Source organism: Paraburkholderia sp. GAS82 (assembly GCF_050436285.1).
In the GTDB taxonomy this organism is placed as follows: Bacteria; Pseudomonadota; Gammaproteobacteria; order Burkholderiales; family Burkholderiaceae; genus Paraburkholderia; species Paraburkholderia phenazinium_B.
In genome coordinates this window covers 516,603-597,403 of sequence record NZ_JBNDLX010000006.1, presented here as the reverse complement: position 1 = coordinate 597,403, position 80,801 = coordinate 516,603, and the positions used below count along the sequence as shown (strand labels likewise).

Annotated in this window: 80 protein-coding genes, 1 tRNA gene and 1 rRNA gene (1 of these 82 only partly in view); 26 read left to right on the top strand and 56 right to left on the bottom strand. The window is 62.0% G+C overall.

Translation table 11 applies throughout. From position 1 onward, the window contains the following. Window positions 1-179 (bottom strand): 16S ribosomal RNA (locus tag P3T17_RS21930); the annotation flags it as partial. A 488-nt stretch (window positions 180-667) separates the two neighbouring features. Beyond that, a complete protein-coding gene (locus P3T17_RS21925; RefSeq protein WP_074265280.1) occupies window positions 668-1,783 on the bottom strand; it encodes an AI-2E family transporter in 1,116 nt (371 codons plus the stop codon). Between the two features lie 289 nt (window positions 1,784-2,072). Between P3T17_RS21925 and P3T17_RS21920 the strand changes: the two genes are divergently transcribed. The 4 genes from P3T17_RS21920 to P3T17_RS21905 all read left to right on the top strand — a co-directional run bounded on the left by P3T17_RS21920 (window position 2,073) and on the right by P3T17_RS21905 (window position 6,012). After that, a complete protein-coding gene (locus tag P3T17_RS21920; protein WP_074265281.1) occupies window positions 2,073-3,287 on the top strand; it encodes a DUF2863 family protein in 1,215 nt (404 codons plus the stop codon). Between the two features lie 273 nt (window positions 3,288-3,560). Continuing rightward, window positions 3,561-4,418, top strand: coding sequence for a LuxR C-terminal-related transcriptional regulator (locus P3T17_RS21915; RefSeq protein ID WP_074266144.1), 858 nt, complete (start codon window positions 3,561-3,563; stop codon window positions 4,416-4,418). Window positions 4,419-4,533: 115 nt separating this feature from the next. Then, the gene (locus tag P3T17_RS21910) at window positions 4,534-5,208 is read left to right on the top strand and encodes an energy-coupling factor ABC transporter permease (protein WP_429408842.1); all 675 of its coding nucleotides are present in this window, start codon (window positions 4,534-4,536) and stop codon (window positions 5,206-5,208) included. A 231-nt stretch (window positions 5,209-5,439) separates the two neighbouring features. Then, window positions 5,440-6,012: a BspC domain-containing protein gene (locus P3T17_RS21905; RefSeq protein WP_074265283.1), complete on the top strand. Its 573-nt coding sequence runs from the start codon at window positions 5,440-5,442 to the stop codon at window positions 6,010-6,012. Between the two features lie 82 nt (window positions 6,013-6,094). Here the strand turns inward: P3T17_RS21905 and P3T17_RS21900 are convergent, their stop codons facing one another. Then, window positions 6,095-7,249 (bottom strand): M14 family metallopeptidase, encoded by a 1,155-nt coding sequence (locus P3T17_RS21900; protein WP_429408841.1) that lies wholly within the window; start codon window positions 7,247-7,249, stop codon window positions 6,095-6,097. Window positions 7,250-7,350: 101 nt separating this feature from the next. Further along, on the bottom strand, window positions 7,351-8,133 hold the full coding sequence (yaaA, locus tag P3T17_RS21895) for a peroxide stress protein YaaA (RefSeq protein ID WP_074265285.1): 783 nt from the start codon (window positions 8,131-8,133) through the stop codon (window positions 7,351-7,353). A 56-nt stretch (window positions 8,134-8,189) separates the two neighbouring features. Here yaaA and P3T17_RS21890 point away from each other — a divergent pair, with 56 nt between their 5' ends. Together P3T17_RS21890 and P3T17_RS21885 are read left to right on the top strand one after the other, a co-directional pair. Next, on the top strand, window positions 8,190-8,702 hold the full coding sequence (locus P3T17_RS21890; RefSeq protein WP_429408840.1) for a putative toxin-antitoxin system toxin component, PIN family: 513 nt from the start codon (window positions 8,190-8,192) through the stop codon (window positions 8,700-8,702). 77 nt (window positions 8,703-8,779) lie between these two features. Next, window positions 8,780-9,952: a pyridoxal phosphate-dependent aminotransferase gene (locus P3T17_RS21885; protein ID WP_429408839.1), complete on the top strand. Its 1,173-nt coding sequence runs from the start codon at window positions 8,780-8,782 to the stop codon at window positions 9,950-9,952. A gap of 112 nt (window positions 9,953-10,064) precedes the next feature. Here the strand turns inward: P3T17_RS21885 and P3T17_RS21880 are convergent, their stop codons facing one another. Next, the gene (locus tag P3T17_RS21880) at window positions 10,065-10,712 is read right to left on the bottom strand and encodes a glutathione S-transferase (RefSeq protein ID WP_429408838.1); all 648 of its coding nucleotides are present in this window, start codon (window positions 10,710-10,712) and stop codon (window positions 10,065-10,067) included. Window positions 10,713-10,838: 126 nt separating this feature from the next. Here P3T17_RS21880 and P3T17_RS21875 point away from each other — a divergent pair, with 126 nt between their 5' ends. The 5 genes from P3T17_RS21875 to P3T17_RS21855 are packed head-to-tail and all read left to right on the top strand — an operon-like array spanning window position 10,839 to window position 16,394. Further along, window positions 10,839-12,425: a 3-hydroxyacyl-CoA dehydrogenase gene (locus tag P3T17_RS21875; RefSeq protein WP_429408837.1), complete on the top strand. Its 1,587-nt coding sequence runs from the start codon at window positions 10,839-10,841 to the stop codon at window positions 12,423-12,425. Continuing rightward, window positions 12,422-13,210 (top strand): oxepin-CoA hydrolase, alternative type, encoded by a 789-nt coding sequence (locus tag P3T17_RS21870; RefSeq protein ID WP_429408836.1) that lies wholly within the window; start codon window positions 12,422-12,424, stop codon window positions 13,208-13,210. Before P3T17_RS21875 ends, P3T17_RS21870 begins: the two co-directional genes overlap by 4 nt. 44 nt (window positions 13,211-13,254) lie before the next feature. After that, window positions 13,255-13,974 (top strand): histidine phosphatase family protein, encoded by a 720-nt coding sequence (locus tag P3T17_RS21865; RefSeq protein ID WP_429408835.1) that lies wholly within the window; start codon window positions 13,255-13,257, stop codon window positions 13,972-13,974. Between the two features lie 23 nt (window positions 13,975-13,997). After that, window positions 13,998-15,104 carry a phosphotransferase gene (locus tag P3T17_RS21860; RefSeq protein ID WP_429286207.1) on the top strand — a complete coding sequence of 369 codons (1,107 nt, stop codon included), beginning with the start codon at window positions 13,998-14,000 and terminating at the stop codon, window positions 15,102-15,104. Window positions 15,105-15,134: 30 nt separating this feature from the next. Beyond that, window positions 15,135-16,394, top strand: coding sequence for an acyl-CoA dehydrogenase family protein (locus P3T17_RS21855; protein ID WP_074265293.1), 1,260 nt, complete (start codon window positions 15,135-15,137; stop codon window positions 16,392-16,394). 160 nt (window positions 16,395-16,554) lie between these two features. On the opposite strand, the gene P3T17_RS21850 is transcribed toward P3T17_RS21855, so the two are convergent. The 28 genes from P3T17_RS21850 to P3T17_RS21715 all read right to left on the bottom strand — a co-directional run bounded on the left by P3T17_RS21850 (window position 16,555) and on the right by P3T17_RS21715 (window position 43,775). Continuing rightward, a complete protein-coding gene (locus P3T17_RS21850; RefSeq protein ID WP_429408834.1) occupies window positions 16,555-17,019 on the bottom strand; it encodes a MaoC family dehydratase in 465 nt (154 codons plus the stop codon). After that, window positions 17,016-17,474, bottom strand: coding sequence for a MaoC family dehydratase (locus tag P3T17_RS21845; RefSeq protein WP_074265295.1), 459 nt, complete (start codon window positions 17,472-17,474; stop codon window positions 17,016-17,018). Before P3T17_RS21845 ends, P3T17_RS21850 begins: the two co-directional genes overlap by 4 nt. A gap of 35 nt (window positions 17,475-17,509) precedes the next feature. Continuing rightward, window positions 17,510-18,637 carry an acyl-CoA dehydrogenase family protein gene (locus tag P3T17_RS21840; RefSeq protein ID WP_429408833.1) on the bottom strand — a complete coding sequence of 376 codons (1,128 nt, stop codon included), beginning with the start codon at window positions 18,635-18,637 and terminating at the stop codon, window positions 17,510-17,512. Window positions 18,638-18,647: 10 nt separating this feature from the next. Then, window positions 18,648-19,844 carry an acyl-CoA dehydrogenase family protein gene (locus P3T17_RS21835; protein ID WP_074265297.1) on the bottom strand — a complete coding sequence of 399 codons (1,197 nt, stop codon included), beginning with the start codon at window positions 19,842-19,844 and terminating at the stop codon, window positions 18,648-18,650. Window positions 19,845-19,893: 49 nt separating this feature from the next. After that, window positions 19,894-20,322 carry a DUF1178 family protein gene (locus P3T17_RS21830; protein ID WP_429408832.1) on the bottom strand — a complete coding sequence of 143 codons (429 nt, stop codon included), beginning with the start codon at window positions 20,320-20,322 and terminating at the stop codon, window positions 19,894-19,896. A gap of 328 nt (window positions 20,323-20,650) precedes the next feature. Next, on the bottom strand, window positions 20,651-21,241 hold the full coding sequence (locus P3T17_RS21825; protein WP_429408831.1) for an NUDIX domain-containing protein: 591 nt from the start codon (window positions 21,239-21,241) through the stop codon (window positions 20,651-20,653). A gap of 41 nt (window positions 21,242-21,282) precedes the next feature. After that, complete coding sequence (locus P3T17_RS21820) at window positions 21,283-21,579, bottom strand: DUF2818 family protein (RefSeq protein ID WP_429408830.1); 297 nt, start codon at window positions 21,577-21,579, stop codon at window positions 21,283-21,285. Then, complete coding sequence (nuoN, locus tag P3T17_RS21815) at window positions 21,579-23,051, bottom strand: NADH-quinone oxidoreductase subunit NuoN (RefSeq protein ID WP_074265301.1); 1,473 nt, start codon at window positions 23,049-23,051, stop codon at window positions 21,579-21,581. Before nuoN ends, P3T17_RS21820 begins: the two co-directional genes overlap by 1 nt. A gap of 25 nt (window positions 23,052-23,076) precedes the next feature. Then, entirely contained in the window at window positions 23,077-24,567 is a 1,491-nt protein-coding gene (locus P3T17_RS21810) for an NADH-quinone oxidoreductase subunit M (RefSeq protein WP_074265302.1), read from the bottom strand. A gap of 24 nt (window positions 24,568-24,591) precedes the next feature. Next, complete coding sequence (gene nuoL, locus P3T17_RS21805; protein ID WP_074265303.1) at window positions 24,592-26,679, bottom strand: NADH-quinone oxidoreductase subunit L; 2,088 nt, start codon at window positions 26,677-26,679, stop codon at window positions 24,592-24,594. A gap of 18 nt (window positions 26,680-26,697) precedes the next feature. Continuing rightward, window positions 26,698-27,003 carry an NADH-quinone oxidoreductase subunit NuoK gene (gene nuoK, locus P3T17_RS21800; RefSeq protein WP_013339863.1) on the bottom strand — a complete coding sequence of 102 codons (306 nt, stop codon included), beginning with the start codon at window positions 27,001-27,003 and terminating at the stop codon, window positions 26,698-26,700. 20 nt (window positions 27,004-27,023) lie between these two features. Then, a complete protein-coding gene (locus P3T17_RS21795) occupies window positions 27,024-27,728 on the bottom strand; it encodes an NADH-quinone oxidoreductase subunit J (RefSeq protein WP_429408829.1) in 705 nt (234 codons plus the stop codon). A gap of 140 nt (window positions 27,729-27,868) precedes the next feature. After that, complete coding sequence (gene nuoI / locus P3T17_RS21790; protein ID WP_012401389.1) at window positions 27,869-28,357, bottom strand: NADH-quinone oxidoreductase subunit NuoI; 489 nt, start codon at window positions 28,355-28,357, stop codon at window positions 27,869-27,871. A gap of 15 nt (window positions 28,358-28,372) precedes the next feature. After that, window positions 28,373-29,431 carry an NADH-quinone oxidoreductase subunit NuoH gene (nuoH, locus tag P3T17_RS21785; RefSeq protein WP_074265305.1) on the bottom strand — a complete coding sequence of 353 codons (1,059 nt, stop codon included), beginning with the start codon at window positions 29,429-29,431 and terminating at the stop codon, window positions 28,373-28,375. Further along, a complete protein-coding gene (nuoG, locus tag P3T17_RS21780; protein WP_429408828.1) occupies window positions 29,432-31,765 on the bottom strand; it encodes an NADH-quinone oxidoreductase subunit NuoG in 2,334 nt (777 codons plus the stop codon). A gap of 97 nt (window positions 31,766-31,862) precedes the next feature. Further along, window positions 31,863-33,191, bottom strand: a complete 1,329-nt coding sequence (nuoF, locus tag P3T17_RS21775; protein ID WP_429408827.1) for an NADH-quinone oxidoreductase subunit NuoF — start codon at window positions 33,189-33,191, stop codon at window positions 31,863-31,865. Further along, window positions 33,188-33,673: an NADH-quinone oxidoreductase subunit NuoE gene (nuoE, locus tag P3T17_RS21770; RefSeq protein WP_429286217.1), complete on the bottom strand. Its 486-nt coding sequence runs from the start codon at window positions 33,671-33,673 to the stop codon at window positions 33,188-33,190. The genes nuoF and nuoE overlap by 4 nt, the downstream gene beginning before the upstream one ends. A gap of 134 nt (window positions 33,674-33,807) precedes the next feature. After that, entirely contained in the window at window positions 33,808-35,061 is a 1,254-nt protein-coding gene (locus P3T17_RS21765) for an NADH-quinone oxidoreductase subunit D (protein ID WP_144155787.1), read from the bottom strand. Window positions 35,062-35,070: 9 nt separating this feature from the next. Further along, complete coding sequence (locus P3T17_RS21760; RefSeq protein ID WP_429286218.1) at window positions 35,071-35,673, bottom strand: NADH-quinone oxidoreductase subunit C; 603 nt, start codon at window positions 35,671-35,673, stop codon at window positions 35,071-35,073. Between the two features lie 19 nt (window positions 35,674-35,692). Beyond that, window positions 35,693-36,172, bottom strand: a complete 480-nt coding sequence (locus P3T17_RS21755) for a NuoB/complex I 20 kDa subunit family protein (protein ID WP_006052903.1) — start codon at window positions 36,170-36,172, stop codon at window positions 35,693-35,695. A gap of 63 nt (window positions 36,173-36,235) precedes the next feature. Beyond that, the gene (locus P3T17_RS21750) at window positions 36,236-36,595 is read right to left on the bottom strand and encodes an NADH-quinone oxidoreductase subunit A (RefSeq protein WP_074265311.1); all 360 of its coding nucleotides are present in this window, start codon (window positions 36,593-36,595) and stop codon (window positions 36,236-36,238) included. A gap of 160 nt (window positions 36,596-36,755) precedes the next feature. Continuing rightward, window positions 36,756-36,840 (bottom strand) — tRNA-Leu (locus P3T17_RS21745). Window positions 36,841-36,953: 113 nt separating this feature from the next. Then, complete coding sequence (gene secG / locus P3T17_RS21740) at window positions 36,954-37,331, bottom strand: preprotein translocase subunit SecG (protein WP_429408826.1); 378 nt, start codon at window positions 37,329-37,331, stop codon at window positions 36,954-36,956. 81 nt (window positions 37,332-37,412) lie between these two features. Next, on the bottom strand, window positions 37,413-38,192 hold the full coding sequence (tpiA, locus tag P3T17_RS21735) for a triose-phosphate isomerase (RefSeq protein ID WP_074265313.1): 780 nt from the start codon (window positions 38,190-38,192) through the stop codon (window positions 37,413-37,415). Between the two features lie 181 nt (window positions 38,193-38,373). Further along, complete coding sequence (locus P3T17_RS21730; protein WP_429408825.1) at window positions 38,374-39,384, bottom strand: NAD(P)H-quinone oxidoreductase; 1,011 nt, start codon at window positions 39,382-39,384, stop codon at window positions 38,374-38,376. A gap of 127 nt (window positions 39,385-39,511) precedes the next feature. After that, window positions 39,512-41,659, bottom strand: coding sequence for a polyribonucleotide nucleotidyltransferase (pnp, locus tag P3T17_RS21725; RefSeq protein WP_429286220.1), 2,148 nt, complete (start codon window positions 41,657-41,659; stop codon window positions 39,512-39,514). A 320-nt stretch (window positions 41,660-41,979) separates the two neighbouring features. Then, window positions 41,980-42,252, bottom strand: coding sequence for a 30S ribosomal protein S15 (gene rpsO, locus P3T17_RS21720; protein WP_074265315.1), 273 nt, complete (start codon window positions 42,250-42,252; stop codon window positions 41,980-41,982). A 215-nt stretch (window positions 42,253-42,467) separates the two neighbouring features. After that, a complete protein-coding gene (locus tag P3T17_RS21715) occupies window positions 42,468-43,775 on the bottom strand; it encodes a branched-chain amino acid ABC transporter substrate-binding protein (RefSeq protein ID WP_429408824.1) in 1,308 nt (435 codons plus the stop codon). A 204-nt stretch (window positions 43,776-43,979) separates the two neighbouring features. Here P3T17_RS21715 and P3T17_RS21710 point away from each other — a divergent pair, with 204 nt between their 5' ends. Then, a complete protein-coding gene (locus P3T17_RS21710; RefSeq protein ID WP_174567516.1) occupies window positions 43,980-44,540 on the top strand; it encodes a hypothetical protein in 561 nt (186 codons plus the stop codon). A 119-nt stretch (window positions 44,541-44,659) separates the two neighbouring features. Here the strand turns inward: P3T17_RS21710 and P3T17_RS21705 are convergent, their stop codons facing one another. From P3T17_RS21705 to P3T17_RS21680, 6 genes are all read right to left on the bottom strand, one after another. Then, the gene (locus P3T17_RS21705; RefSeq protein WP_074265317.1) at window positions 44,660-46,213 is read right to left on the bottom strand and encodes a 2-isopropylmalate synthase; all 1,554 of its coding nucleotides are present in this window, start codon (window positions 46,211-46,213) and stop codon (window positions 44,660-44,662) included. A 436-nt stretch (window positions 46,214-46,649) separates the two neighbouring features. Continuing rightward, window positions 46,650-47,519, bottom strand: a complete 870-nt coding sequence (pssA, locus tag P3T17_RS21700) for a CDP-diacylglycerol--serine O-phosphatidyltransferase (RefSeq protein ID WP_074265318.1) — start codon at window positions 47,517-47,519, stop codon at window positions 46,650-46,652. 24 nt (window positions 47,520-47,543) lie between these two features. Next, on the bottom strand, window positions 47,544-48,188 hold the full coding sequence (locus tag P3T17_RS21695; protein ID WP_074265319.1) for a phosphatidylserine decarboxylase: 645 nt from the start codon (window positions 48,186-48,188) through the stop codon (window positions 47,544-47,546). Between the two features lie 131 nt (window positions 48,189-48,319). Continuing rightward, complete coding sequence (gene ilvC / locus P3T17_RS21690) at window positions 48,320-49,336, bottom strand: ketol-acid reductoisomerase (protein WP_074265320.1); 1,017 nt, start codon at window positions 49,334-49,336, stop codon at window positions 48,320-48,322. Between the two features lie 111 nt (window positions 49,337-49,447). Then, window positions 49,448-49,939, bottom strand: a complete 492-nt coding sequence (gene ilvN / locus P3T17_RS21685; RefSeq protein ID WP_074265321.1) for an acetolactate synthase small subunit — start codon at window positions 49,937-49,939, stop codon at window positions 49,448-49,450. Window positions 49,940-50,053: 114 nt separating this feature from the next. Beyond that, the gene (locus P3T17_RS21680; RefSeq protein WP_074265322.1) at window positions 50,054-51,820 is read right to left on the bottom strand and encodes an acetolactate synthase 3 catalytic subunit; all 1,767 of its coding nucleotides are present in this window, start codon (window positions 51,818-51,820) and stop codon (window positions 50,054-50,056) included. Window positions 51,821-52,173: 353 nt separating this feature from the next. On the opposite strand from P3T17_RS21680, the gene P3T17_RS21675 reads away from it, so the two are divergent. The 10 genes from P3T17_RS21675 (at window position 52,174) to P3T17_RS21630 (ending at window position 59,653) form a co-directional block, all read left to right on the top strand. Beyond that, the gene (locus P3T17_RS21675; RefSeq protein WP_074265323.1) at window positions 52,174-52,737 is read left to right on the top strand and encodes an RNA polymerase sigma factor; all 564 of its coding nucleotides are present in this window, start codon (window positions 52,174-52,176) and stop codon (window positions 52,735-52,737) included. Beyond that, window positions 52,734-53,168 carry a DUF3619 family protein gene (locus P3T17_RS21670; protein WP_074265324.1) on the top strand — a complete coding sequence of 145 codons (435 nt, stop codon included), beginning with the start codon at window positions 52,734-52,736 and terminating at the stop codon, window positions 53,166-53,168. The genes P3T17_RS21675 and P3T17_RS21670 overlap by 4 nt, the downstream gene beginning before the upstream one ends. Window positions 53,169-53,184: 16 nt before the next feature. Continuing rightward, window positions 53,185-53,955 carry a DUF3106 domain-containing protein gene (locus P3T17_RS21665; RefSeq protein WP_429408862.1) on the top strand — a complete coding sequence of 257 codons (771 nt, stop codon included), beginning with the start codon at window positions 53,185-53,187 and terminating at the stop codon, window positions 53,953-53,955. 66 nt (window positions 53,956-54,021) lie between these two features. Further along, window positions 54,022-54,552 carry an RDD family protein gene (locus P3T17_RS21660; protein WP_429408861.1) on the top strand — a complete coding sequence of 177 codons (531 nt, stop codon included), beginning with the start codon at window positions 54,022-54,024 and terminating at the stop codon, window positions 54,550-54,552. 78 nt (window positions 54,553-54,630) lie between these two features. After that, the gene (locus tag P3T17_RS21655; RefSeq protein ID WP_074265326.1) at window positions 54,631-55,575 is read left to right on the top strand and encodes a UDP-2,3-diacylglucosamine diphosphatase; all 945 of its coding nucleotides are present in this window, start codon (window positions 54,631-54,633) and stop codon (window positions 55,573-55,575) included. 56 nt (window positions 55,576-55,631) lie between these two features. Then, window positions 55,632-56,663, top strand: coding sequence for a glycosyltransferase family 4 protein (locus P3T17_RS21650; protein WP_074265327.1), 1,032 nt, complete (start codon window positions 55,632-55,634; stop codon window positions 56,661-56,663). Window positions 56,664-56,683: 20 nt separating this feature from the next. Then, the gene (locus P3T17_RS21645; RefSeq protein WP_429408823.1) at window positions 56,684-57,382 is read left to right on the top strand and encodes a diacylglycerol kinase; all 699 of its coding nucleotides are present in this window, start codon (window positions 56,684-56,686) and stop codon (window positions 57,380-57,382) included. 172 nt (window positions 57,383-57,554) lie between these two features. Further along, window positions 57,555-58,280, top strand: coding sequence for a TetR/AcrR family transcriptional regulator (locus P3T17_RS21640; RefSeq protein ID WP_074265328.1), 726 nt, complete (start codon window positions 57,555-57,557; stop codon window positions 58,278-58,280). A 2-nt stretch (window positions 58,281-58,282) separates the two neighbouring features. Further along, window positions 58,283-58,867 carry a TIGR00730 family Rossman fold protein gene (locus P3T17_RS21635; RefSeq protein WP_429408822.1) on the top strand — a complete coding sequence of 195 codons (585 nt, stop codon included), beginning with the start codon at window positions 58,283-58,285 and terminating at the stop codon, window positions 58,865-58,867. A gap of 39 nt (window positions 58,868-58,906) precedes the next feature. Beyond that, the gene (locus tag P3T17_RS21630) at window positions 58,907-59,653 is read left to right on the top strand and encodes an SDR family oxidoreductase (RefSeq protein WP_074265330.1); all 747 of its coding nucleotides are present in this window, start codon (window positions 58,907-58,909) and stop codon (window positions 59,651-59,653) included. Between the two features lie 49 nt (window positions 59,654-59,702). Here P3T17_RS21630 and P3T17_RS21625 read toward each other — a convergent pair whose 3' ends face one another. The 15 genes from P3T17_RS21625 to P3T17_RS21555 all read right to left on the bottom strand — a co-directional run bounded on the left by P3T17_RS21625 (window position 59,703) and on the right by P3T17_RS21555 (window position 75,576). Further along, window positions 59,703-60,341 (bottom strand): DUF924 family protein, encoded by a 639-nt coding sequence (locus P3T17_RS21625; RefSeq protein ID WP_429408821.1) that lies wholly within the window; start codon window positions 60,339-60,341, stop codon window positions 59,703-59,705. Between the two features lie 22 nt (window positions 60,342-60,363). Beyond that, window positions 60,364-60,774 (bottom strand): group II truncated hemoglobin, encoded by a 411-nt coding sequence (locus tag P3T17_RS21620; protein WP_429408820.1) that lies wholly within the window; start codon window positions 60,772-60,774, stop codon window positions 60,364-60,366. Between the two features lie 64 nt (window positions 60,775-60,838). After that, the gene (locus tag P3T17_RS21615; RefSeq protein ID WP_429408860.1) at window positions 60,839-63,328 is read right to left on the bottom strand and encodes an ABC transporter permease; all 2,490 of its coding nucleotides are present in this window, start codon (window positions 63,326-63,328) and stop codon (window positions 60,839-60,841) included. Between the two features lie 101 nt (window positions 63,329-63,429). Further along, entirely contained in the window at window positions 63,430-64,041 is a 612-nt protein-coding gene (locus tag P3T17_RS21610) for a DUF4126 domain-containing protein (RefSeq protein WP_074265334.1), read from the bottom strand. 226 nt (window positions 64,042-64,267) lie between these two features. Further along, window positions 64,268-64,588 carry a quaternary ammonium compound efflux SMR transporter SugE gene (gene sugE, locus P3T17_RS21605; RefSeq protein WP_074265335.1) on the bottom strand — a complete coding sequence of 107 codons (321 nt, stop codon included), beginning with the start codon at window positions 64,586-64,588 and terminating at the stop codon, window positions 64,268-64,270. 95 nt (window positions 64,589-64,683) lie between these two features. Continuing rightward, a complete protein-coding gene (gene kdpE, locus P3T17_RS21600; RefSeq protein ID WP_074265336.1) occupies window positions 64,684-65,382 on the bottom strand; it encodes a two-component system response regulator KdpE in 699 nt (232 codons plus the stop codon). Continuing rightward, on the bottom strand, window positions 65,375-68,203 hold the full coding sequence (locus tag P3T17_RS21595) for a DUF4118 domain-containing protein (protein WP_429408819.1): 2,829 nt from the start codon (window positions 68,201-68,203) through the stop codon (window positions 65,375-65,377). Before P3T17_RS21595 ends, kdpE begins: the two co-directional genes overlap by 8 nt. Before the next feature lie 104 nt (window positions 68,204-68,307). Beyond that, a complete protein-coding gene (gene kdpC / locus P3T17_RS21590; protein ID WP_143787615.1) occupies window positions 68,308-68,886 on the bottom strand; it encodes a potassium-transporting ATPase subunit KdpC in 579 nt (192 codons plus the stop codon). 51 nt (window positions 68,887-68,937) lie between these two features. Beyond that, window positions 68,938-71,022: a potassium-transporting ATPase subunit KdpB gene (kdpB, locus tag P3T17_RS21585; protein WP_429286228.1), complete on the bottom strand. Its 2,085-nt coding sequence runs from the start codon at window positions 71,020-71,022 to the stop codon at window positions 68,938-68,940. Between the two features lie 30 nt (window positions 71,023-71,052). After that, window positions 71,053-72,858, bottom strand: a complete 1,806-nt coding sequence (gene kdpA, locus P3T17_RS21580; RefSeq protein ID WP_429408818.1) for a potassium-transporting ATPase subunit KdpA — start codon at window positions 72,856-72,858, stop codon at window positions 71,053-71,055. Beyond that, entirely contained in the window at window positions 72,855-72,947 is a 93-nt protein-coding gene (gene kdpF / locus P3T17_RS21575) for a K(+)-transporting ATPase subunit F (RefSeq protein ID WP_074265341.1), read from the bottom strand. The genes kdpA and kdpF overlap by 4 nt, the downstream gene beginning before the upstream one ends. Beyond that, the gene (locus tag P3T17_RS21570; protein ID WP_063495261.1) at window positions 72,944-73,057 is read right to left on the bottom strand and encodes a hypothetical protein; all 114 of its coding nucleotides are present in this window, start codon (window positions 73,055-73,057) and stop codon (window positions 72,944-72,946) included. Before P3T17_RS21570 ends, kdpF begins: the two co-directional genes overlap by 4 nt. Before the next feature lie 243 nt (window positions 73,058-73,300). After that, window positions 73,301-74,275, bottom strand: a complete 975-nt coding sequence (locus P3T17_RS21565; protein ID WP_429408817.1) for a quinone oxidoreductase family protein — start codon at window positions 74,273-74,275, stop codon at window positions 73,301-73,303. A gap of 56 nt (window positions 74,276-74,331) precedes the next feature. Continuing rightward, on the bottom strand, window positions 74,332-74,721 hold the full coding sequence (locus P3T17_RS21560) for a methylglyoxal synthase (RefSeq protein WP_074265343.1): 390 nt from the start codon (window positions 74,719-74,721) through the stop codon (window positions 74,332-74,334). A 75-nt stretch (window positions 74,722-74,796) separates the two neighbouring features. Next, on the bottom strand, window positions 74,797-75,576 hold the full coding sequence (locus tag P3T17_RS21555; RefSeq protein ID WP_074265344.1) for an SDR family oxidoreductase: 780 nt from the start codon (window positions 75,574-75,576) through the stop codon (window positions 74,797-74,799). Between the two features lie 288 nt (window positions 75,577-75,864). On the opposite strand from P3T17_RS21555, the gene upp reads away from it, so the two are divergent. Then, complete coding sequence (gene upp, locus P3T17_RS21550) at window positions 75,865-76,515, top strand: uracil phosphoribosyltransferase (protein ID WP_074265345.1); 651 nt, start codon at window positions 75,865-75,867, stop codon at window positions 76,513-76,515. A gap of 99 nt (window positions 76,516-76,614) precedes the next feature. Here the strand turns inward: upp and P3T17_RS21545 are convergent, their stop codons facing one another. Both P3T17_RS21545 and P3T17_RS21540 read right to left on the bottom strand, forming a co-directional pair. After that, window positions 76,615-77,037, bottom strand: a complete 423-nt coding sequence (locus P3T17_RS21545; protein WP_429408816.1) for a type II toxin-antitoxin system HicB family antitoxin — start codon at window positions 77,035-77,037, stop codon at window positions 76,615-76,617. Window positions 77,038-77,106: 69 nt separating this feature from the next. Continuing rightward, window positions 77,107-77,382 (bottom strand): type II toxin-antitoxin system HicA family toxin, encoded by a 276-nt coding sequence (locus tag P3T17_RS21540; RefSeq protein WP_429408815.1) that lies wholly within the window; start codon window positions 77,380-77,382, stop codon window positions 77,107-77,109. A 257-nt stretch (window positions 77,383-77,639) separates the two neighbouring features. On the opposite strand from P3T17_RS21540, the gene P3T17_RS21535 reads away from it, so the two are divergent. The 3 genes from P3T17_RS21535 to hemF form a co-directional block, all read left to right on the top strand. Next, a complete protein-coding gene (locus tag P3T17_RS21535) occupies window positions 77,640-78,365 on the top strand; it encodes a YebC/PmpR family DNA-binding transcriptional regulator (protein WP_429286231.1) in 726 nt (241 codons plus the stop codon). Between the two features lie 279 nt (window positions 78,366-78,644). Continuing rightward, window positions 78,645-79,922, top strand: coding sequence for a phosphoribosylamine--glycine ligase (gene purD / locus P3T17_RS21530; RefSeq protein ID WP_429408814.1), 1,278 nt, complete (start codon window positions 78,645-78,647; stop codon window positions 79,920-79,922). A gap of 58 nt (window positions 79,923-79,980) precedes the next feature. Then, window positions 79,981-80,801: the 5' portion of an oxygen-dependent coproporphyrinogen oxidase gene (gene hemF / locus P3T17_RS21525; protein WP_429408813.1), read on the top strand. The gene runs 103 nt beyond the window's last position; the window shows 821 of its 924 coding nt (coding positions 1-821); its start codon is at window positions 79,981-79,983; the stop codon falls past the right edge of the window.

The following is an 80,801-nucleotide window of genomic DNA, read 5'->3' as shown; positions in this document are numbered from 1 at the left end:
AGCGTATGCGGTATTAATCCGGCTTTCGCCGGGCTATCCCCCACTACAGGACACGTTCCGATGTATTACTCACCCGTTCGCCACTCGCCACCAGGGTTGCCCCCGTGCTGCCGTTCGACTTGCATGTGTAAGGCATGCCGCCAGCGTTCAATCTGAGCCAGGATCAAACTCTTCAGTTCAATTCCTGTTACTGTTTTCGGTTCAATCTAAGAACCGGTCGCTCACTCAACGTACTGACGAATTGTTCAATCATCTTGCGATGAAAAAACCTTCCTTTCATTACTGTGTGAGACTTGATACTTTCGCTTTCGCGGCAAACCCCGAAAGGTCCACCGCCGCGTCGCCATCAAGCGCCCACACTTATCGGCTGTTAATTTTTAAAGATCGGTTACGCATTCACCACCAAACCGGCACCGCGTTGCATCACCTTCACAACCCTTCGGTACCGCTTCGTTCTGCGTCGCTGCATCAGCAGCAGAGAAACGAGATTATGAAGAACTTCCGCTACGTCGTCAACAGGTTTTTTGCACCAGCCTGACCTGCCCGACTCGCCGAAAGCCTTGCCACCGCTGGCTCTCCCGCTCCCCGCGCTCCGGTGTCCGAAGCGCGAAAGAACGAGATTCTAGCGACCCAGCACATGGCTTGCAAGCGCTATCAGGAATTTATTTCACGGGGCCTTTTGAACCGGCTGCGCTTCCTCAATCGCTGCCGGCCCTGCCTTAGGAGCCAAGGTGCGCGCAGTCGAAGAGCCGATCGTCCAGTCATGCAGCACGGTGTATGCAACGGCTAGCAACGTGGGCCCAATAAACACGCCCAGGAAGCCGAACGCAAACGCACCACCAAGAATCCCCAGCATCACCAGAATCAACGGCATATCGCTGCTCTTGCCAATCAGGATAGGCTTGATGACGTTGTCCGACATACCCACCGCGACGACTCCCCAGATAACGAGAAAGATCGCCCAGCCGGTCGCGCCACCGTGGTAAAGCCAGATTGCGGCCGGCAACCAGACTATGACCGGACCGCCCGGAATGACGGACAGAAAGAAGGTTGCCAACCCAAGCAACGCGGGCGCCGGCACACCGGCGATCCAGCAGCCGAATCCGGCTAGTACCCCCTGCACCAGCGCCGTACCGAGAATGCCGTAGACAACGCCTCGCACCGTGCTACCCGCCAGCGCCAGCAGATAATCCGCCCGCTCGCCAGCAATGCGGCGCATGCCGGCATTCAACCATGCAGCCGCACCCTCACCGCCGGTGTAGAAAAAGAACGCCAGCACAATACTGAGCGCCAGTAGCCCCAACCCATGCGTCACCGCAATCGCAGCAGCCAAAATCCATCTACCCGCAGGCGCGGCAAGGGTTCGCATCTGCGCAATCAACTCGGAATTGCCGCTTGTCAGATGCGCCCAGAAGGCCTCGATATTAGGACCAACCAACGGTATCCGCACCACCCAGTCCGGCAGATCCGGCAAGCCGTCGTCGAACAGCTTGTGCACCAGAGCGATGATTTCGTGTACGTGGGCGCCGAAAGCAAATCCCGCGTAGACGAACGGACCCAGAACTACCACCAGGATAATGAGAACAATCAGTAACGCCGACAGCTTGCGTCGACCTCCGACGACCGCCGTCAGCTTGCGGTACAACCCCCAGGAGCTATAGCTAAGAATGGCGCCCCACAGCAATGCAGTCGTGAATGGCGCCAGCACAAGTAACGAACCGCCTACCAGTACAATCAATGCAAACACAGCGGCAAGCCGCTCGATCAGTTGGTCCGATTTCACTTTGAATCCCCTCGTTGTGTCAGACCACAACGCCACTCGGGCGCACACTCATAGGCGCGACGCCGAAGGCGGTCGGTATGGAAGTCCACCGCTTAACGACCTCTACCTTGCGTCAACCAGGACGTCCCGGTCAACCCGCCGGATGGCCTAAGACAGGTTGCTCCAGTCCTCCGCGACCACGCCTGCGCCGGGCTGCACGCGGCGCGATCCGCCACGGGTGACATACAAATGATAGGACGGCACAGAAAAGACTAGAATATACGGTTCTGTGCCCCCCATTCCTGGATTTATGCGCTCGCGAATCGCCAAACGTCTCCCCCCTGATGCCGACAAGCTGGTCGGTCTTTCGCTCGCGCTATTCGCGTCGGGCAGCCGCACCGAAGACCGCTTCTGGGAAGCGAAGCTCGATGCGCTGCTAACCAAGATCGTTCGCAACGCCAACCAGACAACGCTGGACGCCGCGCTCGACCATCTCCAGCAGAATCATCCGGATGCATACGGTGCGCTCGCCGACATGGCGGAAACGCATAGCGAATCGTTCATCATCGAGCACGAGGGCATAACGTACGAAGCGTTGCTGATCGCCGCACCGGTGCTGGCCTGGACCCGCTATGCCATCCCGTCGGGTCCGCTGAAGAACGACTCGGCGGACGCGCTGCGCGCCCATCTGCAGGCGCACGTACTTGCCGCCGGCACACGCGTGGCCCTGGCGCCATTCCTGTACAGCATCGATCAGTTGCCCCGCCATCACGTCGAAACGTGGCGCATCGCGCAGCAACTTACGCAAGCGGCGCTCGGCGCAGGCGCTGTAAAAATCAATTTCGGCGAACTGCCCGAGACCTCGCCGATCCTGGCCGATCCGCGCTTTCTGCTGGCTGTGGTCGCGGCGCCCGTCGGCGCGCCGGTATTTCGCTGGCAGGAAGAGGAGCACGGCAACCGCATCGAGCGCGGTCAATGTCTCGAGCAATGGGCTACGCAAGGGGGTGCCAATCTGTCGCTGGCGCTTCCGGGTTGCGAATTCGAGTGTTTGTTGCCGGACGCCTACTATTCGGCTTGCCGCGACGCAGACGAACGCGTGCGTCCGCATACCGTGCGCACCGCCGTGCGCTATCTGTTCGACACCATCAGCGCGGCGCCAGCCGATTTGCGAGCGGTGGTCGCGGGCTTCGGCGAGCGTCGGATCGACGAATATCGCGTCGGCTTCACCCGCCGCGGCAGCAATGATGTGATCTACGGCGTCGTGTGGCCGTTGTACGGCCGTGAAAACGGCGAGCCGGGCATCGACGAGGAGCCGCAAGAAACGGCGGCCGACAACGGCCCGCTCGAAGAAATCGTCGCACTGCTGAAGGAAACCGGCGTAACGGACATCCGGCGTCACGCGGGCCGTTTCGAGCCTGAATATTGCGACGACTGCGGAGTGCCGCTCTACGCGGACCCGCTCGGCGAAATCGTACACGCCGAAATGCCGGAAGACGCAGAACCCGCGCAACCGCATTTCCACTGACGCGACCAGCGGTGACCGCGCAAGCGGCACCAGGCTGGCGCGGCCAAACCGCCTGCCACAATGAAACGGCCCGATCGGCTTGCGCTGATCGGGCCGTTCGCTTTTTTCAGGACACCAGCACCGGCCATGACAATCATCCTATGTCTTCTGGCCAGGCCGTCAAGAAGCAAGGAATTTGTCATCATGGCGCTGGTGGCGCATCGCAATGCAACCGGCTTCCTCTGCCGCGAGCGAGCATCGCGCCACCACGAACGATTCATCTGGAGGCATGGCATGCGATTCTTGGTTCTCAACTCCGACGCGGAACGACGTGACGGGCTCAAGGCTCTGTTGCGGCAAATCGACCGTCAGGCGCGTTTTAACGAAGCACAGGACTGGCGCCAGGCTGACCGGGCGTTGCGGCGGCAACCGCCCGATCTGCTGCTGATCGACTGGCAGGACTGGATGTCCGTCGCCGAAGTACGCCGGGTGTTGGCGGAGCACGCCGGCCTGAGAATCGCGGTGCTGACCCACGATACGTCGCCCAGATGTGTGCGCAGCCTGCTGGACAAAGGCGTGCTTGGCGTAGTGCTGCGCGACACCGACCCGCGCCTGATCGTGCGTGCGCTCGAGATCGTGCTGCTCGGCGGTCACTATGTTCCGGCCGGGGCACTGTCACTGCCGCCACCACCGCAAGCGGAACCCGGCCCTCGCGAACCCGAGGTCGTCAACATCAAGCCGCCGCCGAAGCGCACCCGGCTGGCGAGCGGCCTGTCGCCGCGCCAGGAGCAGATCATGCGTTGCGTGCACATGGGCAGCACCAACAAGATGATCGCCCGCACACTCGGTATCAGCGAAGGCACCGTCAAGATCCATCTGTCCAGCATCTTCCAGCAGCTTGGCGCTCCCAACCGGGCCGCCGCCGTGGCGCTCTACAACGGCTGGCTATCCGCCCAACTCGAAGTGCTGCGCAGCGACCAGAACGGCCCCGCGCGGCCGGTAATGGGCGAGCCCGGGGTGGTCCCGCTGCGCCGCCGCAGGCCGGCGCAGTTCACTTACCCGTTGCCGGCCAACGACACCACGGACACCCTGCCAATGGCCGCCGAAGCCGTCGTTCCATTTGGCGATCCAGAGCCCGACGAATCGACCTGACGCCCACCGGCAGGGCGCTTAAGAAGTTTGATCTGAGCCAGGCAAGCCGTGTCTTCTCCCGGCTGGCACGGAATCCGCTCACACCTTTTTCCGTCCAACGAGTAATATGAGATGTATGGGTTTCCTCTACACACCGCTTCCGCTATGGGTCGCTGTCGGTGGCTGGGTCGCCACCGCGCTGCTGCTCGCGCTCGCGCTGTGGAAAAATCCGTTCAAACGGCTACAAGACGGCACCCTGCAACACGTCTGGCTGGCGATCATCGTTGCCGTCTCGGTACTTTGGGCGAGCAATGCATGGCTCGACGACGGCACCGTGATGCATCTGCTCGGCGCGACGCTCGTCGTCACGCTGTTCGACTGGGCACTGGCACTCGTCGCCATGGCTGCGGTCACCGGGCTCGCGGCGGTCGTGTTCGATGCACCGTGGCAAGGCATCGCGCTCACTTTTATCGTCTACGGTGCATTGCCGGTCGGTATCTCGGCATTGCTGCAACGGGCTTGCATTGCCTGGCTGCCCCGCAACCTGTTCATGTTCATCTTTGGGCAAGGCTTCGTCTCGCCCGCTATTGCCGTTGCTCTAACCGCGAGTGCCGCGGTGGGCGTCCATATCGCGGTCTCCGGCGGCTCGATGACCGTCATACCGGTCGGCTACGCGTTCAGCATCTTCCTGCTGGCGACCGGCGAAGCATGGTTCACCGGCATGTCCACGGCGTTGATCGCAGTGTATCGGCCTGCGTGGGTCACCACGTACGACGTACGCCGCTACCGGCTCGGCGGCCCGCGCATCTGACGCACAACATCACGCCGGGCTACGGCATCTCTTCGAAAGAAGAGGGTCCCGCGCCGCATCAGCATCAATCTGCTGCTACCGGTGGCAATCGACAGTAATAATCCGTCGTCTCCCAAGTACGATTGGAGAACGGCTACCACGACAAGTCAAAAATTTTGTGTCAGGATTGAACTCCTCCCTGCCGTCAGGCATCTTACGTGCCTGATGTCTCAATAGCGCCTACCGAACTAGATGGATCGCACCAACGTACCGCGCCGATTGCTGCGGGTGGCCGGCCGGTTAGCGACATATGCAGCAAGTCTCTCGCTCATGTGCATCGCTCCCGCATTCGCCGACCAACTCGAACAGCACAACGAACTCGTCCAGAAATTCGTCAATGATATGCACGCCGACCCGCTCGTGGCCGACTGTGCAGCGCATGGCAGTTTTGTCGCCAGCACCTCGACCGTTTTCGATCACGTTGAATTCCCGCCGAGCTCCTTCGATAGCGCTCATTCCGCGGTCACGCCGTGGAACGATTCGTTCGACGAAGGCAAGCAGCATGTCAAGGTCGACAGCATCGTCACCGTCGAAGGACTCGGCGTACGCAACGATGGCGGTGGCGACCCCTCCGACCTGAAGTTCCGCTGCGGTTATCTGGGCAGCCAGATGCTCGCGTTTAGCTGGAACGATCCAGTGCCCATGCCTAAACCGCGCGCCGAGCCGTCATCCGGCAAACACAAAGGCGGTAAGGGCAAGCACTCGACGGGCGGCAAGTCGACGAAGAAATCGTCCGGCAAGAGTTCGAAGAAAAGCCACCACTAGCAAGTGCCGCAGCAGGAAAGCTGCGGCGAACCCGACGCAATGGCGCGCTAGCGCTTAGGTAAGCGCGCTTCCAGCAACCGCCCTAAGCAAACGTCTCGACGTGCCGCAAGATTGCCTGCAGCATCGCGGCGCCCAAGGACGCACTGCGCTCGCCATTCCAGCCCACTCGCTCATCCGGCAGATTCGCGTTGTCCTTGAACGGCATCTCCAGCGTCAGCGACAGGCAACCGAACTCCTTGCCGATGTACTTCGACGCCAGCTTCAGCGCATCTTCACGATACTTGCTCGCCGCGTAGCCGTACTTGTCCTGGAAGTCCGGACTCGCGTGCTTGAACGCCTCGATAAAAGCCTTCTGCTCCTGTCCCTGCCGCTCGGTGAAGCCCGGCAACATCTCTGAACCCGCCACGAACACATACGGCAGCGCTTCATCGCCATGAATGTCGAAGAACAGATCGCAACCGGTCGCATGAATGGCGTCGCGCACCACCAGCACTTCAGGGCTGCGGGCCGCATCGGGCTCCATCCACTCCCGGTTCAGATTCGCACCGGCCGCATTGGTCCGCAGATTGCCATGCACGCTGCCATCCGGATTCATGTTCGGCACGATGTAAAATACCGCATGGTCGTAGAGCTTGCGCGCGACCGGATCGCCCGCCCAATCGCCCCAGCCGGCGAGGCGCTTGACCATCCCTTCGACGAACCATTCGGCCATCGTTTCGCCAGGATGCTGGCGCGCGATGATCCAGATTTTCTTTTTCGGCGTGTCACCGGTTTGCGGCGTGCCGAGTGTGAGCAAGGACATCGGCCGGCCTTCGACCGTCACGCCCAGTTCGGTCAACGTCGCCTGCGGCATCTGTTGCACGGCACCGAGAAACTCCGAATGACGCTCTTCGCCATACGGCTCGAAGTACGCGTAGTAGATACGGTCGAAGTCGGGCGTGTGGTCGATCGTCAGCACGCGGCCGTCGTACGAGGTCGGCACGCGGAACCAGTTCACGCGGTCGTAGCTCGCCGCCGCCTGATAGTTGCGCCAGCCTTCGGGAAAGGCGCAGTCGGCGGCATTCTCGAAGGTCATCACGCAGCGCTCGCCCTGTGCGCCGGACAAACGGAAGTAGAACCACTGCGCGAAGTCGGCGCGGCTGTCGGGCCTCACGCGCAGACGGATGTTGTCGGCCTGCTCGCAGGACAGAACTTCGATCGCGCCTGCGTCGAAGTTGCTAGTAATAGAAAGTGTCATGATCTTTTTCCCGGGTGATGTACCCGTTGCAGTCGGTGCGGTCCGCGTTCCTGCTCAGTATGAGCGCTCATCGGGCCGCTCACCTGGAGGCTCGCCCGGTCTCATTCGGCAATACGGCGGCGGAATACGTAAGTCGAATCGTTCGATGCGTCCGCGTCGAACGTATAACCCTCGGCATCGAAGCCCTTCAGTTGCTCCGGCGCGTCGAGACGGTTCTCGACCGCATAGCGCGCCATCAGGCCGCGGGCGCGCTTCGCATGAAAGCTGATGATCTTGAAGCGGCCGCCCTTCCAGTCTTCGAACACCGGCGTGATCACAGGCGCTTCGAGCAGCTTCGGCTTGACCGACTTGAAGTACTCGCCCGAAGCGCAGTTGACCAGCACCCGTGCCGCGCGCGCGTTCTTCTTCAATTGCGCATTCAGGGCCTGCGTAATGCGCTCGCCCCAGAACGCGTACAGATCTTTGCCGCGCGCGTTGACAAAGCGCGTCCCCATCTCGAGCCGGTAAGGCTGCAGCAGATCGAGCGGCCGCAGCAGCCCATAAAGCCCAGACAACACGCGTACGTGCTTTTGTGCAAAGTCCAGATCCGCTGACGACAACGTCTTCGCGTCGAATCCTTCGTAGACGTCACCGTTGAACGCGAGCACCGCCTGCTTGGCATTGCGGGTGTCGAACTTCGGCGACCATTCGGCATAGCGCTGGAAGTTGAGCTGGGCCAGTGGATCGGAAATGCTCATCAGCGTGGAGATCTGTTGCGGCGACAGATGACGCAACCCGCCGATCAATTCGGCAGCGTCATCGACAAAATCGGGGATCGTATGCTTTTTGACGTGCGGAGGGGTTTCGTAGTCGAGCGATTTCGCCGGCGACAGAACGATTATCATAGAGGCTTGCAGGCACGCCGTGCCTGGCGTTAATGACGAAAGCCAGATTGTAACGAATGCCCGCCTCCCCTGCCGCACCCGCCCTGCGCGTGGTCCTCGATTCGAATGTCTGGATCGACATCCTCGTGTTCGACGATCCGCATACGCGCCCTATCCGCGCCGCCCTCGAGAGCGGCGCGCTCGAAGCGTTGATCGACGCCCGCTGCCTGGCCGAACTCACGTACGTGCTCGACTACCCGCAGTTCGCGAAGCGCGAGATCGACAAGGCGGCCACCCTCGCCACCGTGACGCGCCTGACGCAACTCGTCGAGGCAGCGCCCGAACCGGAACCCGCACAGACTGCCACGCCCGCTGAAACCCCGCGCCCGCTGCCAAAGTGCAAAGACCGCGACGACCAGAAGTTCCTCGAACTCGCCCATGCCGCAAAAGCCGACTGGCTGGTGTCGAAGGACCGCGCGGTGCTGAAACTCGCGCGCCGCATCGCCCGCGACTTCGGTTTCCAGATCGCCCAGCCGGCGCCGTTCGTCGCCGCCTGCGCGCTGCAGGCCGACGAGCCCGCGCCGGCCTGACGCACGCGGCGCGCCCCAATTCCCTACAATCGAAGTTCGCCCGTCTTCAAAACCACCGCATAAACACCGACAGCGCCATGAATTCACCGCACGACACGCCGATGATTCCGTCGTTTCCGTCCCGTCTGCCAAGCGTCGGCACCACGATTTTTACCGTGATGAGCGCGCTCGCCGCGGAAAAAGGGGCCGTCAACCTCGGGCAGGGTTTTCCGGACTTCGATTGCGATCCACGTATCGTCGACGCGGTGGCCAAAGCCATGCGCGACGGGCACAACCAGTACCCGCCGATGGCAGGCGCCGCACCGCTGCGCCAGGCCATCTCCGACAAGCTCGCCAACCTGTACGGGCGCCGCTACGACGCGAACACCGAGATCACCGTCACGGCGGGCGCCACCCAGGCGTTGCTGACCGCGATTCTGTGCGCAGTGCATCCCGGCGACGAAGTGATCGTGGTCGAGCCGACCTATGACAGCTACCTGCCGTCCATCGAACTCGCCGGCGGCAAGCCGGTATTCGTGACGCTGGACGCACCCGAGTACAAGATCCCGTTCGACAAGCTCGCCGCCTCGATCACGCCAAAAACGCGGCTCCTGCTGATCAACACGCCGCACAATCCGACCGGTACGGTCTGGCGCGCCGAAGACATGCGCAAGCTCGAAGAAATCGTACGCGGCACCAACGTGCTGATCCTCTCCGACGAGGTCTACGAGCACATGGTGTATGACGGCGCGCCGCACGAAAGTGTTTCGCGCTATCCGGAGCTCGCGCAACGCAGCTTCGTGGTGTCGAGCTTCGGCAAGACCTATCACGTGACGGGCTGGAAAGTCGGCTACGTAGCTGCGCCAGCAGCGCTGACCGCTGAATTCCGCAAGGTCCACCAGTTCAATGTATTCACCGTCAACACGCCGATGCAGGTCGGCCTCGCCGAATACATGCGCGACCCGGCGCCGTATCTGGACCTGCCGGCTTTCTATCAGAAGAAACGCGATTTCTTCCGCGCCGGCCTCGCGAACTCACGCTTCAAGCTGCTGCCCTGCACCGGTACCTACTTCCAGTGCGTCGACTATTCGGCGATCAGCGATCTGCCCGAAGCCGAGTTCGCACAATGGCTAACCAGCGAGATTGGTGTCGCGGCCATTCCGGTGTCGGCGTTCTATCACGAGTCGCATGAATCGGGCGTCGTACGCTTCTGCTTCGCGAAGCAGGAAAGCACGCTCGCTACCGCGCTCGAGCGGCTGGCGCGTCTCTAGCATGACGCCCGCGATGCCGCGAACGAACCCGCGTTCTTCGCCATCGCATGGGGTTGCGGCGCGCGCATGCGCGCCGCTGCCGCTGATGCACGCAGATCGCGCTTCGAGCCGCTCACTGCTTCGTAGTTGCCGCGATATAAGCCTTGCGATCCGCCGTCACGCGTTGCGCCGCCGGCCGTTCGCCGATGGCCTTCACATAGGCCTTCCAGTCGATACCGGCTTCGAGCAGAAAGTCGCGTCCGTAGATAATCTTCGTTGCCATGCCGACAAGCGGCAGATTCACAAAGCCCACGGCATCGGCCACACTGCATTTTTTCCCGCGCAGGAACGGCGCGAACGTCGCGAGCCGCTTGAACCCGGCAACGTGACGCGCCAGCCGCTTTTCCACGCGCCCTTTGGTCGCCTCGGTCAACGTGCCGCCGAAGAAGGCCTCCTTGTAGAGATCGCGCGCCACGAGTTCCAGATGCAGGTCGATGAACGTAATCAGTTCGCGCTCTTTCGCCGCTTCCCACGGGTCCGCGGAGAAAATTCCTTTCTCGGGAAAGCACGCGTGCAGATACTCGATGATGGCCTGCGACTCGCACAGATCGCCCTGCCCGGTCTGGATAAACGGCACCTTGCCGAGCGGCGAATGCACCAGCAGCGACTCGTCCTGGCTCGTCATCACGAAGCTTTCCTCGAATGGAATCTCGTGTTCAAGCAGCACGAATTTGACTTTGTTGTAGTAGTTGGACAGTGCAAAGCCGCACAGTTTGATCATCGGGTGTCTCCGTCTGACAGGTGGTCTAAGCCGCTCAATGGAATTGCGCTAGCGGCCTGTGAATCAATCATCCAGTAAATTGCACGAGCGTGCTATTCTAAAATAACCATGGAGTCGAGCAACCCAATGACCTCTCGCAATTACGCCATCGAGACTATCGGCATTGTTGGAACCGGCGCAATGGGGCGCGGCATCGCGCAGATCGCCGCCCTCGCAGACCTGAAGGTGCGTCTGTACGACACCAACCCGGCCGCCGTGAGCGCGGCGCTCGATTATCTCGCCGACACCTTCGCCAAGCTCACCGCTAAGGGCAAGCTCGACGAAGCGCGCTCGGCAGCGGCTCTTGCCAACGTCTCCGGTGCGCAAACCATCGGCGATCTGGCGGATTGCGATCTGGTGGTCGAAGCGATCGTCGAAAAACTCGACGTCAAGCGCACGCTCTTTCGCGAACTCGAAACCGTCGTCAGCGGCCGCTGTGTGCTGGCATCGAATACGTCGTCACTGTCGATCACCGCGATTGCCGCCGGCTGCACCGACCCGTCGCGCGTGGTCGGCTATCACTTCTTCAACCCGGTGCCGCTGATGAAAGTCGTCGAAGTGATCGACGGCCTGCGCAGCGATCCCGCAGCCGGCGATGCGCTGATGGACCTCGCTCGCCGCATGGGCCACACGCCAGTGCGCGCGAAGGATATGCCGGGCTTCATCGTCAATCACGCCGGCCGCGGGATGAATACCGAAGGCCTGCGGGTGGCGGGCGAAGGCGTCGCGGGCTTCGTCGAGATCGATCGCATCATGCGCGAGCAGGCGGGCTTCCGCCTCGGACCGTTCGAACTGCTTGATCTGACTGCGCTCGACGTCTCGCATCCGGTGATGGAGTCGATCTATCACCAGTTCTATGAAGAGCCGCGTTTCACGCCATCTCCGATCACCGGCACTCGACTCGCGGGTGGCCTGATCGGCCGCAAGACCGGCGAAGGTTTTTATCGCTACGACGACGGCAAGCAGCAGGTGCCCGCCGAAACGCCCGCGCCGACGCAATTGCCTAAATGCGTGTGGGTCAGCAAGCGTCACCCCGAAGCACGTGAGGCGGTGCTGGAACTCGTAGCGAAGGCCGGCGTGACGCTCGATGAAGGCGACGCGCCTGCTGCAGACTCGCTTATCGTCGTCACGCCGTTTGGTTACGACGCGACCACGGCCGCAGTCGAAGAAGGTCTGGACGCAAGCCGCGTCGTTGCCGTAGACGCGCTATTCCCGCTCGTCGCCGCACAACGCCGCACGTTGATGACCACGCCGGCAACGACGCGCGCCGCGCGCGATACGGCGCATGCATTGCTCGCTGCAGACGGTGTCCCCGTCACCGTGATTCGCGATTCGACCGGTTTCGTCGCGCAACGCGTGGTGGCGACGATCGTCAATATCGGCTGCGAGATTGCGCAAAAGCAGATCGCCACGCCCGAAGACATCGACCTCGCCGTGACGCTCGGACTGGGCTATCCGCGTGGCCCGCTCGCGCTTGGCGACGCACTCGGCGCGAAAACCATCCTCACGATTCTGCGCAATATGTTCAGCGTGCTGAGCGATCCGCGCTACCGTCCGTCGCCATGGCTCGCGCGGCGTGCGCAACTCGGCCTCTCGCTGACGCAAGGCGATGCAGCCGACGCAGCTGATGCAACTGATGCTGCCAACCCTGTCAAAGCGGAGAACCAGTCATGAGCGCCGAACTGCTGACCTCGCGACCGGCCGAAAGCGAATCGACGCTCGTCCTGACGCTCTCCAACCCCGGAGCACGTAACGCGTTGCATCCCGACATGTACGCCGCGGGCATCGAAGCGCTCGATAGCGCCGAGCGTGACCCATCCGTGCGCGCCGTGGTCCTGACCGGTGCCGATCAGTTCTTTTGCGCCGGCGGCAATCTGAACCGGCTGCTCGAAAATCGCGCGAAAGACCCTTCTGTGCAGGCGCAAAGCATCGACATGCTGGGCGAATGGATTGGCGCACTGCGCGCTTCGTCGAAGCCGGTGGTCGCAGCGGTCGAGGGTGCAGCAGCCGGCGCCGGCTTCTCGCTCGCGCTCGCCTGCGATCTGCTCGTCGCCGCCGACGATGCCAAATTCGTGATGTCCTACGCGCGAGTCGGTCTTACACCGGATGGCGGCGGTTCATGGTTCCTCGCGCAGGCCCTGCCCCGCCAGCTCGCGACCGAAGTCCTGCTTGAAGGAAAGCCGATTGGCGCGACACGCCTGCACGAACTCGGCGTGGTCAACCGGATCGCCAAGCCCGGCGCGGTGCGCGATGCCGCCATCGCCTGGGCCGAGGATCTCGGCAAGGTTTCGCCCAACGCCACGGCGCGCATCAAGACGCTGATCGCCGCTGCGGGTGCGCAACCCCTCGCCGAACATCTGATAGCCGAACGCGACAACTTCGTCGCTTCGCTGCACCACGGCGACGCGCTCGAAGGCATCACCGCGTTCCTCGAAAAGCGCGCCCCGAAGTACAAATGAGCCCCCTGACCCCGCGGAGAAGCCAGTGAACCAGCGAGCCCGTCATGCCTGACTATCAACTGCCGAAGCGGCGCCGCATTTACCTGATGCGTCACGGCGACGTGACGTACTTCGACGCCACCGGCCGCGCGATCGATCCTGAAACGGTGCCGTTGAATGCGAGCGGTCGCGACCAGGCCAGCGCGGCTGGCCATGCCTTCGCCGCGCAACAGATTCGCTTCGACCGGGTGATCGTCAGCGGCTTGCCGCGCACCATCGAAACCGCTCAACGCGTGCTCGCCGAAACTCATCAACACATCGAACTCGAAATCGAGCCCGCACTGCAGGAAATTCGCGGCGACAGGCTGAGCAACATTCCGGCGGCCGATATCGAAGCCGCATTCCTCGGCGTGTTCGACGGCGTTGTCCCCGAGGGCACGCGTTTTCTGGGTGGCGAGACGATCGGTGAACTGTTCGACCGCGTGCTGCCGGCAGTTGCGGCACTGCGCGACGACACCTCGTGGGACACCGTGCTGCTGGTCCTGCACGGCGGCGTCAATCGCGCCATCCTGTCGCACGCCATCACCGCGGGGGGGCGCACGTTCTTCGGCCATCTGTCGCAAGCCACCGGCTGCATCAATGCACTGGACGTCGGCGCCACGCCGCGCGACTGGGTGGTGCGCATGCTCAACTACTCGCCGCCGTCGCCGCTGCATCGCGACGTGCGGAATACGACCATGGAAATGCTCTACGCCCAGTTCATCCAATACAGGCGCGAAGCGTAGCGAACACTCTACTGGAGGAGACAATGGGCGAAGCCACGAAGACGGGCGAACCTGAACACAAGTCCGATTACTCAGCATTCGAGGGAACGCGTCCAGTCAACGAGCGGCAACGCTTCGACAACGACGCGCTCGCTGCATGGCTCGCGCAGCATGTCGACGGCTTCGCCGCGCCGTTGACGGTCGAACAGTTCGCCGGCGGCCAGTCGAATCCCACCTTCAAGCTGATCACGCCGTCGCGCACCTACGTCATGCGCGCGAAACCCGGGCCCTCGGCGAAACTGCTGCCGTCCGCGCACGCGGTGGAACGCGAGTACCGCGTCATGCATGCGCTCGCCGGCACCGACGTGCCGGTCGCGCAGATGCTCGCGCTGTGCGAGGACGAAAGCGTGATCGGCCGAGCGTTCTATGTGATGGAGTTCGTCGAAGGTCGCGTGCTGTGGGATCAGTCGCTACCAGGCATGACGCCCGCTGAGCGCAGCGCCATCTACGACGAGATGAACCGCGTGATCTCGGCATTGCATAGCGTCGATGTCGCCGCAATCGGGCTCGCCGATTACGGCAAGCCCGGCAACTACTTCGCACGACAGATCGGCCGCTGGAGCAAGCAATACATCGCCTCCGAAACCGAGCCGATCGAAGCCATGACACGCCTGATCGAATGGCTGCCGCAGCATATGCCGGAGGAGACCGGTGCGCGCGTCTCGATCGTGCATGGCGACTACCGGCTCGACAATCTGATCTTCCATCCGCACGAGCCGCGTGTGCTCGCCGTGCTCGACTGGGAACTGTCGACGCTCGGCGACCCGCTCGCCGATTTCGCCTATCACTGCATGGCATGGCACGTCGACCCAGCGCAGTTCCGCGGCATCGCGGGGCTCGACTGGGCCGCGCTTGGCATCCCCGACGAAGCGCAGTACGTGCAACGCTATTGCGAGCGTACCGGCTTCGAGATTCACGGCGACTGGAGTTTCTATCTGGCCTACAACATGTTCCGGATTGCCGCGATCCTGCAAGGCATTATGAAACGCGTCGTCGACGGCACCGCGGCGAGCGCGCAAGCGCTCGACGCAGGCCGGCGCGCAAAGCCCATGGCGGAGCTCGCCTGGCGCTACGCACAGAAAGTGCGCTAACCGAAACCCCCGTCATCCGCGAGGTCTTACATGAATTTCGATTACACCCCGAAGGTTCAGGCACTGCGCGAGAAACTGCTCGCCTTCTTCGACGAACACATTTACCCGAACGAACGGGCCTTTGCTGAGGAAATTGGACGCAACCGCGCCAACGGCAACGCCTGGTTGCCGACCGAACTGATCGAACAACTGAAGCAAAAAGCACGCGACGCCGGTTTGTGGAATCTGTTCCTGCCCAACTCGGAACGCGGCGCGGGTCTGACCAACCTCGAATACGCGCCGCTATGCGAGATTATGGGTCGCGTGCCCTGGGCGCCGGAGGTGTTCAATTGCAACGCGCCCGACACTGGCAACATGGAAACCATCGAGCGCTACGGCAGCCCGGACAACAAGCGCCAGTGGCTCGAACCGCTGTTGCAAGGTCAGATCCGCTCAGCGTTCCTGATGACGGAACCAGAAGTGGCATCGTCCGATGCCACCAATATCCAGACGAGCATCACGCGCGATGGCGACGATTATGTGATCAACGGTCACAAATGGTGGTCGTCGGGCGCGGGAGATCCGCGCTGCAAGGTGTATATCGTGATGGGCAAGACGGATCCGGAAGCGCCACGCCATCAGCAGCAATCGATGATCCTCGTTCCTGCCGACGCAACCGGCGTCACGGTGCATCGTCCGTTGACGGTGTTCGGCTATGACGATGCGCCGCATGGCCACATGGAGATCACGCTCGAGAACGTGCGCGTTCCGGCGTCGAACATGCTGCTCGGCGAAGGACGCGGCTTCGAGATCGCGCAAGGCCGGCTAGGACCGGGACGCATCCACCACTGTATGCGGCTCATTGGCCTTGCGGAACGCGCGCTCGAGTTGATGGCGAAGCGCTCGCTGCAGCGCGTCGCGTTCGGCAAGCCGGTCGCGGCGCAAGGCGTCACGCAGGAGCGCATCGCCGAGGCTCGCTGCATGATCGAACAGGCGCGGCTGCTGACGCTCAAGACCGCATACATGATGGACACGGTCGGCAACAAGGGCGCGCGTGGTGAGATCGCGATGATCAAGGTCGTGGCGCCGAATATGGCGTGCCAGGTGATCGACTGGGCCATTCAGGCGCATGGCGCGGGCGGACTCAGCGACGACTTCCCGCTCGCCTATGCCTATACTTCAGCGCGTACGCTGCGCTTTGCCGACGGTCCGGATGAAGTGCATCGCAACGCCATCGCGAAGCTCGAACTGGCACGTCATATGGATGTCGACGCTGCGTCGCGCGTGGAGATGCCGATCACGCGTTCGTGATTTGATGCGGAGATTTGGAGAGGGCGTGAGCGGCATAGAGCCGCTCACGCCCTTTCGTCTTCTGTAACGCGCAGGCGGCGCTACGACGCCGTCATACGCACACATCACACATCGACGGCTCGTTGCGTGCCGCTAAAAGCCGTCACTCGTCCAGCCAGCGCTAGAAGTAATGCCGTGTGATGAATTCCGCCACGCATACTGGCCGTTCATTGCCCTGGCGCTCCAGTGTCACGTTCCACACGACCTGCACTCCGGCGTCATCCACGTCGTCCACACTTGCTACGGAAAAACGCCCGCGCACCTGTGAGTCGACAGGCACCGGCGCAGTGAAACGCACGCGGTTCAGACCATAGTTGACGCCCATGCGCTGCTTGAGCACGACGGTCTTTTGAAGCAAAGCAGGGATCAGCGACAAGGTCAGAAAGCCATGCGCAATCGGCCCGCCGAACGGAGATTCGCGCCGCGCCCGCTCAGGATCGACGTGAATCCATTGGTGATCGCCGGTGGCTGTGGCAAAGCCGTTCACGCTTGCCTGATCGACTGTCAGCCATTCGCTGACGAGCGGCTCGCCACCCACTAGCGAACGCAGCGCCTGCGCATCGAGTCCTACCGAATCTCGCTTCATGCGGCCGCTCCCGGATGACGCAAACCGAACAGCCCCTTTGAGCGCACGGTGATCACCGTCTCGCCGTGCTGGTTGATACCCTGCCATTCGGTGGAGACGAGGCCGCGGTCCGGCTTGCTCGACGAAACACGTTTGTCCAGAACCAGATTCGTCATGCGGATCGTGTCGCCGACGCGCACCGGCTTGAGCCAACGGATTTCATCGATGCCGGGCGAGCCCATCGACGTGGACCCGGCAAACGCGTTGCGCACCAGCAGTCCCATCATCACCGAGCAGGTATGCCAGCCGCTCGCGATCAATCCGCCGAAGGGCGACGCGGCAGCCGCGTCGTCGTCGATGTGAAACGGCTGCGGATCGAACTTTTCGGCAAACTCTACGATCTCCTCACGCGTGAACGTGTGTTCGCCGCATTCGATGACCTTACCGACTTCCATATCTTCGAAACTCAATCCCATGGTGACACCTCACTCGTTAGGACCGGCCACCCCCCTCAAACTTCGGCGGCGGCAAAACCAGGTAGCGCGGCGAACCGCGCAAGATGATGATCGACGTCGCCCAGCGTGGTTTCGATAATCGCGAGGCGCTTGAACAGATGGGCCGCCGCCACTTCGTTCGTCACCCCCATGCCGCCGTGCAACTGTACCGCCTGCTGGCCGACGAAACGCGCCGCCTGCCCCACCCGAACCTTCGCTGCCGAGACGGCGCGGCGCCGTTCATCGGTATCGGTGCTGCCGTAACGCCCCGCCGCCAGATAGGTCACCGAGCGCGCCTGCTCCGCGTGAATCAGCATCTCTACCATGCGGTGCTGCAAGGCCTGAAAACGTGCGATTGGCTGGCCGAACTGCTGACGCGTTTTCGTGTATTCAACCGTGGCGCGGTTTAGCGCATCGAGCGCGCCCACCGCTTCCGCGCACAACAGCACGGTGCCGTAGTCGGCGATCTGCTCGAGCGCCGCCGCTCCGGCATGCTGACCACTGAGGCGACGCGCGGCCGTGCTTTCGAACGACAACGAAGCAGCGCGTTGCCCGTCGATGGTGCGGTAATCCGTGATCTGCGTACCGGCTGCCTCGCGTGCGACCACGAACAGAGCGATCTCGCCGTTCAGGCGTGCAGGCACGATCCAGTGATCCGCCTGAGCGCCATGCAGCACGACCGATTTCTTGCCACTCAGCGCGTAATGCTCGCCTTGCTGCGTCGCCGTGGTATCGACGGCGAACAGATCGTAGCGGGCATGCGGCTCGTGAAAGGCGACCGCGAGCTTGATCTCACCTTGCGCCGCGCGTTCGAGCAGCGAGGCATCTTCGCCCTGCGCCGAACCTGCAACGCGCAATGCCTCGATGCCCACGGCCGTCGCCCAATACGGCTCGACCACCAGGGCGCGGCCCAGCTCCTGCATCACGACCAGCATATCGACAGGACTGCCATTGAAGCCGCCCTGTTCTTCCGGCACCGGCAATGCCGTCAAGCCAAGTTCCGTGAACGCCGCCCAATGCGTATCCGATGCGCCCGCGTCCGAATAAACAATAGCCTGACGCGCTTCGAAGCCGTAGTTCTTGTCGAGGTAACGGCGCAGTGCATCGGCGAATTGCTGTTGTTCGTCGGTAAAATTGAAGTCCATGCGCCGCTCCTCAGAGTCCGAGAATCATCTGCGCGATGATGTTCTTTTGAATTTCGTTCGAGCCGCCGTAGATCGACGTCTTGCGGAAGTTGAAGTAGTACGCGGCCAGCGGCGCGGCGTCATCGTCGCCGGCAATGCTGTGGGCGCGTTCGCCTTCGAGGAACGACACGTCGAACGGCGCGGCCAGTGGGCCGATGGCTTCAAACATCAGTTCGGTGAGGCCCTGCTGGACCTCAGTGCCCTTGATCTTCAGCATCGACGCTTCCGGTCCCGGCCCGCGCCCGCCTGCTTCATTGGCAACGACGCGTTGCACCGTGACTTCAAGCGCCATCAATTCGATTTCCAGGCTCGCGACTTTTGCGGCGAACACCGGGTCGAGCAGAAGCGGCTTGCCGTTCTTCTTCTGGTCGAGCGCGAGGCGCTTCAGGAATACAAGTTCGCGCTTCGACTGACCGACGCGCGCAATCCCCGTACGCTCATGGCCCAGCAGATATTTAGCGTAGGTCCAGCCGCGATTTTCGTCGCCGACCAGATTCTCGACCGGCACCTTCACGTCTTCGAAGAACACTTCGTTGACTTCATGATCTTCGTCGAGCGTGATGATCGGGCGCACCGTGATGCCCGGCGTCTTCATATCGATCAGCAGGAACGAGATGCCCTCCTGCTTTTTTGCGCCGCTGTCGGTACGCACGAGGCAAAACATCATGTCGGCGTGCTGGCCGAGCGTGGTCCACGTCTTCTGACCGTTCACGACGTAGTGATCGCCAACCCGCTCGGCGCGCGTGCGCAGCGAAGCGAGGTCCGAGCCCGAACCGGGTTCCGAGTAGCCTTGGCACCACCAGTCCGAGCCGTCCAGAATCCGTGGCAAGTAGTGACGCTTTTGCGCCTCGCTGCCGTATTTCATCAAAACGGGCGCGACCATCGACACGCCGAACGGCAACACCGAGGGCGCGCCGATACGGGCGCACTCTTCGTCCCAGATGTGCCGTTGTGTAGCATCCCACCCCGGGCCGCCGTATTCGGTCGGCCAGGCGATCACCGACCAGCCGCGCGTGCCGAGCAGCTTGTGCCAGTTCGCGAAGTCTTCGCGATTCAGACGCTTGTGATTGAGTACTTTGTCGCTTAGCTCGTGAGGCAAATTCGCTTCGAGCCAGGCGCGGATGTCGGCGCGGAACGCGTCGTCAGCGGGGGAATAATCCAGATTCATGCGCAGTGTCTCCTGGCCGCGGCTGTCCCGCCGCCAGGGAGCCGCTGCGCTATTGCAACGGTTCCTTCAGAGCGGCCGGGATCGGCAGCGACATCACTTCAATGCCTTCTTCAACCAGGGCTTTTGCATCTTCCGGTGTCGTAACACCGCGAATGCTGCGTGCAGGCGCTTCGTTGTAGTGAATGCGCCGTGCTTCCTCGGCGAAGCGGTCACCCACGTTCTCAGTCTTTTCCAGTACCTCGCGCAGCGCGCGCATGACACGCGCCGGCTGCTCTTCCGTGCCCGCAGGGGCTTGCGCCGCCGCGCTCGCACCCGACAGATTCAGCCGGGGCGCCGACGGCAAACGGCTCACTTCGGTCGCGCCGCAAATAGGACATTCGACAAGCTTGCGGGACAACTGCGACTCAAAGTCTTCGGCGGAGGCAAACCAGCCTTCAAACCGATGGCCATGCGGGCACTGTAGATCGAGGACCTTCATGTGGAATCAGGGCTTGCGTATGAGTTTAGCGCAAAATAGAAATTTGTGAACGGTCGTTCGTAAATTTTGCTTGGGCGACTTCGGCACTCGGCTTTGACACATTTCCGTGCCCGGGAGTAATCGAGTGTGCGTGCGCGATTCTAACGCTTTGCGCCAATGCCCGCCGACACGCCATAAAACGGGGCTGCCAGCGGGTCTGCTAACGGGGCTACCAACAACAACGGCAGCCTTGTGGGCTGCCGTTTATTTGATCTCGTGACTCGTGGGTGCTCGCCTCGCGCCGCGCCGCTCGAAGCGGCCGCACGCGGTCAACCCATGTAATCGCCGGTCATTCAGGTTCAGGCTCCGGCGAAACCCACGTGCCCGACAACACCTTCTCCAGCCAGAACGTGCCGATAATCGTCTTGACGTCGGTGATCTTGCCGGTCCGCACCCACTCCAACACCTCAGGCACCGTCGCAGTAAAGAGTTCGAGAAACTCCCCCTCGTCGAGTTTGCGATCGCCGACAGTCAGGCCGCGTGCGAGGAAGATATCGATAAATTCGGTCGAGTACGAAATGATCGGATGGATGCGCGCCAGGTAGACGTATTCGCGCGCCGTGTAGCCGGTCTCCTCCTGCAGCTCACGCTTCGCGCAAGCAAGCGAGCCTTCGCTCGGATCCAGTTTGCCAGCCGGATACTCGTGCATCACCTTGCCGATCGGATAGCGATACTGGCATTCCATCAGCACGCGGCCATCGTCGAACAGCGGGATCACCATCACGGCGCCCGGATGTTTGACGTACTCGCGAGTCGCGCTCTTGCCGTCCGGCAAACGGACGGTGTCGCACTTCAGAGTCAGGAATGGACCTTGATGGAGAGTCTTGCTCTCAAGACAGGTCTCGGTAAGCGTAGCGTCGTGATCGGGAAGTTCAGCCATGTGCGACCTCAGGACAGCGTGGTGCGCGACGGCTCATGCCGTCAGCGCCGTTTGACGAGATACTGGAAGGTGAAGCCGGGGAACGCAAACACCAGAAACAGACTGAAGGTGACCGCGTAGAACTGCCAGCCCTGCTCGAAGCGGTTACCCGCCCGCGCTTCGAGCATAAAGCCGAACGCGCCCACGACAAAATAAAGCACGATCAGCTCGCCGATCCGCAGCCAGGCGCTCTTCCTTGCCGCCTTGAGCGGCACGAAGGCGAAGAGGCGTTGATTCACGAACGGCAGGTTGGCGCCCGCGAGCGCCAACAACACAATAAACCAGCCAGCAGCCGACATCAGAATGTCAGGGTGTGGGTGATCGCTTGCAGGCAAACCTTCAGCAGCGGATCCGGCACGATGCCGAGCACGAGCACGGCCAAACCGTTAAGCGCCAGCAAGGCGCGGTTGCAGGTATCGGCCTGGATCGGCGTGGTGTCGAGCGGATCGTCGAAGTACATCAGCTTGACGATACGCAGGTAGTAGAACGCGCCGAACAGCGAGGTGATCACGGCCAGCACGGCGAGCCATGTCAGACCGGCGTTCATCGTCGCTTGCAGCACGGCAAGCTTTGCGTAGAAGCCGACTGCCGGCGGAACGCCCGCGAGCGAGAACATCATGATCATCATCACGAACGCGAACACCGGACTGCGCTGATTGAGACCCTTGAAGTCGTCGAGCGTCTCGGCTTCGAAGTCGCGGCGCGCCAGCAGCATGACGATGCCGAACGTACCGAGCGTCGTCACCAGGTAGACAATGCTATAGAACATCGCCGAGCCGTATGCGCTTGCCGCCCCGCTCGTCTTGCCGTCCACCACACCAGCCAGCAGGCCGAGCAGCACGAAGCCCATGTTCGAGATGGCCGAGTAGGCGAGCATCCGCTTGATGTTGCGCTGGACGATACCGGTGATATTCCCCACGATCAGCGACAGCGCCGCGAGGATCACCAGCATTTCCTGCCAGTCGACCGCCAGCGGCAGCAGACCCATCACGAGGAAGCGCAGGCCCCACGCGAAGGCGGCCACCTTCGGGCCACCGCCCGTCAGCAGCGTCATGGCGGTCGGTGCGCCCTGATACACGTCAGGCACCCACATGTGGAACGGCACCGCGCCCATCTTGAAGGCCACGCCGGCCACCACGAAGATCACGCCGAACAGCAGCACCACGTCGTTGATACGGCCGGAAGCCACGGCCTTGAACACTTCGTTGATATCCAGCGAACCGGTTGCGCCGTACAGCATCGAGATGCCATACAGCAGGAAACCGGATGCCAGTGCACCCAGCACGTAGTACTTCATCGCCGCTTCGTTCGACTGCGCAGCATCGCGGCGCAGCGCGATCACCGCATACAGCGACAGCGACATCAGTTCCAGACCGAGGTACAACGTCAGGAAGTTGTTGCCCGAGATCATTACCAGCTGGCCGAGCAGCGAGAACATGCCCAGCAGGAAGAAGTCGCCGCGGTACAGTTCGCGGTCTTCAAGATACCTGCGCGAGTAGATGATCGACACCGTGTAACCGAGCGACACCACCGCCTTCATCACGCTGCCGAAGGCGTCGACCACGTACATGTGCCCGAAGAAGTAATACACGTGCGGGTCGAAAGCGTTCACGCCGAACCAGATGCCCGCTATCAGCGTCGAGAACAGGGCGATGAAGTACGTGGTCCGTCGCGCCGCCTGGCCGAAGAACGTGTCGTTGAGCCACGCGAGAACTACGGCGAGCATCAACAGGCCGTCGGGCAACAGGGCAGTCATAGGTGCGTTTTGCATGGTGTTTAAATTCCTCCGCTCTGCGTTACTGTGGCAACGGCAGTTTCGACTGCGCAACGTGGGAGAGGAGGTTTTCCACGGATACGTGCATCACATCGGTAAAGGGCTTCGGATACAGGCCCATGAACAGCGTCAATACGGCCAGCACGATCAGCATGAAGAACTCGCGATTGTTGATATCGAGCAGCTTCTTCACGTGGTCGTTCGCCACCGCGCCAAAATACACGCGCTTGTACATCCAAAGCGTGTAGGCCGCGCCGAGAATCAGCGTGACTGCGGCGCCGCCTGCAATCCAGAAGTTGTACTGGACCGCAGCCAGAATCACCATAAACTCGCCGACGAACCCGGAAGTGCCCGGCAGGCCGCAATTGGCCATCGAAAACAGCATCACCAGCGCCGCGAACTTCGGCATCACGTTGACGACACCGCCGTAATCGGCAATCTGGCGCGAGTGCAGGCGGTCATACAGCACGCCGATACACAGGAACATCGCGCCCGAGACGAAACCGTGCGAGATCATCTGCACGATCGCGCCTTCCGCACCGAGCTGATTGAAGATGAAGAAGCCGAGCGTGACGAAGCCCATGTGCGCAATCGACGAATACGCAACCAGCTTCTTCATGTCCGCCTGCACCATCGCAACCAGACCAATGTAGATAACCGCAATCAGCGATAGCGTGATGACGACTGGCGCCAGGAAGTGGCTGGCGTCCGGCGTGACCGGCAGCGAGAAGCGCAGGAAACCGTACGCGCCCAGCTTCAGCATGATCGCCGCCAGCACGACCGAGCCGCCCGTCGGCGCTTCCACGTGGGCGTCAGGCAACCACGTGTGGACCGGCCACATCGGCACCTTCACAGCGAAGGCAAGGAAGAACGCTATGAACAGCAATATCTGCGGCGTCATGGCGATCTTCGTGGTCTGCCACGTCGCCAGATCGAAGGTGCCCGTCTGCGTGTACAGATAGAGCAGCGCGACCAGCATCAGCAGCGAACCCATCAGCGTGTACAGGAAGAACTTGAACGCCGCATACACGCGGTTCGGTCCACCCCACACGCCGATGATGATGTACATCGGGATCAGCGTTGCTTCGAAGAACACGTAAAACAGCATCCCGTCCGCTGCGCTGAACACGCCGACCATGATGCCGGACAAGATCAGGAACGAGGCGAAATACTGGCCCACGTTCTTCGTAATGACCTGCCACCCGGCAATCACGACGATCACGGTGATCAAGGCGGTCAGCACCACGAACCACATCGAGATGCCGTCTACCCCGAGATGATAGGCAATGTTGAAGCGCTCGATCCAATGCACATTTTCAACGAACTGCAGATCCGCCGTGCTCGAATCGAAGCTGGTGAACAGCGGAATCGTGACGATGAAGCTGAGAACCGAACCAACCAGCGCGAGCCAGCGCGCCGGACCAGGATTCTTGTCAGAGCCGATAGCAAGGACCAGGAGGCCGAACAGGATCGGCAACCAGATCGCGATACTTAAAATCGGATACGTGTGCATTGTGTGGTGTCCCCTCGCCTTCTCTTATTTGCCGCCAAGCGTTACAAACAGGGTCAGGAGCCCCAGCATGCCGATGATCATGGCAAACGCGTAATGGTAGATGTAGCCCGACTGGAGGAAGCGGATCACTCCGGCAAACCAGCCGATAAAGCGCGCGCTGCCATTGACGATACCGTCGATGACCACCACGTCGCCTTCTTTCCAAAGGCCCCGGCCGATCGCCACGGCGCCGCGTGCAAACACGACTTCGTTAATCTTGTCGAGATAGTACTTGTTATCGAGCAGCGTATAGATCGGGCCAAACGCGCGGCGGATAACCGGCGGCAGATCCGGACGCTTCAGGTACAGGAACCACGACACGACCACACCGGCGAGCGCCAGCCAGACCGGCAGCCCCGACACCGAGTGCAGGCCCATCAGCACCCAGCCCTGGAACTCTTCCGCCATCTCGGACACCGCGGGATGGTTCGCGCCGATGTAGATGACCTTGTCGAACACCACGCCGTGCGCGAAGAAATCGCCGAACAGGAGCGGGCCGACCGCGATCGCACCGATGATGACCGACGGAATGGCCAGCAGCACCAGCGGCACCCATACCACCCACGGGCTTTCATGCGGCTCGTGCGCGTGGCCGTGATCGTCGTGGCCGTGCCCGTGCGCATCGTGGCCGTGGCCATGGTCGTCATGACCGTGCGCAGCGTGAGCGGCGGCTTCGATACCCATCGGCGAATCCGGATGCTTCGGCTTGCGGAAGCGCTCTTCACCGTGGAACACCAGGAAGTACATACGGAACGAGTACAGCGCCGTGACGAACACGCTCGCCACCACCGCGAAGTACGCGAAACCCGAACCCGGCAGATGCGACAGCTTCACTGCGTCGATGATCGAGTCTTTCGAGTAGAAGCCCGAGAAGAACGGCGTGCCGATCAACGCCAGCGAACCGATCAGCGACGTGATCCACGTGATCGGCATGTACTTGCGCAGGCCGCCCATGTTGCGCATGTCCTGATCGTGGTGCATGCCGATGATCACCGAACCCGCGCCGAGGAACAGCAGCGCCTTGAAGAACGCGTGCGTCATCAGGTGGAACATGGCGACCGGATAAGCCGAGACGCCCAGTGCCACCGTCATGTAACCGAGCTGCGACAGCGTGGAGTAAGCCACCACACGCTTGATGTCGTTCTGGACAATCCCGAGGAAGCCCATGAACAGCGCAGTGATCGCGCCGATGACGGTCACGAACGACAACGCCGTATCCGACAGTTCGAACAGCGGCGACATGCGCGTGACCATGAAGATACCGGCCGTCACCATGGTTGCCGCGTGAATCAGTGCGGAGATCGGCGTCGGGCCTTCCATGGAATCCGGCAGCCAGACGTGCAGCGGGAACTGCGCCGACTTACCCATTGCGCCGATGAAGAGGCAAATACAGGCAACCGTCAACAGGCCCCAGCTGGTGCCCGGGAACGTCAGCGACGCGAGCTCATGGCTCTTCGCGAAGATGTCGCCGTAGTTCAGCGAGCCGCCAAACGCCAGCAGCAGGCCAATGCCCAACAGAAAACCGAAGTCGCCCACGCGGTTCACGATAAACGCTTTCATGTTCGCGTAGATCGCGCTTTCACGCGTGAAGTAGAAGCCGATCAGCAGGTACGACACCAGACCCACCGCTTCCCAGCCGAAGAACAGCTGCAGCAGGTTGTTGCTCATCACGAGCATCAGCATCGAGAACGTGAACAGCGCGATGTACGAGAAGAAACGCTGGTAGCCGTCGTCGTCGGCCATGTAGCCGATCGTGTAGATGTGCACCATCAGCGACACGAAGGTCACGACACACATCATCATCGCCGTGAGCGAATCGACGAGGAAACCGACTTCGAACTTCAGCTTGCCGACCGACATCCACTCGTAGATCGTCGCGTTGAAGCTCGCGCCGTTCATTACGTCGAAGAAGACGATGGCCGAAAGCACGAAGGCGATCGCAACGCCGAGGATCGTGACCGTGTGGGCCCCTGCGCGCCCCACCGCCTTGCCGAACAGCCCGGCAATCAGAGAGCCGGCCAGCGGTGCAAGCGGTACCGCCAGCAACAGGTTTTCGTTGAGTGTGGTTGACATAACAGTCTTGCCTCGAGATTAACCTTTGAGCTGATCGAGATCCTCGACATTGATCGTGTCGAGACTACGGAACAGGGTCACCAGAATCGCCAGCCCGATCGCCGCTTCAGCCGCTGCAACCGTCAGCACGAAGAAGACGAAGATCTGGCCATGGACGTCGCCGAGGTAATGCGAAAACGCGACGAAATTGGTGTTCACCGCCAGCAGCATCAGCTCGATCGCCATCAGGATAATGATGACGTTGCGGCGGTTCAGGAAGATGCCTACGACGCTGATCGCAAACAGGATCGCGCCGAGCACCAGGTAATGAGCAAGGGTCAGCATAATTTTTCTCCTGTCTCCTCTCAGCTATTCTTGGCTGCGGCCGTGGCCGTTGCAGCAGCCGCGGCTGCGGCCGCAGCGGCTGCCGCGTCTTCTGCTGCGATAGTGGCTGCGGTCTTTTCCGACGGCATCTTCACCACCCGCACGCGGTCTTGCGCCCGCACCTTGACCTGATCGCTCACGCGCTGGCGCTTGCTGTCCTTCGCGTGACGCGTGGTCAGTGCGATGGCGGCGATGATCGCCACCAGCAGTACCAGACCGGCGACTTCGAACGCGAAGATGTAGTCGGTGTAGATGACTTTACCGATCAGGCGCGTATTCGACCAGTCAGCCATTGCGCTGCCAGCCGCCACCGTCGTATCGCGCAGCGGCGTGACCGTGGCGCCAAAGCCGTGCCACAGGATCAGCGCGGTTTCGATCACGATGATCGCCCCCACGACAGTCGCCACCGGCACGAAGCGTTTGAAGTCGCGGCGCAGCACGTCGAGGTTGATGTCCAGCATCATCACCACGAACAGGAACAGCACCATCACCGCGCCGACATACACGAGCACCAACAGGATCGCGAGAAACTCTGCCTGCAGAAGCATCCAGATGGCCGCCGCGTTGAAGAACGCGAGCACCAGGAACAGCGCGGACGCCACCGGGTTGCGCGAGGTGATCACCTTCAGCCCGGACACCACCAGGAGCAGAGCGAAGATGTAGAACAGTACGGTCGTGAATTCCATGATTACCGGTTCATCGTTAGGCCATCGTCAGGCGTTGTTCTTTGGCACAAGCGCGCCACGCTACAGCGGTCAAGCAGCAGCCTACGGCCTGACTGCAGGCCGGTACAACGTGATACGTCAAACAAAAGCGTTTCAGTCAATCAACGATACGGCGCATCTGCTGCCTTGTTTGCCGCGATCTCCGCTTCGTAGCGGTCGCCCACGGCCAGCAACATGTCCTTCGTGAAATACAGGTCACCGCGCTTCTCGCCGTGATACTCGAGAATGTGCGTTTCGACGATCGAATCGACCGGGCAGCTTTCTTCACAGAAACCGCAGAAGATGCACTTGGTCAGGTCGATGTCGTAACGCGTCGTACGACGGGTGTTGTCCGCGCGCGTTTCCGATTCGATCGTGATGGCGAGCGCCGGGCACACCGCTTCACAGAGCTTGCAGGCGATGCAGCGCTCTTCGCCGTTCTCATAACGGCGCAGTGCGTGCAGACCGCGAAAACGCGGCGAAATCGGGGTCTTCTCTTCCGGGAACTGCACCGTGATCTTGCGCTGGAACGTATAACGTCCGGTCAGCGCGAGACCTTTGAGCAATTCCGTGAGGAAGAAGGTCTTGAAGAAGTTTTGAATTGCGGTCATAGGTTCATCCGCCCTTTATTTCCAGATATTCAACGGCGACATGATCCAGAAGCCGACTACGATCAGCCACACCACGCAGACCGGAATGAACACTTTCCAGCCCAGACGCATGATCTGGTCATAACGGTAGCGCGGGAACGTGGCGCGTGCCCAGATGAATACCGACAACAGCAAGAACACTTTCAGGACCAGCCAGAAAATGCCCGGAATAAACGACAGGAAGCCGAACGGGGCACTCCAGCCGCCCAGGAACAGGGTCGATGCGAGCGCCGAGATCACGATCATGTTGATGTACTCGGCGAGGAAGAACAACGCGAACGCCATCCCCGAGTAATCGATCATGTGACCTGCGACGATTTCCGACTCGCCTTCCACCACGTCGAACGGGTGGCGGTTCGTTTCGGCGATGCCCGAGATGAAGTAGACGACGAACATCGGCAGCAGCGGCAACCAGTTCCAAGACAGGAAGTTCAGGCCGTAGCTCGCGAACATACCGCGTTCCTGCGACCCGACGATGTCCGACAGGTTCAGGCTGCCCGAAGTCATCAGCACGACGACGAGCGCGAAGCCCATCGAGATTTCGTACGAGACCATCTGCGCCGCGGCGCGCATCGCACCGAGGAATGCGTACTTCGAGTTCGAGGCCCAGCCGGCGAGAATCACGCCGTACACGCCGATCGACGAAATCGCCATCGCATACAGCAGACCTGCGTTGATGTCGCCGAGCACCGCACCCGCCTGGAATGGGATCACCGCCCAGACCGCGAAGGCCGGCACCACCACCATGATTGGCGCGATCAGGTAAGTCCAGCGGCTCGCCTGGGCCGGCTGAATCACTTCTTTGAGCAGCAGTTTCAGCACGTCGGCGATCGGCTGCAGCAAACCTGCCGGGCCCACGCGGTTCGGACCGAGACGCACGTGCATCCAGCCGATCAGCTTACGTTCCCAGAGGATCAGGTAAGCCACGCACAGCAGGATCACGACGGCTACCACCAGGATGCGCACCAGTGCCCACACCGTGGGCCATGCCGCACCGAGAAGTTGAGTGCCGCCCGAGTTGATCGATTCGAACATTTACGCCTTCTCCACCAGCAGTTCACCGAACAGGCTGCCCAGCGCTGCACCGGCAGGCGTGGCCGCCGATACGCGGACGACTGTCTCCGCAAGATTTGCATCGCGCACGGCCGGCAATTGCACCGAGTGCTCACCCTGGCGTACGCGCACTGCGTCGCCGTCTTTCAAACCCAGCTTGTCGAACAGCGCAGCCGGCAAACCGACCGAGTTCGCCGCGCGTGCGGCTGCCGTCAGATGCAGCGATTCCGCACGACGCACCAGCGGATCGGCGTGATAGATCGGCACATCGGCGATGCGTTCAAAGGCGCCTTCAGCCGCCTTCGGCGCTGCACCGCGTGCGATCGCAACACCCGTCTTGTTCGACAGGCGCGCGCTCAGATCGGCGTCGCCGAGTGCCGCTGCGCGTACTTCTTCCGATGTGTCAAATTCGAAACCCGGCACGCCGAGCAGGCTGCCCAGCACGCGCAACACCTTCCATGCCGGACGCGTGTCGCCAAGCGGGCGCACTACGCCGTTGAAGCTTTGTACCGTGCCTTCAGCGCTGACGAACGTACCGGCCGTTTCCGTGAACGGGGAGATCGGCAACAGCACGTCGGCGTATTCGGCGCCGGTCTGGAACGGCGAAAGCACGACGACCATTTCAGCCTGGTTCAGCGCGGCCAGTGCCTGCGCCGGATTGACCGTGTCGAACTCCGGTTCGACGTTGAGCAGCACGTAACCCTTGCGCGGCTGTTCGAACACTTCGCGAGCGTTCAGGCCACCCGCGCCCGGCAGCGCGCCGACGAGGTGAGCGCCAACCGTGTTGGCCGCTTCCGTGAGGAAACCGAGCTTGGCGCCGGTGGTGTCTGCAATCCATTGAGCCGCGGCGTGGATACGGGCGAAGTCCGGATGACGGACCGCGCCGTTGCCGAGCAGCACGAGACGCAACTCGCCCGCTGCGAGCGACGTTGCAACCTGCTTGTGCGCATCGTTCGCTTGCGTGCCCGAGAACGCTTCCGGCAGCGCGACGCCGCGTGCTTCCGAAACCGCGGCAGCGATGCCGGCGATTTCATTCAGCCATGCGGACGGTGCAGCCACCACGCGTTGGGCTTGCGGAATCAGCGCATCGTCGTTCGTGGCTTGCACGAGCGTCAGCGCCGCACCGTTCTTGGCGGCCTGGCGCAGACGCGCAGCAAACAGCGGGTGATCGCGACGCAGATCCGAGCCGATGACGATCGCCGCGTCGACGTTCGACAGATCGGCGATCTTCGTGCCGAGCCACGGCGTGCCATTCACAGGCGCCGAGAAATCCGACTGACGCAGCCGGAAGTCGACGTTAGGCGTGCCGACCGCTTGCGCGAGTTGCTTGACGAGGAACAGTTCTTCGACGGTGCTATGCGGGCTGGCCAGTGCAGCGAGCGCTTCTGCGCCGTGGTCGTCCTTGATGCCCTTCAGGCCCTTGACGACGTACTCGAGCGCGGTCTGCCAGTCGGTCTCGACCCACTTGCCGCCTTGCTTGAGCATCGGCTGCGTGAGGCGTTCCGGGCTGTTCAGGCCTTCGTACGAGAAACGGTCCTTGTCCGAGATCCAGCATTCGTTGATGGCTTCGTTCTCGAACGGCAGCACGCGCATCACGCGGTTGTTCTTGACCTGCACCACGAGGTTCGCGCCGACGGAATCGTGCGGGCTCACCGACTTGCGGCGCGACAGTTCCCACGTACGGGCGCTGTAGCGGAACGGCTTGCTGGTGAGTGCGCCAACCGGGCACAGATCGATCATGTTGCCCGACAGTTCGGAGTCGACCGTCTTGCCGACGAACGAGGTGATTTCCGAGTGCTCACCGCGGCCCAGCATGCCCAGTTCCATCACGCCGGCCACTTCCTGGCCGAAGCGGACACAACGCGTGCAGTGAATGCAGCGCGTCATTTCTTCCATCGAGATCAGCGGGCCGACGTTCTTGTGAAACACCACGCGCTTTTCTTCGCTGTAGCGCGAGGCGGACTTGCCGTAGCCCACCGCCAGATCCTGCAACTGGCATTCGCCGCCCTGGTCGCAGATCGGGCAATCGAGCGGGTGGTTGATCAGCAGGAATTCCATCACAGCTTGCTGACCCTTCACGGCCTTGTCGGACTTCGTGCGCACGATCATGCCCGCCGACACCGGCGTGGCGCATGCAGGCACGGCCTTCGGCATCTTCTCGACATCGACCAGACACATCCGGCAGTTGGCCGCAATCGACAGCTTCTTGTGATAGCAGAAGTGAGGAATGTACGTGTCGACCTTATGCGCAGCCTGGATGACCATGCTGCCTTCGGGCACCTCTACCTTCTTGCCGTCTATTTCAAGTTCAACCATGATGGTCAATCTTCCTTAACCTGTTACCGCTCAATCGTTCGCCCGTTCACCGCCACTTGGCGATGACCCCCGCGGTTGACGCTTCCAGTGACCCGCCTTAGGCGGCCACCGTTTCCGAAGCCGTTGCTGCGCCGGCATGTCCGTCCACGAGGCAATGCTTGTGGGCGACGTGATATTCGAATTCGTCCCAGTAGTGCTTGAGCATGCCGCGCACCGGCATGGCCGCTGCATCGCCGAGCGCGCAAATCGTGCGGCCCATGATGTTTTCAGCCACTGAGTTCAGCAGATCCAGATCTTCCTGGCGGCCAAGGCCGTGCTCGATACGATGCACGACGCGATACAGCCAGCCCGTACCTTCGCGGCACGGCGTGCACTGACCGCAGGACTCTTCGTAGTAGAAGTACGACAGACGCAGCAGCGAACGGACCATGCAGCGGGTCTCGTCCATCACGATGACCGCGCCTGAACCGAGCATCGATCCCGCCTTGGCGATCGAGTCATAGTCCATGTCGGTATTCATCATCATCTCGCCCGGGATAACCGGTGCGGATGAGCCGCCCGGAATCACGGCCTTGATCTTCTTGCCGCCACGCATGCCGCCCGCGAGTTCCAGCAGCTTCGCGAACGGCGTGCCGAGCGGCACTTCGTAATTGCCCGGCAGTTCGACGTCGCCCGACACCGAGAAAATCTTGGTGCCGCCGTTATTCGGCTTGCCGAGTTCCAGGTAAGTCTGCGGACCGACCGTCAGCAGGAACGGCACGGCTGCGAACGTTTCGGTGTTGTTGATCGTGGTCGGCTTGCCGTACACGCCGAAGCTCGCCGGGAATGGCGGCTTGAAGCGCGGCTGACCTTTCTTGCCTTCCAGCGACTCGAGCAGCGCAGTTTCTTCGCCGCAGATATACGCGCCGTAACCGTGGTGCGCGTGCAACTGGAACGAGAAGCCCGAGCCCATGATGTTGTCGCCGAGGTAACCGGCGCGGCGCGCTTCTTCCAGCGCTTCTTCGAAACGTCGATACTCAGCGAAGATTTCACCGTGGATATAGTTGTAGCCCACCGTGATGCCCATGGCGTACGCACCGATGGCCATGCCTTCGATCAGCGCATGCGGGTTCCAGCGCAGGATGTCACGATCCTTGAACGTGCCCGGTTCGCCTTCGTCCGAATTGCAGACGAGGTACTTCTGCCCCGGAAACTGACGCGGCATGAAGCTCCACTTCAGGCCAGTCGGAAACCCAGCACCGCCGCGACCGCGCAGACCCGACGCCTTGACTTCGGCAATCACCTGCTCGGGCGGAATCTTCTCTTCCAGAATACGGCGCAACTGGACGTAACCGCCGCGCGCCACATAGTCTTCGAGATGCCAGTTGTCGCCGTTCAGGCCAGCGAGAATCAGCGGTTTGATGTGACGATCGTGGAGAGACGTCATTTCGAGAGCTCCTCGAGCAGCTGATCGATCTTCGCGCGGCTCATGAAGCTGCACATGCGATGGTTGTTCACCAGCATCACCGGTGCATCGCCGCACGAGCCCATGCACTCGCCTTCTTTCAAGGTGAACTTGCCGTCTGCCGTGGTTTCGCCGAAGTCGATGCCGAGTTTCTGCTTCAGATATTCGGCGGCACTTTCCGAGCCGCCATCCGGACCGAGCTGGCACGGCAGGTTCGTGCAGAGCGTGATCTTGTGCTTGCCGACCGGCGACGTCTCGTACATCGTGTAGAAGGTCGCAACCTCCTGCACGGCGACCGCCGGCATGCCAAGATAGTCCGCGACGAACTGCATGAGTTCGGGCGACAGCCAGCCATGCTCTTCCTGAGCGACGGCCAACGCTGACATCACGGCGGACTGTTTCTGATCGGCGGGATACTTCGTCAACGCGCGATCGATTTCTTTCAGGCCTTCAGCTGAGATCATTTTCAGACACGACTCTTTCAATTCCTACCGAACGAAAACCTGTCGCGTGCTACCTGTTGCGACAGACCCGGCGTTCCTTTGCTTGACGTGCGCCTGCTGCAACTTCGACGCACACGCCACGATGAAAATCGCTCTTAACGATCGATTTCGCCAAACACGATGTCTTGCGTGCCGATGATCGTCACGGCGTCGGCGATCATGTGACCGCGCGCCATTTCGTCGAGCGCGGACAGATGCGCATAACCCGGCGCGCGAATCTTCAGGCGATACGGCTTGTTCGCGCCATCCGAGATCAGATAGATGCCGAACTCGCCCTTCGGATGTTCGACAGCGGCATACGCTTCGCCTTCGGGCACATGGAAGCCTTCCGTGAAGAGCTTGAAATGGTGAATCAGCTCTTCCATGTTCGACTTCATGCCGACGCGCGACGGCGGCGCAATCTTGTGATTGTCGATCATTACGGGGCCCGGATTCTTCCGCAACCATTCAATGCACTGTTTCGCGATTCGAGTTGATTGACGCATTTCTTCGACGCGTACCAGGTAGCGGTCGTAACAATCGCCGTTCACGCCAACCGGGATATCGAAGTCCAGCTTGTCATAGACTTCATACGGTTGCTTCTTACGCAAATCCCACTCGATACCCGAACCGCGCAGCATGGCACCCGTCATGCCCAGTTGCAGAGCACGTTCCGGGCTGACCACGCCAATACCGACCAGACGTTGCTTCCAGATCCGGTTGTCGGTGAGCAGCGTTTCGTATTCGTCGACACAATGCGGGAAACGGGTAAAGAAGTCGTCGATGAAGTCGAGCAACGAACCCTGGCGGGTCTCGTTCATCCTCGACAAAGCCTTCGCATTGCGAATCTTCGATGCCTTGTACTGCGGCATGGCTTCCGGCAGATCACGGTACACGCCACCCGGACGGTAGTACGCCGCGTGCATCCGGGCGCCGGACACCGCTTCGTACACGTCCATCAGGTCTTCGCGTTCGCGGAACGCGTACAGAAACACGGCCATCGCGCCAACGTCGAGCGCGTGCGAGCCGATCCACATCAGGTGGTTCAGCACGCGTGTGATTTCGTCGAACAGCACGCGGATGTACTTTGCACGCACGGGCACGTCGATGCCCAGCAGTTTTTCGATCGCCATCACGTAGCCGTGCTCGTTGACCATCATCGACACGTAGTCGAGACGGTCCATGTACGGCACGGACTGGATGAACGTCTTGGTTTCCGCGAGCTTTTCAGTGGCGCGGTGCAGAAGGCCGATGTGCGGGTCGGCGCGCTGGATCACTTCGCCGTCGAGTTCGAGCACGAGGCGCAGCACACCGTGCGCGGCCGGGTGCTGCGGGCCGAAGTTGAGCGTGTAGTTTTTGATCTCTGCCATGGCGTTCTCTTAGTGTTTCAGACCGCCATAGCGATCCTCGCGGATCACGCGCGGCGTGATTTCCCGCGGCTCGATCGTCACAGGCTGATAGACGACGCGCTTCTCTTCCGGGTCGTAACGCATTTCGACGTAGCCGGAAATCGGGAAATCCTTGCGGAACGGGTGACCGATGAAACCATAGTCGGTCAGGATACGGCGCAGGTCCGGGTGACCTTCGAAGACGATACCGTACAGGTCGAACGCTTCACGCTCGTACCAGTTGGCCGAACTCCAGATATCGACCACGGACGGGATCAGCGGCACATCGTCGTCCTGCGCGAACACGCGCACGCGCAGACGCCAGTTGTTCGTCACCGACAACAAATGCAGCACCGCCGCGAAACGCGGACCGTCGTACGCACCGTCGCCGTAGGTCTGGTAGTCGACGCCACACAGGTCGACCAGTTGCTCGAAGCGCAGCGACGAATCGTCGCGGAGACGCGTCGCTATATCTTGATATTCTTTGGCACTCACGACAATCGTGAGCTCGCCGATCGCTTCGGTGACGCTCAGCAGGCGGCCGCTAAAGGCCGCCTCGAGGTTCGCTTTCAGGGTCTCGAGTTTGCTTGCCATATTGTGGGGAGCTCTGGCCTTATTGACGTGCGATGGTGTTGGTACGGCGGATCTTCGCTTGTAGCTGGATCACGCCGTAGACCAACGCTTCCGCGGTCGGCGGACAACCCGGCACATAGACGTCGACCGGCACGATCCGGTCACAGCCACGCACCACCGAATACGAATAGTGGTAGTAGCCGCCGCCGTTCGCGCACGAGCCCATGGAGATCACCCAGCGCGGCTCGGCCATCTGATCGTAGACCTTGCGCAGAGCGGGCGCCATCTTGTTGCACAGCGTGCCGGCGACGATCATCACGTCCGACTGACGCGGACTCGGACGAAACACGACGCCGAAACGGTCGAGGTCATAACGGGCAGCACCCGCATGCATCATCTCGACCGCGCAACACGCAAGACCGAACGTCATCGGCCACAACGAGCCGGTGCGCGTCCAGTTGATCAGCTTGTCAGCCGTGGTGGTGACAAACCCTTCCTTCAAGACCCCTTCGATACTCATGTGCTTTCCACTCCAGACGGGGCGGCTAGCCTTGGCCGCCCACGCAAACCGGCGATTAATCCATCATTCCCAGTCAAGACCGCCCTTCTTCCAGATGTAGGCGAAGCCCAGCAGGAACTCGAGCAGGAAAATCATCATTGCCATGAAGCCGGGCCAGCCGATGTCGCGCAGGGCTACACCCCACGGAAACAGGAACGCGGTTTCAAGGTCGAAAATGATGAAGAGAATGGCGACGAGATAGTAGCGCACATCAAATTTCATGCGCGCATCTTCGAATGCTTCGAAGCCGCACTCGTATGGTGCGTTCTTCTCGGTATCGGGCCTGTTGGGACCGAGGATCTTGCCAATACTGACCAGTGCTACGCCTAAACCAGTGCCCACCAGGAGGAACAACAAGACGGGGTAATAGGCTGCGAGGTTCAAGACTGTCCTCAATCGGTTGGTTCTGAGTGCAGCTGGGGGAGACAAACACCCAGCACGAAATCACTTCGGCGTGCTTGACGTTGCAAGCTTAACGCAAACACCAAGCCAGAAGCGACAATGCCAGCCGAAGCGAAGCAAGCGGCTGGCATTAAGATAACATTGGTGCCGACGGCGAGACTCGAACTCGCACAGCTTTCGCCACTACCCCCTCAAGATAGCGTGTCTACCAATTTCACCACGTCGGCACTGTATGCAATCCGGGAAATAAACCAATAAAACCCGCGAATCGCTTCAAGACTTGAATTGTAACTGGTTTAAACAGTTTGTTCAACGCACCACAAGCACTTTTGCCGAAAATTTATTTCGGCACATCCTGGCCCGGAGCCGACGACGGAGCGGCCGGAAGAGCAGCCGGCGAACCAGCCGGAGCAGCTGCTGACGACGCTGCAACCGGAGCGGTCGCTACCGCGCCGAGCAAGCCTGCAGAAGGCTTGGCGTGATACGAGCCGAGATACGTCAGCGCCAAAGTGCTGACAAAAAAGATCGCTGCGAGCACTGCCGTGGTACGCGACAGAAAGTTCGCCGAACCCGTCGCGCCGAACAGACTGCCCGACGCGCCGCTGCCGAAAGCGGCACCCATATCGGCGCCCTTACCGTGCTGCAGCAACACGAGGCCAATGACCCCAAGCGCCGACATCAACTGAACGACGATAATCAATGTTTTCAAAACCAGCATCACACTCACCTGAGTCTTTATTTAATCGCGCGGCACAAGGTGCGCCGCACTCAATGGGTCTACTGCACCCGGGCAACCTGCTTATTGCGTGACGCTCACCGCGCCGGCCGCCTTGCAGATTGCCAGGAAATCCTGGTCCTTCAACGACGCGCCGCCAATCAGGCCACCGTCGATATCCGGCTGACGGAACAACTCTTCCGCATTGCCTGGCTTCACGCTACCGCCATACAACAGTGGTACGTCAGCAGCTGCGGCACTTTTCGCTACGAGACGCGCACGCAGAAATGCGTGAACGTCCTGTGCCTGCTGCGCTGTGGCGCTCTTGCCGCTACCGATCGCCCAGACAGGCTCGTACGCGACGACGATACGCGCCGCCTCTTGCGGCGACAACTTCGCCAGCACCGCATCCAGTTGCGTGCCGACCACCTGCTCGGTCTTGCCCGCATTGCGCTCTTCGAGCGTTTCGCCAACACAGACGATAGGGGTCAAACCGGCTTCGAGCACACGCTGTGCTTTGACAGCCACCAGCTCCGAACTTTCGCGATGATAGGCCCGACGCTCCGAATGCCCGACGATCGCGAGCGACGCAGCGAAATCCACGGCCATCGGCGCAGCCACTTCACCAGTGTAGGCACCCTGCGTGAAGGCAGAAACGTCCTGCACGCCCCACACGACACGACTACCGTCCAGCAGCGCCTGCGCCTGGGCGAGATACAGGCCCGGCACACACACGCCAACCCGCACGCTCTCCGGCAGTTCTCCGGCGCCTCGCGCGACAGCTTCGAGCAGAACCGCGTTCTCGGCGAGCCGCCCGTGCATCTTCCAGTTACCGACTACCAGCTTCGCTCGTTGTTTCGACATTGTCTCGTCTAGTCGTTTCGTCTTGCTGCGGCGGCGGACCCGGTTTGCACCTCGTTGGCCGCCCGTCGGAATCACGCGGCGCACGCAAAACACGCAATTTTACTGTGAGCAGGCGGATCGGGTCAAACTGCGCGCCCGCAAACCGCCCTTCTCACGCTCAGCCAACGGCCTCGGCCACCGCTCAGGCAGTCCAATCCAGCATGATCTTGCCGACATGCGTGCTGCTTTCCATCAACGCGTGTGCCTCGGCGGCCTGCGCGGCCGGAAACACCTTGTAGATCACCGGCTTGATGTGGCCATCCTCGATGTGGGGCCACACCTTTTCCTTCAGCTGGGCTGCGATCTTCGCCTTGAACTCCACCGGACGCGGACGCAGCGTCGAACCGGTCACCGTCAGGCGGCGGCGCATGATCTCGGGCAAATTCAGCTCCGCTTTCGCGCCACCCAGCGTCGCGATCAACACGATCCGCCCGCCGTCGGCCAACGCCGTCAGTTCGCGCGGCACGTAACTGCCGGCAACCATGTCGAGGATCACATCCACGCCGCGGTCGTTCGTCAGCGACTTGAGGACTTCGACGAAATCCTCAGTTTTATAGTTGATGCCACGCTCGGCACCGAGCTGCTCGCAGGCGCGGCACTTGTCATCGGACCCCGCGGTGGCGAACACGCGAAAACCCAACGCATGCGCGATCTGGATGGCCGTCACGCCAATGCCGCTCGAACCGCCCTGCACCAGCAACGTTTCATTCGCTCCGCCCTCGCCCGCGCCCAGATGCCCGCGTTCGAACACATTGCTCCAAACGGTAAAGAAGGTTTCCGGCAGCGACGCCGCTTCGATATCCGAGAGCCCCTTGGGCGCCGGCAGACATTGAGCGAGCGGCGCGGCGGCATATTCGGCGTAACCACCGCCGGCCAGCAACGCACACACGCGATCGCCAATCTTCAGACCGAACGGGTTGTACTTTTCGTCGAGCGTCCCGCCGACAATTTCGCCCGCCACTTCCAACCCCGGCAGGTCCGACGCCCCCGGCGGCGGCGCATAACCGCCCTTGCGCTGGAACACGTCTGGACGATTTACGCCCGAGGCCGCGACCTTGATCAGCACCTCACCCGCTTTCGGTTGCGGCGTGGGCCGCTCGGCGAGCTTCAAGACGTCCGGCGCGCCGAATTCGGTAATTTCGATCGCTTTCATCTGCGTCACCTCCAAGGTTTGGATTGGACTGCAAACCCGACCTTAGCCCAGTTTGCAATGCGATCCACCCTGCATGAAAAACGGCCGGCGCGCATTCACGCTGCCGGCCGTCCACTACCTTACTGCATTACTGCGGAGTCGGTTCGCCTTGCGGTGCACCCGACCCGGCGTCGTTCAGCAACGCCTTGGCCGAAAGACGCACGCGGCCCTTCTCGTCCGTCTGGATGACCTTGACCTTCACCTGCTGGCCGTCCTTCAGATAGTCGTTGATGTCCTTGATGCGCTCGTTGGCGATCTCGGAGATGTGCAGCAGACCATCCTTGCCCGGCAGGATGTTCACGATCGCGCCGAAATCGAGCAGCTTGAGCACGGTGCCTTCGTAGACCTGGCCCACTTCGACTTCCAGCGTGATGTTCTCGATACGCTTCTTCGCTTCGGCCATCCCTTCGCTGCTGGTGCTGGCGATGGTGACGATGCCGTCGTCCGAAATATCGATCGTCGTGCCGGTTTCTTCGGTCAGCGCGCGGATCACCGAACCACCCTTGCCGATCACGTCGCGGATCTTTTCCGGATTGATCTTGATGGTGATCATGCGCGGTGCGAATTCCGACAGTTGCGTGTTGGCGCCCGACACAGCCGAAGTCATCTTGCCGAGGATATGCAGACGGCCTTCCTTCGCTTGCGCGAGGGCGACCTGCATGATTTCCTTGGTGATGCCCTGAATCTTGATGTCCATCTGCAGCGCGGTTACGCCGTTTTCGGTACCCGCCACCTTGAAGTCCATGTCGCCGAGGTGATCTTCGTCGCCGAGGATGTCGGAGAGGACAGCAAACTTGTTGTCTTCGAGGATCAGGCCCATAGCGATGCCGGCAACGTGCGCCTTCATCGGCACGCCGGCGTCCATCAGTGCGAGGCAGCCGCCGCACACCGAAGCCATCGACGACGAACCGTTCGATTCGGTGATTTCCGATACCACGCGAATCGAGTAGCCGAATTCGTCGGCGCTCGGCAGGCATGCAGCCAGCGCACGCTTGGCCAGACGGCCGTGACCGATTTCACGGCGCTTCGGCGAACCGACGCGGCCCGTTTCGCCGGTCGCGAACGGAGGCATGTTGTAGTGGAGCATGAAGCGTTCGCGGTATTCGCCTTCGAGCGCGTCGATGTTCTGCTCGTCGCCCTTCGTGCCGAGCGTTGCCACCACGAGTGCCTGAGTTTCACCACGCGTGAACAGCGCCGAGCCGTGCGTACGCGGCAGCACGCCGGTGCGGATCTCGATCGGACGCACGGTACGCGTGTCGCGGCCGTCAATACGCGGCTCGCCGTTCAGGATCTGCGAGCGGACGATCTTCGCTTCGATGTCGAACAGCACGTTGCCGACCGTAGCCTTGTCGGCTGCAACCGTGCCGCTTGCTGCAGCGTCTTCTTCCAGCCTGGCCGACGTCGCTGCGTAAACTTCCTTCAGCTTGGTCGAACGCGCCTGCTTGTCGCGGATCTGATACGCGGCGAGCAGATCGGCTTGCGCCAGTTCCGCCACGCGAGCAATCAGCGGCTCGTTCTTCGCGGCCGGTTGCCAATCCCACTCCGGCTTGCCGCCTTCGCGGACCAGTTCATGGATCGCGTCGATCGCGATCTGCATTTGCTCATGGCCGAACACGACAGCGCCGAGCATCACTTCTTCGCTCAGTTGCTGCGCTTCCGATTCCACCATCAGCACCGCGCGTTCCGTACCGGCGACCACCAGATCAAGCGCCGATTCCTTCATTTGCGGACGCGTCGGGTTCAACACGTATTCGTTGTTGATGTAGGCCACGCGTGCAGCGCCGACCGGGCCGTTGAACGGCAGGCCAGACACAGCGAGCGCCGCCGACGCGCCGATCAGCGCGGGGATGTCAGCGGGGATTTCCGGGTTCAGCGACAGGACGTGGATCACGACCTGAACTTCGTTGTAGAAGCCTTCCGGGAACAGCGGGCGCAGCGGACGGTCGATCAGGCGCGAAATCAGCGTTTCGCCTTCCGAAGGACGGCCTTCACGACGGAAAAAGCCACCCGGGATCTTGCCGGCGGCGTAGGTCTTTTCGAGGTAATCGACGGTCAGGGGGAAGAAGTCCTGACCCGGCTTGGCGGTCTTGGCGCCGACTACGGTTGCGAGCACAACGGTATCTTCGACATCGACAATCACAGCACCGCTAGCCTGACGAGCGATTTCGCCCGTTTCGAGGCGAACATTATGTTGCCCCCACTTAAATTCTTTGACGATTTTATTGAACATAGTCATTTTTTCACTCCATCGTTATGCCGCGCGGACCAGAAGCGGCGCGGCAACGCAAGGACCGGCGCTACATGGGAAGAGGAGTGTTATTTATGCCATTCCAGAGAACCACGCCCTACGCGGAGTACGTGCGCGAACCGCTGGAATGACACAAAGCTCTACCCTGAAGCCCGGCTGTGTTGAGTGTTGCCCGCCGCATGAACCGTCACGCTACCGCGGACAACCACCGGTGCACCTCACATGAAGCGCACCGTTCAAAAACAAAATGCCTGTATCAGTGAAACTGACACAGGCATCTTGCTGAGAGCGCCTTACCGCGCGCCCAATTACTTACGCAGACCCAGCTTCTCGATCAGTGCGCGGTAACGGTCCGCGTCCTTACCCTTCAGGTAGTCGAGCAGCTTACGACGACGGCTCACCATGCGCAGCAGACCGCGGCGGCTGTGGTGATCTTTCGTGTGAGCCTTGAAGTGAACGGTCAGTTCGTTGATACGGGTGGTCAGCAGAGCGACCTGAACTTCGGGGGAGCCGGTGTCGTTAGCAGCGCGTGCAAATTGCGCAACGACTTCGGACTTCTTGCTTGTTTCAACTGCGGTCATATCAAATTTTCCTTGAGAACTAAACAGGCGGTCACGGAAGAAAGGCCGTGCCGTGGCTTACAACGAGGGGCGTATTGTAGCACAGCCTGTACAGGCCGCCAGCCCGGTCTTATGGGCGAAATTCTGGCCGCGAGCTTGCCGGATCCGGGCCTGATCCAGGCCAGTGGCGGACCGGTTGTGCGGGTGCCAGTTCAGGCACGCGCTCAGCGGTCTACCTATGGCCGCGTCATCCGGCAGGTGGTCGGTGGGACGGTGCGCTCGGGCGGCAGCGCCAGCACCGTGCGAAAGCCATAACCCGAACCCTCGTTGTCAAAGCGCACACCGGGCGTGCCGGCCTTGTCCATTTCCATCACGTAAAGGGGCTGGATCATTTGATGATCGTCGGCGCGCATCCACGACGGGTGGAAGCCGTTATCGAACTTTATCCCCTCCAGAGCCTTCGCGACCTTCTCAGGCTGTGCGCTGCCGGCTTTATTCATGGCCGCGGCGAGGATTTCGACCAGCAGTTCCATGCGTAACACCGGGTAGTCGTCCTGCGCGGCCGGGTAGCGGGCGCGGAAGGCCTTGTACCAGGCATCTGAGGCGTCACCGCCCGCGTTCGGGTGCCAGTCGGCCACCGCGATCACGCGCTTGACGCCAGCGTCGCCGAGCGCGGCCGGCGCACCGAGGCTGTTGCCGTAGAAGGTATAGAACTTGGTATCGAGACCCTGCTCGCGGGCCGCTTTGACGAGCAGCGTCAGATCGTTGCCCCAGTTCCCCGTCACAACCGCATCGGCCCCGCTGGCGCGGATCTTGGAGATATACGGCGCGAAATCCTTCACGCGGCCAATCGGGTGAAATTCGTCGCCGACAATCGCAATATCCGGGCGTCTCGCCGCCAGCGATGAACGGGCGAGCGCGCTGACATCGTGGCCAAAACTGTAGTCCTGGTTCAGCAGGTAGACCTTCTTGACCGACGGGTCGCGCTGAATCACATCGGCGAGCGCATCCATGCGCATACCCGCGTGCGCGTCGAAACGGAAGTGCCAGAAACTGCAAGCCGCGTTGGTTAGCGCGGGATCGTCGGCGGAGTAGTTGAGAAACAGCTCACGGTTGTCGGGCTCGCGGCTGTTCTGCTTGTCGATCGCGCCGATCAGCGCCGCCGCCACCGCCGAACTGTTGCCCTGCAGGATATAGCCGATATGGCGGTCCGCGGCCGCGCGAAGCTGCAGCAGCGCCTCCTCGGGACTGCCCTTGCTGTCCAGCACGACGAGTTCGAGCTGATGCGCGCCGTCGGCCAGTTTGACGCCGCCATGCGCATTCACCGTTTCGACGCCGAAGCGCAGATTGTGCTCGACCGCGGCCCCGGCGTTCGCGAACGGACCGGACATCCCTTCGATCAGCGCGAGCTGGATCGGCGTGCCGCCCGGCGCCGGGCTCGACTGTGCCCCCGGCGCATTGGCAACCTGCGCGGCCGCCTGCGCCGCTGTCATCACTACCGCCGCCAGCGCCGCCGCTGCGACGCGCCCCCACTTCGCCGCCATGCGCAGCGCTCCTCTGAATCGTCCGAAGCGCGGATCATAGGGCGCACGGCGTGGAATAAGCAAGTGTGGCCGCTCGTTAACGGGATAACTGCAGGGATAACTGCAGTGCGGCTTCACCGCCTTGATACGTCGAGGAACTGCGGGCGTGTCAAAATATTGCGTATCGAGAATAAAAACCGCCATCCAATGCTATCGGAGGAATTCATGCTTACCCGCCTCACATCCGCGTTCGCCTCGACCATCGGGTCGGCACGGCAGCGGCACGGGCATCTGCGGCGCGCGGCGCTCGCCAGCCTCGGCGCGCTGCTGCTCGCGGGCTGCGTGCAGCCGTGGCAGCAATTCCAGCAGGGAGCGGACGAATCCACCATCGTCGCCAAGCTCGGCCCACCGCGCGAAGTCTACGATCTGCCCAACGGCGGCAAACGTCTGATGTGGCCCACCCAGCCGATGGGTGAGACCACCACCGCCGCGGATATCGACGGCTCCGGCAAGATCGTCAGCGTGCGCCAGGTCCTGCAGCCCAACGAGTTCTACAAGGCCGACATCGGCAAGTGGACCAAGAGCGACGTGCTGGTGAATTTCGGTCGTCCGGAAGAAACGTCGTACTACCCGTTGATGAAACGCGAGGTCTGGACCTATCGCTACCTGGAAGACAACGTCTGGTACATGATGTACAGCTTCTATTTCGACGATCAGGGCATCTTGAGGACCACGCAGAAATCGCCTGATCCGCTGCACGATCCGGATCGCCGCAGTTTCTTCTGAGCACGTGGCTCACGCACAGAAGCCTAAAGCCTGAACCACAAGCCAGATGCAACAAGGCCCTCGCCATTGTGCGGCGAGGGCCTTTTTTGTGAGCCGTGGCGCGGGTCGCGCCGCCGGCCTTACACGCCTTCCGAACGCTGCGGATTGAGCTTGTCGACGTTCGAATACAGTTTGTTGAGCGCCGAGATATAGGCTTTCGCAGATGCCGCGACGATATCCGGATCAGTGCCGACGCCGTTCACGATACGTCCGCTCTTCGACAGTCGCACGGTCACTTCGCCTTGCGCCTGGGTACCGGTCGTAATCGCGTTCACCGAATACAGCAATAGCTCGGAGCCGCTGCCGACTTCCGTTTCGATCGCATTGAGCGTGGCATCCACGGGGCCGTTGCCGCGCGCTTCGCCGGTCACTTCCTTGCCTTCGACGGTGAACACGATGCGCGCATGCGGCTGCTCACCCGTCTCCGAGTGCTGCGACAGCGACAGGAACTGGTAGTGCTCTTTCTGCTGCGCCTCGGCCGATTCTTCGGTGACGATCGAGATGATGTCTTCGTCGAAAATCTCCGACTTGCGATCGGCGAGTTCCTTGAAACGCGCGAATGCCGTATTCAACTCGCCTTCGCTCTCCAGCGAAACGCCCAGTTCCTGCAGACGCTGCTTGAACGCATTGCGGCCCGACAGCTTGCCGAGCACGATCTTGTTCGCGCTCCAGCCGACATCTTCGGCACGCATGATTTCGTAGGTGTCGCGCGCCTTCAGCACGCCGTCCTGGTGGATGCCCGACGCGTGCGCAAATGCATTCGCACCAACCACAGCCTTGTTCGGCTGCACCACGAAACCGGTAATCTGCGACACCAGCTTCGAGGCCGGCACGATCTGTGTTGTATCGATGCCGAGTTCGAGGCCGAAATAATCCTTGCGGGTCTTCACGGCCATCACGATTTCTTCGAGCGAGGTGTTGCCCGCGCGCTCGCCGAGACCGTTGATCGTGCATTCCACCTGACGCGCGCCGCCAATCTGCACACCCGCCAGCGAATTCGCCACGGCCATGCCGAGGTCGTTATGACAATGCACGGAGAACACCGCTTTGTCCGAATTCGGAATCCGTTCGCGCAGCGTCTTGACGAGCTGGCCGTACAGTTCCGGCACGCCGTAACCAACCGTATCCGCGATATTGATCGTGGTGGCGCCTTCTGCAATCACTGCTTCCAGCACCCGGCACAGGAAATCCATGTCCGAGCGGCTGCCGTCTTCCGGCGAGAATTCCACGTCATTGGTGAACTTGCGCGCAAAACGCACCGCCAGCTTTGCCTGCTCGAACACCTGGTCAGGCGTCATGCGCAGCTTCTTTTCCATATGCAGCGGCGACGTTGCAATGAACGTGTGGATGCGGAAGTGATCGGCGGGTTTCAGCGCATCGGCAGCGCGCTGAATATCCTTGTCGTTGGCGCGGGCGAGCGAGCAGACCGTGCTGTCCTTGATCATCGAAGCGATCGTCTGGATCGCATCGAAGTCGCCGTTCGAGCTCGCCGCAAAGCCGGCTTCGATGACGTCCACCTTCATGCGCTCCAACTGCTTGGCGATGCGGATTTTTTCTTCCTTCGTCATCGACGCACCGGGCGATTGCTCGCCATCGCGCAACGTCGTGTCGAAAATGATCAGTTTGTCTGCCATCTCGGGTCTCCTGGGAGGATTCGGTCAAATAGGGAGTCGGAAAACGAAATTCGGGTGTTTGCGCCACCGCAGGCGACGCCAAACAACGAACGAGGCAGACGGAGGGCGAAAACGATCAGCGCGGTAGACGCGCTAGCGCTAGCACGCATAGAAGCGCACCGGCTTGAAGAGACTGGAAGGGGAACTGTGAGGTAACCATCCGTAGACTATAGCGGCATTCGGAAAATCGTGCAATTGGCTCGGAACCTGATGCTGCGGCGGCGTCCGCGCCTGGCGGGGCGTCTGCCGCATAGCGTGTCCGCCAAAGAAAAACGGCAGCCGGAAGACCGCCGTTTCGATCGTAACAAGACGCAGAAAGCACCGCGCTGAACCGGGCGCGCAGGCTTGCAACCAAGCCGCGCGCACTCGGCACGTCAGCGCACGTGTCGGAGTTCTGTCAGCGCTCGCGCTGCACCGAACGAGCCGGATTGGCCCTGCCCCGCAACGCCTGGTAGCCCCAGAACACATAACCCGACAGGCCATACAGCACAAACAGGCCAAACAGCATCAACGGCGGGTCGGACGACACCAGCACGAAGGCCATCACCACCAGCAGGATCACGCCGAACGGCACACGGTGCCGCACGTCGAGCGCCTTGCCGCTGTAGAACGGAGCGTTCGACACCATCGTCACGCCGGCATAGATGGTTAGCACGAAGGCGACCCACGGCAGCCAGACCAGCTTGACGGGCACGCGGTTATCGGTGGCGAGCCACACGAAACCCGCGATCAGCGCCGCCGCTGCCGGGCTCGGCATGCCCTGAAAGAAGCGTTTGTCGACCACACCGATGTTGGTGTTGAACCGCGCCAGACGCAGCGCTGCGCCCGAACAGTAGACGAACGCCGCGAGCCAGCCCCAGCGCCCCAGGTCCTTCAGCACCCATTCGTACATGACGAGCGCCGGCGCGACGCCGAACGACACCATGTCCGAGAGGCTATCGAACTGTTCGCCGAAGGCGCTTTGCGTATGCGTCATCCGTGCGACGCGGCCGTCCATGCCGTCGAGCACCATGGCGACGAAAATCGCAATCGCGGCCACTTCGAAGCGCACGTTCATGGCCTGCACGACTGCGAAGAAGCCGCAGAACAGCGCCGCTGTAGTGAACGCATTAGGCAGCAGGTAAATGCCGCGCTTTCTCAGAAACTGCTGGCGCGCTGCGCGGCGGCTGTCGATCGGCACTGCGTCCTGCACCATCGGCTTGTTGCGACGGAACGGCCGCGGCTGCGGTGCAGCCGTGTTACGGGGACGACGCTTGAATGCGGCCATCGGAAAAACCTCCCTTGTGCCGCTTTATAGTTCGAGTTCGGCAAGAATGGTCGACGATGCCGAAACCTTCTCGCCAATCGACACACGCGGACGGCTGCCCACCGGCAGATACACGTCGACACGCGAGCCGAAGCGGATAAACCCGTAACGTTGACCGCGCGTGAGCGGCTCGCCGGAGCGCACATAGCAAAGAATACGGCGAGCGATGAGACCGGCGATCTGCACCGAGGTCACGGTATGGCCGCTGGCCGTTTCGATCACCAGCGCGTTGCGTTCGTTTTCGGTCGAAGCCTTGTCCACCGCGGCGTTCAGGTACGCGCCCGGGAAATATTCGACTTTCGAAATGGCACCGTCCACCGGGGAGCGTTGCGAGTGCACATTGAACACGTTCATGAACACGCTGATTTTCAGCGCTTCACGGTTCGCATACGGATCGTGCGTCGTTTCGACCGCCACGATGCGTCCGTCAGCCGGGCACAGCACGGCATTGGGTTGCGTGGGAATGGGACGAGCCGGATCGCGGAAGAACTGCACGACGAAGATGAGCAGCAGCCAGAACAGCCAGGCAAAGCCGAATCCCGCGAAGGCTTGGATCAACAACGCAACGACGGCCGCGATGGCAATAAATGGCCAGCCTTCGCGCGCGATGATCGGATGAGGGTAATTCATGGATTGGCTTCTGTATTTTTGTAAAACCGTAGGATAGCAAAAGCCGCCCAGGGTTCAGCACCCTTGGGCGGCTTTTTGCATGACCGGCGCCTTTCGTAAAAGCGCCGCGCCGGTCAGGAACGACAGCTAGCTTAGTTCTTCGACTGGTCGACCAGCTTGTTCGCGGCGATCCACGGCATCATCGAACGCAGCTTTGCACCGACCGTTTCGATCTGGTGTTCAGCCGTCAGACGGCGACGCGATTGCAGCGTCGGCGCGCCAGCCTTGTTTTCGATGATGAAGCTCTTGGCGTACTCGCCCGTCTGAATGTCGGTCAGCACCTGCTTCATGGCCTTCTTCGTTTCAGCCGTCACGATCTTCGGACCCGTCACGTACTCGCCGTATTCGGCGTTGTTCGAGATCGAGTAGTTCATGTTGGCGATACCGCCTTCATAGATCAGGTCGACGATCAGCTTCAGTTCGTGCAGGCACTCGAAGTACGCCATTTCCGGCGCGTAGCCCGCTTCCACCAGGGTTTCGAAGCCAGCCTTGATCAGGTCGACCGTACCGCCGCACAGAACCGCCTGTTCGCCGAACAGGTCGGTTTCGGTTTCTTCGCGGAAGTTCGTTTCGATGACGCCGGCACGGCCGCCGCCGTTCGCTGCTGCGTACGACAGCGCGATGTCACGTGCTGCGCCCGACTTGTTCTGCGCAACCGCGATCAGGTGGGGCACGCCGCCACCTTGCGAGTAGGTGCTGCGCACCGTGTGGCCCGGAGCCTTCGGCGCGATCATGATGACGTCCAGATCCGCACGCGGGATCACCTGGCCGTAATGCACGTTAAAGCCGTGTGCGAAGGCCAGCGCTGCGCCTTCCTTGATGTTGGCGTGCACTTCCTTGGCATAGACTTCGGCGATCTGCTCGTCCGGCAGCAGCATCATGACGACGTCTGCGCCCTTCACGGCTTCCGCCACTTCCTTGACCTGCAGGCCGGCGTTCTCCGCCTTGCTCCACGATGCGCCGCCCTTGCGCAGACCGACCGTGATCTTCACGCCGCTTTCCTTCAGGTTCAGCGCGTGAGCATGGCCTTGCGAGCCGTAGCCGATGATGGTGACTTGCTTGCCCTTGATGAGGGAAAGGTCAGCGTCTTTGTCGTAGAAAACTTTCATGTCTGTTCCTTGGCTAAATTCAGTGAAATCGGTGAAATTCAAATAGTGCGAATGTATTGCATGGCCGGGTGGGTGCAGGCACTGCCCGGCCTCGATCGATACAAGCCGGCGTCAAACCTTCAGAATGCGTTCGCCGCGACCGATCCCCGAGCTGCCCGTGCGGACCGTTTCGAGAATCGCGGTGGCGTCGAGCCCTTCAATGAAGGCATCGAGCTTGTTGCTCGCGCCTGTCAGTTCAATCGTATAGGTCTTCTCGGTGACGTCGATGATGCGGCCGCGGAAAATGTCCGACATCCGTTTCATCTCTTCACGTTCCTTGCCGACCGCCCTTACCTTGATCAACATCAGCTCGCGCTCGATATGGGCGCCCTCGGTCAGGTCGACCACTTTCACCACCTCGATCAGGCGGTTCAAATGCTTCGTGATCTGTTCGATCACGTCATCCGAGCCAATGGAAACGATGGTCATGCGCGACAGCGAATGGTCTTCGGTCGGGGCCACCGTCAAGGTTTCAATGTTGTACCCGCGTGCGGAAAAGAGGCCGACCACGCGCGAGAGCGCGCCCGGTTCGTTTTCCAGCAGGACGGAAATAATATGTCTCATGATTTCGCTTCTTCCAGATGTTTTGTCGACGTATGCGAGCCGGTTCGCGCCGCTTCGTTCGCCCTCGCCTTTTGTGGAGGCGCGCAGAAAGAAGCCGGCGCTACAGAACCGTCGTTATAGATCTTCCGCCCCGAGCAGCATCTCAGTGATGCCCTTGCCGGCCTGAACCATCGGCCAGACGTTTTCGGTCGGATCGGTCTGGAAGTCGAGAAACACGGTGCGATCCTTCAGGCGCAGCGCTTCCTTCAGCGCCGGCTCGACGTCCGCTGTCCTCTCAATCCGCATGCCGACATGGCCGTATGCTTCGGCGAGCTTCACGAAATCCGGCAGCGCATCCATGTACGAATGCGAATAGCGCTTGCTGTATTCGATCTGCTGCCACTGGCGCACCATGCCCAGATAGCGGTTGTTCAGCGAAATGATCTTGATCGGCGTTTCGTACTGCTTGCAGGTCGAGAGTTCCTGGATGCACATCTGGATCGAGCCTTCGCCCGTGATACAGAGCACGTCGTCGTCCGGGTGCGCCATCTTCACGCCCATCGCCGCCGGCAGGCCGAAGCCCATCGTGCCGAGACCGCCGGAATTGATCCAGCGGCGCGGCTTGTTGAAGCGATAGAACTGTGCCGCCCACATCTGGTGCTGGCCGACGTCCGAACACACGAAGGCATTGCCGTCGGTGAGCTCATACGCCTTTTCCACCACGTACTGCGGCTTGATGATGTCGCTCTTGCGGTCGAACTTCAGACAGTCTTTGGCGCGCCAGGCTTCGATGTCCTTCCACCAGGAGGCGAGCGCCGCGGTGTCCGGGCCATGTTCGGCCGTCTGCAACTGCTCGATCAGCTCCTTCAGCACTTCCTTGACGTCGCCCACGATCGGAATGTCGACCTTGACGCGCTTGGAGATGGAGGAAGGATCGATGTCGATATGGATGATCTTGCGCGGCACCGACGAAAAATGCGCCGGGTCGCCGATCACACGGTCGTCGAAGCGCGCACCGATGGCGATCAGAACGTCGCAGTTCTGCATGGCCATGTTGGCTTCGTAGGTGCCGTGCATGCCGAGCATGCCGAGGAATTTCCTGTCGCTCGCGCGATAGCCGCCCAGTCCCATCAACGTGTTGGTGACAGGGTAGCCGAGCAGATCGGCAAACTGGTTCAGCTCACGCGACGCATCCGCCAGGATAATGCCGCCACCGGTGTAGATATACGGACGCTTCGCGCCGAGCAGCAAGGACACGGCCTTGCGGATCTGGCCCGAGTGGCCTTTCGTCACCGGGTTATACGAGCGCAGCGACACGCTCTTCAGCGGTTCGTACTGGCAAGGCGCTTTCGATACGTCTTTAGGAATGTCGATCAGCACCGGGCCGGGCCGGCCGGTACGGGCAATGTAGAACGCTTTCTTGACGACGGCGGCGAGATCGCGCACGTCCTTCACGAGGAAGTTGTGCTTCACGCACGGACGCGTGATGCCGACCGTATCGCACTCCTGGAACGCATCCTGGCCGATGGCGGCTGTAGGCACCTGGCCGCTGATCACCACCAGAGGAATCGAATCCATGTAGGCGGTCGCGATGCCGGTCACCGCATTGGTGACGCCGGGGCCGGAGGTCACGAGACACACGCCGACCTTGCCCGTGGAACGCGAATACGCGTCTGCGGCATGGACAGCGGCTTGTTCGTGGCGCACGAGGATGTGCTGGAATTTGTCCTGCTTGTACAGCTCGTCGTAGATGTAGAGTACCGAGCCGCCAGGATAGCCCCAGACAAACTCGACGTCTTCGTCGGCCAATGCGCGCATAAGCACGGTGGCGCCAATCGAGGAGTCAGTTTCGCGATGGGGAGTCGTATCCGACGTGGAGAATTCCGCGCTGGGCATATTCATCACAATCACCTTTCGAATTTTCGGCAAAAAATTGATCGGGTGCTCTCTGCCGGGCTTGTGGCTCGGGTTCAAGCGGCGCGTCCACTTTGACAGGTGAGCTTCTTGGGCCACACCTCAAATGAGACAAGTCACTTATGTTGCGAACCGTCGAAGATATCTGCTGACGGCGAGATGGTCAAGAAAATATTTCCGCGCCATCCGTCCCAGGATGGTCAAAACAGGACAAAACGCTGTCGCAGGCATCGATAGGGCTTCGTGTTTTTCCCCAGCGGGGCGAAAGTTTGTTAGCATCCGCCAGTTTTACGACAATTTCGATCGATTACGCGCACGCTCGCTGCGCCGACCCCCAACGGATGGCATCAGACAAGGAACTCGCCGATTTTCTGGCGGGCGTCGAAAGGCGCGCGTTCAAGCAGACGGTCTACGCCGTGCGGGACGACGACGCCTCGCTCGACATCGTGCAAGACGCGATGATCAAGCTCGCCGAAAAATACGGCGACCGACCAGCAGCTGAACTTCCGCTGCTGTTTCAGCGTATTCTGCAGAATGCGATGCACGACTTTTTTCGTCGGCAGAAAGTGCGCAATACTTGGGTCAGTCTGTTCTCGTCGCTCGGGAACTCCGAGGATGACGAATTCGACCCGCTGGAGACATTCGAAGCACAAGAGGGCTCCGTCGGCGCCGAGAGCAATGAACAGAAGCTTGAGCGCGAACAAGTCTTACAGTTGATTGACGACGAGATCCAAAAATTACCGGCACGTCAACGGGAGGCGTTTCTCATGCGTTATTGGGAAGATATGGATGTCGCCGAGACTGCTGCTGCGATGGGCTGCTCCGAGGGCAGTGTAAAAACACACTGTTCGCGAGCCACGCATACGCTGGCACAAGCGCTCAAGGCCAAAGGAATCACGCTATGAGCTCCTCTCTCGATACAAAAGAACTCGAATTCGCGCGGCAAGTACGCCGCGCGCTCGACGAAAACGCCGCCAGTATTTCCCCCGCCGCCGTTGACCGGCTCGCCGTGGCGCGCCGCGCTGCGCTCGCCCGCAAGAAGCCCGAGCCAGTGAGCGCGCCCGTGTTCGTGCCCGCCTTCGCCGGCGCTGCCGGTGCGCTGTCCGGCATGCCGCAGGCCGAAGCCCCGCACCGCCGCCGTTCGCCGCTGCGCCGCTTCGCGCTTGCCTGGCCGCTGGCGGCGCTCGTGGTCAGCCTCGTGGCGATCGCCTACTGGGAAGACCAGCAACGCACCGCTGAACTCGCCGATATTGACGCCGCAATGCTGAGTGACGATCTGCCGCTCAACGCATACCTCGATCACGGCTTCAACGCGTATCTGTCGCGCGCGCACTAAGCGGGAGACTTTTCGGGTGAGTTACAAGCGCGGCCTCGCCGTTGTTTTCGGGTGTGCCATTGCGGCCCTCGTGTCATTTGCCGCCACTTATCCGCGCTTCTACCCGAGCGCCTCGACTGTTGCGGCGCCGACGGCTGCTGGCGGTTCGCCCGCCAAGCCTGCTACCCCGGCATTGGGCGTTGAAATTCCGGGACTGGCCAGCAACAGCAGCCCGCTGTCATGGTCGCGTCTCTCCGATGCCGAGCACGTCGCCCTGGCGCCATTTGCCGACGTGTGGGATACCTTCAGCGTCGAACGTAAGCGAAAATGGATCAAGATCGCCTCACGTTACTCGAAGTTGACGCCTGAACAACAAAAAGGCCTGCACGACCGCATGACCGAATGGGTCCGCCTGACGCCGGACCAGCGCCGCGTCGCGCGGGAAAACTACCAGGTTTCGAAGGAACTGCCGCGGGAGGCCCGCCAGAAGGCCTGGAAGGCGTATCAGCAGTTACCTGAAGAGCAGAAAGAGCGGCTCGCGGCGAGCGAGCGCAAGCGGCGGCCAACGGTCGTGAGCGCTCCGCCCACCGGTAAAAGTGAGCTAAAAGACATCGAACGCCTAGTCAACGGCCGCGAACGGGCCGCGAGCGGTGTCGTGGCCACGGCCAGCGCGTCGGCTACCGGCGGCGCACTGCCGGTCGCGCCTGCGCTGCCGCCCTCCGGCAGCCTTGTCCCGCCGGCGCCCGCGCCGACTCCGGCGCCGATCATGCCACGCGAAACACCGTCGATTTACAACGGCGGCTCCTGAACACGGCGCGCCCGATCCGGCCTCGGCTCCTGTCTCCCACATATGAACGTGCCCACCGCGCCCAACGTGTCCGATCCGCTTGCCACGCCCCTACCGCCCGCGGCTCCGTTACCGGCCACGCCGTCGGTGCGCCGCCGGCTCGCAACGATGCTCTATGAGGGCGTCATCCTGTTCGGTGTGGTGTTCATCGCCGGATATCTTTTCAGCACATTGACGCAGCAACGCAACGGCCTGACCCATCACAACATCATGGCCGCATGGATCGGTTTCGTGGTCGGTCTGTACTTTGTGTGGTTTTGGACCCACAGCGGACAAACCCTACCCATGAAAACCTGGCGGCTGCGCGTAGTCGCCGCCGACGGCTCGCCGCTGTCCGCGCCACGGGCCGTCCTGCGCTATCTGCTGGCCTGGCTGTGGTTTCTGCCCCCGCTTGCGCTGCATCCCCTGCTCGGCCTCTCGCTGCCGCACACGCTGATGATTGCCACGGTCTGGTTCGTCCTGTGGGCCGCCACCGGGCGTCTCGGCGCGAGCCGCCAGTTTCTGCACGACCGGCTCGCAGGTACACGCATCGTCGTTGCCGCCATGCCTTCCGCGTAATAAGAAGTTCTCGTGACTGTCACGGCACAGTCACACGCGGATGGCGCAATACGGGCACTGCAACTCGACGCGTGAGCCATGGACCCCAAAACGTCCGCGACTTCCTTGTTCCGCCAGACTGGCCCGAGCGTCGACCCCGTCGCTTTCCGGCCGGACTCTGCCTCCTTCGGTGCCGGCCTGCCGATCCCACTGCCACCGCTCTCCTCGGAACCGCAACCTGGCCATCAGGACGATGACCATGAGGAGCCGCACCGCTACCGCACGATCTGGCTGTCCGATATCCATCTGGGTTCGAGTGGTTGCCAGGCGTCGTATCTGCTCGACTTTCTGCGTCACAACGACTCGGAGTACCTGTACCTGGTCGGCGACATCATCGACGGCTGGCAGTTGAAAAAAGGCTGGTACTGGCCGCAGGCGCACAACGACGTCGTGCAGAAAATCCTGCGTAAAGCCCGTAAAGGCACCCAGGTCGTCTACATCCCCGGCAATCACGACGAAGCCGCGCGCCAGTTCTGCGACCTCGCGTTCGGCGACATCCATGTGCGCGGCGAAGCGTTTCACACCACGCTCGCCGGCAAGCGCCTGTGGATCGTGCATGGCGACCTGTTCGACGGCGTGATCCAGCATGCGAAGTGGCTCGCCTATCTCGGCGACACGCTCTACACGGTGATCCTCGTGCTGAACCGCTGGTTCAACCGGATCCGCAGCCGTCTCGGCTTCCAGTACTGGTCGCTGTCGCAGTACCTCAAGCATCAGGTGAAGAACGCGGTGAATTTCATCTCCTCGTTCGAACGTGTGATGACCGATGAAGCGCGTCGCCGCGGTTGCGACGGCGTGGTCTGCGGACACATCCACAAGGCGGAGATTCGCGATATCGACGGCGTGCTGTATTGCAACGACGGCGACTGGGTCGAAAGCCTGTCGGCGCTCGTCGAGACCTTCGAAGGTGAACTCAAGGTGATCTACTGGACCGTGATGCGTGCGCCGGAAGTGCGTCCGCAAAAGGCCCGCGCGACCGCCTAGTGGCCAATTAGCAGTCCCCCGCGTCATCACTTTTAACTTCTACTGGGCCAAAACCGATGAAGATCATGATCGTCACCGATGCATGGGAGCCGCAGGTCAACGGCGTGGTACGCACGCTGAAGAACACGACCCGCGAACTCACCGCGCTTGGCCACCGTGTCGACCTGTTGACGCCGCTCGAATTCAAGACGATCCCGTGTCCGACGTACCCTGAAATCCGCCTCTCGCTGTTCCCGAAGCGCAAGCTCCACGAACGCATCGACGGTTTCGCCCCGGACGCACTGCACATCGCCACCGAAGGCCCGCTCGGCATGGCCGCGCGAGCTTACGCGATCAAGCATAAGCTGCCCTTCACGACGGCGTATCACACGCGCTTTCCCGAATACGTGCAGGCCCGCTTCGGCATTCCGCTCGCCGCAACCTACAAGTTCCTGCACTGGTTCCACAAGGCGTCGCTGGCCGTGATGGCGCCGACGCCGGTCGTCAAGACCGACCTCGAAAAATTCGGCTTCACGAACGTGGTGCTGTGGACGCGCGGCGTCGACCTGGACATCTTTCATCAGATGGATTCGAAGGTGCTCAATACGGCACGGCCGATCTTTCTGTACGTCGGCCGCGTAGCCGTCGAGAAGAACGTCGAAGCGTTTCTCAAGCTCGATCTGCCGGGTTCGAAGTGGGTGGCCGGCGAAGGCCCGGCGCTCGCCGAACTGAAGTCGCGCTATCCGACGGTGAACTATCTGGGCGTGCTGACCCAGGCGGAACTCGCCAAGGTGTACGCCGCGGCTGACGTGTTCGTGTTCCCGAGCCGCACCGATACGTTCGGCCTCGTGCTGCTCGAAGCGCTCGCCTGCGGCACGCCGGTCGCCGCTTACCCGGTCACCGGCCCGATCGACGTGCTTGGCGACGGCGGCGCCGGCGCGATGAACGAAGATCTGCGCGAGGCCTGCCTCGAAGCGCTGAAAATCGACCGCAATCATGCTCGCGCATGGGCCGAGCGCTTTTCGTGGACCGCCGCTTCCGAGCAGTTCGCCGCGCATCTGAAGCCGCTGCCGCGGCCTACGTTCAGCGAGGAGAGCGCGGCCGCGTGACGCGCTCCGCCAAGCCGCCCATGCGAGCAAGACCCTCCAGCGTCCGTCGTGCCCCGCACGACACGCTGCACTCCGTCGAAACGGATCGGACCGGCATCGATCCGTTCGACGACGTCCACGAAGCGAGCGCGCCGCAAGCGACGGACGGCGCATCGCTGCGCCGCGGGCCTGGCCCTTCGCTGCAACAGAATTCACATTCTGCGAACTATGCGCAGACCCGGGGCCATGCACGACAGTCCGCTGCCGCGACAGGCGCTGCTCACGACGCGCACGCTGAAGCCCATGAGCCGCTCGGTCCGGACGATCCCCTCGCGCCATTGCCGTTCAACCCGTACAAAGGCAATCGCGGCGTGACGCGCGCATGGCACGCGATGAAAAACTCGCTGGCAGGCTTTCAGGTCGCAATCCGCGAAGAAAGCGCGTTCCGCCAGGAACTGACGCTGGCAGCCATCCTCGTGCCCTGCGGCGTGATCGTCCCCGTCGATCCGGTGAGCCGCGTGTTGCTGCTCGGCTCGGTGCTGCTGGTGCTGATCGTCGAACTGCTGAATTCGAGCGTCGAGGCCGCTATTGACCGTATCTCGCTCGAACGGCACGAGTTGTCGCGGCGCGCCAAGGATCTCGGCAGCGCGGCCGTGATGGTGGCGCTCGGTATGTGTCTGATGACGTGGGTGCTGATTGTCGGCCCATTATTGGTGCATTGGATCGGCGCGTGGCTCTAGCCTCGCGCTGCGCATGCGACCACGGCGTGAAAACCCTGACTTTGGCTTGGGTATCAGAACGGTCGGTTTATAATCGTTCGATAGTCTCGAAATATACCAACCGCGTCAGGGTTAGCAGGCAGCAGCGGCACAGCGCTGCGCGGCCGGCCCGGCGCTACCAGGGCCGGACGACATGGAAGCAAAACCTCCCCGCCGCACCCGCGAACGGATTCTCGAACTGTCGTTGAAGCTATTCAACGAAATCGGCGAGCCGAACGTCACCACGACGACGATCGCCGAGGAAATGGAAATCAGTCCGGGCAATCTGTACTACCACTTCCGCAACAAAGACGACATCATCAACAGCATCTTCAGCCAGTTCGAGCAGGAGATCGAAAAGCGTCTGCGCTTTCCGGACGATCATCGCGCGACGATCGACGAGATGTGGTCCTATCTGCAGTACATGGTCGATTTCACATGGCGCTATCGCTTCCTGTATCGCGACCTGAACGATCTGCTGGCGCGCAACCGCACGCTCGAGACGCACTTCAAGCAGATCATCAGCCATAAGGTGCGCTTTGCCAGCCAGTTCTGCGATCAACTCGTCGCAGACGGCGAAATGGTGGCGACGCCGGATGAACTGAACGTGATCGCCACCAACGTCGGCGTAATCGGCACTTATTGGCTGTCGTACCAGTTCGTGATGAACCCGCGCAAATACAACGAGCAGGAAGCGATTCGCGCTGAATTGCATCAGGTCAGCGTGCAGATCGTTTCGCTGATGGCGCCGTATCTGCGTGGCCGCTCGCGGCAACTGTTCGACGACCTGATTTCGGGCAAACTGCCCAAGCGCGAGTTCTACGACTACCTGCCGCAAAAAGAAGGCGCCACGCCGCGCAACGAACCGAAGGACGTTTGAACATGAAGGCGGTATGTGTGTACTGCGGCTCTTCTAACGGAGCCAAACCCCTCTACGCCGAGGCCGCACGCAGCTTCGGCCGGGCTCTGGTCGCTGCGGACCTGGCGCTCGTCTATGGCGGTGGCAAGGTCGGCCTGATGGGCACGATTGCCGACGCGGTGATGGAGGCCGGCGGCCGCGCCATCGGCGTGATTCCAGAGCTGCTCGTCAACAAGGAAGTCGGCCACAACGGGCTGACCGAATTGCACGTCGTGCCCGACATGCACCAGCGCAAGAAGATGATGGCGGACCTGTCGGATGCGTTCGTTGCGATGCCCGGCGGCGTGGGGACGCTCGAAGAACTGTTCGAAGCCTATACGTGGGCGCAACTCGGCTATCACCAGAAGCCGGTGGCACTGCTCAACATAGACGGCTACTACGATCCGCTGATCGCGATGCTCGAGCATACGGTGCAGGAAGGCTTCATGCGCCAGACCTATCACGACATCCTGCAGGTCGATTCAGACCCGGTGGCGTTGATCGCCAGGCTGCGCGGTTATCAGTCGCCGCCGAAAGACAAATGGGCCGAAAACCGCGACGCAGTTTGAGCGCCGCTCGCCGCTTACCGCTTACAGGGGCAGTCATCCATGACGAAGGTCGTTCTGATCACGGGCGCAAGCCGCGGCATCGGCCGCGCGACAGCGCGTTTGCTGGGCGCACGCGGCTGGTCGGTCGGTGTGAACTACGCTAGCAACGAAAACGCCGCGCAGGAAACCGCGGCGGAGGTCGTGCGGGCTGGCGGCCATGCCCGCGTGATCAAAGGCGACGTGGCGAGCGAAGCAGACGTGATTGGAATGTTCGATGCGGTCGTTGAGGCATTTGGCCGGATCGATGCACTGGTGAACAACGCGGGCATCGTCGCGCCCGGCATGCCGCTGGCCGATATGGATGTGGCACGCCTGCAGCGCATGTTCGACGTCAACGTTCTCGGTGCTTATCTATGCGCCCGGGAAGCTGCCCGCCGGATGTCGAAGGACCGCGGCGGCCAAGGTGGTGTGATCGTCAATCTCTCTTCGGCCGCCGCGCGTCTCGGGGCGCCGAACGAATACGTCGATTACGCGGGCTCGAAAGGCGCCATCGACACGATGACGATTGGCCTCTCCAAGGAACTCGGCCCGCAAGGGATACGCGTGAACGCGGTGCGGCCCGGTCTGATCGATACCGAGATCCATGCCAGCGGTGGGCGTCCGGACCGCGCCGCGGTGCTTGGCTCGCAGACGCCGCTCGGTCGTCCCGGCAGCGCAGATGAAGTCGCGGAAGGCATCGTCTGGCTGCTGAGCGATGCGGCTTCGTATGTGACCGGCGCAGTGCTTGATATAGCCGGCGGACGCTGATTTTTCGTTCGCCTGCCGCGCTCGATTACCTGGGCACAGCACGCGCTCCTCAGAACGACGATCCCGGTTTGCGCAGGAAATCCTGCTCTTCTTCGGTAGACATACGCCCCAACGCCGCGTTGCGATGTGGAAACCGCCCAAACCGTTCGATGACCGCCGCGTGTCTGACTGCGGCCTGGTAGTAACTTGCGATTCTCTTCGGCTGCGCTTCGAACGGTTTGAACAGCCGCAGCGATTCGCGCTGGCTGGCAAGCGACTCGTCGTGCTCGAACGGCAGATATGCGAAGGCACGATGAAGCAGGGTCGGCAGAAGCTGGTCTGCACCGTTTGCGATCATTTGCCTGGCAATCCTCAGCGCATGCGCATCGCCAGCGAATGCTCGCGCAGTCCCGCGATATAGATTGCGTGAAAACTGATCGAGCACGATAACAAGCGCAAGACCCCCAAGCGGTGTAACGGCCCACGCGTCCAGGGCTCCCTGCGCAGCGAGCTCGAGCAGTTCACCGAAGCGCTCGTGCAGCATGGCGTCGAACGCGGCATCGCGCTTGAACCACAGCTTTCTGTCCTGCCCATACGTAACGGAATCCGGCGCACCGAACCAGCAATCGAGCACCACCCGCGCCCGCTCGTCGAGCGCGGCGTAATCGGCTGCGGCGTCATAGGCAACGGAACCAGACAGCCCGCTCATCTGACGTGTCTCCCCTTCCCCATCAATCCGGCCGATTCCGCATCCAGTCGGCCGTATCAAAGAACGAGTGCAGCAGGCGCTCACGCAGCGGCTCGTCCAGTCCCACGTCCTGCATCGCCCACGCCATACACCGCAGCCACTGATCGCGCTCACTCGAAGCAATCGCAAACGGCAGATGCCGGGCGCGCAGACGCGGATGGCCGAAGCGGCTGATGTAGTGGTCAGGGCCACCGAGCCAGCCGCACAGGAACCAGAAAAACTTGTCGCGCGAGCCGTCGAGGGTCGGCGGATGCAGCGCGCGGATCCCCGCGAATTCGGGCTCGAGGTCCATCAGGTCGTAGAAACGGTCGATGAGTTCGCGCACGCGCGTCTCGCCGCCCACCAGTTCGAAGGCCGTCGGTTGCGCCGGCGCTTCGTCGATCGGATCGGTCATACGGTCAACTGCTATCTGCAAAAGGAATCGAAGAAAGAACTACCCGGTTGCTGCCGCTCAGGTATCACGCATCACGCAGCGATTGCAACGCGGGACGGGCCAGCACATGACGCAGGCTCAACCAGCCGCCGACACCCGCGCAAGCGATGCCTGCTGCGATACCGGCAGGCAGCAGCCACGGGTCGAAGTTCAGGTAGAAGAAAAACACCCGCGTCGCGAGTTGCCAACCCACCACTTCAGCGCCTGCCGCCGCCATCAGCCCAGCCAGCGCCCCTACCGCGACGAACTCCGCCACCTGCACGGCGCGCACCTGCCGATGCGACGCACCGAGCGCGCGCAGCAGCGCGGATTCTCGCATACGCTCGTCGCGCGTGCCCGCGAGCGCCGCGTACAGCACCAGCACACCCGCGGCGAGCGTGAAGGCAAACAGGAACTGCACCGCGCCGATCACCTGCTCCAGCATGCGTTGCATCTGCGCGAGAATCGGGCCCACATCGATGGCCGTGAGATTCGGATACGCACCGATCAGACCATCGATCGTCGCGCTCTTCTCAGGCGGCAAGTGGAAACTCGTGATGAAGCTGGCCGGGAAATCCTGCAACGCAGCAGGCGGCATCAACACGAAAAAGTTGACCTTGAACGAACCCCAGTCGAGCTTGCGGACGCTCGTCACCGGCGCATCGATCTGCAAACCGGTCACGTCGAAGCGCAGCGTGTCGCCGGTCTTCACGTGGATCGTTTTCGCGAGTCCTTCCTCGATCGAAATCTGCGGCGCCTTCGTGTCGCCGTACCACTTACCCGCGACGATCCGATTGTCGTCGGGCAGACTCGTCGTGTACGACAGGTTGAATTCGCGGTCGACGAGGCGCTTGGCATCGTCGCTCTTGTACTGGTCCGGATTAATGGGCTTGCCGTTGATCGCAATCAGCCGCCCGCGCACCATCGGCGAAAGCGCCGCATCGGGCACGTCGTGGCTCTTGAGGTACTGCGTCACCCCTGCACGCTGGTCGGGCTGGATGTCGATGATGAACTGGTTGGGTGCGTCGGGCGGCGTCGATTTGCGCCAGCCGTCCACCAGATCGTTGCGTGTCATTGCAATCAACAGCAGACACATGAGGCCGATACCGAGTGCCGTGATCTGCAACGCGCTGGCGCTGCTGCGCCGCTCGAGCGAGGCCAGCGCATAGCGCCAGCCAATGCCGGCATTGACGCGTTCGCTACGCACGATGCGCGCGGCGCCCCACAACGCGAGACGGGCGATCAAGGCAAAAACCAGCAGGCCGCCGGCAAAGCCGCCAGCGACGATCCCTCCAAGCTTCACTTCGCCGGCCGCCACGATCAGCAGTGCAGCGAACAGCACGATTCCCAGGGCATACGCGGCCCACGCCGTGCGCGCCTCCTCGCCCCATTCGCGGCGCAGCACGCGCACCGGCGGCACACGCGTCAACGGCAATAACGGCGGCAACGCGAAGCCGAGCAGCAGCACGAGACCCGCCGCAACCCCTTCGACCGCGGGCCACGCGCCCGGATACGGCAGCACTACGTCGATCAACGTGCCCAGCCAGCTCAGCAACGCCAGATGTCCCGCATAGCCAAGCAGCACGCCGATTGCTCCGCCAAGCAGGCCGAGTCCGAGAAACTCCAGCAGAAACAGCGAACGCAGCGTGCGCTGACTGACACCGAGACAGCGCATCGCCGCGCAGCCATCGAGATGGCGCCGCATGTAGCGGTGCGAAGCCATCGCAATCGCGACCGCCGCCAGCATCGCGGTGAGCAGCGACACCAGGGTCAGAAAATGTCCCGCACGATCGAGCGTTTCGCGCACCTGCGGCTGACCGTCCTTCAGCGATTCGAGCGCGACGCCGCGCATCTTGCCGTCGTCGACGCGAGCATGCGAAAAAGCGGCAAACTTCTCGACCGCCGGGCGCGCGCCCGCCACCAGCAACCGGTACGTCACGCGGCTGCCGAACACGATCAAACCGGTGGACTTGAGCTCATCGTCACGCAGCATCAACCGTGGCGAAAAATTGACAAAGCCGAAGCCGCGGTCCAGTTCACGCGTGATGATCGCGGCGATCGTGAACGTGCGGTTGCCGACCCTCACCGTATCGCCGACATGCACCTTCAACGCGTCGAGCAGCGCCTGATCGACCCACACCGTGCCGGGCGCGGGAATCCCTCGCGCCTCGTGATCGGGCGCGTTCGGCGCAGTCGTAATGCGCAGCGCGCCACGCAGCGGATACGCCGATGTAACGGCTTTGAGCGCCGCCAGCCGCGAGACCGGCTGGGCGCCCATCGTACTGATCATGCTGGGGAAAATGGCGGTGTTCGCCATCTGCAGGCCAAGCGATTTGGCCTCGGTGCTGAATTGCGGATCGACGGGATGATCGGAGCGCACGATGAAGTCGGCGCCGATCATTCGCCGCGCATCGCGCTCAAGCCCCAGATGTAATCGGTCGGCGAGAAAGCCGACGCTCGAGAGGGCCGCCACGGCCAGCACCAGCGCTAGCAGCAGCATCGTCAACTCGCCTGCGCGCCAGTCGCGGGCGGTCATCCGCACGGCCTGACGCACCAGATCGCCCCCGCTAAAACGACGCCCCGGCGCGGCGCGGACGACGGCCGCTGGCGGCGCCGGCGATACTCGTGCCGAATCGCTCAATCGTGCCGACTCCTGGCGAAGCGCGACACCATATGGGTCGCCATGCCGCGAAAGCCGCCCTGCACGCCGCGCCACAGACGCGGCAACACCCAGGCCGCCAGCATCAGAAAGCCGACCATCAGCAACAGGAACAGCACCGGGACGAAGAGCGCCAGCAACAAACCGCCGAACACGAGCCCATCCTCGGCGGTCGAGGTCACGATGTTCGAAACCGGCTCAGGCGAGAGGTTGATCAGCGCGCGCGTACCAGCCTTCGCGAGATGCGCGGTACCGGCCAACGTGCCGCCGGCGAGCGCCGCCACGGTCAGCAGCGCCGGATCGGCATGGCCGAGCGCACCGGCAGCCAGCACGGCACCGGCCGGAATCCGGATAAAGGTGTGAATCGCGTCCCAGAGGGAATCGAAAGCAGGAATTTTGTCGGCCAGAAACTCGGTGACCGTCAGCACAGCCGCCACCCCGATCACCCATGGCGAGGCCAGCACGGACAAGGTATCGGGAAGATGGACGAGACCGAGGCGCGCAAACACGCCGGCTAACAGGACGGTCAGATAGAGACGGAGGCCACTGCCCCAGGACAGGCCCGCCGCTAGCGAGAGAGGTTCAAGCATGGCAGCCTCCAGGCACGTTGCGCGTGCCGGGCGCTTCTGCCACTGCGGACACCCGCTGCAGCGAAGCTGTCAGACCCGCGCCAAGCCGGACGCGGGACAGATTAAATTGAGATCGACTTCATTATAGCCACGTTAATTCGCAGACCGCAGAGCAGACTGCAATTTCAGGCTCTAGTATCCGCGAAAACCGGCTATAGACTGCAAAACGAGCAGTCAGGGGGCCGTTTTAATGGCCGGAGGAGAGTTTGAGTCCGATCAGGCCGATCACAATCAGGGACGCGCTGGCCACCCGCGCCACCGTCAACGCTTCGCCCATTATGACGATGCCAAAAATAAACGCGCCCACCGCGCCGATTCCGGTCCACACCGCGTAGGCGGTGCCGAGCGGCAACTGGCGCATGGCGATGGCGAGCAGCGCAAAGCTGCCGAGGGAAGTCACGACCGTGAACACAGACGGCCACAGCTTGGTAAAGCCTTCGGAGGTCTTGAGACCGGCCGCCCAAGCGACTTCGAGCAAACCGGCAATCAGCAGAAGAAACCAGGACATGAAACGACTCCATGATTCAGATGGGGCCGTCCCCGTTCGATGCAGATGCGCAAGGTCGTCCTTACGATCTGTAATTATATCAAGATTGGGCACTCCTATGCGGCTCCAACCAGCCGGTATCCGACCCCCGTCTCGGTAACGATATGTTCCGGCTGCGCCGGGTCGCGCTCGAGCTTCTGCCGCAAATGGGCCATATAGATGCGCAGGTAGTGATGGCTCTCCACATGCGACGGCCCCCACACATCGCGCAGCAACTGCCGGTGCGTGAGCACCCGGCCGGCATGCCGCACCAATGTGGCAAGAAGCCGGTATTCGATCGGCGTCAGATGGATCGCGGCGCCGTCGCGGCTCACCTGCCGCAACGCCAGGTCGACCGTCACCGCCCCGAAATGCACCTGCGGTGATTCATTGGCGCCGCCCTGGTTGCGCCGGCGCATATGGGCGCGAATCCGCGCCAGCAACTCCGACACGCCAAACGGTTTGGTCAGATAGTCGTCGGCACCGGCGTCGAGCGCGGCCACCTTTTCGGTCTCCTGGGTTCGCGCCGACAGCACGATCACCGGCAGGTCGCTCCAGCCGCGCAGTTCGCGGATCACGTCGAGCCCGTCGGTATCGGGCAAGCCGAGATCGACGATCACGAGGTCGGGCTTGCGCGTCGCGGCTTCCACGAGCCCTTGCTTGCCGGTCTCGGCGTCATGGACAACGATACCCTCGCCTTCCAGCGAGGCACGCACGAAACGGCGAATCTGTTTTTCGTCTTCGATCAGGACGACGGTGATGCTCGGGTCACTCATGGGTAGGCTTTGAAGTCTGCTTGGGGTACGGCTCGGGGGACATCCCCTCGTCGTTATCTTCCTGCACGTCGGGCGCAGGCGGGGGCGTCTCCACCGGCAGATTGAACCAGAAGCGCGCGCCTTCGACATGGCCGTCGCGCGCCACCCGGTTCATTGCGCCGATAGTACCGCCATGGGCTTCGACAATGGCCCGGCAAATCGCCAGGCCCAAACCGATGCCGGGCTTGGCCGACTCTTTCTCGCCGCGGGTAAATTTCTCGAACACGCGCGCTTCCATGCCGACGGGCAGCCCCGGGCCGGTATCGTCGACGGTCACGCGGACGAACGGCTTGCCGTCCTCGTCGATGATATCCGCGCCGATCGTGAGCGGAGTATCGGCCGGCGTGTACTTCGCTGCGTTCTCGAACAGGTTCGAGAAGAGCCGCTCCATCAGCACTGCGTCGAGTTGCAGCAGCGGCAGGTCCGGCGCCAGTTTCACCTGCACCGGATGTTTCGCGAGCACGCGCCGGCATGCGCGCAGCGCAGCGCCCACGGTTTCTTCGAGCAGCGACCACTGGCGGTTCAGTTGCAGACCGCCCGCCTGCAGACGCGCCATGTCGAGCAGATTGGTGACGATGCCGGTCATGCGCAGCGCTTCCTCGTGGATCGCTTCCACGAGTTCGTCGCCAGGCTGCTTGACCGGCTGGCCCTCGCGGGTCTGCGCGAGCATCGACGAGAAGCCGACAATCGTCGTCAGCGGCGTACGCAGATCGTGCGAAATGGCCGACAGCAACGAATTGCGCAAGCGCTCCGACTCCATGTTGACGAGCGCGTCGCGCGCGATGTCGACGTAGTGCACCCGCTCCACGGCGAGCGCAATCTGCGCGGCAAACGCGTCGAGCATGCGCTGCTGCTCCGGTACGGCAAGCTCACGCTCGTCGCGCATCACCACCGCCAGCACGCCGCGCGTACGCATCGGCGCCTTCAGCGGCAAATACAGTGCAGTGGCGGCCGGCAGCGTATCGGTGCCATGACCGGCCGGCTTCTGCTGGTCATACACCCACTGTCCGACGTCGATATCGAGCGATTCGCCTTCGAGCGTGATCGCTGCATCCGGATCTTCGATCTTCTGCTTCACCTGATCCGCGCTATCCGGCAACAGGATCGCGACGCGCGCGCCGAACACTTCGCTCACGTGGCGGCTGCCGATGCCGACGATCTGCTCCATCGTCAGCGCCGCGGCCAGCTCGCGCGCCATCGCGTACATCGCGCCAGTGCGCTGTTCGCGCCGCCGCGCGACGCTCGCCTCGCGGCGCAGGCTCGACGTCAGGTGGCTGATCACCAGCGAGGTCAGCAGCATGCCGAAGAAGGTCAGCAGATACTGGGTGTCGGACACCGAGAACGACATGCGCGGCGGCACGAAAAAGTAATCGAACGCCGCCACGCTGACGAACGACTGCACCACGCCCGGCCCGCGTCCCAGTTTGACCGCGGTGAAGATCACCCCGAGCAGGTACAGCATCACGAGATTGGTCAGGTCGATATGGGCGAACAACTGGCTCGCCACCGCGGTGATGCCCGCGCAGATCGCAAGTGCCCAACCATACGCACCTGGCGGCGAACGCCGTTCGCGAGCCGCGGAGAGCGCCTCGCGCCACGCGTTCACGCCTTCGTCGGCGATCGTACGACGCTCGAGGCCGTCGCGTTCCGACGACGCGCGAATCAAGGTCAAGTCGAGATCGCCGGCCTTCTCCGCGATGCGATCGCCAAGCGGGCGGCGCAGCAAGCGCGCTACACCGATACGCGCGGACGCTCCTGCTACCAGCTTCGAGACGTTGCGCACGCGCGCATAACTGATCAATGCGGAGACCGCATCGGCGCCCGCGAGCGTGGCGGTTTCCGCGCCGAGTTCGGCGGCAAGCCGCAACGCGTTGAGCGTGCGCTCACGACGCGCTTCCGGCAGCCGTTGCAGCTTCGGTGTTTCGACATACACGGCCAGCCAGTCGGCTTTCAGACTGGAGGCGAGACGGGCCGCTGCGCGCACCAGAATCGGCGCTTCGGGACCTGGGCCCACGCACACCAGCAGCCGGTCGCGCGCCTGCCAGATACGTTGAATCGAACGATCGGCGCGGTACTCACGCATCTGGGCATCGACCCGGTCCGCCGTGCGGCGCAGCGCCAGCTCACGCAGCGCAATCAGATTGCCCTTGCGAAAGAAATTGCGCACCGCGCGCTCGGCCTGCTGCGCCAGATAAACCTTGCCGTCGCGCATCCGGTCGAGCAGTTCCTCGGCCGGCAAGTCGACCAGCGTGACTTCGTCGGCACGGTCGAACACGCGGTCGGGCACCGTCTCCCATACGCGGATGCCGGTGATCTGTCCGACCACGTCATTGAGGCTTTCGAGGTGTTGAACGTTAACCGTCGTGTAGACGTCGATGCCCGCATCGAGCAGTTCGTAGACGTCCTGCCAGCGCTTCAGATGGCGTGCGCCCTGCACGTTCGAGTGCGCGAGTTCGTCGACGAGAATCAGTTGCGGCTTGCGGGCGAGCGCGGCATCGAGATCGAATTCTCCGAGCTTGCGGCCGCGGTATTCGATATGCGCGAGCGGCAAAACCTCAAGCCCTTCAAGCAGCGCCGCGGTCTCGCCACGGCCATGCGTTTCGGCGATGCCGACCAGCACATCCACGCCTTCGTCGCTGCGCCGCTTTGCGGCCTGCAACATCGCGTACGTTTTGCCCACACCCGCCGACGCACCGAAGAATATCTTCAGCTTGCCGCGCTGGCGTTTTTCTTCGTCGCGTTGCAGCTTGTCGAGCAACTCGTCTGGATCGGGTCGGTTCATGCGGTGTGGTTAGTTATGGTTCTGTTCTGTTCGATCATACAGCGCGCTCTACAAAAGCCAAAGACGGCGCCAAACCAGCCGCCGTCCTTGTCACGACTACAGACTTAGCCTTGATGCGCAGCGTCGAGTGCGAGATTGAGCTCCAGCACGTTGACGCGTGCTTCACCGAGCACGCCGAACTGACGGCCGCTGGTGTAGCGGTCGACCAGCGCCTGCACGTCGTTCGGCGACATCTTGCGCGCCTTCGCGACACGGTCGATCTGGTAAGCCGCCGCAGCCGGGCTGATTTCCGGATCAAGGCCGCTACCCGACGAGGTCACGAGGTCGACCGGAACCGGCTTCGACATATCGGTACCCGCCGCCTTCAACGCGTCGAGACGGCCTTTGACTTCATCCGACAACGCCGGGTTGGTCGGTCCGATGTTGGAGCCACCCGAACTCGTCGGGTCATACGGTTTCGGACTAATGGCCGACAGACGGCCCCAGAAGTACTGCGGCGCATCGAACTGCTGGCCGATCAGCTTCGAGCCGACCACCTTGCCGTTCTGCTCGATCATGCTGCCGTTGGCCTGGTCGTGGAACGCAGCCTGGCCCACGGCCGTCATTACAGCGGGGTAAGCGAGTCCCGTGATCGCCGCCAGCACGACAAAGATCACGATAAGCGGACGAAAAAGTTTCATGATTGGCAATCCTTTTAGACGCAGCCGGAAGCCCACGCCGCCGGCCGCTGCCTGTTAAACCCAGCCGAACGCGGCCAGTACCATGTCGATCAGCTTGATGCCGATAAACGGCACGATGATCCCGCCGAGGCCATATATCAGCAGATTGCGGCGCAGCAGGATCGAAGCACCGAGCGGCCGGTACTTCACGCCCTTCAGTGCCAGCGGAATCAGCAGCACGATGATCAGCGCGTTAAAAATCACCGCCGACATGATCGCCGAGGCCGGCGTCGCCAGATGCATCACGTTCAGCGCGTTCAGCGCCGGATACGTCGTAGCGAACGCCGCTGGAATGATGGCGAAGTATTTGGCGACGTCGTTGGCAATTGAGAACGTCGTCAGCGAGCCGCGCGTCATCAGCATCTGCTTGCCGATTTCGACGATCTCGATCAGCTTGGTCGGGTTCGAATCGAGGTCGACCATGTTGCCGGCTTCCTTCGCCGCCTGCGTGCCGGTATTCATCGCCACCGCGACGTCGGCTTGCGCCAGCGCCGGGGCGTCGTTGGTACCGTCACCGGTCATCGCCACCAGCTTGCCTTCGGCCTGGTGCGCGCGGATCGTCGTCAGCTTGGCTTCCGGGGTGGCTTCCGCCAGGAAGTCATCCACGCCTGCTTCGGCTGCAATCGCGGCTGCCGTCAGACGGTTGTCGCCCGTCACCATGACGGTCTTGATCCCCATCTTGCGCAGCTCGGCGAAACGTTCCTTGATGCCACCCTTGACGATGTCCTTCAGCTCGATCACGCCAAGGACGCGTGCACCGTGCTCACCCTTCTCGGCCACCACCAGCGGCGTGCTGCCGCGCCGTGCCACTTCGGCTACCGCGTTGTTCACTTCAGCCGGATAGCGGCCACCGTTTGCTTCGACGTAGGTCTTGACGGCGTCGGCCGCGCCCTTGCGAATCTCGCGGCCAGGCAGATCCACACCGCTCATCCGCGTTTGCGCGGTGAAGGCGAGGAAAGTTGCCTGCAACGAAGCCATGTCGCGGGCGCGGATGTTGAAGCGCTGCTTGGCGAGCACGACGATACTGCGGCCTTCCGGCGTTTCGTCAGACAACGACGAGAGTTGCGCAGCATCGGCAAGCGCTTCTTCGGTTACGCCCGGCGCCGGCACGAAGGTCGAAGCCTGACGGTTACCGAGCGTGATCGTGCCGGTCTTGTCGAGCAGCAGCACGTCGACGTCACCGGCCGCTTCCACCGCACGGCCCGACGTCGCGATCACGTTGGCCTGCATCATGCGGCTCATACCGGCCACACCGATGGCGGACAGCAGGCCACCGATCGTGGTCGGAATCAGACACACCAGCAGTGCCACGAGCGCGGTGACGCTCACCACCTGGCCAGCCTTGGCGGCTTCGACGGAGAAGATCGAGAACGGCAGCAGCGTCGCGGTAGCGAGCAGCATCACGATCGTCAGCGCGACCAGCAGAATCGTCAGTGCGATTTCGTTCGGCGTCTTTTGACGCTTCGCGCCTTCGACCATCGCAATCATGCGGTCGAGGAAGGCTTCGCCCGGATTCGCCGTGACGCGCACGACGATCCAGTCGGACAGCACGCGCGTGCCGCCCGTTACCGACGAAAAGTCGCCGCCCGATTCGCGGATCACCGGTGCGGATTCGCCGGTAATTGCCGACTCGTCCACCGATGCCACACCTTCGATCACTTCGCCGTCAGCCGGGATCACGTCGTTGGTTTCCACCAGCACGACGTCGCCCTTGCGCAGATCGGAAGCCGTCATGATGCGGATCGGCGACTTCGGATGCGGCTCGTTGAGCTTTTTGGCCATCACGTCTTTCTTCGCACTGCGCAGCGACGCAGCCTGGGCCTTGGAACGGCCTTCAGCGAGCGCTTCCGCGAAGTTGGCAAAGAGCACCGTGAACCACAGCCACAGCGACACCGCGAGGATGAACCCCGCGGGCGCTTCGGCCTGGCCGCCCAGCGCGGCGATCCAGAGGATCGTCGTCAGAATGCTGCCGACATACACGCAAAACATCACCGGGTTGCGAAACTGGGTGCGTGGCGTGAGTTTCTTGAATGAGTCCACGATCGCCGGACGCACTAGCGCCGGATCGAACATGGACCGCGTTGCATTATGTTCAGTCATTGAAGCCTCGTTTTTTCCTGGTTGCCCGGATCAATGGCCGGCGATCATCAACAGATGTTCGACGCCTGGGCCAAGAGCGAGCGCAGGCACGTACGTCAGTGCGCCGACGAGCAGCACGGTGCCAAGCAGCAGCACCACAAACAGCGGACCATGCGTAGGCAGCGTGCCGCCGGTGACAGCCAGGCGTTTCTTGGCTGCCAGCGAGCCGGCAATCGCCAGCACCGGCACGATCGTGCCGAAGCGGCCAAACCACATCGCGATCGCCGTCAGCCAGTTGTAGAACGGCGTATTCACCGACAGTCCCGCGAACGCGCTACCGTTGTTGTTTGCAGCCGAGCTGAACGCGTAGAGAATTTCCGAGAAGCCGTGCGGCCCGGGGTTGGCGATACCTGCCTTGCCCGCATCGCTCAGCACTGCGATCGAGGTCCCCACGAGCACCAGCAGCGGCGTGAGCAGCACGACGATCGACACCATCTTCATCTCATACGCTTCAATCTTCTTGCCGACATATTCAGGCGTACGACCGATCATCAGGCCTGCGACGAACACGGCGAGCAGCGCGAACACGAGCATCCCGTACATACCGGAGCCCACACCGCCGAAGATCACTTCGCCCAACTGGATCAGCAACATCGGGTAGAGGCCGCCGAGCGGGGTCAGCGAGTCATGCGTGTTGTCGACTGCACCGCACGACGCCGCCGTCGTGGCGACCGTAAAGATGCCCGACTGCGCTATGCCGAAGCGCGTTTCCTTGCCTTCCATGTTGCCGCCCGACTGCAGCGCATTGGCGGACTGGTCGACATGCAGTGCGGTAAAGGCCGGGTTGCCTGCCTGCTCGGCGCTGATTTCACCCACCACACAGGCGGTGAAGGCAATCGTCATCACGGCAAGTACGGCGATACCCTGCCTGCGGTCCGCGATCATCCGTCCGAACACCAGAGCCAGCGCCGCGGGAATGATAAGGATCGCGACGATCTGCAGGAAGTTGCTGAACGGCGTCGGATTTTCGTACGGATGCGCCGAGTTCGCGTTGAAGAAGCCGCCACCGTTGGTGCCGAGCATCTTGATCGCTTCCTGCGATGCCACCGGGCCCATCGCGATAGTCTGCGTCGTCAGCTTGGTGTCGACCGTCACCGCATTACCCTTCGCATCCTTCACCGGGTTGCCTTGTGCGTCGAGCTTCGGCGCGGCATAGGTAGTGGTTTGCAGGGTCGGCACGTCCTGATATGCCTTGAAGTTCTGGATCACGCCCTGGCTCATCAGCAACGCGGCGATGATGGCCGCCATCGGCATAAGCACGTACAGCGTTGCCCGTGTGATGTCGACCCAGAAGTTACCGATGGTCTGCGCCGTGTGCCGGGCAAAGCCACGAATCAGCGCGATCACCACGGCGATGGCTGTGGCTGCGGACAGGAAGTTCTGCACCGTGAAGCCAAGCATCTGCGTCAGATAGCCGGTGGTCTGCTCAGGCGTGTAATCCTGCCAGTTGGTGTTGGTGACGAAGCTGACAGCCGTATTGAAGGCGCTGTCGACCGACATCGGACCGAACTGCTGCGGGTTACCTGGGAGCCAGCCCTGCACGCGCAATATCAGGTACAGGAATAGCGTGCCGAGCGCATTCAACGCGATGGTGGCGATCGCATAATGCTTCCAGCTCATCTCGGCCGACGAATCGACGCCGGCGATGCGATACAGCACGCGCTCGAGCGGACCGCCGAAGCGGACCACGCGGGAGGTGCCATCCATCACGCGCGTGATATAGCGCGAGACCGGTACGGCGAGTGCAAGCAGCACGACCAGATAAATGACCGTTTGAAGGACATTGTTCGAGTTCATTCAATGTCCTCCGCGCGCAGCAGCGCATAGACCAGGTATATGAAAAGCAGCGCAGTGGCAGCGCCCGATAACCACAGAATCCAGGTCATGAGCGTGCTCCCTGGCCACGCCGGAACTGCATCAACTTCTCGCAGCCGGCAATCAAAGCAAAGGTCAGCGCCGCAAATAGCACCATCCCCCCGACATACAGCACATCCATTTGTGTTCTCCAGTAGCGGACTTTGGATGGGTAGAACGTTATGCCGATCGGCGTAAAGTCCTGGTCAAAGATGGCAGGGGCGATGTAAAAAATGTGTAAACGAAAAAGGCCGTTCCGGTGTGGCTGGAACGGCCTGGCGCGCGTGGGGGCTGGCTTTTACGGGGGAGAGACCATGCTCGTGCGGAGCGTGGTGCGGCGCGGAATTTTTATGGCGCCGCTATTACACCTTGATGCGGACTGCGGCTACGGCAGCAGCACCGTCGAACCGGTGGTGCGGCGGCTTTCCAGTTCGGTGTGCGCCTTCCCGACTTCGGACAGTGGATAGCGCTGGTTGATGCTGGTCTTGACCTTGCCCGACACCAATACGTCGAACAGCTCCGCCGACATCGCCTCGTAATCGCTCCGCTTACCGATGTACGTAAACAGGGTCGGCCGGGTGAAGAAGAGCGACCCGCGTCCGGCGAACTCGGAGGAATCGATCGGCGGCAGCGGACCCGACGCATTGCCGAAGCTCACGAACAGGCCGAGTGGTGCGAGGCAGTCGAGCGAGGCGGTAAACGTGTCCTTGCCGATCGAGTCGTAGACAACCGGCACGCCCGCGCCGTTGGTGATCTCGCGCACGCGCTTGGTGAAATTCTCGCGCGTGTAGACGATGGGGTGGTCGCAGCCATGCGCTTTAGCGATCTCCGCCTTTTCGTCCGAGCCGACCGTGCCGATCACCGTCGCGCCCAGCGCCTTTGCCCATTGGCACGCCAGCAGGCCGACGCCGCCAGCAGCCGCCTGGATCAGGATCGTGTCGCCTGCCTTAACCGGATAGGTCCGCCGCAACAGATACTGCGCGGTCAAGCCCTGCAGCATCACCGAGGCGGCCTGCTCGTAGCTCAGCGCATCCGGCAGCTTGACGACCTGAACCGCGGGCAACACGCGCTCCTGGGCATAGGCGCCCGGCGGGCGCGCCACATACGCGACCCGGTCGCCGGTCTTCAGACCCATCACGCCGGCGCCCACCGCCGTGATCTCGCCGGCCGCTTCCATGCCGAGACCGCCCGGCAGCGGCAAGGGGTACAAACCGGTACGGAAATAGACGTCGATATAGTTCAGGCCGACCGCATGCTGCCTGATGCGGATCTCGCCATTACCCGGTTCCCCTACCTCGACATCGACCCACTTCATCACCTCGGGGCCGCCTGTCTTATCGAAACGAATTGCCTTGACCATGATGTTTCCTGTCGACGTACAAGTTATCTGCGATGAGTGAATTCGAGGTGCGAATCTCAGACCTTCTCCGCGAGCCGCAAGGTCAGGACGTCAAGAATCATCCGCGCCGTCGAAATGTTGGTCGCGCACGGCACGTTGTGGACGTCACAGGCGCGCACTAGCGCGTTGATATCCGGTTCGTGAGGCTGCGGCGTCATCGGATCGCGCAGGAAGATCACCATATCGACGCGACCTTCGGCGAGTTGCGCACCGATCTGCAGATCGCCGCCGTGCGGGCCGGATAGCATTCGCTCGACGTTCAGCCCATGCGTGTCCGCGATTCGCGAGCCGGTCGTGCCCGTTGCAACAATGTCGCAACGTCGTAGCGTGTCGACGTATTCGCCGGCAAGCTGGACGATGGCGTCCTTTTTGTGGTCGTGCGCAATCAGCGCGATGCGGGTCGTCATGAGGGACTCAATCTCCAGATCCAGATGTGTTGTTGTGGTTGTGATTTCGGGGTGTGGCGCTGAAACAGCGACCGCTCAGAAGGTGCCCGGATAGGCGCCGCCATCCAGCAGCCAGTTCTGCCCGGTGATGTAGCCGGCATGCACGCTGCACAGAAACGCGCAGGCGCGGCCGAATTCATCGCGATTGCCGAAACGGCCCGCCGGAATCGACGCCATGCGCTGCTTGCGTGTTTCTTCCACGGACAGGTGTTGTGCCTTCGCCTGAGCGTTGATGGTCGTGGCAATGCGGTCGGTGTCGAACAGTCCCGGCAGGAGGTTGTTGACCGTCACGCCGTCGCGCGCCACCTTGCGCGCGAGGCCGGCGACGAAACCGGTCAGACCTGAGCGGGCGCCGTTCGAGAGACCCAGCACGTCGATCGGCGCCTTCACCGCCGAACTCGTGATGTTGACGATCCGGCCGAAGCCGCGCGCGATCATCGGATCGATGGTGGCGCGGATCAGTTCGATCGGCGTCAGCATGTTCGATTCAAGCGCGCGGATCCAGTCGTCGTGCGTAAAGTTACGGAAGTCGCCGGGCGGCGGCCCACCTGCGTTGTTCACGAGGATGTCCGGCTCCGGACAGGCGGCGAGCGCAGCCGCGTGCCCTTCCGGCGTGGTGATGTCGCACGCCACGGTCTTGACCTTGACGCCGGTTTTGGCGCGGATTTCGGCGGCGGTGGCCTCGAGCGTCTCCGCCGTGCGGGCGACGATCACCAGATTCACGCCCTCGGCGGCCAGCGCTTCCGCGCAGCCGCGGCCGAGCCCCTTGCTTGCCGCGCAAACCAGCGCGGTGCGTCCTGCGATTCCCATGTCCATCTGTCCATCCTCCTCTATCTCTTCCTGATCCTATGACGGCGCGGCGGAGCCTCAGAAAGGGCAACGCCACGACTGCCGCTTGCGCCCGAGCGGACGGTTTCCCCCGATTCTAGAAGAAACGGTGCCTGATAGAAGAAACGGTGCCTGACTGCCGGTGGCCCCCGCAATCTCCGGTATCTTCGGGCAGCAGTTTCGGTAAACTTGCAGCGCGTGGCGAGCCCGCCTGCCGGTTCTGCCGGTCAAACGGGCCGCCGACCGATTCCTCTTGCCGCCGCTAGCGCTCCCGCCATGACACAGGACAGCCGTTTCCCCAATCTTTTTATCCTCGATCACCCGCTGATCCAGCACAAGCTGTCGCATATGCGCGACCGGGACACCTCGACGCGCACCTTCCGCGAGTTGCTGCGCGAGATCACGCTGCTGATGGGCTATGAGATCACCCGCAACCTGCCCATGACCACGCGCCGCGTTACCACCCCGCTGCTCGAGATCGATGCACCGGTGATCGCCGGCAAGAAACTGGCGATCGTGCCGGTGCTGCGGGCCGGCGTCGGCATGTCCGACGGGCTGCTTGAGCTGATTCCGTCGGCCCGCGTCGGCCATATCGGCGTGTACCGGGCGGACGACCACCGGCCGGTCGAGTATCTGGTGCGGCTGCCGGATCTGGAAGACCGGATTTTCATCCTGTGCGATCCGATGGTGGCGACCGGCTACTCGGCGGTGCATGCCGTGGATGTGCTCAAGCGCCGTGGCGTGCCGGGCGAAAACATCATGTTCCTCGCGTTGGTGGCCGCGCCGGAAGGCGTGCAGGTGTTCCAGGACGCGCACGCGGACGTGAAACTTTACGTCGCGTCGCTCGATTCGCATCTGAACGAACACGCGTATATCGTGCCGGGGCTGGGCGATGCGGGTGACCGGCTGTTTGGGACGAAGAACTGAAGAAGGCATGCCAGCGGTGCGACGTGTCGTGAACTGACGACGATGTCGCGCCGCCAGCGCAAGCGCTCCCGGCGTGACGCGCCGACCGATAGCACCACGTCAAGCGGGCACGATCGACAGTTCAAGCCGTTTGCCGAGTGCAGCCAGGGCCGACGCGATGGTGTCGATCTTGGTTACGTGACCGAGGTCGATTACGCGCTGGACGTCCTGCGGACGCGTATGCAGGCGCCGTGCAAGCTCCGCGGGCGACACCTTTTGCTCGACCATTTCGTTCAGCAGCAACACCTTGGCCGCGAGGCTGGCGGGCAACTCGATCAACTCCTCGCCGCGCCGTGCCCTAGACGGCAGCGGGACCGCCCGTTTGTCTTCAAAGTAAAAATCCATCGCCGTGGCCAGGGCATCAGCCGCCATTTCACGCGCTTCTTCGAGCGTCGCGCCAGACGTCAACGCCTCGGGAATATCGCGAAACGACACGGTAAATCCGGCCTCGTCTGCTTCGATGCGGGCGGGATAGCGAAACATAGATAACTCTCCGTGGTCCCTTTGCGGGAAAAGCTCGGGTGGTGAGGAAGCCCCGGGCGGGGCTTGCCTTCATTTGCAGTTCAACTGTCTGAGAATTGCTCTTCGAAGCGGCTCCGATATCTCGTGAGACGGATGCCTCGGCAGCGTGGTCTGCCGACCGTTCAGATACACCTTCAAATGCTTACTGCCTTGCTCGAAAGTCGCTCCCTGGTCAGCGAGCCAACGTTTGAACTCGCTTTGCTTCACCGTACCCCCGTGTCCGTGAACACCCTGCAAATATAAACATAAATGTTTATATTTGCAAGCGAAAGCCACGTCCACCCCTCTGCCGCGCCCCCGCGGCATGATAAAATTCGCATCCGCTCATCAAGCGGCTCAACTTGCACAATCGCCCGGCGCATCGCGCCTTTGCGGGGTCCGCGGGACCCAGTTCAGACCGGTCCGGTCCGATTGCCGGGCGCTTCAGGTTCAAGATGAAATGGGTCGGACATCGCGGTCCGGCAGCGCGGTTTGACATCGAGGCGCGCCTTCCCAAGCGCCCGACATCGCAACGACAATTGCACTATGCGTGCGCCCCGCAGGCGCGCGCGACGGAGAAAGGTATGGCGGGTCATTCGAAATGGGCCAACATCAAGCATAAAAAAGCAGCGACCGATGCCAAGCGCGGCAAGATCTGGACGCGGCTCATCAAGGAAATTCAAGTCGCTGCCCGCATGGGCGGAGGCGAAATCGACACGAACCCGCGTCTGCGGCTCGCCGTCGAAAAGGCGTATGACGCCAACATGCCGAAAGACAACGTCAATCGCGCCATCCAGCGTGGCGTTGGCGGCGTCGACGGCGCAAGCTACGAAGAAATCCGCTACGAAGGCTACGGCATCGGCGGCGCGGCAGTGATCGTCGACACCATGACGGACAACCGCATCCGCACCGTCGCGGAAGTGCGTCACGCGTTCTCCAAGAACGGCGGCAACATGGGCACGGACGGCTCGGTGGCGTTCATGTTCGATCACGTCGGCCAGTTCCTGTTCGCGCCGGGCACGCCCGAAGACAAGCTGATGGAAGCAGCCCTCGAAGCCGGCGCCGACGACGTGGTGACGAACGAGGACGGCAGTATCGAAGTGCTGTGCCCGCCGAACGATTTCCCGAAGGTGAAGACTGCGCTCGAAGCCGCCGGCTTCAAGGCGGAACTGGCTGAGGTGACGATGAAACCTCAGACGGAAGTGGAGTTCACCGGCGACGACGCGGTGAAGATGCAAAAGCTGCTCGACGCACTCGAAAATCTGGACGACGTGCAGGAAGTCTATACAAACGCGGCCATCGCCGACTAATAAGCGCCGCGCGGGCGCGCCATGCGTGGCGCCCGCAGGCTGTCGCGGTGCGTAGCACGCGTCTTGCATGAAGTCCTTTGCCGGTGCTGTCGGTCGCTGTGTCCCGCTGTCTGCCGTCTTTGCTTTGCCGACGTTTTTTGCAAACCAGCTGCACGTCAGGCGTCTTTTTGTGCCGGCGTCACAGGTTAGCCGTTCGCCTTGTGCGAACCTTGTGGATATTCACGGCCGGCGCCGCCAATGCGCCGGTCGTTCATGGTTTTTAAGTCTTCGGGGAATCACATGAAGTTACTCGTCGTCGGGTCCGGCGGTCGCGAACATGCGCTCGCATGGAAGCTCGCGCAATCGCCGCGAGTCCAGCTCGTCTACGTGGCACCTGGCAACGGCGGCACCGCCCAGGACGAGCGTCTGCGCAACGTCGACATCACCGAGCCGGCTGCGCTCGCCGATTTTGTCGAGAAGGAACAGATCGCCTTCACGCTGGTGGGGCCGGAAGGGCCGCTCGCAGCGGGCATCGTCAATCTGTTCCGCTCGCGCGGCCTGAAGATTTTCGGGCCCACGAAGGAAGCTGCGCAGCTCGAAAGCTCGAAAGACTTCGCCAAGGCGTTCATGAAGCGTCATGCGATCCCGACGGCCGAATACGAAACCTTCGCAGATGTCGCTGCCGCCCACGCCTACCTCGACACCAAGGGTGCGCCGATCGTCATCAAGGCCGACGGCCTCGCCGCCGGCAAGGGCGTGGTGGTCGCGCTGACGCTCGATGAAGCGCACGCCGCGGTCGACATGATGCTGTCGGACAACAAGCTTGGCGATGCCGGCGCACGCGTCGTGATCGAAGAATTCCTCGCTGGCGAAGAGGCGAGTTTCATCGTGATGGTGGACGGCAAGCATGTGTTGCCGCTTGCCTCGAGCCAGGACCACAAGCGGCTGCTCGACGGCGATCAGGGCCCGAATACGGGCGGCATGGGCGCCTATTCGCCCGCGCCGATCGTCACGCCGCAACTGCATGCCCGCGTGATGCGCGAAATCATTCTGCCGACCGTACAGGGCATGGAGAAGGAAGGCATCCGCTTCACCGGTTTCCTGTATGCGGGCCTGATGATCGACGCCCACGGCAACCCGAAGACGCTCGAATTCAACTGCCGCATGGGCGACCCCGAAACGCAGCCGATCATGGCGCGTCTGAAGGGCGACTACTCGAAGGTGGTGGAGCAGGCGATTGCCGGCACGCTCGACACGGTCGAGCTGGAATGGGATCGCCGCACCGCGCTCGGCGTGGTGTTGGCTGCGCACAACTATCCGGACAGCCCGCGCAAGGGCGACCGGATCAGCGATATTCCGGCCGAGACCGACGATTCGGTAACGTTCCACGCCGGCACCACGCTGGCCGACGGCAAGCTGACCACCTCGGGCGGCCGGGTGCTGTGCGTGGTGGGGCTGGCGGATTCGGTGCGCAGCGCGCAATCTGTGGCCTACGAGACGATCAACCAGATTTCGTTCGACGGCATGCAATATCGTCACGACATCGGCTATCGTGCGCTGAACCGCAAACATAGCTGACCACACCGCAACCCGACGAACCCGCGGCGCCCTGCGCGCCGCCCCAGCACCTGCATTCATGACGGATTCGAACTACGACGTACAGGCTGTACGTAGCTGGCTGCAAGGCCTGCAGACGCACATCGCCGAGACGCTCGGCGCGTTCGACGGCACCCCGTTCGCCACCGATGCCTGGCAGCGCGCCCCCGGCGAGAAGCTGCGCGGGGGCGGCATCACGCGGATTCTGGAAGGCGGCCAGTTCTTCGAGCGCGCCGGAATCGGCTTCTCGGACGTCGCCGGCGACGCACTGCCGGGCTCGGCGAGCGCCGCCCGTCCACAGCTCGCCGGACGCGGTTTCGAAGCAATGGGCGTGTCGCTCGTGCTGCACCCGCACAATCCCTACTGCCCGACCGTGCATATGAACGTGCGCCTGCTGATCGCCACCAAGGCAGGCGAAGCACCGGTGTTCTGGTTCGGCGGCGGCATGGATCTGACGCCGTACTATGGCTTCGAGGAAGACGCACGGCATTTCCATGGCGTCTGCCGCGACGCGCTGCAGCCTTATGGCGCCGAGCTGTATCCGCGCTTCAAGCGCTGGTGCGACGAGTATTTCTTCCTCAAGCACCGTAACGAAGCGCGTGGCATCGGTGGGATTTTCTTCGACGATTTCTCGGAGCCGGGCTTCGAGCAATCGTTCGCGATGCTGAAAAGCGTGGGTGACGGGTTCCTCAAAGCGTACCTGCCGATCATCGAAAAGCGCCGCAACATTCCGTACGGCGAGGCCGAGCGCGAATTCCAGGCATACCGGCGTGGCCGCTATGTTGAGTTCAACCTGGTCTTCGACCGTGGCACACTGTTTGGGCTACAGAGCGGCGGACGCACCGAGTCGATCCTGATGTC

Excerpts from the sequence above, each read along its gene's own strand:
- nuoH (WP_074265305.1), bottom strand. The coding sequence starts at position 29,431 with ATGTTCGAATCGATCAACTCGGGCGGCACTCAACTTCTCGGTGCGGCA.
- P3T17_RS21825 (WP_429408831.1), bottom strand. The coding sequence starts at position 21,241 with ATGGCTGAACTTCCCGATCACGACGCTACGCTTACCGAGACCTGTCTT.
- secG (WP_429408826.1), bottom strand. The coding sequence starts at position 37,331 with ATGCTGGTTTTGAAAACATTGATTATCGTCGTTCAGTTGATGTCGGCG.
- P3T17_RS21645 (WP_429408823.1), top strand. The coding sequence starts at position 56,684 with ATGCGAGCAAGACCCTCCAGCGTCCGTCGTGCCCCGCACGACACGCTG.
- P3T17_RS21910 (WP_429408842.1), top strand. The coding sequence starts at position 4,534 with ATGGGTTTCCTCTACACACCGCTTCCGCTATGGGTCGCTGTCGGTGGC.
- purD (WP_429408814.1), top strand. The coding sequence starts at position 78,645 with ATGAAGTTACTCGTCGTCGGGTCCGGCGGTCGCGAACATGCGCTCGCA.
- pnp (WP_429286220.1), bottom strand. The coding sequence starts at position 41,659 with ATGACTATGTTCAATAAAATCGTCAAAGAATTTAAGTGGGGGCAACAT.
- nuoF (WP_429408827.1), bottom strand. The coding sequence starts at position 33,191 with ATGACGTCTCTCCACGATCGTCACATCAAACCGCTGATTCTCGCTGGC.
- pssA (WP_074265318.1), bottom strand. The coding sequence starts at position 47,519 with ATGGCCGCATTCAAGCGTCGTCCCCGTAACACGGCTGCACCGCAGCCG.
- P3T17_RS21900 (WP_429408841.1), bottom strand. The coding sequence starts at position 7,249 with ATGACACTTTCTATTACTAGCAACTTCGACGCAGGCGCGATCGAAGTT.
- P3T17_RS21620 (WP_429408820.1), bottom strand. The coding sequence starts at position 60,774 with ATGACCGATCCGATCGACGAAGCGCCGGCGCAACCGACGGCCTTCGAA.
- P3T17_RS21835 (WP_074265297.1), bottom strand. The coding sequence starts at position 19,844 with ATGAATCTGGATTATTCCCCCGCTGACGACGCGTTCCGCGCCGACATC.
- nuoN (WP_074265301.1), bottom strand. The coding sequence starts at position 23,051 with ATGCAAAACGCACCTATGACTGCCCTGTTGCCCGACGGCCTGTTGATG.
- P3T17_RS21705 (WP_074265317.1), bottom strand. The coding sequence starts at position 46,213 with ATGGCAGACAAACTGATCATTTTCGACACGACGTTGCGCGATGGCGAG.
- P3T17_RS21730 (WP_429408825.1), bottom strand. The coding sequence starts at position 39,384 with ATGAAAGCGATCGAAATTACCGAATTCGGCGCGCCGGACGTCTTGAAG.
- P3T17_RS21875 (WP_429408837.1), top strand. The coding sequence starts at position 10,839 with ATGACCTCTCGCAATTACGCCATCGAGACTATCGGCATTGTTGGAACC.
- P3T17_RS21855 (WP_074265293.1), top strand. The coding sequence starts at position 15,135 with ATGAATTTCGATTACACCCCGAAGGTTCAGGCACTGCGCGAGAAACTG.
- sugE (WP_074265335.1), bottom strand. The coding sequence starts at position 64,588 with ATGTCCTGGTTTCTTCTGCTGATTGCCGGTTTGCTCGAAGTCGCTTGG.
- P3T17_RS21755 (WP_006052903.1), bottom strand. The coding sequence starts at position 36,172 with ATGAGTATCGAAGGGGTCTTGAAGGAAGGGTTTGTCACCACCACGGCT.
- P3T17_RS21915 (WP_074266144.1), top strand. The coding sequence starts at position 3,561 with ATGCGATTCTTGGTTCTCAACTCCGACGCGGAACGACGTGACGGGCTC.
- P3T17_RS21630 (WP_074265330.1), top strand. The coding sequence starts at position 58,907 with ATGACGAAGGTCGTTCTGATCACGGGCGCAAGCCGCGGCATCGGCCGC.
- nuoE (WP_429286217.1), bottom strand. The coding sequence starts at position 33,673 with ATGATCTCAGCTGAAGGCCTGAAAGAAATCGATCGCGCGTTGACGAAG.
- P3T17_RS21535 (WP_429286231.1), top strand. The coding sequence starts at position 77,640 with ATGGCGGGTCATTCGAAATGGGCCAACATCAAGCATAAAAAAGCAGCG.
- P3T17_RS21920 (WP_074265281.1), top strand. The coding sequence starts at position 2,073 with ATGCGCTCGCGAATCGCCAAACGTCTCCCCCCTGATGCCGACAAGCTG.
- P3T17_RS21680 (WP_074265322.1), bottom strand. The coding sequence starts at position 51,820 with ATGAATATGCCCAGCGCGGAATTCTCCACGTCGGATACGACTCCCCAT.
- nuoI (WP_012401389.1), bottom strand. The coding sequence starts at position 28,357 with ATGACCGCAATTCAAAACTTCTTCAAGACCTTCTTCCTCACGGAATTG.
- tpiA (WP_074265313.1), bottom strand. The coding sequence starts at position 38,192 with ATGTCGAAACAACGAGCGAAGCTGGTAGTCGGTAACTGGAAGATGCAC.
- upp (WP_074265345.1), top strand. The coding sequence starts at position 75,865 with ATGACACAGGACAGCCGTTTCCCCAATCTTTTTATCCTCGATCACCCG.
- P3T17_RS21635 (WP_429408822.1), top strand. The coding sequence starts at position 58,283 with ATGAAGGCGGTATGTGTGTACTGCGGCTCTTCTAACGGAGCCAAACCC.
- P3T17_RS21610 (WP_074265334.1), bottom strand. The coding sequence starts at position 64,041 with ATGCTTGAACCTCTCTCGCTAGCGGCGGGCCTGTCCTGGGGCAGTGGC.
- kdpE (WP_074265336.1), bottom strand. The coding sequence starts at position 65,382 with ATGAGTGACCCGAGCATCACCGTCGTCCTGATCGAAGACGAAAAACAG.
- nuoG (WP_429408828.1), bottom strand. The coding sequence starts at position 31,765 with ATGGTTGAACTTGAAATAGACGGCAAGAAGGTAGAGGTGCCCGAAGGC.
- P3T17_RS21830 (WP_429408832.1), bottom strand. The coding sequence starts at position 20,322 with ATGAAGGTCCTCGATCTACAGTGCCCGCATGGCCATCGGTTTGAAGGC.
- P3T17_RS21710 (WP_174567516.1), top strand. The coding sequence starts at position 43,980 with ATGCTTACCCGCCTCACATCCGCGTTCGCCTCGACCATCGGGTCGGCA.
- P3T17_RS21640 (WP_074265328.1), top strand. The coding sequence starts at position 57,555 with ATGGAAGCAAAACCTCCCCGCCGCACCCGCGAACGGATTCTCGAACTG.
- P3T17_RS21795 (WP_429408829.1), bottom strand. The coding sequence starts at position 27,728 with ATGGAATTCACGACCGTACTGTTCTACATCTTCGCTCTGCTCCTGGTG.
- P3T17_RS21540 (WP_429408815.1), bottom strand. The coding sequence starts at position 77,382 with ATGCCGCGGGGGCGCGGCAGAGGGGTGGACGTGGCTTTCGCTTGCAAA.
- P3T17_RS21560 (WP_074265343.1), bottom strand. The coding sequence starts at position 74,721 with ATGACGACCCGCATCGCGCTGATTGCGCACGACCACAAAAAGGACGCC.
- P3T17_RS21545 (WP_429408816.1), bottom strand. The coding sequence starts at position 77,037 with ATGTTTCGCTATCCCGCCCGCATCGAAGCAGACGAGGCCGGATTTACC.
- P3T17_RS21675 (WP_074265323.1), top strand. The coding sequence starts at position 52,174 with ATGGCATCAGACAAGGAACTCGCCGATTTTCTGGCGGGCGTCGAAAGG.
- yaaA (WP_074265285.1), bottom strand. The coding sequence starts at position 8,133 with ATGATAATCGTTCTGTCGCCGGCGAAATCGCTCGACTACGAAACCCCT.
- ilvC (WP_074265320.1), bottom strand. The coding sequence starts at position 49,336 with ATGAAAGTTTTCTACGACAAAGACGCTGACCTTTCCCTCATCAAGGGC.
- P3T17_RS21625 (WP_429408821.1), bottom strand. The coding sequence starts at position 60,341 with ATGAGCGGGCTGTCTGGTTCCGTTGCCTATGACGCCGCAGCCGATTAC.
- P3T17_RS21565 (WP_429408817.1), bottom strand. The coding sequence starts at position 74,275 with ATGGTCAAGGCAATTCGTTTCGATAAGACAGGCGGCCCCGAGGTGATG.
- kdpA (WP_429408818.1), bottom strand. The coding sequence starts at position 72,858 with ATGAACTCGAACAATGTCCTTCAAACGGTCATTTATCTGGTCGTGCTG.
- P3T17_RS21885 (WP_429408839.1), top strand. The coding sequence starts at position 8,780 with ATGAATTCACCGCACGACACGCCGATGATTCCGTCGTTTCCGTCCCGT.
- P3T17_RS21860 (WP_429286207.1), top strand. The coding sequence starts at position 13,998 with ATGGGCGAAGCCACGAAGACGGGCGAACCTGAACACAAGTCCGATTAC.
- P3T17_RS21820 (WP_429408830.1), bottom strand. The coding sequence starts at position 21,579 with ATGTCGGCTGCTGGCTGGTTTATTGTGTTGTTGGCGCTCGCGGGCGCC.
- ilvN (WP_074265321.1), bottom strand. The coding sequence starts at position 49,939 with ATGAGACATATTATTTCCGTCCTGCTGGAAAACGAACCGGGCGCGCTC.
- P3T17_RS21555 (WP_074265344.1), bottom strand. The coding sequence starts at position 75,576 with ATGGACATGGGAATCGCAGGACGCACCGCGCTGGTTTGCGCGGCAAGC.
- P3T17_RS21765 (WP_144155787.1), bottom strand. The coding sequence starts at position 35,061 with ATGGCAGAGATCAAAAACTACACGCTCAACTTCGGCCCGCAGCACCCG.
- P3T17_RS21890 (WP_429408840.1), top strand. The coding sequence starts at position 8,190 with ATGCCCGCCTCCCCTGCCGCACCCGCCCTGCGCGTGGTCCTCGATTCG.
- P3T17_RS21655 (WP_074265326.1), top strand. The coding sequence starts at position 54,631 with ATGGACCCCAAAACGTCCGCGACTTCCTTGTTCCGCCAGACTGGCCCG.
- P3T17_RS21840 (WP_429408833.1), bottom strand. The coding sequence starts at position 18,637 with ATGGACTTCAATTTTACCGACGAACAACAGCAATTCGCCGATGCACTG.
- P3T17_RS21870 (WP_429408836.1), top strand. The coding sequence starts at position 12,422 with ATGAGCGCCGAACTGCTGACCTCGCGACCGGCCGAAAGCGAATCGACG.
- nuoK (WP_013339863.1), bottom strand. The coding sequence starts at position 27,003 with ATGCTGACCCTTGCTCATTACCTGGTGCTCGGCGCGATCCTGTTTGCG.
- rpsO (WP_074265315.1), bottom strand. The coding sequence starts at position 42,252 with ATGACCGCAGTTGAAACAAGCAAGAAGTCCGAAGTCGTTGCGCAATTT.
- P3T17_RS21615 (WP_429408860.1), bottom strand. The coding sequence starts at position 63,328 with ATGACCGCCCGCGACTGGCGCGCAGGCGAGTTGACGATGCTGCTGCTA.
- P3T17_RS21760 (WP_429286218.1), bottom strand. The coding sequence starts at position 35,673 with ATGGCAAGCAAACTCGAGACCCTGAAAGCGAACCTCGAGGCGGCCTTT.
- P3T17_RS21650 (WP_074265327.1), top strand. The coding sequence starts at position 55,632 with ATGAAGATCATGATCGTCACCGATGCATGGGAGCCGCAGGTCAACGGC.
- kdpB (WP_429286228.1), bottom strand. The coding sequence starts at position 71,022 with ATGACTGAACATAATGCAACGCGGTCCATGTTCGATCCGGCGCTAGTG.
- P3T17_RS21810 (WP_074265302.1), bottom strand. The coding sequence starts at position 24,567 with ATGCACACGTATCCGATTTTAAGTATCGCGATCTGGTTGCCGATCCTG.
- kdpF (WP_074265341.1), bottom strand. The coding sequence starts at position 72,947 with ATGACCTGGATTCTGTGGTTATCGGGCGCTGCCACTGCGCTGCTTTTC.
- P3T17_RS21865 (WP_429408835.1), top strand. The coding sequence starts at position 13,255 with ATGCCTGACTATCAACTGCCGAAGCGGCGCCGCATTTACCTGATGCGT.
- P3T17_RS21880 (WP_429408838.1), bottom strand. The coding sequence starts at position 10,712 with ATGATCAAACTGTGCGGCTTTGCACTGTCCAACTACTACAACAAAGTC.
- P3T17_RS21570 (WP_063495261.1), bottom strand. The coding sequence starts at position 73,057 with ATGGATGTGCTGTATGTCGGGGGGATGGTGCTATTTGCGGCGCTGACC.
- P3T17_RS21845 (WP_074265295.1), bottom strand. The coding sequence starts at position 17,474 with ATGGGATTGAGTTTCGAAGATATGGAAGTCGGTAAGGTCATCGAATGC.
- P3T17_RS21905 (WP_074265283.1), top strand. The coding sequence starts at position 5,440 with ATGGATCGCACCAACGTACCGCGCCGATTGCTGCGGGTGGCCGGCCGG.
- P3T17_RS21695 (WP_074265319.1), bottom strand. The coding sequence starts at position 48,188 with ATGAATTACCCTCATCCGATCATCGCGCGCGAAGGCTGGCCATTTATT.
- P3T17_RS21670 (WP_074265324.1), top strand. The coding sequence starts at position 52,734 with ATGAGCTCCTCTCTCGATACAAAAGAACTCGAATTCGCGCGGCAAGTA.
- P3T17_RS21595 (WP_429408819.1), bottom strand. The coding sequence starts at position 68,203 with ATGAACCGACCCGATCCAGACGAGTTGCTCGACAAGCTGCAACGCGAC.
- P3T17_RS21850 (WP_429408834.1), bottom strand. The coding sequence starts at position 17,019 with ATGAAGCGAGATTCGGTAGGACTCGATGCGCAGGCGCTGCGTTCGCTA.
- nuoL (WP_074265303.1), bottom strand. The coding sequence starts at position 26,679 with ATGTCAACCACACTCAACGAAAACCTGTTGCTGGCGGTACCGCTTGCA.
- P3T17_RS21715 (WP_429408824.1), bottom strand. The coding sequence starts at position 43,775 with ATGGCGGCGAAGTGGGGGCGCGTCGCAGCGGCGGCGCTGGCGGCGGTA.